This window comes from Pseudomonas sp. RHF3.3-3 (assembly GCF_048069595.1).
Lineage (GTDB): Bacteria > Pseudomonadota > Gammaproteobacteria > Pseudomonadales > Pseudomonadaceae > Aquipseudomonas > Aquipseudomonas fuscovaginae_B.
This window is the reverse complement of the sequence record NZ_CP182250.1, coordinates 1,541,846-1,657,188: the sequence shown is the minus strand read 5'-3', so window position 1 is coordinate 1,657,188 and position 115,343 is coordinate 1,541,846. Positions and strand designations below refer to the sequence as shown.

At 63.4% G+C, this 115,343-nt stretch carries 102 protein-coding genes (2 of these 102 running past the window's edge); 42 read left to right on the top strand and 60 right to left on the bottom strand.

The window, feature by feature from the left end; translation table 11 throughout:
- The 10 genes from ACMGT0_RS07465 to ACMGT0_RS07420 form a co-directional block, all read left to right on the top strand.
- Window positions 1-160: the 3' end of an ACT domain-containing protein gene (locus ACMGT0_RS07465; RefSeq protein ID WP_054056377.1), read on the top strand. It extends 242 nt beyond the left edge of the window; 160 of the gene's 402 nt are visible here — the last part of the coding sequence; the start codon falls outside the window, past its left edge; it ends in the stop codon at window positions 158-160.
- Between the two features lie 5 nt (window positions 161-165).
- Window positions 166-768, top strand: coding sequence for a LysE/ArgO family amino acid transporter (locus ACMGT0_RS07460; protein ID WP_054056378.1), 603 nt, complete (start codon window positions 166-168; stop codon window positions 766-768).
- A gap of 175 nt (window positions 769-943) precedes the next feature.
- On the top strand, window positions 944-1,540 hold the full coding sequence (locus tag ACMGT0_RS07455) for a superoxide dismutase (RefSeq protein WP_010452821.1): 597 nt from the start codon (window positions 944-946) through the stop codon (window positions 1,538-1,540).
- A 416-nt stretch (window positions 1,541-1,956) separates the two neighbouring features.
- Window positions 1,957-4,011, top strand: coding sequence for a putative bifunctional diguanylate cyclase/phosphodiesterase (locus tag ACMGT0_RS07450; RefSeq protein WP_054056379.1), 2,055 nt, complete (start codon window positions 1,957-1,959; stop codon window positions 4,009-4,011).
- Between the two features lie 161 nt (window positions 4,012-4,172).
- Window positions 4,173-5,516 (top strand): imelysin family protein, encoded by a 1,344-nt coding sequence (locus tag ACMGT0_RS07445; protein ID WP_054061825.1) that lies wholly within the window; start codon window positions 4,173-4,175, stop codon window positions 5,514-5,516.
- Window positions 5,517-5,700: 184 nt separating this feature from the next.
- Window positions 5,701-7,122, top strand: coding sequence for a di-heme oxidoredictase family protein (locus ACMGT0_RS07440; RefSeq protein WP_416772022.1), 1,422 nt, complete (start codon window positions 5,701-5,703; stop codon window positions 7,120-7,122).
- Between the two features lie 26 nt (window positions 7,123-7,148).
- Window positions 7,149-8,213, top strand: coding sequence for an imelysin family protein (locus tag ACMGT0_RS07435; protein WP_054061826.1), 1,065 nt, complete (start codon window positions 7,149-7,151; stop codon window positions 8,211-8,213).
- A 2-nt stretch (window positions 8,214-8,215) separates the two neighbouring features.
- Window positions 8,216-9,313 carry a DUF1513 domain-containing protein gene (locus ACMGT0_RS07430; RefSeq protein WP_416773435.1) on the top strand — a complete coding sequence of 366 codons (1,098 nt, stop codon included), beginning with the start codon at window positions 8,216-8,218 and terminating at the stop codon, window positions 9,311-9,313.
- 261 nt (window positions 9,314-9,574) lie between these two features.
- The gene (locus tag ACMGT0_RS07425) at window positions 9,575-10,723 is read left to right on the top strand and encodes an efflux RND transporter periplasmic adaptor subunit (RefSeq protein ID WP_054061827.1); all 1,149 of its coding nucleotides are present in this window, start codon (window positions 9,575-9,577) and stop codon (window positions 10,721-10,723) included.
- Window positions 10,724-10,737: 14 nt separating this feature from the next.
- Window positions 10,738-13,770 carry a multidrug efflux RND transporter permease subunit gene (locus ACMGT0_RS07420; RefSeq protein ID WP_054056384.1) on the top strand — a complete coding sequence of 1,011 codons (3,033 nt, stop codon included), beginning with the start codon at window positions 10,738-10,740 and terminating at the stop codon, window positions 13,768-13,770.
- Between the two features lie 148 nt (window positions 13,771-13,918).
- On the opposite strand, the gene rpoS is transcribed toward ACMGT0_RS07420, so the two are convergent.
- The 8 genes from rpoS to ACMGT0_RS07380 all read right to left on the bottom strand — a co-directional run bounded on the left by rpoS (window position 13,919) and on the right by ACMGT0_RS07380 (window position 21,153).
- The gene (rpoS, locus tag ACMGT0_RS07415) at window positions 13,919-14,923 is read right to left on the bottom strand and encodes an RNA polymerase sigma factor RpoS (protein WP_017127149.1); all 1,005 of its coding nucleotides are present in this window, start codon (window positions 14,921-14,923) and stop codon (window positions 13,919-13,921) included.
- Between the two features lie 107 nt (window positions 14,924-15,030).
- Window positions 15,031-15,909 (bottom strand): peptidoglycan DD-metalloendopeptidase family protein, encoded by an 879-nt coding sequence (locus tag ACMGT0_RS07410; protein WP_081009782.1) that lies wholly within the window; start codon window positions 15,907-15,909, stop codon window positions 15,031-15,033.
- A 240-nt stretch (window positions 15,910-16,149) separates the two neighbouring features.
- Window positions 16,150-16,785, bottom strand: coding sequence for a protein-L-isoaspartate(D-aspartate) O-methyltransferase (locus ACMGT0_RS07405; protein WP_192842707.1), 636 nt, complete (start codon window positions 16,783-16,785; stop codon window positions 16,150-16,152).
- A 38-nt stretch (window positions 16,786-16,823) separates the two neighbouring features.
- The gene (surE, locus tag ACMGT0_RS07400; protein ID WP_054058423.1) at window positions 16,824-17,573 is read right to left on the bottom strand and encodes a 5'/3'-nucleotidase SurE; all 750 of its coding nucleotides are present in this window, start codon (window positions 17,571-17,573) and stop codon (window positions 16,824-16,826) included.
- Complete coding sequence (truD, locus tag ACMGT0_RS07395; protein ID WP_273819444.1) at window positions 17,561-18,619, bottom strand: tRNA pseudouridine(13) synthase TruD; 1,059 nt, start codon at window positions 18,617-18,619, stop codon at window positions 17,561-17,563. The genes surE and truD overlap by 13 nt, the downstream gene beginning before the upstream one ends.
- A complete protein-coding gene (gene ispF / locus ACMGT0_RS07390) occupies window positions 18,616-19,089 on the bottom strand; it encodes a 2-C-methyl-D-erythritol 2,4-cyclodiphosphate synthase (protein ID WP_054058425.1) in 474 nt (157 codons plus the stop codon). Before ispF ends, truD begins: the two co-directional genes overlap by 4 nt.
- A gap of 52 nt (window positions 19,090-19,141) precedes the next feature.
- A complete protein-coding gene (fghA, locus tag ACMGT0_RS07385) occupies window positions 19,142-19,993 on the bottom strand; it encodes an S-formylglutathione hydrolase (protein ID WP_192842706.1) in 852 nt (283 codons plus the stop codon).
- A 47-nt stretch (window positions 19,994-20,040) separates the two neighbouring features.
- Window positions 20,041-21,153 carry an S-(hydroxymethyl)glutathione dehydrogenase/class III alcohol dehydrogenase gene (locus tag ACMGT0_RS07380; RefSeq protein WP_054058427.1) on the bottom strand — a complete coding sequence of 371 codons (1,113 nt, stop codon included), beginning with the start codon at window positions 21,151-21,153 and terminating at the stop codon, window positions 20,041-20,043.
- Window positions 21,154-21,260: 107 nt separating this feature from the next.
- Between ACMGT0_RS07380 and ACMGT0_RS07375 the strand changes: the two genes are divergently transcribed.
- Entirely contained in the window at window positions 21,261-22,157 is an 897-nt protein-coding gene (locus tag ACMGT0_RS07375) for a LysR substrate-binding domain-containing protein (protein WP_017906253.1), read from the top strand.
- A 115-nt stretch (window positions 22,158-22,272) separates the two neighbouring features.
- Here the strand turns inward: ACMGT0_RS07375 and ispD are convergent, their stop codons facing one another.
- The 23 genes from ispD to rpsB form a co-directional block, all read right to left on the bottom strand.
- Complete coding sequence (gene ispD / locus ACMGT0_RS07370) at window positions 22,273-22,983, bottom strand: 2-C-methyl-D-erythritol 4-phosphate cytidylyltransferase (protein ID WP_054058428.1); 711 nt, start codon at window positions 22,981-22,983, stop codon at window positions 22,273-22,275.
- Window positions 22,980-23,258 (bottom strand): cell division protein FtsB, encoded by a 279-nt coding sequence (gene ftsB / locus ACMGT0_RS07365; protein ID WP_017906255.1) that lies wholly within the window; start codon window positions 23,256-23,258, stop codon window positions 22,980-22,982. The genes ispD and ftsB overlap by 4 nt, the downstream gene beginning before the upstream one ends.
- 166 nt (window positions 23,259-23,424) lie before the next feature.
- Window positions 23,425-24,714 (bottom strand): phosphopyruvate hydratase, encoded by a 1,290-nt coding sequence (eno, locus tag ACMGT0_RS07360; RefSeq protein ID WP_054058429.1) that lies wholly within the window; start codon window positions 24,712-24,714, stop codon window positions 23,425-23,427.
- A gap of 180 nt (window positions 24,715-24,894) precedes the next feature.
- The gene (gene kdsA / locus ACMGT0_RS07355) at window positions 24,895-25,740 is read right to left on the bottom strand and encodes a 3-deoxy-8-phosphooctulonate synthase (RefSeq protein WP_054058430.1); all 846 of its coding nucleotides are present in this window, start codon (window positions 25,738-25,740) and stop codon (window positions 24,895-24,897) included.
- A gap of 5 nt (window positions 25,741-25,745) precedes the next feature.
- Entirely contained in the window at window positions 25,746-27,377 is a 1,632-nt protein-coding gene (locus tag ACMGT0_RS07350) for a CTP synthase (RefSeq protein ID WP_416772014.1), read from the bottom strand.
- Window positions 27,378-27,651: 274 nt separating this feature from the next.
- Window positions 27,652-28,980: a tRNA lysidine(34) synthetase TilS gene (gene tilS, locus ACMGT0_RS07345; protein ID WP_416772012.1), complete on the bottom strand. Its 1,329-nt coding sequence runs from the start codon at window positions 28,978-28,980 to the stop codon at window positions 27,652-27,654.
- Window positions 28,981-29,144: 164 nt separating this feature from the next.
- Window positions 29,145-30,092: an acetyl-CoA carboxylase carboxyltransferase subunit alpha gene (locus ACMGT0_RS07340; RefSeq protein ID WP_054058433.1), complete on the bottom strand. Its 948-nt coding sequence runs from the start codon at window positions 30,090-30,092 to the stop codon at window positions 29,145-29,147.
- Between the two features lie 149 nt (window positions 30,093-30,241).
- Complete coding sequence (gene dnaE / locus ACMGT0_RS07335) at window positions 30,242-33,766, bottom strand: DNA polymerase III subunit alpha (RefSeq protein WP_416772010.1); 3,525 nt, start codon at window positions 33,764-33,766, stop codon at window positions 30,242-30,244.
- Window positions 33,767-33,838: 72 nt separating this feature from the next.
- Window positions 33,839-34,456 carry a ribonuclease HII gene (rnhB, locus tag ACMGT0_RS07330; RefSeq protein ID WP_054058481.1) on the bottom strand — a complete coding sequence of 206 codons (618 nt, stop codon included), beginning with the start codon at window positions 34,454-34,456 and terminating at the stop codon, window positions 33,839-33,841.
- An 11-nt stretch (window positions 34,457-34,467) separates the two neighbouring features.
- The gene (gene lpxB / locus ACMGT0_RS07325) at window positions 34,468-35,598 is read right to left on the bottom strand and encodes a lipid-A-disaccharide synthase (RefSeq protein WP_054061831.1); all 1,131 of its coding nucleotides are present in this window, start codon (window positions 35,596-35,598) and stop codon (window positions 34,468-34,470) included.
- 2 nt (window positions 35,599-35,600) lie between these two features.
- Window positions 35,601-36,377 carry an acyl-ACP--UDP-N-acetylglucosamine O-acyltransferase gene (gene lpxA / locus ACMGT0_RS07320; protein WP_054058436.1) on the bottom strand — a complete coding sequence of 259 codons (777 nt, stop codon included), beginning with the start codon at window positions 36,375-36,377 and terminating at the stop codon, window positions 35,601-35,603.
- Complete coding sequence (gene fabZ, locus ACMGT0_RS07315; RefSeq protein ID WP_017906265.1) at window positions 36,374-36,814, bottom strand: 3-hydroxyacyl-ACP dehydratase FabZ; 441 nt, start codon at window positions 36,812-36,814, stop codon at window positions 36,374-36,376. Before fabZ ends, lpxA begins: the two co-directional genes overlap by 4 nt.
- Before the next feature lie 105 nt (window positions 36,815-36,919).
- The gene (lpxD, locus tag ACMGT0_RS07310) at window positions 36,920-37,975 is read right to left on the bottom strand and encodes a UDP-3-O-(3-hydroxymyristoyl)glucosamine N-acyltransferase (protein WP_054058437.1); all 1,056 of its coding nucleotides are present in this window, start codon (window positions 37,973-37,975) and stop codon (window positions 36,920-36,922) included.
- Window positions 37,976-37,978: 3 nt separating this feature from the next.
- Complete coding sequence (locus ACMGT0_RS07305) at window positions 37,979-38,482, bottom strand: OmpH family outer membrane protein (RefSeq protein WP_017906267.1); 504 nt, start codon at window positions 38,480-38,482, stop codon at window positions 37,979-37,981.
- 45 nt (window positions 38,483-38,527) lie between these two features.
- Complete coding sequence (bamA, locus tag ACMGT0_RS07300) at window positions 38,528-40,915, bottom strand: outer membrane protein assembly factor BamA (protein WP_054058438.1); 2,388 nt, start codon at window positions 40,913-40,915, stop codon at window positions 38,528-38,530.
- A gap of 75 nt (window positions 40,916-40,990) precedes the next feature.
- Entirely contained in the window at window positions 40,991-42,343 is a 1,353-nt protein-coding gene (gene rseP, locus ACMGT0_RS07295) for a sigma E protease regulator RseP (protein ID WP_054058439.1), read from the bottom strand.
- 54 nt (window positions 42,344-42,397) lie between these two features.
- Window positions 42,398-43,588 carry a 1-deoxy-D-xylulose-5-phosphate reductoisomerase gene (gene ispC / locus ACMGT0_RS07290; RefSeq protein ID WP_054058440.1) on the bottom strand — a complete coding sequence of 397 codons (1,191 nt, stop codon included), beginning with the start codon at window positions 43,586-43,588 and terminating at the stop codon, window positions 42,398-42,400.
- Window positions 43,585-44,397: a phosphatidate cytidylyltransferase gene (locus ACMGT0_RS07285; protein WP_416772007.1), complete on the bottom strand. Its 813-nt coding sequence runs from the start codon at window positions 44,395-44,397 to the stop codon at window positions 43,585-43,587. The genes ispC and ACMGT0_RS07285 overlap by 4 nt, the downstream gene beginning before the upstream one ends.
- Window positions 44,397-45,152: a polyprenyl diphosphate synthase gene (uppS, locus tag ACMGT0_RS07280; protein WP_054058442.1), complete on the bottom strand. Its 756-nt coding sequence runs from the start codon at window positions 45,150-45,152 to the stop codon at window positions 44,397-44,399. The genes ACMGT0_RS07285 and uppS overlap by 1 nt, the downstream gene beginning before the upstream one ends.
- A gap of 17 nt (window positions 45,153-45,169) precedes the next feature.
- Complete coding sequence (frr, locus tag ACMGT0_RS07275) at window positions 45,170-45,727, bottom strand: ribosome recycling factor (RefSeq protein WP_054058443.1); 558 nt, start codon at window positions 45,725-45,727, stop codon at window positions 45,170-45,172.
- Window positions 45,724-46,467 (bottom strand): UMP kinase, encoded by a 744-nt coding sequence (pyrH, locus tag ACMGT0_RS07270; protein WP_017906274.1) that lies wholly within the window; start codon window positions 46,465-46,467, stop codon window positions 45,724-45,726. The genes frr and pyrH overlap by 4 nt, the downstream gene beginning before the upstream one ends.
- A 202-nt stretch (window positions 46,468-46,669) precedes the next feature.
- The gene (gene tsf / locus ACMGT0_RS07265) at window positions 46,670-47,533 is read right to left on the bottom strand and encodes a translation elongation factor Ts (protein WP_054058444.1); all 864 of its coding nucleotides are present in this window, start codon (window positions 47,531-47,533) and stop codon (window positions 46,670-46,672) included.
- Window positions 47,534-47,724: 191 nt separating this feature from the next.
- Complete coding sequence (rpsB, locus tag ACMGT0_RS07260; protein ID WP_017906276.1) at window positions 47,725-48,459, bottom strand: 30S ribosomal protein S2; 735 nt, start codon at window positions 48,457-48,459, stop codon at window positions 47,725-47,727.
- A gap of 396 nt (window positions 48,460-48,855) precedes the next feature.
- Here rpsB and map point away from each other — a divergent pair, with 396 nt between their 5' ends.
- From map to dapC, 3 genes are read left to right on the top strand one after another with little or no spacing between them, the layout of a single operon-like run.
- Window positions 48,856-49,638 (top strand): type I methionyl aminopeptidase, encoded by a 783-nt coding sequence (gene map, locus ACMGT0_RS07255; RefSeq protein WP_054058445.1) that lies wholly within the window; start codon window positions 48,856-48,858, stop codon window positions 49,636-49,638.
- 22 nt (window positions 49,639-49,660) lie between these two features.
- Complete coding sequence (locus ACMGT0_RS07250) at window positions 49,661-52,363, top strand: [protein-PII] uridylyltransferase (RefSeq protein ID WP_054061834.1); 2,703 nt, start codon at window positions 49,661-49,663, stop codon at window positions 52,361-52,363.
- A 41-nt stretch (window positions 52,364-52,404) separates the two neighbouring features.
- On the top strand, window positions 52,405-53,613 hold the full coding sequence (dapC, locus tag ACMGT0_RS07245) for a succinyldiaminopimelate transaminase (protein ID WP_416772003.1): 1,209 nt from the start codon (window positions 52,405-52,407) through the stop codon (window positions 53,611-53,613).
- Between the two features lie 48 nt (window positions 53,614-53,661).
- Here dapC and ACMGT0_RS07240 read toward each other — a convergent pair whose 3' ends face one another.
- Window positions 53,662-54,612, bottom strand: a complete 951-nt coding sequence (locus ACMGT0_RS07240) for a PDR/VanB family oxidoreductase (protein ID WP_416772002.1) — start codon at window positions 54,610-54,612, stop codon at window positions 53,662-53,664.
- A gap of 143 nt (window positions 54,613-54,755) precedes the next feature.
- Between ACMGT0_RS07240 and ACMGT0_RS07235 the strand changes: the two genes are divergently transcribed.
- A complete protein-coding gene (locus tag ACMGT0_RS07235) occupies window positions 54,756-55,436 on the top strand; it encodes a helix-turn-helix transcriptional regulator (RefSeq protein WP_239687976.1) in 681 nt (226 codons plus the stop codon).
- Here ACMGT0_RS07235 and ACMGT0_RS07230 read toward each other — a convergent pair.
- Window positions 55,416-55,643, bottom strand: coding sequence for a hypothetical protein (locus ACMGT0_RS07230; protein WP_239687977.1), 228 nt, complete (start codon window positions 55,641-55,643; stop codon window positions 55,416-55,418). The two genes, ACMGT0_RS07235 and ACMGT0_RS07230, sit on opposite strands and share 21 nt — an antisense overlap.
- A 145-nt stretch (window positions 55,644-55,788) precedes the next feature.
- On the opposite strand from ACMGT0_RS07230, the gene ACMGT0_RS07225 reads away from it, so the two are divergent.
- From ACMGT0_RS07225 to ACMGT0_RS07195, 7 genes are all read left to right on the top strand, one after another.
- Window positions 55,789-56,388 carry an acyl-homoserine-lactone synthase gene (locus ACMGT0_RS07225; protein ID WP_054058451.1) on the top strand — a complete coding sequence of 200 codons (600 nt, stop codon included), beginning with the start codon at window positions 55,789-55,791 and terminating at the stop codon, window positions 56,386-56,388.
- A gap of 124 nt (window positions 56,389-56,512) precedes the next feature.
- Window positions 56,513-57,394 (top strand): sugar phosphate isomerase/epimerase family protein, encoded by an 882-nt coding sequence (locus ACMGT0_RS07220; RefSeq protein ID WP_054058452.1) that lies wholly within the window; start codon window positions 56,513-56,515, stop codon window positions 57,392-57,394.
- A gap of 52 nt (window positions 57,395-57,446) precedes the next feature.
- The gene (locus tag ACMGT0_RS07215; protein WP_054058453.1) at window positions 57,447-58,181 is read left to right on the top strand and encodes an AzlC family ABC transporter permease; all 735 of its coding nucleotides are present in this window, start codon (window positions 57,447-57,449) and stop codon (window positions 58,179-58,181) included.
- A complete protein-coding gene (locus ACMGT0_RS07210; RefSeq protein WP_054058454.1) occupies window positions 58,178-58,522 on the top strand; it encodes an AzlD domain-containing protein in 345 nt (114 codons plus the stop codon). Before ACMGT0_RS07215 ends, ACMGT0_RS07210 begins: the two co-directional genes overlap by 4 nt.
- A gap of 4 nt (window positions 58,523-58,526) precedes the next feature.
- Window positions 58,527-59,792, top strand: a complete 1,266-nt coding sequence (locus tag ACMGT0_RS07205; protein ID WP_054058455.1) for an aminotransferase class I/II-fold pyridoxal phosphate-dependent enzyme — start codon at window positions 58,527-58,529, stop codon at window positions 59,790-59,792.
- Window positions 59,793-59,865: 73 nt separating this feature from the next.
- Window positions 59,866-60,855 (top strand): threo-3-hydroxy-L-aspartate ammonia-lyase, encoded by a 990-nt coding sequence (locus tag ACMGT0_RS07200; RefSeq protein ID WP_054058456.1) that lies wholly within the window; start codon window positions 59,866-59,868, stop codon window positions 60,853-60,855.
- A gap of 27 nt (window positions 60,856-60,882) precedes the next feature.
- Window positions 60,883-61,302 (top strand): hypothetical protein, encoded by a 420-nt coding sequence (locus ACMGT0_RS07195; protein ID WP_054058457.1) that lies wholly within the window; start codon window positions 60,883-60,885, stop codon window positions 61,300-61,302.
- Between the two features lie 17 nt (window positions 61,303-61,319).
- On the opposite strand, the gene ACMGT0_RS07190 is transcribed toward ACMGT0_RS07195, so the two are convergent.
- Entirely contained in the window at window positions 61,320-62,966 is a 1,647-nt protein-coding gene (locus ACMGT0_RS07190) for a Na+/H+ antiporter (RefSeq protein WP_054058458.1), read from the bottom strand.
- Between the two features lie 271 nt (window positions 62,967-63,237).
- Between ACMGT0_RS07190 and ACMGT0_RS07185 the strand changes: the two genes are divergently transcribed.
- The 4 genes from ACMGT0_RS07185 (at window position 63,238) to ACMGT0_RS07170 (ending at window position 66,464) form a co-directional block, all read left to right on the top strand.
- A complete protein-coding gene (locus tag ACMGT0_RS07185) occupies window positions 63,238-63,546 on the top strand; it encodes an arsenate reductase (RefSeq protein ID WP_239687978.1) in 309 nt (102 codons plus the stop codon).
- Between the two features lie 46 nt (window positions 63,547-63,592).
- A complete protein-coding gene (dapD, locus tag ACMGT0_RS07180; protein ID WP_273819421.1) occupies window positions 63,593-64,627 on the top strand; it encodes a 2,3,4,5-tetrahydropyridine-2,6-dicarboxylate N-succinyltransferase in 1,035 nt (344 codons plus the stop codon).
- Window positions 64,628-64,854: 227 nt separating this feature from the next.
- The gene (locus ACMGT0_RS07175; RefSeq protein ID WP_054058461.1) at window positions 64,855-66,060 is read left to right on the top strand and encodes an aminotransferase class V-fold PLP-dependent enzyme; all 1,206 of its coding nucleotides are present in this window, start codon (window positions 64,855-64,857) and stop codon (window positions 66,058-66,060) included.
- Window positions 66,057-66,464: a SufE family protein gene (locus ACMGT0_RS07170; protein ID WP_273819419.1), complete on the top strand. Its 408-nt coding sequence runs from the start codon at window positions 66,057-66,059 to the stop codon at window positions 66,462-66,464. The genes ACMGT0_RS07175 and ACMGT0_RS07170 overlap by 4 nt, the downstream gene beginning before the upstream one ends.
- Before the next feature lie 34 nt (window positions 66,465-66,498).
- Here the strand turns inward: ACMGT0_RS07170 and tcdA are convergent, their stop codons facing one another.
- Window positions 66,499-67,311, bottom strand: a complete 813-nt coding sequence (tcdA, locus tag ACMGT0_RS07165) for a tRNA cyclic N6-threonylcarbamoyladenosine(37) synthase TcdA (protein WP_273819418.1) — start codon at window positions 67,309-67,311, stop codon at window positions 66,499-66,501.
- Between the two features lie 244 nt (window positions 67,312-67,555).
- Between tcdA and ACMGT0_RS07160 the strand changes: the two genes are divergently transcribed.
- The 4 genes from ACMGT0_RS07160 to ACMGT0_RS07145 all read left to right on the top strand — a co-directional run bounded on the left by ACMGT0_RS07160 (window position 67,556) and on the right by ACMGT0_RS07145 (window position 72,803).
- Window positions 67,556-70,147: a glycosyltransferase gene (locus ACMGT0_RS07160; protein WP_054058464.1), complete on the top strand. Its 2,592-nt coding sequence runs from the start codon at window positions 67,556-67,558 to the stop codon at window positions 70,145-70,147.
- Between the two features lie 233 nt (window positions 70,148-70,380).
- Window positions 70,381-71,532, top strand: a complete 1,152-nt coding sequence (dapE, locus tag ACMGT0_RS07155; RefSeq protein WP_054061844.1) for a succinyl-diaminopimelate desuccinylase — start codon at window positions 70,381-70,383, stop codon at window positions 71,530-71,532.
- A complete protein-coding gene (locus ACMGT0_RS07150) occupies window positions 71,532-72,341 on the top strand; it encodes a putative RNA methyltransferase (protein ID WP_054058466.1) in 810 nt (269 codons plus the stop codon). Before dapE ends, ACMGT0_RS07150 begins: the two co-directional genes overlap by 1 nt.
- Window positions 72,342-72,425: 84 nt before the next feature.
- Window positions 72,426-72,803 carry a hypothetical protein gene (locus tag ACMGT0_RS07145; RefSeq protein WP_416771995.1) on the top strand — a complete coding sequence of 126 codons (378 nt, stop codon included), beginning with the start codon at window positions 72,426-72,428 and terminating at the stop codon, window positions 72,801-72,803.
- 84 nt (window positions 72,804-72,887) lie between these two features.
- Here ACMGT0_RS07145 and ACMGT0_RS07140 read toward each other — a convergent pair whose 3' ends face one another.
- Entirely contained in the window at window positions 72,888-73,097 is a 210-nt protein-coding gene (locus ACMGT0_RS07140) for a cold shock domain-containing protein (RefSeq protein ID WP_054058468.1), read from the bottom strand.
- A gap of 244 nt (window positions 73,098-73,341) precedes the next feature.
- Between ACMGT0_RS07140 and plsB the strand changes: the two genes are divergently transcribed.
- The gene (gene plsB / locus ACMGT0_RS07135) at window positions 73,342-75,843 is read left to right on the top strand and encodes a glycerol-3-phosphate 1-O-acyltransferase PlsB (RefSeq protein ID WP_416771993.1); all 2,502 of its coding nucleotides are present in this window, start codon (window positions 73,342-73,344) and stop codon (window positions 75,841-75,843) included.
- A 61-nt stretch (window positions 75,844-75,904) separates the two neighbouring features.
- Here plsB and ACMGT0_RS07130 read toward each other — a convergent pair whose 3' ends face one another.
- Window positions 75,905-77,038 carry a hypothetical protein gene (locus ACMGT0_RS07130; protein WP_416771991.1) on the bottom strand — a complete coding sequence of 378 codons (1,134 nt, stop codon included), beginning with the start codon at window positions 77,036-77,038 and terminating at the stop codon, window positions 75,905-75,907.
- Between the two features lie 350 nt (window positions 77,039-77,388).
- Between ACMGT0_RS07130 and ACMGT0_RS07125 the strand changes: the two genes are divergently transcribed.
- Both ACMGT0_RS07125 and ACMGT0_RS07120 read left to right on the top strand, forming a co-directional pair.
- On the top strand, window positions 77,389-78,009 hold the full coding sequence (locus ACMGT0_RS07125; protein ID WP_054058471.1) for a hypothetical protein: 621 nt from the start codon (window positions 77,389-77,391) through the stop codon (window positions 78,007-78,009).
- A 166-nt stretch (window positions 78,010-78,175) separates the two neighbouring features.
- Complete coding sequence (locus tag ACMGT0_RS07120; protein WP_054058472.1) at window positions 78,176-78,865, top strand: DUF4197 domain-containing protein; 690 nt, start codon at window positions 78,176-78,178, stop codon at window positions 78,863-78,865.
- 39 nt (window positions 78,866-78,904) lie between these two features.
- Here ACMGT0_RS07120 and ACMGT0_RS07115 read toward each other — a convergent pair whose 3' ends face one another.
- Window positions 78,905-81,976 (bottom strand): efflux RND transporter permease subunit, encoded by a 3,072-nt coding sequence (locus ACMGT0_RS07115; protein WP_054061847.1) that lies wholly within the window; start codon window positions 81,974-81,976, stop codon window positions 78,905-78,907.
- A 6-nt stretch (window positions 81,977-81,982) separates the two neighbouring features.
- Complete coding sequence (locus ACMGT0_RS07110) at window positions 81,983-83,083, bottom strand: efflux RND transporter periplasmic adaptor subunit (RefSeq protein WP_054058474.1); 1,101 nt, start codon at window positions 83,081-83,083, stop codon at window positions 81,983-81,985.
- A 93-nt stretch (window positions 83,084-83,176) separates the two neighbouring features.
- On the opposite strand from ACMGT0_RS07110, the gene ACMGT0_RS07105 reads away from it, so the two are divergent.
- Window positions 83,177-83,812: a TetR/AcrR family transcriptional regulator gene (locus ACMGT0_RS07105; protein WP_054061848.1), complete on the top strand. Its 636-nt coding sequence runs from the start codon at window positions 83,177-83,179 to the stop codon at window positions 83,810-83,812.
- 80 nt (window positions 83,813-83,892) lie between these two features.
- Here the strand turns inward: ACMGT0_RS07105 and ACMGT0_RS07100 are convergent, their stop codons facing one another.
- Complete coding sequence (locus ACMGT0_RS07100) at window positions 83,893-84,675, bottom strand: class I SAM-dependent methyltransferase (RefSeq protein WP_054058476.1); 783 nt, start codon at window positions 84,673-84,675, stop codon at window positions 83,893-83,895.
- Between the two features lie 93 nt (window positions 84,676-84,768).
- Between ACMGT0_RS07100 and ACMGT0_RS07095 the strand changes: the two genes are divergently transcribed.
- Window positions 84,769-85,383 carry a hypothetical protein gene (locus ACMGT0_RS07095; protein WP_054058477.1) on the top strand — a complete coding sequence of 205 codons (615 nt, stop codon included), beginning with the start codon at window positions 84,769-84,771 and terminating at the stop codon, window positions 85,381-85,383.
- A gap of 16 nt (window positions 85,384-85,399) precedes the next feature.
- On the opposite strand, the gene ACMGT0_RS07090 is transcribed toward ACMGT0_RS07095, so the two are convergent.
- The 6 genes from ACMGT0_RS07090 to ppc form a co-directional block, all read right to left on the bottom strand.
- Window positions 85,400-86,227 (bottom strand): isocitrate lyase/PEP mutase family protein, encoded by an 828-nt coding sequence (locus tag ACMGT0_RS07090; RefSeq protein WP_054058478.1) that lies wholly within the window; start codon window positions 86,225-86,227, stop codon window positions 85,400-85,402.
- 33 nt (window positions 86,228-86,260) lie between these two features.
- Window positions 86,261-87,130 (bottom strand): DUF72 domain-containing protein, encoded by an 870-nt coding sequence (locus ACMGT0_RS07085; protein WP_416771987.1) that lies wholly within the window; start codon window positions 87,128-87,130, stop codon window positions 86,261-86,263.
- A gap of 13 nt (window positions 87,131-87,143) precedes the next feature.
- Complete coding sequence (locus tag ACMGT0_RS07080) at window positions 87,144-87,443, bottom strand: hypothetical protein (RefSeq protein ID WP_054058480.1); 300 nt, start codon at window positions 87,441-87,443, stop codon at window positions 87,144-87,146.
- A 215-nt stretch (window positions 87,444-87,658) separates the two neighbouring features.
- A complete protein-coding gene (tsaB, locus tag ACMGT0_RS07075) occupies window positions 87,659-88,333 on the bottom strand; it encodes a tRNA (adenosine(37)-N6)-threonylcarbamoyltransferase complex dimerization subunit type 1 TsaB (RefSeq protein ID WP_054061850.1) in 675 nt (224 codons plus the stop codon).
- 91 nt (window positions 88,334-88,424) lie between these two features.
- A complete protein-coding gene (gene adk, locus ACMGT0_RS07070; protein ID WP_017905009.1) occupies window positions 88,425-89,072 on the bottom strand; it encodes an adenylate kinase in 648 nt (215 codons plus the stop codon).
- Window positions 89,073-89,359: 287 nt separating this feature from the next.
- A complete protein-coding gene (gene ppc / locus ACMGT0_RS07065; RefSeq protein ID WP_054061851.1) occupies window positions 89,360-91,990 on the bottom strand; it encodes a phosphoenolpyruvate carboxylase in 2,631 nt (876 codons plus the stop codon).
- A 238-nt stretch (window positions 91,991-92,228) separates the two neighbouring features.
- Between ppc and ACMGT0_RS07060 the strand changes: the two genes are divergently transcribed.
- The 3 genes from ACMGT0_RS07060 to ACMGT0_RS07050 all read left to right on the top strand — a co-directional run bounded on the left by ACMGT0_RS07060 (window position 92,229) and on the right by ACMGT0_RS07050 (window position 94,123).
- Window positions 92,229-92,573, top strand: a complete 345-nt coding sequence (locus tag ACMGT0_RS07060) for a hypothetical protein (RefSeq protein WP_054058701.1) — start codon at window positions 92,229-92,231, stop codon at window positions 92,571-92,573.
- Window positions 92,574-92,872: 299 nt separating this feature from the next.
- On the top strand, window positions 92,873-93,283 hold the full coding sequence (locus tag ACMGT0_RS07055) for a DUF4398 domain-containing protein (protein ID WP_192842721.1): 411 nt from the start codon (window positions 92,873-92,875) through the stop codon (window positions 93,281-93,283).
- 48 nt (window positions 93,284-93,331) lie between these two features.
- Window positions 93,332-94,123 (top strand): OmpA family protein, encoded by a 792-nt coding sequence (locus ACMGT0_RS07050; protein WP_416771984.1) that lies wholly within the window; start codon window positions 93,332-93,334, stop codon window positions 94,121-94,123.
- Between the two features lie 73 nt (window positions 94,124-94,196).
- On the opposite strand, the gene ACMGT0_RS07045 is transcribed toward ACMGT0_RS07050, so the two are convergent.
- From ACMGT0_RS07045 to ACMGT0_RS06985, 13 genes are all read right to left on the bottom strand, one after another.
- On the bottom strand, window positions 94,197-94,523 hold the full coding sequence (locus tag ACMGT0_RS07045; protein ID WP_416771983.1) for a hypothetical protein: 327 nt from the start codon (window positions 94,521-94,523) through the stop codon (window positions 94,197-94,199).
- The gene (locus ACMGT0_RS07040; protein ID WP_416771981.1) at window positions 94,520-95,431 is read right to left on the bottom strand and encodes an alpha/beta hydrolase; all 912 of its coding nucleotides are present in this window, start codon (window positions 95,429-95,431) and stop codon (window positions 94,520-94,522) included. The genes ACMGT0_RS07045 and ACMGT0_RS07040 overlap by 4 nt, the downstream gene beginning before the upstream one ends.
- A gap of 154 nt (window positions 95,432-95,585) precedes the next feature.
- Window positions 95,586-96,863: a flavohemoglobin expression-modulating QEGLA motif protein gene (locus tag ACMGT0_RS07035; protein ID WP_054058697.1), complete on the bottom strand. Its 1,278-nt coding sequence runs from the start codon at window positions 96,861-96,863 to the stop codon at window positions 95,586-95,588.
- A 46-nt stretch (window positions 96,864-96,909) separates the two neighbouring features.
- Entirely contained in the window at window positions 96,910-97,626 is a 717-nt protein-coding gene (locus tag ACMGT0_RS07030; RefSeq protein WP_192842720.1) for a TetR/AcrR family transcriptional regulator, read from the bottom strand.
- A gap of 93 nt (window positions 97,627-97,719) precedes the next feature.
- A complete protein-coding gene (gene lysS, locus ACMGT0_RS07025; RefSeq protein WP_054058695.1) occupies window positions 97,720-99,222 on the bottom strand; it encodes a lysine--tRNA ligase in 1,503 nt (500 codons plus the stop codon).
- Between the two features lie 82 nt (window positions 99,223-99,304).
- Window positions 99,305-100,400 (bottom strand): peptide chain release factor 2 gene (prfB, locus tag ACMGT0_RS07020; RefSeq protein ID WP_152972956.1). Its coding sequence is split into 2 segments (ribosomal slippage): window positions 99,305-100,327 and window positions 100,329-100,400, totalling 1,095 coding nucleotides; the frame shifts between segments, so codons are not numbered across the junction.
- Window positions 100,401-100,523: 123 nt separating this feature from the next.
- Entirely contained in the window at window positions 100,524-101,534 is a 1,011-nt protein-coding gene (locus ACMGT0_RS07015) for a response regulator (protein ID WP_054058694.1), read from the bottom strand.
- A gap of 55 nt (window positions 101,535-101,589) precedes the next feature.
- Window positions 101,590-102,600, bottom strand: coding sequence for a chemotaxis response regulator protein-glutamate methylesterase (locus ACMGT0_RS07010; protein WP_054058693.1), 1,011 nt, complete (start codon window positions 102,598-102,600; stop codon window positions 101,590-101,592).
- Window positions 102,597-104,900, bottom strand: a complete 2,304-nt coding sequence (locus tag ACMGT0_RS07005) for a hybrid sensor histidine kinase/response regulator (RefSeq protein WP_054061855.1) — start codon at window positions 104,898-104,900, stop codon at window positions 102,597-102,599. The genes ACMGT0_RS07010 and ACMGT0_RS07005 overlap by 4 nt, the downstream gene beginning before the upstream one ends.
- Window positions 104,897-105,580: a chemotaxis protein CheW gene (locus tag ACMGT0_RS07000; RefSeq protein ID WP_054061856.1), complete on the bottom strand. Its 684-nt coding sequence runs from the start codon at window positions 105,578-105,580 to the stop codon at window positions 104,897-104,899. Before ACMGT0_RS07000 ends, ACMGT0_RS07005 begins: the two co-directional genes overlap by 4 nt.
- Window positions 105,577-106,866 carry a CheR family methyltransferase gene (locus ACMGT0_RS06995; RefSeq protein ID WP_054061857.1) on the bottom strand — a complete coding sequence of 430 codons (1,290 nt, stop codon included), beginning with the start codon at window positions 106,864-106,866 and terminating at the stop codon, window positions 105,577-105,579. Before ACMGT0_RS06995 ends, ACMGT0_RS07000 begins: the two co-directional genes overlap by 4 nt.
- Entirely contained in the window at window positions 106,866-107,381 is a 516-nt protein-coding gene (locus tag ACMGT0_RS06990; protein ID WP_416771976.1) for a chemotaxis protein CheW, read from the bottom strand. The genes ACMGT0_RS06995 and ACMGT0_RS06990 overlap by 1 nt, the downstream gene beginning before the upstream one ends.
- On the bottom strand, window positions 107,381-109,003 hold the full coding sequence (locus tag ACMGT0_RS06985; RefSeq protein WP_054061088.1) for a methyl-accepting chemotaxis protein: 1,623 nt from the start codon (window positions 109,001-109,003) through the stop codon (window positions 107,381-107,383). Before ACMGT0_RS06985 ends, ACMGT0_RS06990 begins: the two co-directional genes overlap by 1 nt.
- 234 nt (window positions 109,004-109,237) lie before the next feature.
- Here ACMGT0_RS06985 and ACMGT0_RS06980 point away from each other — a divergent pair, with 234 nt between their 5' ends.
- A complete protein-coding gene (locus ACMGT0_RS06980; protein WP_416771974.1) occupies window positions 109,238-110,899 on the top strand; it encodes a diguanylate cyclase domain-containing protein in 1,662 nt (553 codons plus the stop codon).
- A 9-nt stretch (window positions 110,900-110,908) separates the two neighbouring features.
- Here ACMGT0_RS06980 and ACMGT0_RS06975 read toward each other — a convergent pair whose 3' ends face one another.
- Window positions 110,909-111,640 carry a tellurite resistance TerB family protein gene (locus ACMGT0_RS06975; RefSeq protein WP_054061090.1) on the bottom strand — a complete coding sequence of 244 codons (732 nt, stop codon included), beginning with the start codon at window positions 111,638-111,640 and terminating at the stop codon, window positions 110,909-110,911.
- A gap of 198 nt (window positions 111,641-111,838) precedes the next feature.
- Between ACMGT0_RS06975 and ACMGT0_RS06970 the strand changes: the two genes are divergently transcribed.
- From ACMGT0_RS06970 to ydcS, 3 genes are all read left to right on the top strand, one after another.
- Window positions 111,839-112,753 carry a LysR family transcriptional regulator gene (locus ACMGT0_RS06970; RefSeq protein WP_054061860.1) on the top strand — a complete coding sequence of 305 codons (915 nt, stop codon included), beginning with the start codon at window positions 111,839-111,841 and terminating at the stop codon, window positions 112,751-112,753.
- 106 nt (window positions 112,754-112,859) lie between these two features.
- Window positions 112,860-114,350, top strand: coding sequence for a gamma-aminobutyraldehyde dehydrogenase (locus ACMGT0_RS06965; protein WP_081006079.1), 1,491 nt, complete (start codon window positions 112,860-112,862; stop codon window positions 114,348-114,350).
- A gap of 85 nt (window positions 114,351-114,435) precedes the next feature.
- Window positions 114,436-115,343, top strand: partial view of a putative ABC transporter substrate-binding protein YdcS gene (ydcS, locus tag ACMGT0_RS06960; protein ID WP_054060604.1) — the 5' portion only. It continues 244 nt past the right edge of the window; only the first 908 of its 1,152 coding nucleotides appear in the window; it begins with the start codon at window positions 114,436-114,438; its stop codon lies beyond the right edge, outside the window.

Genomic DNA, 115,343 nt, shown 5'->3' with positions numbered 1-115,343 from the left:
GGCCGTCGGCCTCACCGCCGCTTTCGCCGGCGCCCTGGGCAAGGCCGGAATCAGCTGCAACGTGATCGCCGGCTACTACCACGACCACCTGTTCGTCGGTCGCGATGACGCCGGGCGCGCCATGGCGGTACTGCACGATCTGACCCGCACAGGAGCCTGAACAGCATGTGGCAGAGTTATGTCAACGGCCTGCTGGTCGCCGCCGGGCTGATCATGGCGATCGGCACCCAGAACGCCTTTGTCCTGGCGCAGAGCCTGCGCCGCGAACACCATCTACCGGTTGCCGCGCTGTGCGTCGCCTGCGACGCGATCCTGGTGGCAGCCGGCGTGTTCGGCCTGGCCACCGTGCTGGCCCATAACCCGACGCTGCTGGCCGTCGCCCGCTGGGGCGGGGCCGCGTTCCTGATCTGGTACGGCAGCCAGGCCCTGCGCCGCGCCTGCTCGCGGCAGAGCCTTCAGCAGGGCGAGGGCCAGACCGTACGCTCGTTGCGCGCCGTCCTGCTCAGCGCACTGGCGGTGACCCTGCTCAACCCGCACGTCTACCTCGACACGGTGCTGCTGATCGGCTCCCTAGGTGCCCAGCAGAGCGAACCCGGAGCCTACGTCGTCGGTGCCGCCAGCGCCTCGCTGCTGTGGTTCTTCACCCTGGCACTGGGGGCCGCATGGCTGGCTCCCTGGCTGGCCAGGCCGGCGACCTGGCGCGTCCTCGACCTGCTGGTGGCGGCGATGATGTTCGGCGTGGCGGCGCAACTGATTGCGGCCGGGTGAGGGGACAAAAGGCTCTGGAACCTTTATCCCACACAGTTGTTGCGTGGTTAAGCCGCTACCCCGGTGCTATGATCGGAAACCTGCGCCGCAAGGGGTACAAACTCCACGGCGCATTGTCGGGCCGCCCGTGATCGGCCTTGCGCTCCCCGCAACTGACCTGATTAGGAGAATAACCATGGCTTTCGAATTGCCGCCGCTGCCCTACGCACACGATGCCCTGCAGCCGCACATCTCCAAGGAAACCCTGGAGTTCCACCACGACAAGCACCACAACACCTATGTCGTGAACCTGAACAACCTGGTGCCAGGCACCGAGTTCGAAGGCAAGACTCTGGAAGAAATCGTCAAGACTTCGTCGGGTGGCATCTTCAACAACGCCGCTCAAGTCTGGAACCACACTTTCTACTGGAACTGCCTGGCGCCAAACGCCGGCGGCCAGCCTACCGGTGCCCTGGCCGAGGCGATCAACGCCGCCTTCGGTTCGTTCGACAAGTTCAAGGAAGAGTTCACCAAGACTTCCGTCGGCACCTTCGGTTCCGGCTGGGGCTGGCTGGTGAAGAAGGCTGACGGCTCCCTGGCCCTGGCCAGCACCATCGGCGCCGGCAACCCGCTGACCAGCGGCGACACCCCGCTGCTGACCTGCGACGTCTGGGAACACGCCTACTACATCGACTACCGCAACGTGCGTCCAAAGTATGTCGAGGCGTTCTGGAACCTGGTGAACTGGAAATTCGTCGCCGAGCAGTTCGAAGGCAAGACCTTCACCGCTTGAGACTGAAGCCCGCCTTCAGAAAAAACCCGGCCCTGCCGGGTTTTTTTATGCCTGGACAGAACTGGCTGCCGGACCGGCGGGCGACCTTGGGGAGGATTGCGCGGGCCAGTCCGGCGCCTGCAGGTCATGGGCCTGCGCAGGGAGCGGGCCTGCCGACCAAAGGCCCTCGCCCTCTCCCTTATCGCTGAAACGAATGAGCCGGGGCCCGCCAAGTCAGCTAAATTGAAGGAGGTACCCTCAAGTTAGGCCACTCCCCTACCGACACAGTACCTGATGAACCGAAGGGACGGAAACCGCGTTCGGGTCGAGCAAACGTACCGATCATCCCCAGTCGCATTGTCCCTTTGACTGCCGGAGCCGGATTGCCAATACTCATGGCAACTTGATGCTACCCGCACGGAACAAGGAATAGCCCTTTGAAGCTGGAACTCAAGCACAGCTTGTCGGTGAAGTTGCTCCGGGTCGTGCTGTTGTCGGCATTGATTGTCGGCGTGGTACTGAGCTGCGCGCAAATCGTGTTCGACGCCTACAAGACCCGCCAGGCGGTTGCCAGCGACGCCCAGCGGATCCTCGACATGTTTCGCGACCCCTCGACCCAGGCCGTCTACAGCCTCGACCGGGAAATGGGCATGCAGGTAATCGAAGGCCTGTTCCAGGACCAATCCGTGCGCATGGCCTCCATCGGCCACCCCAACGAAACCATGCTCGCGGAGAAATCCCGCGATCTGCAGACCTCCTCCAGCCGCTGGCTCACCGACCTGATCCTCGGCCAGGAACGCACCTTCACCACGCAACTGGTTGGTCGCGGCCCCTACAGCGAGTACTACGGTGACCTGAGCATCACCCTCGACACCGCCACCTATGGGCAGAGCTTCATCGTCAGCTCGGTGATCATCTTCATCTCCGGCGTACTGCGGGCGCTGTTGATGGCCCTGGTGCTGTACCTGGTCTACCACTGGCTATTGACCAAGCCGCTGTCGCGCATCATCGATCACCTGAGCAATATCAACCCGGATCGCCCGGCGGCGAATCAACTGCCGCTGCTCAAGGGTCACGAAACCAACGAGCTGGGGATCTGGATCAATACCGCCAACCAGTTGCTGGCCTCGATCGAACGCAACACCCATCTGCGCCACGAGGCGGAAAACAGCCTGCTGCGCATGTCCCAGTACGATTTCCTCACCGGTCTGCCCAACCGCCTGCAACTGCAACAACAACTGGACAAGATCCTGGTCGACGCCGGACGCCTGCAGCGGCGGGTCGCGGTGCTGGTGGTCGGGCTGGACGACTTCAAGGGCATCAACGAACAGTTCGGCTACCAGACCGGCGACCAGTTGCTGCTCGCCCTGGCTGACCGTCTGCGCGCCCACAGCGGCCGTCTCGGCGCCCTGGCCCGCCTGGGCGGCGACCAGTTCGCCCTGGTCCAGGCCGATATCGAGCAGCCCTACGAGGCCGCCGAGCTGGCGCAGAGCATTCTCGACGACCTGGAAGCGCCATTCGCCCTCGATCATCAGGAAATCCGCCTGCGCGCGACCATTGGCATCACCCTGTTCCCGGAGGATGGCGACAGCACCGAGAAGCTGCTGCAGAAGGCCGAACAGACCATGACCCTGGCCAAGAGCCGCTCACGCAACCGCTATCAGTTCTATATCGCCAGCGTCGACAGCGAAATGCGCCGCCGCCGCGAGCTGGAAAAGGATCTGCGCGAAGCCCTCAACCGCAATCAGTTCTATCTGGTCTACCAGCCCCAGATCAGCTACCGCGACCACCGGGTGGTCGGCGTCGAAGCGCTGATCCGCTGGCAGCATCCGGAACACGGGCTGGTGCCACCGGACCTGTTCATTCCGCTGGCCGAACAGAACGGCACGATCATCGCCATCGGCGAATGGGTACTGGACCAGGCCTGCCGACAGTTGCGCGAATGGCACGACCTGGGCTTCACCGACCTGCGCATGGCGGTCAACCTGTCCACCGTGCAACTGCACCACGCCGAACTGCCGCGGGTGGTCAACAACCTGCTGCAGATGTACCGCCTGCCACCACGCAGCCTGGAGCTGGAAGTCACCGAAACCGGCCTGATGGAAGACATCAGCACCGCCGCCCAGCACCTGTTGAGCCTGCGCCGCTCCGGTGCACTGATCGCCATCGACGATTTCGGCACCGGCTACTCGTCGCTGAGCTATCTCAAGAGCCTGCCACTGGACAAGATCAAGATCGACAAGAGCTTCGTCCAGGACCTGCTGGAGGACGACGACGACGCGACCATCGTCCGGGCGATCATCCAGCTGGGCAAGAGCCTCGGCATGCAGGTGATCGCCGAAGGCGTGGAAACCGTCGAGCAGGAGGCCTACATCATTTCCGAAGGCTGTCATGAGGGCCAGGGCTATTACTACAGCAAGCCACTGCCGGCCCGCGAACTGGGCGCCTATCTCAAGCAGGCCCAGCGCAGTAACGCGGCAATGCTCCAGTAAGCGGAGCGGTACGCATATACCGATCCGTAATCAAGCAGCAGATTATTAGTAAATATTTCAAAGACTAATCCTTTACACAAAATGCATATCTTTCGCATTATGTGTCGGTTTTGCGCGTCCCCGCGCGCACTCGTCCAACCTCTCGAAGCAGGATACCCGCCATGATTCGCATGCCTCTGGCCACCGCCAGCCTGTTGGCCCTTGCCATCGCCCTCGCCGGCTGTGGCGACAAGGACAAGGAAAAAACCGCAGCCGCCGCGCCGACACCGGCCGCCAGTGCTCCGGCCACACCTGCCAGCGACGCTGCCGGCAAGGTCGACGAGGCTGCCGGCAAGGCGGTGGTCGCGCACTACGCCGACATGGTCTTCGCCGTGTACAGCGATGCCGAATCCACCGCGAAGACGCTGCAGCAGGCCATCGACGCCTTCCTCGCCAAGCCGAACGACGACACCCTCAAGGCCGCCAAGGCCGCCTGGGTAGCCGCACGCGTACCTTACCTGCAGAGCGAAGTGTTCCGCTTCGGCAATACCATCATCGACGACTGGGAAGGCCAGGTGAACGCCTGGCCGCTGGACGAAGGCCTGATCGACTACGTCGACGCCTCCTACGAGCACGCCCTGGGCAACCCGGGCGCCAGCGCCAACATCATCGCCAACAAGCAGATCCAGGTTGGCGAGGACAAGGTCGATGTGACCGAGATCACGCCGGAAAAACTCGCCAGCCTGAACGAGCTGGGCGGCTCCGAGGCCAACGTCGCCACCGGTTACCACGCCATCGAGTTCCTGCTGTGGGGCCAGGACCTCAACGGCACCGGCCCGGGCGCCGGCAACCGTCCGGCCTCGGACTATCTCGAAGGTGCCGGCGCCACCGGTGGCCACAACGATCGGCGGCGTGCCTACCTGAAGGCCGTGACCCAACTGCTGGTCAACGACCTGGAAGAAATGGTCGGCAACTGGAAACCGAACGTGGCCGACAACTATCGCGCCAGCCTGGAAGCCGAGCCGGCCGAAAGCGGCCTGCGCAAGATGCTGTTCGGCATGGGCAGCCTGTCCCTCGGCGAACTGGCGGGCGAGCGGATGAAGGTATCCCTGGAAGCCAACTCCCCGGAAGACGAACAGGACTGCTTCAGCGACAACACCCACAACTCGCATTTCTACGACGCCAAGGGCATCCGCAACGTCTACCTGGGTGAATATACCCGCGTCGACGGCACCAAACTGACCGGCCCGAGCCTGTCGTCGCTGGTGGCGAAGGCCGATCCGGCCGCCGATACCGCGCTCAAGGGCGACCTGGAAAGCACCGAAGCGAAGATCCAGGTCATGGTTGACCATGCCAACAAGGGTGAGCATTACGACCAGTTGATCGCCGCCGGCAACGACGCGGGCAACAAGATCGTGCGCGACGCCATCGCCGCCCTGGTCAAGCAGACCGGTTCGATCGAACAGGCCGCCGCCAAGCTGGGCATCAGCGACCTGAACCCGGACAATGCCGATCACGAGTTCTGATCGGTAGCCTGGCCGCCCCCTCCCACGGAGGGGGTGGTCCTGCGCTGAACGACACCCTTGTGGCGAGTTCGCCCGTCACAGAGAAACGGATAGCTCACCACACGAATGACTGATCTGGGCAAACGCTTGCCCAGTCCCGACCCGATAAGATTCGCGCCCTGTCCCGAACCCTGTGTCCATGCCCATGCCTTCGTTACCTGTTCGCCTGTCGTCGTTGCTGCTGGCCCTGGGCCTGAGTGCCTGCGATGACGCCGCGCGCTTCACCGCGCCCGAGCCCGGCGAGGCACGCGCCGGCGGCGGGACCACCGTGGACAGGAGCGATCGCAACAGTTTTTCCCTGCCGTCGGCCAACCTGTCGCCGGAGCGCCGCCTGGACTTCAGTGTCGGCAACAGTTTCTTTCGCAACCCCTGGGTGATCGCCCCGTCGACCACCACTGCCCGCGACGGCCTGGGCCCGCTGTTCAACACCAACGCCTGTCAGAACTGCCATATCAGGGACGGTCGCGGCCATCCTCCAGAAGCCGGCTCGGACAACGCCGTCTCGATGCTGGTGCGCCTGTCGATCCCCAATGCGCCAGCCTACGCGAAGCTGATCGAGCAACAGGGCGTGGTGCCCGAGCCGGTCTATGGCGGTCAGTTGCAGGACATGGCCATCCCCGGCGTCATACCGGAAGGCAAGGTACGGGTCGAGTACGACCCGCTGCCGGTGCGCTTCAAGGACGGCACCGAAGTCGAACTGCGCAGGCCACGCCTGCTCATCAGCCAGTTGGGCTACGGCCCGATGCACCCGGACACGCGCTTTTCCGCGCGGGTAGCGCCGCCCATGATCGGCCTGGGCCTGCTGGAGGCGATCCCCGAAGAGGCGATCCTCGCCAACGCGAAAGCGCAGCAGCGCGACGGCATCGCCGGTCGGCCGAACCGGGTCTGGGACGACGCCCAGGGCAAGACCGTGCTGGGGCGCTTCGGCTGGAAAGCCGGGCAGCCCAATCTCAACCAACAAAACGTTCACGCGTTTTCCGGCGACATGGGCCTCACCACGACCCTGCGGCCCTTCGATGATTGCACCGCGACCCAGACCGCCTGTCGCAACGCCCCCAACGGCAATGGCGCCGACGGCGAACAGGAGGTCAGCGACAACATCCTGCGCCTGGTGCTGTTCTACACCCGCAACCTGGCGGTCCCGGCTCGTCGGGACGTCGGCGCAGAACAGGTACTGGCCGGCAAGCGCCTGTTCCACCAGGCCGGCTGCCAGAACTGCCATACCCCGCAATTCACTACCGCGGCCACTGCCGCCGAGCCGGAGCTGGCCGGCCAGGTGATCCGCCCCTACAGTGACCTGTTGCTGCATGACATGGGCCCTGGGCTGGCGGACAACCGCACCGAGTTCCTTGCCAGCGGCAGCGACTGGCGCACGCCCCCCCTGTGGGGTATCGGCCTGACCGGGACGGTCAGCGGCCACACCCGATTCCTGCATGACGGCCGCGCCCGCAGTCTGCTCGAAGCCGTGCTCTGGCATGGCGGCGAAGCCTTGCCGGCACAGCAGCGCGTTCTGTCGTTCAATGCCGAGCAGCGCGCCGCGTTGCTGGCTTTCCTGAATTCGCTATAAGAAATCCTTAATCAGAGGACCTGGACATGTTCCGCCCCAAACTGTTGTTCACCAGCCTCGCCGCACTCGCCATCGGAGCCTGCTCGCCGCAGGATCCACAGGCCCTCACTTCGGCAGCGATCGCCAAGCAGGTGATCCTGCCGACCTACAGCCGCTGGGTCGAGGCCGATCGCCAACTGGCGATCAGCGCCCTGGCCTTCTGCGAAGGCAAGGCCAGCCTGGACACCGCCCGTGCCGACTTCCTCCACGCCCAGAAAGCCTGGGCCGAACTGCAGCCGTTGCTGATCGGGCCACTGGCCGAGGGCAACCGCTCCTGGCAGGTTCAGTTCTGGCCGGACAAGAAGAACCTGGTCGGCCGCCAGGTCGAGCAACTGGTCAGCGCCCAGCCGCAGATCGATGCCGCCACCCTGGCCAAATCCAGTGTGGTCGTCCAGGGCTTGTCGGCCTACGAATACATTCTGTTCGACAGTCGGATCGACATGGCCGACAGTGCGCAGAAAGCCCGCTACTGCCCTCTGCTGACCGCCATCGGCGAACGCCAGAAGACCCTGGCCGAAGAGATACTGTCGCGCTGGAACAGCAACGACGGCATGCTCGCGCAGATGAGCAAGTTCCCGAACCAGCGCTACGCCGACTCCCACGAGGCCATCGCTGACCTGCTACGGGTCCAGGTCACCGCGCTGGACACCCTGAAGAAGAAACTCGGCACGCCGATGGGCCGTCAGGCCAAGGGTATTGCCCAACCGTTCCAGGCCGATGCCTGGCGCAGCCAGTCTTCGCTGCAGGGCCTGGAAGCCAGCCTGGCGGCGGCCCGCACCGTCTGGGTCGGGGTCGACAACAAGGGCCTGCGCGGCCTGCTGCCGGCCGAGCAGAAGCCGTTGGCCGACAAGATCGATGCCGCCTACGCCGCATCGCTGAAGCTGTTCGCCAGCAACCAGCGCTCGCTGACCGAGATGCTCGGCGACGACGCCGGTCGCCAGCAGCTCAACGACCTCTATGACAGCCTCAACGTCGTCCATCGCCTGCATGAAGGTGAACTGGCCAAGGCGCTGGGTATCCAACTGGGCTTCAATGCCAACGACGGTGACTGATGATGCTGCGACGCCAGGCCCTGACCCTGGGTAGCCTGCTGCTCGGCGCGATCACGCTGGGCGGCTGGACCCTGTTCCGACAGAAAGGCAAAAGCCCGCTCCTGCTTTCGGCCCGCGACGACGGCGAGGGCGGACACTATGCCGTGGGTTATCGACTGGATGGCCAGCAGGTCTTCGCGACCCGGGTCAGCCAGCGTTGCCACGACATCATCCACCACCCCGCGTTGCCCCTGGCGGTGTTCATCGCCCGCCGCCCCGGCACGCAGAGCTACCTGATCGATGTGCGCGACGGGCGCCTGCTGCAGACCCTGGTCTCGCAGCCGAACCGGCACTTCTACGGCCATGCGGTGATCCACAAGAGTGGCGACTGGCTGTACGCCACCGAAAACGACACCAGCGATCCGGGGCGCGGCCTGCTCGGGGTCTATCGGTTCGAAGGTGAGCGCCTGGTCCATGCCGGCGAGGTCCCCACCCACGGCATCGGCCCGCACCAGGTCTCGTGGATGCCCGATGGCGAAACCCTGATCGTCGCCAACGGCGGTATCCGTACCGAGGCCGAAAGCCGGGTGGACATGAACCTCGATGCGATGGAGCCGAGCCTGGTGCTGATGCAGCGCGACGGCACCCTGCTGAGCAAGGAGGCCCTGGCCCAGCAGATGAACAGTGTTCGCCACCTGGGCGTGGCCGCCGACGGCACCATTGTCGCCGGCCAGCAGTTCATGGGGCCGTCCCACGAGTCGTCCGAGTTGCTGGCGATCAAGCGTCCCGGGCAACCGTTCGTGGCCTTCCCGGTGGCCGAACAGCAGTTGCAGGCAATGGGGCACTACACCGCCAGCGTCGCGGTGCACAGCGATCTGCGCCTGGTGGCCTTGACCGCGCCACGGGGCAACCGGTTCTTCATCTGGGAGCTGGACAGCGGCCAACTGCGCCTGGATGCCCACCTGCCCGACTGTGCCGGCGTAGGCGCGGTGGCCGACGGCTTCGTGGTCACTTCCGGCCAGGGCCGCTGCCGTTTCTATGATTGCCGCCAGAAGGAGCTGACAGCAAAACCCCTGGATCTGCCTGCGGGACTCTGGGACAACCACCTGCATCTGGTGTAAGACACACGGGCCCTGTTCGCGGGCAAGCCTGGTTCCTACAGGGAGGAAGGATACGATGAGCGTCAGTGTGACCTCGTCGTGCAGGAGCCGGGCTTGCCCGCGAATGCTATCGCGCCAAAGCCCTCGAACGCCCCCTTCTCAAGTCACGCCATTGGCGTAATATCTGCTGACAAGTAGCTTCAAGGCGACGCCTGGGTGCGGGGTTATCGTGCAGGGCGGTTGTTCGACCTTCCGTTAGCCTCGTCTCCAAGGAACTGGAATATGCTGCGTCGCCGCATGCTGATCATGCTGGGTCTCGTCCTTCTCGTCGTGCTGGCGCTCGCCGGCTACAAGGCTTTCTCGATCTACAAACAGATCCAGGTCTACTCCGCTCCCAAGCCGGCCATTCATGTCGCGGCGGTGACCGCCAATGCCCGCCCCTGGCAGGAGCGTCTGCCCACCGTGGGCACGCTCAAGGCCCTGCAGGGCGTCAACCTGAGCCTGGAAATCGCCGGCACGGTCAAGGCCGTGCAATTCGAGTCCGGGCAGAAGGTCAAGGCCGGACAGCCGCTGCTGCAACTCGACAGCGATGTCGAAAGCGCCCTGCTGGAAACCGCCCAGGCCGACCTGGGCCTCGCCGAGCTGGACTACGGCCGGGGCGCCAAGCTGGTCGGTAGCCAGGCGATCTCCCGCGGTGAATTCGACCGGCTCTCGGCGGTGCGGCAAAAGAACCGGGCCACGGTCAACCAGCTCAAGGCCGCCCTGGCCAAGAAGAAGATCCTTGCGCCATTCAGCGGCACCATCGGTATCCGCCAGGTGGATGTCGGCGACTATCTCGCCAGCGGTACGGTGATCGCCACCCTGCAGGACCTGAGCAGCCTCTATGTGGATTTCTACCTGCCCGAGCAGTTCATCCCCAAGCTGGCGGTCGGGCAACCGGTGCAACTGAGCGTCGCCGCCTATGGGCAGGAAGTCTTCCCGGGCCTGCTCAGCGCCATCAACCCCAAGGTCGATGAAACCACCCGCAACGTGCTGGTGCGTGCCACCCTGGCCAATCCCGCTGGCAAGCTGCTGCCGGGCATGTTCGCCAACCTCCAGGTGCTGCTGCCGGACCCGCAGCCCTATGTGGTGATACCGGAAAGCGCCGTCACCTACACCCTCTACGGCAACTCGGTGTATGTCGTGACCCAGAAAAAGGCCGAGGACGGCAGCGTGCTGAAGGAAACCGACGGCCAGCCGCAACTGATGGCGCAGCGGCGCTTCATCAAGACCGCCGAACGGCGTGACGGGCTGGTCAAGGTCATCGAGGGCCTCAAGGACGGTGAGCAGGTGGTCAGCGGCGGGCAGTTGAAGCTGGACAATGGCGCGCACATCGCCATCAGCCCGGACAAGATGGCGCCCGCCACGACCACCGCCCCTCAGGCGAACTGATCAGGGAGTCGATCATGGCCTTTACCGATCCGTTCATCCGCCGTCCGGTGCTTGCCTGCGTGGTCAGCCTGCTGATCGTCCTGCTGGGTTTCCAGGCCTATAGCAAGCTGCCGCTGCGCCAGTACCCACAAATGGAGAACGCCCTGATCACGGTGACCACCGCCTACCCCGGGGCCAACGCCGAAACCATCCAGGGCTACATCACCCAGCCGCTGCAACAGAGCCTGGCGAGTGCCGAGGGCATCGACTACATGACCTCGGTCAGCCGACAGAACTTCTCGGTGATCTCGATCTATGCCCGGATCGGCGCCAACAGCGACCGGCTGTTCACCGAGTTGCTGGCCAAGGCCAACGAGGTGAAGAACAAGCTGCCGCAGGACGCCGAGGACCCGGTGTTGAGCAAGGAGGCCGCGGATGCCTCGGCGCTCATGTACATCAGCTTTTTCAGCGACCAGTTGAGCAACCCGCAGATCACCGACTACCTGTCGCGGGTGATCCAGCCCAAGCTGGCGACCCTGCCGGGCATGGCCGAGGCGGAGATTCTCGGCAACCAGGTGTTCGCCATGCGCCTGTGGCTGGACCCGGTGAAGCTGGCCGGCTTCGGCCTCAGCGCAGCCGACGTGACCAATGCGGTACGCCACTACAACTTCCTGTCCGCCGCCGGCGAGGTCAAGGGCGAGTACGTGGTCACCAGCATCAACGCCAGCACCGAGCTGAAGTCCGCCGAGGCCTTCGCGGCGATCCCGCTCAAGACCGCCGGCGACAGCCGCGTGCTGCTCGGTGACGTGGCACGGGTCGAGATGGGCGCGGAGAACTACGACACCATCAGTTCCTTCGGTGGTACGCCCTCGGTCTACATCGGCATCAAGGCCACGCCGGGCGCCAACCCGCTGGATGTGATCAAGGAAGTGCGCAAGATCATGCCGGAACTGGAAGCCCAGTTGCCGACCAATCTCAAGGCGGAAATCGCCTACGACGCGACCCTGTTCATCCAGGCCTCGATCAACGAGGTGGTCAAGACCCTCTTCGAGGCGGTGCTGATCGTCATCGTGGTGGTGTTCCTGTTCCTCGGCGCCCTGCGCTCGGTGGTGATTCCGGTGATCACCATTCCGCTGTCGATGGTCGGCGTGCTGTTCTTCATGCAGTTGATGGGCTACTCGATCAATCTCCTCACCCTGCTGGCGATGGTGCTGGCGATCGGGCTGGTGGTGGACGATGCGATCGTCGTGGTGGAAAACATCCACCGGCATATCGAGGAAGGCAAGACCCCGCTGGAGGCCGCCCTCGAAGGCGCACGGGAAATCGCCCTGCCGGTGGTGTCGATGACCATCACCCTGGCCGCGGTATACGCCCCCATCGGCTTCCTGCAGGGCCTGACCGGCGCGCTGTTCAAGGAGTTCGCCCTGACCCTGGCCGGTGCGGTGGTGATCTCCGGCGTGGTCGCCCTGACCCTGTCACCGATGATGTGCGCCCTGCTGTTGCGCCACGACGGCAACACCACGGGGCTGGCGCACCGCCTCGACCAGATGTTCGAAAGCCTCAAGCAGCGCTACCGCAAACTGTTGCACACCACCCTCGATACGCGCCCGGTGGTGGTGGTGTTCGCGGTGATCATCCTCGGGTTGATTCCGGTACTGCTGAAATTCACTCATTCGGAGCTGGCGCCCGACGAGGACCAGGGCATCATCTTCATGATGGCGACCGCACCGCAGCCGACCAACCTGAACTACCTGAACCAATACACCGACGAATTCATCACTATCTTCAAGGAATTCCCGGAATACTACTCATCGTTCCAGATCAATGGCTTCAATGGCGTGCAGTCGGGGATCGGCGGCTTCCTGCTCAAGCCCTGGAACGAACGCCGGCGCACGCAGATGCAGATCCTGCCCGAAGTCCAGGGCAAGCTGGCGAGCATTGGCGGGCTGCAGGTCTTCGGTTTCAACCTGCCGTCACTGCCGGGTACTGGCGAGGGGTTGCCGTTCCAGTACGTGCTCAACACCCCGAACGACTACAGCGCGCTGCTGGACGTCGCCGACCGGATCAAGAAACGCGCACTGGAGTCCGGCAAGTTCGCCTTCCTCGATATCGACCTGGCCTTCGACAAGCCCGAGGTGGTGGTGGATATCGACCGCGCCAAGGCCGCGCAGATGGGGGTGTCGATGCAGGACCTGGGCGCGACCCTGGCGACCCTGCTCGGTGAGGCGGAAATCAACCGGTTTACCCTCGAGGGTCGCAGCTACAAGGTAATCGCCCAGGTGGAGCGCGCCTACCGGGACAATCCCGACTGGCTCAACAACTACTACGTGAAGAACAGCGAGGGCAGGCTGCTGCCCCTGTCGACGCTGATCAAGGTTTCCGACCGTGCCCGTCCCCGGCAGTTGAACCAGTTCCAGCAGTTGAACTCGGCAATCATTTCCGGAGTACCGCTTGTCAGCATGGGAGAAGCCATCGAGACCATTCGCCAGATCTCCGCCGAGGAAGCGCCGACAGGATTTGCCAGCGACTATGCCGGCGCCTCGCGACAGTACGTCCAGGAGGGTAATGCGCTGTGGGTGACCTTCGGCCTGGCCCTGGCGATCATCTTCCTGGTGCTGGCGGCGCAGTTCGAGAGTTTCCGTGATCCGCTGGTGATCCTGGTGACGGTGCCACTGTCGATCTGCGGGGCGCTGGTTCCGCTGTTCCTCGGCTGGTCGAGCATGAACATCTATACCCAGGTGGGCCTGGTGACGCTGATCGGGCTGATCAGCAAGCACGGGATCCTGATCGTCGAATTCGCCAACCAGTTGCGTCAGGACAAGGGACTGTCGGCGCGGGAAGCCGTGGAGGAGGCAGCGGCGATTCGCCTGCGGCCGGTGCTGATGACCACGGCGGCGATGGTATTCGGCATGGTGCCATTGATTCTCGCCAGCGGCGCGGGGGCGGTGAGTCGCTTCGATATCGGCACGGTGATCGCCACCGGGATGTCGGTGGGGACGCTGTTTACGCTGTTCGTGCTGCCGTGCATCTACAGCCTGCTGGCGCGGAAGGACAAACCCGTGGCTTGAATCCTTGTGGGAGCGGGCCTGCCCGCGAAGAGGGCCTTGGGGGCACCGCAAAAGGCTTCGCGGGCAAGCCCGCTCCCACAGCAAGCCTGCTTCCACCGGCATGCACAAAAAGCCGCTTCCAAAGCGGCTGGCTATGACCCACCTGTCGTCACTGGAACAGCGATTCGCTCGACAGGCCGTTCTTCTCCAGGATCTCGCGCAAGCGTTTGAGGCCCTCGACCTGAATCTGCCGTACCCGTTCACGGGTCAGGCCGATTTCCAGGCCAACGTCCTCCAACGTGCTGCTCTCATGACCGCGCAGGCCGAAACGCCGCACCACCACCTCACGTTGCTTGTCGGTCAACTCCGATAGCCACTGGTCGATGCTCTGGGAGAGGTCGTCGTCCTGCAGCAACTCGCAGGGATCGGTCGGCCGATCATCCGTCAGCGTGTCGAGCAGGGTCTTGTCCGAGTCCGGGCCGAGGGAAACGTCCACCGAGGACACCCGCTCGTTCAGGCCGAGCATGCGCTTGACCTCCCCGACCGGCTTTTCCAGCAGGTTGGCGATTTCCTCGGGAGAAGGCTCGTGGTCGAGCTTCTGCGTCAACTCGCGGGCTGCCCGCAGGTAGACGTTGAGTTCCTTGACCACATGGATCGGCAGACGGATGGTACGGGTCTGATTCATGATCGCCCGTTCGATCGTCTGGCGAATCCACCAGGTGGCATAGGTCGAAAAGCGGAAACCGCGCTCCGGGTCGAATTTCTCGACCGCCCTGATCAACCCGAGATTGCCCTCCTCGATCAGGTCCAGCAGCGAAAGCCCACGGTTGACGTAACGTCGGGCAATTTTCACCACCAGGCGCAAGTTGCTTTCAATCATGCGTTTGCGGCCCGCCGGATCGCCGCTTTGCGACAGCCGCGCAAAATGGACTTCTTCTTCCGGGGACAACAAGGGGGAAAAACCGATTTCATTGAGATACAACTGGGTCGCATCCAGGGCCCGGGTGTAGTCAATGTATTTGTGCTGCTTGAGTGCAGCAGCATTTTTGGTCTTGGCACGAACTGGGGGTGGAGAACTATCGTCCTCCGGCATCATATCCATGACAATGTCGGAGTCCATAAGGAGCACCTCATCGTCGATGTCAAACCCCGGCGCTTCTTTACTGAGAGCCATTGTTATAGTCCTTTGGTGAGTTCGACCTCAGGCTCAAGCGGCGCCTTTATCCCTGGCAACGCTGGAACCTGTTCCCACTACGTCATGAGAACAGGCTGGAAAACGGATCAACGACGCGGCAGGAATTGCAATGGGTCTACGGGTTTGCCCTGGCGGCGAATCTCAAAGTGCAGTTTCACCCGGTCTGTACCAGTTGATCCCATCTCGGCAATTGTCTGTCCGACTTTGACCTGCTGCCCCTCCCGAACCAACAGCCTGCGGTTGTGACCGTAGGCACTGACGTAGGTATCGCTGTGTTTGATGATGACAAGTTCGCCGTAGCCCCGTAACCCACTTCCGGCGTATACAACCGAACCATCAGACGCAGCTAAAACAGGCTGTCCCAAATCTCCGGCGATATCAATACCTTTATTCAAACTACCGTTTGAAGCAAATTTTCCAATTAAAATACCGTTTGCCGGCCACGCCCAGCCCTTCGGCGCGGGCCCCGCAGGCGGGGTCGCAGTCGCCGCACCGGTCGGGGCCGGTGTCGCTGCCGCAGTCGTGGCAGGCGCTCCGGCGGCAGTCGCCGGACGCCTCGTGACGGTGATCTTGCTCGACGACGAGGATGACGAACTGGTGGTCGAAGTCGCTACGGCCGGCGTTGAATTTGAACGGCTGTCGAAGCGAATCGCCTGACCGACATGGATGGTATACGGCTCCTGGATATTGTTGCGCGCGGCCAGGGCTTTCCAGTCCCAGCCGTAGCGAAAGGCAATCGAGAACAATGTATCGCCGCGGACAACAACATGTTGACCAGTGGTGGTCATCGGTCGTTGCGGGGCGGAGCTGACGGAATTAGTTACATTGCCATTGCGATCGACGACGCGCACGCCGTTCTTGGGAGCACTGGAGCAACCAGCCAGTAAAGCACTGAGGGCAAGACCGATCATCAGGCGCTGAACGCTTGTTTTACCCATACGCTGCCGAATGACTGTGAGATGCACCCGCCGCTCCCTTTGTGTTGTCTGAAATGAATATGGAGTGCCCATACAGGCGCCAGTGTGACGCAAGTATAACTGGCCGTTGGAGTTTTACGGACAGCAAAGCTGTCATGGGCGAGCAGCTTGTACAGTTCGACAGCGAAAGTCGACACACTTTAAACAGGCGCTGCTCGCAAGTTCCGACACTAGGACCGATAACACTCAACAGAATTCAGCGCACTTGTTGAACAAATAAAGCCGGGTTCAGGCCAGAGGCCCGTTGAGCAATGGAACAAAACGGACTGCACCGAGCACATGCCGGGAAAATCCATGTTCCTCACGCACGATCAGCATCAGTTGCTGGACCTCACCCGCCCCTACCGGAATCACCAGGCGCCCGCCAGGAGCCAGTTGGTCGAGTAACGCCTGGGGTACATCGGTGGCAACCGCGGTGACGATAATGCCGTTATAGGGTGCCAGGGCCGGCCAGCCTTCCCAGCCATCACCCCAACGGAACACCACGTTGCGCAGGTTGAGCTCGACCAGACGCTCCTTGGCACGGTCCTGCAGGACCTTGATCCGTTCGACCGAAAACACCCGTTCGACCAGTTGCGACAGCACCGCGGTCTGGTAGCCGGAACCGGTGCCGATCTCCAGCACCTTGTCCAGCGGCCCGGCCTCCAGCAGCAGCTCGCTCATGCGCGCCACCATGTAGGGTTGGGAAATGGTCTGGTTGTGGCCGATCGGTAGCGCGGTGTCTTCATAGGCCCGGTGGGCCAGGGCTTCATCGACGAACAGATGACGCGGAGTGCGACGGATCACCTCCAGCACCTGGGGGTTGGACAGCCCTTCCTCGTAAAGCCGCTGAATCAGGCGTTCGCGGGTTCTCTGCGAGGTCATGCCGATCCCGCCCCGCAACAAATCGTTCTCACGCGCCATCAGGCAAGCCCCTCCAGCCAACCACCCAGGCTGGCAAAGGCATCGTTGAAGGTACGATCCAGTTGCAGCGGAGTAACCGAAACGAAACCCTGCATCAACGCATGGAAGTCCGTACCCGGGCCGCCATCCTCGACATCCCCGGCCGCGGCGATCCAGTACCCGGCCTTGCCCCGCGGATTGACTTCGCGGATCGGCGCCGCCGCCCGCGCCCGATGCCCCAGGCGGGTCAGGCGGATGCCGCGGATATGCTCCAGCGGCAGGTTCGGCACGTTGACGTTGAGTACTGTGCGCGGCGGCAACTCGAGACCTTCATGGGCCTGCACCAGCAAACGGGCGAAATGCGCCGCAGTGGCCAGGTTGTCGACCTGATGGGAAGCGAGCGAAAAGGCGAAGGAGGTCCGGCCCAGGAAACGGCCTTCCAGCGCAGCACCGACCGTGCCGGAATACAGCACGTCGTCGCCAAGGTTGGCGCCCAGGTTGATGCCCGAGACCACCATGTCCGGTTCGTGGCCCAACAGGCCATTGACGCCCAGGTGCACGCAATCGGTCGGCGTGCCGTTCAGGCTGATGAAGCCGTTGGGCTGGGTGTGCGGATGCAGCGGACGGTCGAGGGTCAGCGCACTGCTGGTGCCGCTCCTGTCCTGGTCCGGGGCAATCACCCGGCACTCGGCATAGTCCGCCAGCGCAGCATGAAGCGCGGCGAGACCGGGGGCGAAAACCCCGTCGTCGTTGGAAATCAGAATACGCATGAGCTGTCCGTCTGTCCCACCGGCACCAGATCAACGAGCTCGCGCACCAGAACAGTGGCGAAGCATCCGGCCGGCAGGACGAATTCCAGTTGCAGAATGTCCAGCGATGGATAATGCCACGTCAGCCCGCCAATGGGCAGCCGCAGGATGCGACGTTCGTGCTCCATTCCCGCCTTGGCCAGCCATTGGCACAATTGCGGCTCACGCGCGGCAACGGCCTGTTCCAGTTCGAAGGTCGCGGCGGCCGCCGGGGAAGGCCCCTGCCCCCACTGCGGACCGGTCGGATGCAGGTCGAGAATCGCCAGGCGCGGGTCATGGCATTCGGCTTCGTTGGCCGGGAAAAAACTGCGGCTGTCGGTAAAGGCCAGCAGGTCGCCCACCTGGGCGCGGTTCCAGCTGCCATCGGCGACCCGCGCCGCCAGCACCTGGTTGAACAGATAGCTGCGGGCGCTGGAAAGCAGCCGCGAACGCACATTGCGCTGCTCCGGCAGGGCCTGGCGCGCCGCATAGTCACGGGCCTCGCCGAGATTGCCGCCCTGGTGGCCGAAGCGCTGGGTACCAAAGTAATTCGGAATGCCCAGCCGGCTGATCTGTTCCAGGCGTTGCTCCAGCCCCTGCCGGTCCGCCGCCAGTTGGCTCAGGCGCAGGGTGAAACCGTTGGCCGAGTGGGCGCCGCGCTGCAGCTTGCGCTTGTGCCGGACACTCTTGAGGATTCGCAGCGTGTCGTTCTGCGCGGCGGTCATGTCCGGATCGGCCTTGCCCGGCAACTGGATGCTGAACCATTGCCGGGTCAGCGCCTGGCGGTCCTTCAGCCCGGCGTAGCTGACGGTGCGCAAGGGCACGCCGGCGGCCCGGGCAAGACGGCGGGCCGCTTCCTCGGTGTTCAGGCCGCGTTTCTCCACCCACAGCCACAGGTGTTCGCCATCGCCGGACAGGGGGATGTCGAGCACTTCATCGACCTGGAAATCTTCCGCGGTGGCCTTGAGCACCGCGCTGCCCAGCGCCTCGCCATGGGCGCGGGGGCCCAGCAGTTCCAGTTCCGTCATGCGCGCAGCAACAAGGCGACGGAATGCACCGCGATGCCTTCCTCACGCCCGGTAAAGCCGAGCTTTTCGGTGGTGGTGGCTTTTACGTTCACTTGGTCCAGCTCAACTTCAAGGTCCTCGGCGATCAACGCGCGCATCGACTCGATATACGGTGCCATTTTCGGTGCCTGGGCAACGATGGTGTTGTCGACGTTGCCGACCCGCCAGCCGCGCTCCTTGAGCAACGACATCACGTGACGCAACAGCACGCGGCTGTCGGCGCCCTTGTAGGTCGGGTCGGTGTCGGGAAAATGCTTGCCGATGTCGCCCAATGCCGCCGCACCCAGCAATGCGTCACTCAGGGCATGCAGCAGTACGTCGCCGTCGGAATGAGCCAGCAGCCCACGGTGGTGCGCGATCCGCACGCCACCCAGAGTGATGAATTCGCCTTCGGCGAAACGGTGAACATCATAGCCGTGGCCAATACGCATAAAAAAACGCCCCGATTTAGTCAGGGCGTGATTCTACCTGCTTTGTCCGACATTAGCCGCTAAGAGCTTCGCTGTGATGCTTCAAATGATCATCGATGAAGCTGGCGATGAAAAAGTAGCTGTGGTCGTAGCCCGGCTGCAGGCGCAGGGTCAGCGGATGCCCGGCCTGCCTGGCCGCCTGCTGCAAGGCCTCGGGCTTGAGCTGATTGGCCAGGAAGTCGTCGCGGTCGCCCTGATCCACCAGGATCGGCAGCTTCTCGCTCGCCTCGCTGATCAGCGCGCAGGCATCCCATTCGCGCCAGCGTGCACGCTCCTCGCCCAGGTAACGCGAGAACGCCTTCTGCCCCCACGGGCAATCCATCGGGTTGCTGATCGGCGCGAAGGCCGACAGCGACTGGTAACGCCCCGGATTGCGCAAGGCGCACACCAGCGCGCCATGGCCGCCCATGGAGTGGCCACTGATTCCGCGCTTGTCGGAGGCCGGGAAATGCGCCTCGATCAGGGCCGGCAGCTCGTGCACCACATAGTCGTGCATCCGGTAGTGGCGGGCCCAGGGCTGTTGCGTCGCATTCAGGTAGAAACCGGCGCCGAGACCAAAATCCCAGGCATTCTCGGGATCGCCGGGCACTTCCGGACCACGCGGACTGGTATCCGGGGCAACGATGATCAACCCCAGTTGCGCGGCCATGCGCTGGGCGCCGGCCTTTTGCATGAAGTTTTCATCGGTACAGGTCAGCCCGGACAGCCAGTACAGCACCGGCAGCTTGACACCCTGCTCGGCCTGCGGCGGCAGGTAGACGGCAAACACCATGTCGCAACCGAGCACATCGGAATGATGTTTATAGCGTTTATGCCAGCCGCCGAAGCTCTTCTGGCAAGAGAGGTTTTCCAGGGACATAAGCACAACTCCACACTGCAGGGGCCGGCTGACGGCTGGCCCCTGCAAGGTAATCAGAAGTGGATGACGGTACGGATGCTCTTGCCTTCATGCATCAGGTCGAACGCCTTGTTGATGTCTTCCAGGCCCATGGTGTGGGTGATGAAGGTATCCAGCGGGATCTCGCCCTTCTGCGCCATGTCGACATAGCTCGGCAGCTCGCTGCGGCCACGCACGCCACCGAACGCCGAACCGCGCCAGACGCGACCGGTCACCAGTTGGAACGGACGGGTGGCGATTTCCTGGCCGGCACCGGCCACGCCGATGATCACCGACTCGCCCCATCCCTTGTGGCAGCACTCCAGCGCCGCACGCATCAATTGCACATTGCCGATGCACTCGAAGGAGAAATCCACACCGCCATCGGTCATGTCGACGATGACTTCCTGGATCGGACGGTCGAAATCCTTCGGGTTGACGCAATCGGTGGCGCCCAGTTGCCGGGCGATCTCGAACTTGGCCGGGTTGATGTCGATGGCGATGATACGGCCGGCCTTGGCTTTCACCGCGCCGATCACCGCCGACAGGCCGATGCCGCCCAGGCCGAAGATCGCCACGGTATCGCCAGCCTTGACCTTGGCGGTATTGATCACCGCACCGATCCCGGTGGTGACGCCACAGCCGAGCAGGCAGACCTTCTCCAGCGGCGCATCCTTGGCGATCTTGGCCACGGAGATTTCCGGCAGCACGGTGTACTCGGAGAAGGTCGAGGTGCCCATGTAGTGGAAAATCGTCTCGCCCTTGTAGGAGAAACGCGAAGTACCGTCCGGCATCAGGCCCTTGCCCTGGGTGGCGCGGATGGCCTGGCAGAGGTTGGTCTTGCCCGACAGACAGAATTTGCACTTGCCGCATTCCGGGGTGTACAGCGGGATGACGTGGTCGCCGACGGCCACCGAGGTCACACCCTCGCCGATCGCCTCGACGATCGCACCGCCCTCGTGGCCGAGGATGGACGGGAAGATACCTTCCGGGTCCGCACCGGACAGAGTGTAGGCATCGGTGTGGCAGACGCCGGTGGCCACGACACGCAGCAGCACTTCACCGGCCTTGGGCATGGCGACATCGACTTCGACGATTTCCAGCGGCTTCTTCGCCTCGAAGGCAACGGCAGCACGTGACTTGATCATCCAGCAACTCCTGAAAAGTGAATGGCAAAGACCAGAGTGTAAATCATCGACTATTGGTGAATAATCAGGCCGAAAGCAAAACATTATTGCCATACAGGGATAATCGGATGAGCGAGAACGGCTGGGAAGGGATCGACGAGTTCGTCGCCGTAGCCGAGTGCAGCCAGTTCACCGCGGCGGCGGAGCGCCTGGGAGTGTCCTCTTCGCACATCAGCCGGCAGATCGCCCGGCTGGAGGAACGCCTGCAGACCCGCCTGCTCTATCGCAGCACCCGGCGCGTGACGCTGACCGAGGCCGGGCAGACTTTCCTGCAACACTGCCAGCGCCTGCAGGACGGACGCGAGGAAGCACTGCGGGCGGTGGGTGACCTGACCAGCGAACCCAAGGGCATGCTGCGCATGACCTGCGCGGTGGCCTACGGCGAACGCTTCATCGTGCCGCTGGTCACCGCGTTCATGGGGCTGTATCCGCAGTTGCGGGTGGATATCGAGTTGAGCAACCGCACCCTGGACCTGGTGCATGAAGGCCTGGACCTGGCGATTCGCCTCGGCCGCCTCCAGGATTCCCGGTTGGTGGCAACCCGGCTGGCGCCCAGGCGGATGTATCTGTGCGCCTCTCCTTCCTACCTGGAGCGGTATGGCCGGCCCCACAGCCTGTCGGAACTGAGCCGGCACAATTGCCTGATCGGCAGTTCGGATATCTGGCAACTGGAGCAGGATGGCCGCGAATTTTCCCAACGGGTCCAGGGCAACTGGCGCTGCAACAGTGGCCAGGCAGTACTCGATGCGGCGTTGCAGGGGGTGGGGTTGTGCCAGTTACCGGACTATTACGTGCTGGAACATTTGCACAACGGCACGCTGATATCCCTGCTCGAAGCGCACCAGCCGCCGAATACCGCGGTGTGGGCGCTGTACCCGCAACAGCGGCACCTGTCGCCGAAAGTACGCAAGCTGGTGGATTATCTCCGGGAGGGGTTGGCGAAGCGGCCGGAGTACCAGGCCTGAAGATCGGCGGCGCCGGGCCTGGTGCTTTCGCGGGCAAGCCCGGCTCCTACAGATCCGCGTCGTATAAAAGAGGATGAGCTGTAGGAGCGGGGCTTGCCCGCGAACAGCAACCGCCTCAGCGGCGATTGGCCCAGCGCAGGCGCAGCCACTCCAGGTCCTCGGGACGGGTGACCTTGATGTTGTCCGAACGTCCCTCGATCAGGCGCGGCGCCTGGCCGGCCCACTCCATCGCCGAAGCTTCGTCGGTGATGGTCGCGTCAGCCACCAGGCTGTCGGCCAATGCCCGGTGCAAGGCACCCAGGCGGAACATCTGTGGCGTATAGGCCTGCCAGATCAGCGCCCGATCGACGGTTTCCAGCACCCGCCCCTGTTTGTCCACCCGCTTGAGCGTATCCCGCGCCGGTACGGCCAGCAGGCCACCCACCGGGTCGTCCGCCAGTTCGGCGAGCAAGGTATCGAGGTCGTCGCGGGACAGATTCGGCCGGGCCGCATCGTGAACCAGCACCCAGTCGTCATCCGCCGCCCCCAGGGCATGCAGATGCAACAAGGCATTGAGTACCGAGTCGGCACGCTCGGCGCCACCGTCGACACGCCGGATACGCGAATCGCCTGCACAGGCCAGGGTCGGCCAGTAGGGATCATCGGGCGCCAGGCTCAGCACCAGCCCCTTGAGGCCCGGATGATCGAGAAAACAGCCGAGGCTGTGTTCGAGAATGGTTCGTCCGCCCAGTTGCAGGTACTGCTTGGGACGGTCGGCCGCCATACGGGCACCTACACCCGCGGCAGGAATCACGGCCCAGAAGGCCGGTAGCGATGAGTCAGTCATTGTGCCAGCTGATAAAGGGTTTCGCCGTCCTTGACCATGCCCAGCTCATGGCGAGCACGCTCTTCAACGGTCTCCATGCCTTTCTTCAGTTCAAGAACTTCCGCATCGAGGACACGGTTGCGCTCCAGCAGGCGCTCGTTCTCGGCATGCTGTTCGGCAATCTGTTGGGTCAGGTCGGCTACCTGTGCCAGGCTCCCGTTACCCACCCAAAGGCGGTACTGCAGGCCAGCCAGCAGCAGGAGCAGGACAAGGAACAACCAGTTGGGACTGCGCATCGAATTTCGTTTACCCAGTGAAAAGACAGCCAAGCCGACGTCCATATACCAACAGCAAGAGCCTGGATATACCCAGGCCCGTGCTTGTCAGCCATCAGATTAGTTGCGAAAAAACCGCTATAGCGACTTTTCCGACACAATCCGGTGTCTTTTTACCATCTACGGCTTAACCGCGAAACTCGGAACGACCGTTGTACTTCGCCTTGGCGCCCAATTGCTCTTCGATACGCAGCAGTTGGTTGTACTTGGAAACGCGGTCGGAGCGGCACAGCGAACCGGTCTTGATCTGGCCGGCAGCGGTACCCACGGCCAGGTCGGCAATGGTCGAGTCTTCGGTTTCACCGGAACGGTGCGAGATCACCGCGGTGTAGCCGGCAGCCTTGGCCATCTGGATGGCTTCCAGGGTTTCGGTCAGGGAGCCGATCTGGTTGAACTTGATCAGGATGGAGTTGGCGATCTTCTTGTCGATGCCTTCCTTCAGGATCTTGGTGTTGGTCACGAACAGGTCGTCACCCACCAGTTGGGTTTTCTCGCCGATCTTGTCGGTAAGGATCTTCCAGCCGGCCCAGTCGGACTCGTCAAGGCCGTCTTCGATCGAGATGATCGGGTAGCGCTGGGTCAGGCCCTTCAGGTATTCGGCGAAACCTTCGGCGGTGAACACCTGGCCTTCGCCGGACAGATTGTACTTGCCGTCTTCGAAGAACTCGCTGGCCGCGCAGTCCAGAGCCAGGGTCACGTCGGTGCCCAGGGTGTAACCGGCATTGGCAACGGCTTCGGAGATGACTTTCAGGGCATCTTCGTTGGATGCCAGGTTCGGTGCGAAACCACCTTCGTCACCTACCGCGGTGCTCAGGCCACGGGCTTTGAGCACGGCTTTGAGGTGATGGAAAATCTCGGTGCCCATGCGCAGGCCTTCGGAGAAGGACTTGGCGCCAACCGGCTGAACCATGAATTCCTGGATATCGACGTTGTTGTCGGCATGTTCGCCACCGTTGATGATGTTCATCATCGGAACCGGCATCGAGTAGACACCTGGAGTACCGTTCAGGTTGGCAATGTGTGCGTACAGCGGCAGGTCCTGGTCCTGGGCTGCAGCCTTGGCCGCGGCCAGGGACACCGCGAGGATGGCGTTGGCCCCCAGGTTCGCCTTGTTCTCGGTACCGTCGAGGGCGATCATCGCATGGTCCAGAGCCTTCTGGTCCGCTGGGTCCTTGCCCAGCAGCAGGTCACGGATCGGGCCGTTGATGTTGGCGACGGCCTTCAGTACACCCTTGCCCAGGTAACGGCTCTTGTCGCCATCACGCAGCTCCAGCGCTTCACGCGAGCCGGTGGAAGCACCGGACGGAGCGCAGGCGCTGCCGATGATGCCGTTGTCCAGAAGCACGTCCGCTTCCACAGTGGGGTTGCCACGGGAGTCGAGAACTTCACGACCTTTGATGTCGACGATTTTTGCCATTGTTGTAAACACTCCACAGTTGACGAAACCATGCAGGCACCGGCTTGCCGGCGATCAGCTGTCCGCGGGGTCGATAGCCGACCGCCGGGTCTGATCGCCGGCAAGCCGGCGACTGCAAAAGCAATGCGGCCGGCAGGCCAGAGCGAAAAATTGTGTGGCAGTTTACCGGAGAAATGAGGATCAGGCCGTTTCTACGGTCGGAAAACTCTTAATCAGTTCATCCAGAGCCTTGAGCTGGCTGAGGAACTGCTCCAGTTTGTTCAGACGCAGGGCACAAGGGCCATCGCACTTGGCATGGTCCGGATCCGGGTGCGCCTCAAGGAACAACCCCGCCAGGCCCTGGCTGATGCCGGCCTTGGCCAGGTCGGTAACCTGGGCGCGGCGACCACCGGCCGAATCCGCACGGCCGCCCGGCATCTGCAGGGCGTGGGTGACGTCGAAGAACACCGGGTACTCGAACTGCTTCATGATGCCGAAGCCGAGCATGTCGACCACCAGGTTGTTGTAGCCGAAGCTCGAACCACGCTCGCAGAGGATCAACTGGTCGTTGCCGGCTTCCACGCACTTGTTCAGGATGTGCTTCATTTCCTGGGGGGCGAGGAACTGGGCTTTCTTGATGTTGATCACCGCACCGGTCTTGGCCATGGCGACCACCAGGTCGGTCTGGCGCGACAGGAAGGCCGGCAACTGGATGATGTCGCAGACCTCGGCGGCCACGGCGGCCTGGGCAGGCTCGTGGACGTCGGTGATGATCGGCACGCCGAAGGCCTGCTTGATGTCCTGGAAGATCCGCATGCCCTCTTCCAGGCCGGGGCCACGGAAGGAGGTCACGGAGGAACGGTTGGCCTTGTCGAAGCTGGCCTTGAACACGTAGGGGATACCGAGTTTCTCGGTGACCCGCACGTACTCTTCGCAGACCTGCATCGCCATGTCACGGCTTTCCAGCACGTTCATGCCACCGAACAGCACCATCGGCTTGTCGTTGGCGATCTCGATGTCGCCGACGCGAATGATCTTCTGGGCCATCAGTCTCACGCCTTCTTCTGGTGTTGGGCCAGTGCCGCCTTGACGAAACCGCTGAACAGCGGATGACCGTCACGCGGGGTCGAGGTGAACTCGGGGTGGAACTGGCAGGCGACGAACCATGGATGATCCGGAGCCTCGACCACTTCCACCAGCGCGCCATCACCGGAACGACCGGAAATCTTCAGACCGGCTTCCATGATCTGCGGCAGCAGCTTGTTGTTCACTTCGTAGCGGTGGCGATGACGCTCGACGATCACGTCCTTGCCGTAGCAACCATGGACCTGGGAACCGGCTTCGAGCAGGCATTCCTGGGCGCCCAGGCGCATGGTGCCACCCAGGTCGGAGGCTTCGCTACGGGTCTCGACGGCACCGGAGGCGTCTTCCCATTCGGTGATCAGGCCGACCACGGGGTGGCCGCTGCTGCGGTCGAACTCGGTGGAGTTGGCGTCCTTCCAGCCCAGCACGTTACGGGCGAACTCGATGACCGCCACCTGCATACCCAGGCAGATACCGAGGTAGGGAACCTTGTTCTCGCGAGCGTACTGGACGGCAGTGATCTTGCCCTCCACGCCGCGCAGGCCGAAGCCGCCAGGAACCAGGATCGCATCGACGCCTTCGAGCAGGCCGGTGCCCTGGTTCTCGATATCCTCGGAATCGATGTAGCGCAGGTTGACCTTGGTGCGGTTGGTGATGCCGGCATGACTCATCGCCTCGATCAGCGACTTGTAGGCGTCCAGCAGTTCCATGTACTTGCCGACCATGGCGATGGTGACTTCGTGCTCGGGGTTGAGCTTGGCATCGACGACCTTTTCCCATTCGGACAGGTCGGCACCGTTGCACTGCAGGCCGAAACGCTCGACGACGAAATCGTCCAGGCCCTGGGCGTGCAGCACGGCCGGGATCTTGTAGATGGTGTCGACGTCTTCCAGGGAGATCACCGCACGCTCTTCAACGTTGGTGAACAGGGCGATCTTGCGACGCGAGGAGACATCCACCGGATGGTCGGAGCGGCAGATCAGCACGTCAGGCTGCAGGCCGATGGAGCGCAGCTCCTTCACCGAGTGTTGGGTCGGCTTGGTCTTGGTCTCGCCAGCGGTGGCGATGTACGGAACCAGGGTCAGGTGCATCAGCATCGCGCGCTTGGAGCCGACCTCGACCCGCAACTGGCGGATGGCTTCGAGGAACGGTTGCGACTCGATGTCGCCCACGGTACCGCCGATTTCCACCAGGGCCACGTCGGCATCGCCGGCACCCTTGATGATGCGACGCTTGATTTCGTCGGTGATGTGCGGGATCACCTGGATGGTCGCACCCAGGTAGTCACCACGGCGCTCCTTGCGCAGGACGTGCTCGTACACGCGGCCGGTGGTGAAGTTGTTGTTCTGGGTCATGGTGGTGCGGATGAACCGCTCGTAGTGACCCAGGTCCAGGTCGGTCTCGGCGCCATCATGGGTGACGAACACTTCACCGTGCTGGAACGGGCTCATGGTGCCCGGATCGACGTTGATGTACGGATCCAGCTTGAGCATGGTGACTTTCAGCCCCCGCGCCTCCAGGATGGCCGCCAATGAAGCCGAGGCAATGCCTTTCCCCAATGAAGAAACAACACCGCCCGTGACGAATATATAGCGCGTCATGAAAAACCCTAGAAGTCTGCGTTAAAGCGGTCCGAGCCGCCCGGGAAAGCGAAGGAAGGCCGAAGCCCCCGATCACCAGCATTAATCACAGTGCATCTTTCAAAAAAACCGCCGCGTTGGGACAGACCGGAAGTGACAACACCGGTACGTTGCTCGCTACACATTTTTTGGAATCGCCCAGCAAAGACTGCTTGGTAATCGGCAACTGCTGTCATTCAGGCGAATCAACAGAAGTTGTATCAAGAAGGGAGCGTAGTCTACCGGAAAGCGGCTTTCAGCTCAAACCTTGATCGCTCGAAGGTGGCTGCCACTGCAAATGCCAGTCGCCGAACGCCCGCCCGTCGAGCCCGGCCAGGTTGGCCACGGCCAGCAACTGGCCGTCCCGGTAGACCAGTGGCAAGCGGCCACGGACGAACCAGGGCACCCCGCTTTCATTGAGCAGCCGCTTGAGATCGCGATGCCCGCGATCCGGCAGGTGCAGCACCTCGCCTCCCTGGCGATAGCGCACCTGCAACGGACCGGAGGGTGCCTCGCCGACGATCAGCAACTCGCCATTGTCCGGCAATTCCAGGCCACGCCGCGGGTCGCGCCAGTCGATATCCGCCCGCGGCTGGCGCAACCAGGAACCACTCAGCCACCACAGGTGCTCGTCGGCCCGGTGCAACTCGCCCTCGGCCAGGCGCCACTTGGGCCGGGCATCATGCCCGGCATCGCGCAGGTCCTCCCAGCCGGCCCAATGGTCGCTGTCCGGCAATTGCGTCAGCGGTTCCAGCCAGTGGCGCAACAGGTTGCGCTGGCGTGCCTCGGACAACTCGGCGAGCGCATCCAGGGCCAGTGACGGCATGCCCAGCCAGTCATAGCGGGAATGGGCCTGGGCGTTGTCCAGGTCGATTTCGGCCAGGTCATCCAGCAACTCCTGGGCCTCGCGCAGATGGGCCGCGCTGCGCACCATGCTGCCGACCGCCTGCGGCCAGCGCTCGGCCAGCCCAGGAAACACCCGGTGACGCAGGTAATTGCGGGAGAACTGCTGGTCGGCGTTGGACGGATCCTCGATCCAGTTCAGACCATGCTCGCGGGCGTATCGCTCGAGCTCTACGCGCGAAACATCGAGCAATGGCCGAACCAGATAGCCGCCCCCCACTTCCCGCTCGCTCGGCATCGCCGCCAGGCCACGGACCCCTGCCCCCCGCAACAGGCGAAACAGCAACGTTTCGGCCTGATCGTCACGGTGCTGGGCGGTGAGCAGGACATCATTCAACTGAGTCACCCCGGCGAACGCCAGGTAGCGGGCATCCCGCGCGGCGCGCTCGAGACTGGTGCCCAGCTGGACGCTCACCCGCACTACCTGCAACGGCACGCCCAGCGAATCGCAGATGGCCTGGCAATGCTCGGGCCAGCTGTCGGCAGCGATCTGCAGGCCATGGTGGATATGCAGGGCCCGAAGCTCGGGCAGGGATTCGGTCTTGCCCAGGCGGGCCAGCAGGTGCAGGAGGACGGTGGAGTCGAGGCCACCGGAGAAGGCCAGGCGCCAAGTGGAGGCATTGCGCCAGGGTGCCAGGGCTTGAAGCACCCTGAAGGGCAAATCGATATCTGACTGACGCATGAATTGAGACGCCCTAGATCCTGTAGGAGCAGAGCTGGCTCGCGAAGGCGACTTCACCCATGAGGCGAACCCACTGGATGGCCGCCTGCGGCGGTTCGCGAGCAAGCTCGGCTCCTACCGTCATGCGCAGGAGCGAAGCAAGCCCGCTACCAAGGTAGCTCTACTTAGAGACCATAGCTCATCAGACGCTCATAGCGACGAGCCAGCAGCGTTTCGTTGTCGAGCTTCTTCAGCATCGCCAGTTGCGAACTCAGTTCTGCACGGATCAGCGCCGAAGCGGCCGCCGGATCACGGTGCGCGCCGCCCAGTGGCTCGGCGATGACCTTGTCGACGATGCCCAGGCCTTTCAGGCGCTCGGCGGTGATGCCCATGGCCTCGGCGGCGTCCGCAGCCTTCTCGGCGGTTTTCCAGAGAATCGAGGCGCAACCTTCCGGCGAGATCACCGCATAGGTCGAGTACTGCAGCATGTTCAACTGGTCGCATACGCCAATCGCCAGTGCGCCGCCGGAACCACCCTCACCGATCACGGTGGCGATGATCGGGGTCTTCAGGCGCGACATGACGCGCAGGTTCCAGGCGATCGCCTCGCTCTGGTTGCGCTCTTCGGCGTCGATCCCCGGGTAGGCACCCGGTGTATCGATGAAGGTCAGGATCGGCATCTTGAAGCGTTCGGCCATTTCCATCAGACGGCAGGCCTTGCGATAGCCTTCCGGACGCGGCATGCCGAAGTTGCGACGCACCTTCTCACGCACTTCGCGGCCTTTCTGGTGGCCGATGACCATTACCGGCTGGTCGTCCAGGCGGGCGATACCACCGACGATCGCAGCGTCGTCGGCGAAGTGGCGATCGCCGTGCAACTCATCGAACTCGGTGAAGATGTGTTCGATGTAGTCCAGGGTGTAAGGGCGACGCGGGTGACGCGCCAGACGAGCAATCTGCCAGCTGGTCAGTTTGCCGAAAATATCTTCTGTCAGCGTGCTGCTCTTTTCCTGCAGTCGGGAGATCTCATCGCCGATGTTCAGCGAGTTGTCATTACCGACCAAGCGCAGTTCTTCGATCTTGGCTTGCAGGTCAGCGATCGGCTGTTCGAAATCAAGAAAATTCGGGTTCATAAGCGTCCGTCTTGGGTCGAGCACAGTAGTTTTTACACAGCCTGGCCGGCCGATTGATCTGTATCGCGCCCTACATTACGGGATATGGCGCGTTCAGGTCGAGATTAAAAGTAAGTTCAAGGTCGGGGCGCACCGATGGCGCCACCACCTCAACGGTATTGGAGAAAGACGTTGTCTCGCCCTAACTGGTCACGCAATGCCTGAATCAGGCCATCCGCCGGGTCGATCTTCCAGCTGTCGCCCAGTTGCAACAGGGCCTTGGCGTCGGGACCGGTGTACTCCATGGTGATCGGGCAGGCGCCCCGGTACTGCTTGAGCAGCTCGCCCAGCCAGCGTAGCTCATTGACCTTGAGCGCAGCGCCCTGGACCTTCAGGCGCAGGCTCTCGGCCAGGTTGGTGCGGGCATCCTCCATGCTCATCACCCGCTTGACCCGCAGGCGCAGGCCGCCGGAGAAGTCGTCGTTGCTGACTTCACCTTCGACCACCACCATCGCATCGGTCTGCAACAGCGACTGGGCCGACATGAAGGCATCGGCGAACAGCGAGGCCTCGATCCGCGCCGAGCGGTCGTCGAGGGTGATGAAGCCCATCTTGTCGCCCTTCTTGTTCTTCATCACCCGCAGGGCAATGATCATCCCGGCCACGGTCTGGGTATCACGTGCCGGCTTGAGGTCGATGATGCGCTGACGGGCGAAACGGCGGATCTCGCCTTCGTACTCGTCGATCGGGTGACCGGTCAGGTACAGGCCCAGGGTGTCCTTCTCGCCACGCAGACGATCCTTCAGGGTCAGTTCGCGGGCGTTGCGATGGCTGGCGTAGACATCGGCGTCCTCCTCGACGAACAGCCCGCCGAACAGATCGGCATGGCCACTGTCGGCGGTGCGGGCAGTCTGCTCGGCGGCCTTGATCGCTTCCTCCAGGGCCGACAACAGCACCGCACGGTTGCGGTCGATGTTGGCCTGGTAGGCCTTGAGCTCGTCATGGAAGTACGGCCCCAGGCGATCCAGCGCACCGCTGCGGATCAGCGCGTCCAGGGTGCGCTTGTTGATGCGCTTGAGGTCGACCCGTTCGCAGAAGTCGAACAGGTCCTTGAACGGCCCGCCTTCGGCGCGGGCCTCGACGATGGCCTCCACCGGCCCCTCGCCCACGCCCTTGATCGCCCCCAGGCCATAGACGATACGGCCATCGTCGTTGACCGTGAACTTGAAGTCGGAGTTGTTCACATCCGGCGAGTCGAGGCGCAGCTTCATGCTGCGCACTTCCTCGATCAGGATCACCACCTTGTCGGTGTTGTGCATATCCGCCGAGAGCACCGCCGCCATGAACGGCGCCGGATAGTGGGTCTTGAGCCAGGCGGTCTGGTAGGAAACCAGGCCGTAGGCGGCCGAGTGCGACTTGTTGAAACCGTAGCCGGCGAATTTTTCCACCAGGTCGAAGATGTTGCCCGCCAGGTCGGCATCGATGCCGTTGTTGGCGCAACCTTCGATGAAGCCGCCTCGCTGCTTGGCCATTTCCTCGGGCTTTTTCTTACCCATCGCCCGGCGCAGCATGTCCGCACCGCCGAGGGTGTAGCCGGCCATCACCTGGGCGATCTGCATCACCTGTTCCTGATACAGGATGATGCCGTAGGTCGGCGCCAATACCGGCTTGAGCCCCTCGTACTGATAGTCGGGGTGCGGATAGGCCAGCTCGGCACGGCCGTGCTTGCGGTTGATGAAGTCGTCCACCATGCCCGATTGCAACGGGCCCGGACGGAACAGGGCCACCAGTGCGATGAGGTCTTCCAGGCAGTCGGGCTTGAGCTTCTTGATCAGCTCCTTCATGCCGCGGGATTCGAGCTGGAACACCGCCGTGGTTTCGGCTTTCTGCAGCAGCTCGTAGGTCTTCTTGTCATCCAGCGGGATGAAGTCGATATTGACGTCGGGCAGGTTGTGCTTGGCCTGCTCGCGATTGATCGTCTCCATCGCCCACTTGATGATGGTCAGGGTCCGCAGACCCAGGAAGTCGAACTTCACCAGGCCCGCGGCCTCGACGTCATCCTTGTCGAACTGGGTCACCAGGCCGCCACCCTCTTCGTCACAGGCGATCGGCGAGAAGTCGGTGAGCTTGGTCGGCGCGATCACCACGCCACCGGCGTGCTTGCCGGTACCGCGGGTGACGCCTTCGAGCTTGAGGGCCATCTCCCAGATTTCCCGGCCATCCTCGTCGGTCTTGAGGAAGTCACGCAGAATCTCTTCCTGCTCGTAGGCCTTTTCCAGGGTCATGCCGACTTCGAAGGGAATCATCTTCGACAGGCGGTCGGCCAAGCCGTAGGACTTGCCCTGGACCCGCGCCACGTCCCGCACCACCGCCTTCGCGGCCATGGTACCGAAGGTGATGATCTGGCTCACCGCGTTGCGGCCATAGGCCTCGGCCACGTAGTCGATCACCCGGTCGCGGCCGTCCATGCAGAAGTCGACGTCGAAGTCGGGCATGGAAATACGCTCAGGGTTGAGGAAACGCTCGAACAGCAGGTCGTAGGCCAGCGGATCGAGGTCGGTAATCTTCAGCACGTAGGCGACCAGCGAACCGGCACCCGAGCCCCGGCCAGGGCCCACCGGCACGCCGTTGTTCTTGGCCCACTTGATGAAGTCCATCACGATCAGGAAGTAGCCGGGGAAACCCATCTGGATGATGATGTCCAGTTCGAATTTCAGGCGATCCAGATAGACCTGGCGCTTTTCCTCGTAGTTGGGCGTGGTCTCCCTGGGCCAGAGCACCGCCAGGCGCTCTTCCAGGCCTTCGTGGGACACGTGGCGCAGGTAGTCGTCGATGCCCATGCCGTTGGGTGTCGGGAAGTCGGGGAGGAAGTACTTGCCCAACTGCACCGTGATATTGCAGCGCTTGGCAATCTCCACGGTGTTTTCCAGCGCCTCGGGCAGGTCGCTGAACAGCTCGGCCATTTCCTCGGCGCTCTTGAGGTACTGCTGGTCGCTGTAGTTGCGCGAACGCCGAGGGTCATCCAGGGCGCGACCTTCGCCGATGCACACGCGGGTCTCGTGGGCATCGAAGTCGTCCTGCTTGATGAAACGCACATCGTTGGTCGCCACCAGCGGCGCACCGATCCTGTCGGCCAGGGCCACGGCGGCATGCAGGTGTTCCTCGTCATTGACGCGGTTGGTGCGCTGCACTTCCAGATAGAAACGATCCGGGAAGATCGCCATCCACTCCAGCGCCAGGGCTTCGGCGATCTCCGGGTTGCCGGCGATCAAGGCCATGCCGATCTCGCCTTCCTTGGCCGCCGACAGCATGATCACGCCTTCGGCGGCCTGTGCCACCCACTCGCGCTCGATGATGATCAGGCCATTGCGCTGGCCATCGGTGTAGCCACGGGAGATCAGCTCGGTGAGGTTACGGTAGCCCACGGCATTCATCGCCAGCAGGCTGAGGCGGCTCAGCGGCGCTTCGGGATCCTTGTTCGACAACCACAGGTCGACCCCGCAGATCGGCTTGATCCCGCCGCCCATGGCAGCCTTGTAGAACTTGACCAGGGAACACATGTTGCTCTGGTCGGTCACCGCCACCGCGGGCATGCCCATGCCGTTCAGGGCCTTGACCAGCGGCTTGATCCGGACCAGGCCGTCGACCAGGGAGAACTCGGTGTGCAGGCGCAGATGAACGAATGAAGCCGACATAGTGATCCTGTCCAAATCTTTGAAAACAACAAGGCCCGGATTGTACCGGGCCTTGGCTAAAACATCAGTAGGCTAGCGCCCTTCGCGGGCCTCCCAGGCCAGCCGCACGGGCGCGAACGAACGCCGGTGGATCGGCGTCGGGCCCAGGCGGATCAGGGCATCCAGGTGCACCGGCGTCGGGTAGCCCTTGTGCCCGCCGATACCGTAGCCGGGATAGATTTTTTCGAAAGCACTCATTTCACGGTCGCGGCTGACCTTGGCCAGGATCGACGCGGCAGCAATCGCCGGCACCTTGCTATCACCCTTGACCACCGCCTCCGCCGGCATCGCCAGCCTAGGGCAACGGTTGCCGTCGATCATTGCCAGGCGGGGCTGGATATGCAGCCCCTCGACCGCCCGCTGCATGGCGAGCATGGTCGCGTGGAGGATATTCAGTTCGTCGATTTCCTCGACCTCGGCCCGGGCGATGCACCAACTCAAGGCCTTTTCCTGAATCTCGTCGAAGAGTTTTTCACGCCGGGCCTCGGTCAGCTTCTTCGAGTCATTCAACCCGAGGATCGGGCGACCCGGATCGAGGATCACCGCGGCCGTCACCACCGCACCGCAAAGCGGACCACGACCGACCTCATCGACACCGGCTACCAGCTCTCCGGCATCGGCCACCAGGGAAAAATCCAGTCCCATCTGCATCTTGGCATTACTCATACGGGTTTTGCGATCAACGCCAGCACCGCCTCGGCGGCCTGGTTCGAAGCATCCAGACGCAAGGTCCGGTGAATCTCGTCGAAACTGCGGGTCTGCTCCTCGCCACCCTCGATCAGCGGCGACAGGGTTTTCGCCAACGCCTCGGGCGTGGCGTCATCCTGCAGCAACTCGGGCACCAACAGGCGCTGGGCCAGCAGGTTGGGCAAGGAAATATAGGGGCTTTTCACCAGACGCTTGAGAATCCAGAAGGTCAACGACGCCAGGCGATAGGCAACCACCATCGGCCGCTTGTACAGCAGCGCCTCCAGGGTCGCGGTACCGGACGCGATCAACACCGCGTTACAAGCCGCCAGGGCCTTGTGGGACTGGCCGTCGAGCAGGGTCAACGGCAAGTCGCGTCCGACCAGCAACGCCTCGACCTGGGTACGCCGTTGCGGGCTGGCACAGGGCATGACAAAGCGGATACCGGGATCAGTGGCGCGCAAACGCTCGGCCGCATCGAGGAACAAGGCGCCAAGCCGTCCGACCTCACCGCCACGGCTGCCGGGCATCAGCGCCACCAGCGGGCCATCCGGCAAACCGAGCTCGGCACGGGCAGCCGCGCGATCGGCCTCCAACGGAATCGTATCGGCCAGGGGGTGGCCGACGAATCGTACCGGCACACCCTTCTCTTCATAGAAGCGCGCTTCGAACGGCAGCAGCGTCAGCATCAGGTCGCAGCCTTCGCGGATCTTCAGCACCCGCTTCTGACGCCAGGCCCAGACGGATGGACTGACATAGTGCACGGTTCTGATCCCGGCACGGCGCAGCTTGAGTTCGATATTGAGGGTGAAGTCGGGGGCATCGATACCGATGAACACATCCGGCTGCTCGGCGATCAGCGTCCGGATCAGCAGCTTGCGCCGCTTCAGCAGCTCCGGCAGGCGTCCGAGCACTTCGACCAGCCCCATCACCGACAGGCGTTCCATGGGGAAATAGGAAACCAGCCCCTCAGCCTCCATCAATGGCCCACCCACCCCGATGAACTCGGCATCGGGATGACGGGCCTTGAGTGCACGCATGAGGCCGGAGCCGAGAATGTCGCCGGACGCTTCGCCGGCGACCAGCGCAATACGCAGACCGGCCATGATCAGCGGGTGATGCCGCGGGTCGAGGACTGGATCGATTCGAGAAACACCGCCACCTCAGGATACTGAGCGGCAGGCTCGACCAGTTCGGCAATCGCCTGCTCCACGGTCAGGCCCTGGCGATAGACCACCTTGTAGGCACGGCGCAGCGCATGGATCGCCTCCTCGCTGAAACCACGACGGCGCATGCCCTCGAAGTTCATGCTGCGGGCCTCGGCCGGGTTGCCGAACACCGTGACATAGGCGGGAACGTCCTTGCCGATGGCGGTGCCCATCCCGGAAAAGCTGTGGGCACCGATATGGCAGAACTGATGCACGAGGGTGTAGCCGGAAAGGATCGCCCAGTCGTCGACGTGCACATGCCCGGCCAACGCGGTGTTGTTGACCAGGATGCAATGGTTGCCGATCACGCTGTCATGGCCGATATGGGCATAGGCCATGATCAGGTTGTGGTCGCCCAGGGTGGTTTCCGAACGGTCCTGGACAGTGCCCCGATGAATCGTCACGCCTTCGCGGATGACGTTGTGGTCACCAATGACCAGGCGAGTCGCCTCGCCCTTGTATTTCAGATCCGGGGTATCTTCGCCTACCGAGGAAAACTGGTAGATGCGGTTGTGCTTGCCGATCCGGGTCGGGCCCTTGAGGATCACATGCGGCCCGATCACTGTCCCCTCGCCGATTTCCACACCTGCGCCGATGATCGACCAGGGGCCGACCTCGACACCTTCGGCCAGAACGGCCGTCGGATCGATGATTGCACGAGGGTCAATCAGACTCATACTGCCCGTTCCGCACAGGTAATCTCGGCCGAGCAGACTGGCTTGCCATCAACCAGCGCGCGGCATTCGAACTTCCAGATAGTGCTCTTGCGGCTGGAGAACTTGGCTTCGAGAACCAGTTTGTCTCCCGGCACCACAGGCTGGCGGAAGCGCAGCTTGTCGGAACCGACGAAGTAGTACAGGGTGCCGTCGGCAGGCTTCGCTCCCAGCATCTTGAAACCCAGGATACCGGCAGCCTGAGCCATGGCTTCGATGATCAGCACGCCCGGCATGATCGGATGCGCCGGGAAGTGACCATTGAAGAACGGCTCGTTGATGCTGACATTCTTGTAGGCACGAATGCTCTTGGCCTCGAAATCCAGTTCCTCCACCCGGTCCACCAGCAGGAACGGGTAACGGTGAGGCAGATATTCGCGAATCTCGTTGATGTCCATCATTTCGTGGGGAAGCCTGTAGTAAAGATGGGGAGCACACCCCGGCAGGGTGAGCTCCTCTAGCAAATCAAGGAGGCAGTCTAACGACTACTTGATATGGAAATGGTATCAGCCTTCAGATGAAGCATGCGCGTCCGGGGTCACGTTCCCGACACGTTTTTCCAACTGCCGCAGCCGCCGCGACATGTCGTCGAGCTGACGAATGCGGGCCGCACTCTTGCGCCATTCGGCCGCTGGCTGCATCGCCGTGCCGGAAGAATAGGCACCTGGCTCGGTAATCGAGTGGGTCACCATGGTCATCCCGGTCAGGAACACGTTGTCGCAAATCTCGATATGCCCCACCAGCCCGACACCGCCGGCGAGCATGCAGTGCTTGCCGATCTTGGTGCTGCCGGAAATGCCGCAGCAGGCGGCCATGGCGGTGTGATCCCCCACTTGAACGTTATGGGCGATCTGGATCTGGTTATCGAGCTTGACGCCGTTGCCCAGGATCGTATCGGCCAATGCGCCACGGTCGATGGCGGTATTCACGCCGATCTCCACATCGTCGCCGACCAGCACACCGCCGATCTGGGCGATCTTGTTCCAGACACCCTTTTCATTGGCGAAACCGAAACCTTCGCCACCGAGCACGGCGCCCGACTGGATGACCACGCGCTTGCCGATGCGCACATCGTGATACAGGGTCACCCGTGGAGCCAGCCAGCCACCCTCGCCGATCTCGCAACGCGCACCGATGAAGCAGTGGGCGCCGATGGTGACGCCCGCGCCGATGCGCGCACCGCTCTCGATCACCACGAAGGCGGCAATGCTCGCCGTCGGGTCGACCGTTGCATCCTCGGCCACCACGGCGCTCGGGTGAATACCGGCAGCCGCCTTGGGTTTCGGATCGAACAGGTGCGAAATTCGCGCATAGGCCAGGTAGGGATCAGCCACCACCAGGGCATCGCCGGCATAGCCTTCGGCATCAGCGGCCTTGAGCAGAACCGCGCCAGCCCGGCTGTCCAGGAGGTACTTGCGGTATTGGGGGTTTGCCAGGAAGCTCAATTGAGCTGGGCCGGCCTCCTGCAAGGTGGCCAGCCCAGTGATTTCCTTCTCCTCGGAACCACGCAGGGTGGCACCGAGGATCTCGGCCAGCTGGCCGAGCTTGATAGTCGCAGTCATGGGTTACTTCAGCTGGTTCATGCGCTCGATGACTTGGCGAGTGATGTCGTACTGAGGTTTGACATCGATCACCGCGCCACGCTCGAACACCAGGTCGTAGGCACCTTTCTTGATGACTTCTTCCACGGCGCTGTCCAGCTTCGGCTTCAGTTGCTTGAGCATGTCGCGATCGGCAACGGCCTTGGCTTCGTTCAGTTCCTTGGACTGGAACTGGAAGTCACGGGCCTTTTGCTTGAACTCGAGCTCCAGACGCTCACGCTCGCCTTGCTGCATCTTGTCGCCACCGCTGACCAGACGATCCTGGATACCCTTGGCGCTGCTTTCCAGAGCCTTGAGCTTGGTCAGTTGCGGGCCGAATTTCTTCTCGGCATCCACGGCGTACTTCTTGGCCGCATCGGATTCCAGCAGGGCCATCTGATAGTTCAGCACGGCGATTTTCATTTCGGCAAAGGCCGGGGTCGCTACCAGAACGCTTGCCAGCAGCACCAGTTGGGTCAACTTACGCACGATAAACTCCTACAAAATCCATTGTCATTAGCTGGGGGCAGAACCTTAGAAGGTCTGACCGAGGGAGAACTGGAACACCTGAGTTTCGGCGTTGTCCGGCTTCTTCACGGGCATCGCCAGGGCAAAACTCAACGGACCCAGCGCTGTGACCCAGGTCACCCCAACACCCACGGAGCTGGCCAGGTTGCTGAAACTGATGTCGTTGCACTGCGTCTGCGACAGCGTGCCGTTGGTGTTCTTGACCTGTTCGCACTTGGAGTCGAACACGTTACCCACGTCCCAGAACAGTGAGGTCCGCAGGGAACGCTGGTCCTTGACGAACGGCAGCGGGAACAGCAACTCGGCACCACCCTGGATCAGCACGTTGCCACCGAACGGCAGCGGGTCGTTGTCCGAGTCGGCGATGGTACCCACGTTGCCGGTCACGCCCACGCCACGGCTCGGCGTACCGCGCGGACCGAGGGTGCTGTCCTTGAAGCCACGGACCGAGTTGAAACCACCAGCATAGTAGTTCTCGTAGAACGGCAGGCCATGGGTGGAGCCATAACCGTCGCCATACCCCAGCTCGCTATGGAAGCGCATGGTGTAGGTGTCGGTCAGAGGCGTAAACACCTGGCCACGATAGTCGAGCTTGAAGAACGACAGGTCGCTACCCGGCGTTGTGGTTTCCAGGGTCAGGCTCTGGGAGTGACCACGGGTTGCCAGTACGCCCTTGTTCAAGGTCGACTCGGACCAACCGGCCGATGCCTTGAAGTTCAGGTAGTTGCTGCCGTTCTCGTTGACGAAGTTGAAGATCTCGTCGACGGTGTACAGACCGGTCTTGATCTTGTCCTGCTGTGCGGTCAGGCCGAAGGTCAGACGGGAAGTCTCGCTGATCGGGTAGCCCACGCTCACACCGGCACCCAGGCTGTCCACCGCATAGCTCGCTACGTCGACGTCGAGGTCCTTGTAGTCGGTGGTGCGGTAGAACACGTTGTAGCCCAGGCTGACGCCATCGGCGGTCCAGTAGGGGTCAACGTAGCCGAAGTTGTAGCGGCTCTGGTATTCGCTGCGGGTCAGGCCGATGCTGACCTTGTTACCGGTACCGAGGAAGTTGTTCTGGGTGATCGAACCACCGAGGATCAGACCGGCGCTCTGGGCGAAACCGACGCTGGCGGTGATCGAACCGGAGGCCTGCTCTTCCACGGCGTAGTTCACATCGACCTGGTCATCGACACCCGGCACGGCTGGCGTCTCGACGTTGACTTCCTTGAAGAAGCCCAGGCGCTCCAGACGGGTCTTGGACTGGTCGATCAGGTAGGTCGAAGCCCAGCCGCCTTCCATCTGGCGCATTTCCCGACGCAGCACTTCGTCCTCGGACTTGGTGTTGCCACGGAAGTTGATACGGTTCACGTAGGCACGCTTGCCCGGATCGACCACGAAGGTGATGTCGACGGTGTGGTCATCGTCGTGCGGCGTCGGTACACCGTTGACGTTGGCGAAGGTGTAGCCGTCGTTACCCAGGCGGCGGGTGATCAGTTCGGAGGTGGTGGTCATCAGCTTGCGCGAGAACACCTGGCCCGGCTCGACCAGCAGCAGGGACTTGACCTGGTCCTCAGGCACCTTCAGGTCACCGCTGAGCTTGACGTCGCGGACCTTGTACTTCTGGCCTTCGGTGATGTTGACGGTGATATAGACGCTCTTCTTGTCCGGCGTGATCGACACCTGGGTCGAGGCGATATCCATGTTGATATAGCCGCGGTCCAGGTAATAGGAACGCAGGCGCTCCAGGTCACCGGAAAGTTTCTCACGGGCGTACTTGTCGTCGTTCTTGAAGAACGACAGCCAGTTGGTGGTCTTGAGTTCGAACAGGTCGGTCAGGTCGTCGTCCGGGAATACCGTGTTACCCACCACGTTGATGTGCTGGATCGCGGCAACGGTACCTTCGTTGATCTTGATCTTCAGGCCGACGCGGTTACGGGGTTGTGGCACCACTTCGGTCTCGACCTCGGCCGAGTAGCGGCCCTGGGCGACGTACTGACGCTGCAGTTCGTTACGCACGCCTTCGAGGGTGGCGCGCTGGAAGATCTCGCCTTCGGCCAGGCCGGACTGCTTCAGCCCCTTCATCAGGTCGTCAGTCGAAATTGCCTTGTTGCCTTCGATATCGATGCTGGCCACGGAAGGTCGCTCGACCACCGTGATGACCAGGACGTTACCGTCGCGCCCCAGCTGGATATCCTGGAAGAAACCGGTTTTGAACAGCGCACGGGTGGACTCCACCAGGCGACGGTCATCCGCTTGATCCCCGACGTTCAACGGCAACGCACCGAACACGCTACCGGCGGATACCCGCTGGAGGCCGTTGACACGGATATCGGAGATAGTGAAGGACTCGGCGTGAACTTCGGCGATCATCAATACGGTGAGAACCGCAGTTAGCAGCAGACGTTTCATGAAGTCCTTTCTTATTCCAACTGGCAATAAACAAACTGCCGCAAGATGCGGCAGATTCGCAATTTTAGCGACGCGTTACAGTCGACCCAGATCGTTGACCAGGGCAAGCAGCATGACCCCGACCACCAAACTGATACCGATCTGTACCCCCCAACCTTGTACTCGCTCCGACAAGGGGCGACCACGTGCCCACTCGATCAGATAAAACAGCAAGTGTCCCCCATCCAGTACCGGGATGGGCAACAGATTCAGAACCCCCAGGCTGATGCTCAGATAAGCAAGGAAATTCAGGAAATCAGCGACGCCCGACTGGGCTGAAGCGCCCGCCACTTTAGCAATGGTTATCGGTCCGCTCAAGTTTTTTACCGAGAGCTCGCCGAACAGCATTTTCTTCAGGGAATCCAGGGTCAGGACACTCATGGTCCAGGTACGCCTGGCACCCTCGCCGATCGCCGCAACGGGCCCGTAGCTGACTTCGCGAAGCATCTGCGGCGGCCAATCCGCGGCCTTGACGCCCGCCCCCAGGTAACCGGTGGCGGCCTTGCCTTCACCGCGGGACGCCAGGGTTACGGGGAGGTCGATTTGAGCACCATCGCGCTCGACATGCAGCACAATTTTGGTATCAGGGCGTATACGCACCCAGTCCACCACCTGCTGCCAGTCATTGACCGCCTCGCCATCCAGTGACAGCAGACGGTCACCGGTCTTCAGGCCGGCGGCCTGGGCCGGACCTTTCGGGTCGAGTTCTGCCAGCAGCGGCGGCAGGGCCGGACGCCACGGGCGGATTCCCAGGGACTTGATCGGATCCGGCTCGTCGGCACCCTGCAGCCAGCGATCCAGCGCCAGCTCACGCGTAGAGTCGACGTCCGAGCCCGCCTCGCGGACCTGCAACCGCAACGTACCGCTCTCACCCAGGCGACGCACGAGTTGCAGATTGACGGCAGACCAGCCGGCGGTTGGCTCACCGTCGATCGAGACGATTTCCTGGCCTGCGGCCAGACCGGCCTTCGCGGCGATACTGCCGGCCTCGACAGCGCCGATGACCGGACGGACCTGCTGGCTGCCGAGCATCGCCAGCACCCAGAAGAAGCTGATAGCCAGGAGGAAGTTGGCAATCGGACCGGCGGCAACGATAGCGATGCGCTGACGTACCGTCTTGCGATTGAACGCCTGGTCCAGCTCGTGCGGCGCGACAGGCGCCTCGCGCTCGTCGAGCATCTTCACGTAGCCGCCCAGCGGAATGGCCGCCACGACGAACTCGGTTCCCTGGCGATCATGCCAGCGCAACAGCGGCGTACCGAAGCCCACGGAAAAACGCAGCACCTTGACGCCGCAACGGCGTGCCACCCAGAAGTGACCGAATTCATGGAAAGTGACCAGCACCCCCAATGCCACCAGGGTGCCGACGATCATATAGAGTGCGCTCATCTACTTTCTCCGCAATCCTATCAAGTGCCGCATCGCTCGGACGCCCAGCCAGACTCAGCGTCGGTTGCGACTCAACCACTGCTCGGTCAATGCCCGTGCCTTGGCATCCGCTGCGAATACCGCGTCGAGTTCATCGACCGCGACAACAGGTTCCAGATTCAACACTTCTTCGATGATACTCGCGATCTCGGGGTAGCGGATGCGCCGTTCGAGAAATGCCGCGACCGCCACCTCGTTGGCCGCATTGAGCATCGCCGGCGCGCTGCCGCCCGCCTCGGCAGCCGCCCGTGCCAGACGCAGGCAGGGGAAGCGCTGTTCGTCCGGGGCCTGGAAGTCCAGGCGTGCCACGGCAAACAGATCCAGCGGCGCCACACCGGAATCAATACGCTCAGGCCAGGCCAGTGCATTGGCGATCGGCGTACGCATATCGGGATTGCCCAACTGGGCAAGCACCGAACCATCGATGTAATCGACCAGGGAATGAATCACACTCTGCGGATGAATCACCACCTCGACCTGATCCGGCCGCGCATCGAACAGCCAGCAGGCTTCGATCAACTCCAGGCCCTTGTTCATCATGCTGGCCGAGTCGACCGAAATCTTGCGCCCCATGGACCAGTTGGGGTGGGCACAGGCCTGATCGGGCGTGACATGCTCAAGATCGGCCAGAGGCGTCTGCCGAAACGGCCCGCCGGAGGCGGTCAGCAGAATCCGACGCACCCCTACAGCGCCAAGACCACGGGCGAAATCCCCTGGCAGGCACTGGAAGATCGCATTGTGCTCGCTGTCGATCGGCAACAGCACCGAACCGCTCTTGCGCACCGCCTGCATGAACAGCGCACCGGTCATCACAAGCGCTTCCTTGTTCGCCAGCAGAATCTTCTTGCCGACCTCGACCGCCGCCAGGGTCGGACGCAGGCCTGCGGCCCCCACGATCGCCGCCATCACGGTATCGACCTCGGGATGCGAAGCGACCTCGCACAATCCCTGCTCGCCAACCAGAACCTCGGTCGACAGGCCGGCAGCGCGCAGTTCGTCCTGCAGGCGGCGGCCAGCGAGCGCATCTGGCACCACCGCAAAGCGCGGACGATGGCGAACACACAGGGCCAGCAGCTCGGTGAGGCGAGTGAAACCGCTCAAGGCGAACGCCTGGTAACGCTCCGGATGCCGGGCAATCACATCCAGCGTGCTCAAGCCGATGGAGCCGGTGGCTCCCAGCACGGTAACCTGTTGTGGACGGCTCACGATGCAGCGATCCACAGCAGCACAGCGAACATCGGGATAGCGGCGGTCAGACTGTCGATACGGTCGAGCACACCACCGTGCCCTGGCAGCAGGTTGCTGCTGTCCTTGACTCCCGATTGACGCTTGAACATGCTTTCGGTCAGGTCACCGACCACCGATACGAAAACGATGATCGCCGCGCCCATCAGGCTCGCGATAACCTGGCCCAGGCCCCAGCCGGAAACCAGGCCGAATACCGCGGTGATCGCCAGGCTCAGCGACAGGCCGCCATAGACGCCCTCCCAGCTCTTGCCGGGACTCACCGCCGGCGCCAACTTGCGCTTGCCGAAGGCCTTGCCGGAGAAATAGGCGCCGATATCGGCGCCCCAGACCAGAATCATCACCGCCATGATCAGCCAGTTGCCCCGGCCCGACGCATGCTGCTTGATCTCGATCAGCCCCTGCCAGGCCGGCAGCAGGATCAGGAAACCGATCACCAGCTTGCTCGCCGCGCTCGACCAGCGTGCACTGGACTGCGGATAGGTCAGCACCAGGTAGGTCGCCAGCCCCCACCACAACACCGACGCACCCAGCACCCAGGGCGCCAGGTTCGGCAGGATGTACATGAAGAACAGCAGGACCGCGACCAGCGCGGCATACGCCACCCGGGCCGGCTGCGCGTCAAAACCTGCCAACCGCGCCCACTCCCAGGCCCCGAGCGTCACGACCACGCCGATGAACAGCGCGAAACCGGAGCCCGAAAGCAGGAAGAAACCGCACAGGGCGATAGGCAGCAGGACAAGTGCGGTGATGATGCGTTGCTTGAGCATTAAACCCGGGCTCCAGCTTCGACCTGCTCGCTCGTCTTACCGAAACGACGCTGGCGGGAAGCGAAATCAGCCAGCGCGTTGCGCATGGCATCGTGTTTGAAGTCCGGCCAGAACAGGTCGGAGAAATACAGCTCGGCATACGCCAACTGCCACAGCAGGAAGTTGCTGATCCGATGTTCGCCACCGGTGCGGATGCACAGGTCCGGCAACGGCAGGTCGCCGGTGGCCAGGCAGGTCTGCAGCAGATCCGGGGTGATATCGTCCGGGCGCAGATGCCCGGCCTGCACCTCACGGGCAAGACGCTGGGCAGCCTGGGCGATATCCCACTGCCCGCCGTAGTTGGCGGCAATCTGCAGAATGAAACGATTGCTGCCCGCCGTCGCGGCTTCCGCCTCGCGCATCGCCGCCTGGAGTTCAGGGTGGAAGCGCGAGCGGTCGCCGATGATCCGCAGGCTGATGTTGTTGTCGTCGAGGCGCTTGGCTTCGCGCCGCAACGCCTTGAAGAACAGGTCCATCAAGGCGCTGACTTCGTCGGCGGGGCGCTGCCAGTTCTCACTGGAGAAGGCGAACAGGGTCAGCACCTCGACCTTGGCCTCGGCACACACCTCGATCACCGCCCGCACCGCATCGACACCGGCCTTGTGACCGGCGACGCCAGGCAAGAAACGTTTCTTGGCCCAGCGATTGTTGCCATCCATGATGATCGCCACGTGGCGCGGCACCGAGGACAGCACAGCCTGCTTGGTCTTTTCCATTGAAGGTGTCCTGACCCTTATACGGCCATCAGGTCCTTTTCTTTTTCTTCGGTGGCCTTGGCGATCTGGGCTTCGAATTCCTTGATCAGCTTGTCGATTTCAGCGCCGGCGCGGCGTTCTTCGTCTTCGCTGATTTCCTTGTCCTTGGCCAGCTTCTTCAGGTCACCCAGCACATCACGACGGATATTGCGCACCGCAACCCGTGCGTCTTCCGCGGCGGCACGCGCCTGCTTGGTGAAGCCCTTGCGGGTTTCCTCGGTCAGTGGCGCCATCTTGATCAGCAGCAACTCGCCCAGGTTGGTCGGGTTGAGGTTCAGGCCGGCACTGCCGATGGCCTTGTCGATGGCACCGAGCATGTTGCGCTCGAACGGCACGACCTGCAGGGTCTGGTTATCTTTCACCGTTACGTTGGCAACACCGCTCAAAGGCGTGTCGGTACCGTAGTAGGGGACCATCACGCTACCCAGGATGCTTGGGTGGGCCTTGCCGGTACGGATTTGGCCAAATGCGTGGGCCAGAGACTCCAGGGACTTCTGCATGCGCACCTGAGCGTCTTTCTTGAGTTCGTTGATCATTGTACGCCTTCCTCGACCAGGGTTCCTTCAGCGCCGCCATGTACGATGTTCAGCAGGGCGCCGGGCTTGTTCATGTTAAATACGCGCAACGGCATCTTGTGATCGCGGCACAGGCAGATAGCGGTCAGATCCATGACACCCAGCTTGCGATCCAGCACCTCGTCATAGGTCAGATGATCGAACTTCTCGGCATGCGGGTCCTTGAACGGATCTGCGGTATAGACGCCATCGACCTTGGTTGCCTTGAGCACCACGTCGGCATCGATTTCGATCGCCCGCAGGCAGGCTGCCGAATCCGTAGTGAAGAACGGATTACCGGTACCGGCCGCGAAAATCACCACTTCCTTGGAGTTGAGGTGGCGCATGGCCTTGCGGCGATCGTAGTGATCGGTCACACCGACCATGGAAATGGCCGACATCACGATGGCTGAGATATTCGCACGTTCCAGCGCATCGCGCATCGCCAACGCGTTCATCACGGTCGCGAGCATGCCCATGTGGTCGCCGGTGACGCGATCCATGCCGGCAGCGCTCAGTGCGGAACCGCGGAACAGGTTGCCACCGCCGATCACCAGACCGACCTGCACACCGATACCGACCAGTTGACCGACTTCCAGCGCCATGCGATCCAGGACCTTCGGATCGATCCCGAACTCTTCCGAGCCCATCAGGGCCTCGCCGCTAAGCTTGAGTAGAATGCGTTTATAGCGAGCTTGATAACCACTGCCCTGCTGAGCCATTGCGAATCTCTCCTGCGGCGTTATAAAAATTCTTGCGAGCTGTTTTGCAGCCTGCTAACTCTAGCTTGGCGCTGCTACAGCGCCATCAGAACACAGCTTTGTAAGCCGGTTCCGACGAGAGAAAGAGAAAACCTTCCTCCCATTTGAAAAGAGGCTGCGCGCGTAAGCGGGCAGCCTCTTCGGGGCGACAGACGGGTCTGTCTTACTGCTTGGCGGCAGCTACCTGGGCAGCAACTTCTTCAGCGAAGTTGTCAACCGGCTTCTCGATGCCTTCGCCGACCTTGAAGTAGGTGAAGGAAACGATTTCAGCACCGGCTTTCTTGGCCAGTTCGCCAACCTTGACTTCCGGGTTCATGACGAAAGCCTGCTCGACCAGCGAGGCCTCGGCCAGGAACTTCGAGATACGACCCTTGATCATGTTCTCGACGATGTTTTCCGGCTTGCCGGCGATCTTGTCGGCGTTCAGTTGCAGGAAGACGCCCTTCTCGCGCTCGATGGCCTCGGCCGATACTTCCGACGGCAGCAGGAACTCAGGGTTCGAAGCGGCAACGTGCATGGCGATGTTCTTGGCCAGCTCGACGTCACCACCTTTCAGAACGACGGTTGCACCGATCTTGTTACCGTGCAGGTAGGCACCGACAACGTCACCTTCAACGCGCGCCAGGCGACGGATGTTGACGTTCTCGCCACACTTGGCAACCAGGGCCTCACGAGCGGCTTCACGCGAAGCGATCAGCGGAGCGGCGTCGGTCAGCTTCTGGGCGAAGGCTTCTTCCAGGCTTTCGCTGACGAAAGTCTTGAAGTCGTCCTGCAGGGCCAGGAAGTCGGTCTGCGAGTTCACTTCCAGCAGGACGGCGGCCTTGCCGTCGGTCTTGACGGCGATAGCGCCTTCAGCAGCGACGTTGCCAGCCTTCTTGGCGGCCTTGATGGCGCCCGAGGCACGCATGTCGTCAATGGCTTTCTCGATGTCGCCGCCGGCCTTTTCCAGGGCCTTCTTGCAATCCATCATGCCTTCGCCGGTACGCTCGCGCAGTTCTTTGACCAGCGCCGCAGTAATTGCTGCCATTTCAAAATTCCTCTTGGATAGGTTATCAACCATTCCACCCGATCGAACGGGCGTTCAATTCTTCCCGAATCACCCTTGTTAGCAGCTGCACATTACAGACGCTGTAGCGGCGCGCAGACAAATGGTTTTCGAGGTGGCAAAAAGGGGGCCAAGCCCCCTTTTTGCTTACTGAGTCAACGCCAGGGCGTCAATTACTCAGCTGCAGCCTGAGTTTCTTCAACGAAGACTTCAGTGCCGCCAGCAACGTTGTTGCGGCCACGGATAACGGCGTCAGCCATCGAACCCATGTACAGCTGGATGGCGCGGATGGCGTCATCGTTGCCTGGGATGATGTAGTCAACGCCTTCCGGGCTGCTGTTGGTATCGACTACGCCGATGACCGGGATGCCCAGCTTGTTGGCTTCGGTGATCGCGATGCGCTCGTGATCAACGTCGATGACGAACAGTGCGTCAGGCAGACCGCCCATGTCCTTGATACCGCCCAGGGAACGATCCAGCTTTTCCAGATCGCGAGTGCGCATCAGCGCCTCTTTCTTGGTCAGCTTGGCGAAGGTACCGTCTTCGGCTTGCACTTCGAGGTCGCGCAGACGCTTGATGGAAGCACGGATGGTCTTGAAGTTGGTCAGCATGCCGCCCAACCAGCGGTGATCGACGTACGGCGAACCGCAACGTACTGCTTCTTCAGCGACGATCTTGCCGGCGGAACGCTTGGTGCCGACGAACAGAATCTTGTTTTTGCCCTGAGCCAGACGCTCTACGAACGCCAGAGCGTCGTTGAACATAGGCAGGGTTTTTTCAAGGTTGATGATGTGAATCTTGTTGCGCGCACCGAAAATGTACTTGCCCATTTTCGGGTTCCAGTAACGGGTTTGGTGACCGAAGTGCACACCGGCCTTCAGCATATCGCGCATGTTGACTTGGGACATGATAGTTCCTTGATAAGTCGGGTTTGGCCTCCACGTATCCCAATGACCAACCGATCGGCAGCAAGGCCGAAGGCACCCAGGTCATCGTGTCGACACGTGTGTGGATTTAGGCTTTTCGGGGCTATCCCCGGAAAGCGGCGCATTTTATATCACAAGGCCGCTGAAAACGGAACCCGGATTCGCATATCCCGCCTGCAGCTTTTGCGCCACCCTTGGATTCGCGCCAGAATGCCCCATCCTTGTGAAGAGAAGCGATGCCCGGACGTCATGATTTGCTCCGTCCGTCTGTTAGAATCGCATTTTTCAGGGTTCCGGAAGGCAATACTCCGTTAACGGATGTTGCCGCCGTCGACCTTTTTCCGTGTTTACCTGCGCCTGAGCGCATAGAGAGCCCGTATGACCGTCACCCTCAAGACTCCCGAGGACATCGCCAAAATGCGCATCGCCGGGAAACTGGCCGCCGATGTACTGGAAATGATCGGTGAGCACGTCAAGCCCGGCGTCACCACCGAGGAGCTGGACCGCATCTGCCACGACTATATCGTCAACGTGCAGCAGGCCATCCCCGCCCCCCTCAACTACAAGGGTTTCCCCAAGTCGATCTGCACCTCGATCAACCATGTGGTCTGCCACGGCATCCCCAGCGACAAGCCGCTCAAGGATGGCGACACCCTGAACATCGACGTCACGGTGATCAAGGACGGCTACCACGGCGACACCAGCAAGATGTTCCACGTCGGCACCGTGCCGGTCTGGGCCGAGCGCCTGTCCCAGGTGACCCAGGAGTGCATGTACAAGGCGATCGAGATCGTCAGGCCCGGCTGCCGCCTGGGCGACATCGGCGAGATCATCCAGAAGCATGCGGAAAAGAACGGTTTCTCGGTGGTTCGCGAGTTCTGCGGCCACGGCATCGGCAAGGTATTCCACGAAGAGCCGCAGATCCTGCACTACGGCCGTGCCGGCACCGGCATGGAACTGAAGGCCGGCATGACCTTCACCATCGAACCGATGATCAACCAGGGCAAGGCCGACACCAAGGTGCTGGGCGACGGCTGGACCGCGATCACCAAGGACCGCAAGCTCTCGGCACAATGGGAACACACCCTGCTGGTCACCGAAACCGGCTACGAGATCTTCACCCTGCGCAGCGACGATACCATCCCGCGCACCTCTGCCTGATCCATTAAAGGAAACCCGAACGATGCCGCAGGTGGACCCCGAACTCTTCGACCGTGGCCAGTTCCAGGCGGAACTGGCCCTCAAGGCCAGCCCCATAGCGGCATTCAAGAAAGTCATCCGTCGCGCCCATGAGGTTCTCGACGAACGCTTTCGCAGCGGGCGCGACATCCGTCGACTGATCGAGGATCGCGCCTGGTTCGTCGACCACATCCTGCAGCAGGCCTGGGAACAGTTCGACTGGAGCGAAGATGCCGATATCGCCCTGGTGGCGGTTGGCGGCTACGGTCGTGGCGAACTGCACCCCTACTCGGACATCGACCTGCTGATCCTGCTGGACAGCGCCGATCATGAGATCTTTCGGGATTCCATCGAGCGCTTTCTGACCCTGCTGTGGGACATCGGCCTGGAAGTCGGCCAGAGCGTCCGCTCGGTGCAGGAATGCGCCGAAGAGGCGCGGGCCGACCTGACCGTCATCACCAACCTGATGGAAAGTCGCACCATCGCCGGCCCCGAGCGCCTGCGCGAGCGCATGCTCGAGGTCACCAGCACCGAGCACATGTGGCCGAGCAAGGATTTCTTCCTGGCCAAGCACGCCGAACAGAAGGCGCGCCACCACAAGTACAACGACACCGAATACAACCTGGAGCCCAACGTCAAGGGTTCTCCTGGCGGCCTGCGGGACATCCAGACGATTCTCTGGGTCGCCCGCCGCCAGTACGGCACCCTGAACCTGCGGGCGCTGGCCGGCGAAGGTTTCCTGGTGGAAAGCGAAAACATCCTGCTGGCCTCCTCCCAGGAGTTTCTCTGGAGGGTCCGCTATGCGTTGCACATGCTCGCCGGACGCGCCGAGGACCGCCTGCTTTTCGATCACCAGCGCAGCATCGCCGGACTGCTGGGGTTCCAGGGCGACGACGCCAAGCAGGCCGTCGAGAACTTCATGCAGCAGTACTACCGGGTGATCATGAGCATCGCCCAACTCAGCGAGCTGATCATCCAGCACTTTGCCGAAGTCATCCTCGCCCCGGAAGACGAAGCGCCGCCGCAACCGTTGAACTCGCGCTTCCAACTGCACGATGGCTACATCGAGGCGAGCAACCCGAACGTGTTCCGCCGCGCGCCATTCGCCATGCTGGAAATCTTCGTGCTGATGGCCCAGCAACCGGAAATCAAGGGGGTGCGCGCCGACACCATTCGCCTGCTGCGCGAACATCGCCACCTGATCGACGACGACTTCCGCAACGACATCCGCAACACCAGCCTGTTCATCGAGCTGTTCAAGTGCAGGATCGGCGTACACCGCAACCTGCGCCGGATGAACCGCTACGGCATTCTCGGCCGCTACCTGCCCGAGTTCGGCGACATCGTCGGGCAGATGCAGCACGACCTGTTCCACATCTATACCGTCGATGCGCACACGCTCAACCTGATCAAGCACCTGCGCAAACTGCAGTACACCCAGGTTTCCGAGAAATTCCCGCTGGCCGCCAAGCTCATGGCCAAGCTGCCCAAGCCCGAGCTGATCTACATGGCAGGGCTCTACCACGACATCGGCAAGGGCCGGCATGGCGACCATTCGGAACTCGGCGCGATCGATGCCGAAGCCTTCTGCAAGCGCCACCAACTGCCCGCATGGGACAGCCGCCTGATCGTCTGGCTGGTGCAGAACCACCTGGTAATGTCGACCACGGCCCAGCGCAAGGACCTGTCCGATCCGCAGGTGATCCACGACTTCGCGCAGATCGTCGGCGACCACGTCTACCTGGACTACCTCTACGTGCTGACCGTCGCCGATATCAACGCGACCAACCCGACGCTGTGGAACTCCTGGCGCGCCAGCCTGCTGCGCCAGCTCTACACCGAGACCAAGCGCGCCCTGCGTCGCGGCCTGGAAAACCCGGTGGACCGCGAGGAGCAGATCCGCCAGACCCAGAGTGCGGCCCTGGACATCCTGGTCCGCAACGGCACCGACCCGGACGACGTCGAACAGCTCTGGACACAACTGGGTGACGATTACTTCCTGCGTCACACCGCCGGCGACGTCGCCTGGCACAGTGACGCGATCCTCCAGCAGCCGGCCGATGGCGGGCCACTGGTGCTGATCAAGGAAACCACCCAGCGCGAATTCGAGGGCGGTACGCAGATCTTCATCTACGCCCCGGACCAGCACGACTTCTTCGCCGTGACTGTGGCAGCGATGGACCAGCTCAACCTGAACATCCACGACGCCCGGATCATCACCTCCAGCAGCCAGTTCACCCTCGATACCTACATCGTGCTGGACACCGATGGCGGCGCTATCGGCGACAACCCCAAGCGGGTCAAGCAGATCCGCGAAGGCCTGGCCGAAGCCCTGCGCAATCCCGACGACTATCCGACCATCATCCAGCGCCGGGTACCGCGCCAGCTCAAGCACTTCGCCTTTGCCCCGCAGGTGACCATCCACAACGACGCCCAGCGCCCGGTGACCGTGCTCGAACTGAGCGCCCCGGATCGTCCCGGCCTGTTGGCACGGGTTGGAAAGATCTTCCTGGAGTTCGACCTGTCGCTGCAGAACGCGAAGATCGCCACCCTGGGCGAACGGGTGGAGGACGTGTTCTTCATCACCGACGCGCAGAACCAGCCGCTGTCCGACCCGCAACTGTGCAGCCGTTTGCAGGACGCCATCGTCGAGCAACTGAGCGTCACCTCCGAACCGACTGTCGAACTGACCCGCCTGAGTATCTGACGGCGGGCCATGAACCTGATTCCGATTGAGAGCCGTACCCGATGAACAACGCGTTGAACCAGTTGCAACCCTACCCGTTCGAGAAACTGCGCGCCCTGCTCGGCGGCGTCAAACCCGCCGAGGACAAGCGTCCGATTGCGCTGTCCATCGGCGAACCCAAGCACCGCTCGCCAAGCTTCGTCGCCGAGGCACTGGCGGCCAACCTGGAGCAGATGTCGGTGTACCCGACCACCCTGGGCATCCCGGCCCTGCGCGAGGCGATCGGCACCTGGTGCGAGCGTCGCTTCAACGTACCGAGCGGCTGGATCGACCCGGCGCGCAACGTGCTGCCGGTCAATGGCACCCGCGAAGCCCTGTTCGCCTTCACCCAGACCGTGGTCAATCGTGGCGAAGACGCGCTGGTGGTCAGCCCCAACCCCTTCTACCAGATCTATGAAGGTGCCGCCTTCCTGGCCGGGGCCAAGCCACACTACCTGCCATGCCTGACCGGAAACGGCTTCAACCCGGATTTCGACGCCGTGCCCGCGGACATCTGGCAACGCTGCCAGATCCTCTTCCTCTGCTCGCCAGGCAACCCGACCGGCGCACTCATTCCCCAGGCGACCCTGGAAAAACTGATCGCCCTGGCCGACGAGCATGACTTCGTGATCGCGGCCGACGAGTGCTACAGCGAACTGTACTTCGACGAGCAGACGCCGCCACCCGGGCTGCTCAGCGCCTGCGTGGCCCTGGGCCGCAAGGACTTCAAGCGTTGCGTGGTGTTCCACAGCCTGTCCAAGCGCTCCAACCTGCCCGGCCTGCGCTCCGGTTTCGTCGCCGGTGACGCCGATATCCTCAAGGCCTTCCTGCTGTACCGTACCTACCACGGCTGCGCGATGCCGGTGCAGACCCAACTGGCCAGCGTCGCGGCCTGGAACGATGAAGTCCACGTCCGCGCCAACCGTGCGCTGTACCGGGAGAAGTTCGACGCGGTGCTGGAGATTCTCGCGCCCGTACTGGATGTGCAACGGCCGGATGGCAGCTTCTACCTGTGGCCGAATGTGCAGGGCGACGATGCCGAATTCTGCCGTGACCTGTTCGCCGAGGAACACGTGACCGTGGTGCCGGGGTCCTACCTGTCCCGCGAGGTCGACGGCGTCAATCCGGGCGCCGGCCGGGTGCGCATGGCCCTGGTCGCGCCGCTGGCCGAGTGTGTCGAGGCGGCGCAGCGGATCCGCGCCTTTATCGAGCGTCGCCAGGGCCAGGCGTAACAGGCCAGGGTGCGGGCGGGCCTGCCCGCTCGCACCGCACCCGCTGAGCTAGATATCCAGCACCAACCGGTCGGACTTGCAGCCCGACACGCAGAGCATCATGGTCCTGCCCGAGGCACGCTCGGCAGGGCTGAGCACGAAATCGCGGTGATCAGGCGTCCCCTCCAGGACCACGGTTTCACAGGCCCCGCAAACGCCCTCCCGGCAACTGTAGGAAAGACTCTGCCCCGCAGCGATCAGCGTATCCAGCAGGCTGCCCTTTCCATCATGGTAGAGCTGCTTCGCGGAGCGCGAGAGCACCACTTCAAAGCCGCGGGCCCCACCCGGCTCCGGCAGTGCCGCGCCGCTGAAGCGCTCCGTATGGCCGTGCTCGATACCCAGCACCGTGCAGGCACGCTCGAACGCCTCCAGCATCGGCCCGGGGCCACAGCAATAGAAATGCGTGTCGCGAGGGTAGCCGCGCATCAGGGCCTGAAGGTCCGGAGCCCCGCCCTGCTGGTCATCGAAGTGGTAGTTCACCGAGCCGGGCAGGCTCTCCAGCTCGCCCCGAAACGCCACGTCCGCCGCCGAGCGCACGCAATACAGCATGTCGACGGCAGCCCCCTTGCCGGCCAGGTGCCGGGCGATGCTCAGGAGCGGTGTGATACCGATGCCGCCAGCGATGAAAACGGCCCGGCTGGCACTGCCTGCCGGGAAATTGTTGCGCGGCGCCGAAGCCTTGAGCAGCCCACCCACCCGCAGGTGTTTATGAATGAACGCCGACCCTCCGCGGCTCTGACGATCATGGAGTACGCCGAGACGGTAGTGACTGAGGTCCGTCGGGCAACTCACCAGCGAATAGCTGCGCACCAGCCCGTTGGGCAGATGCAGGTCGATATGGGCTCCGGCCTCGAATGCCGGCAGGTGCCCGGGGCCGACCGGCGCCAGGTCTATCGAGACGATGCTGGGGGTTTCCCGGGTGATGTTCCTGACGCGGACGGTCTGTAGGCTGGCGTTCATAACAACTTCCTTGTATATATCGAGGCATAGAGGCTATTGACCTCGTTTGGAGCAGGCCTCTATCTCTGACAAAAATAATGATTCACCGATACCGGATTTTTTCTATGCTACTTATGGATGAATGTATAGAGCTGTTAAGTGCAATGGATGCACGCACCTGGTTCCAGTCGCTTGTTCTATCCGTGCAGAAACTCGGATACAGTCAGGTCCTGTATGCCCTGAAACCCAACAAGGAGGCACAGAACAGTACGGCACAGATCATGAGCAACTTTCCAGAATCCTGGCGAAGCCTTTATGATAACGAGAATTACTCCAGTATCGATCCTGTCGTTTCCCATAGTTTCTCATCCTCGCTTCCCATTCTCTGGGAAGACAAACTCTACAAAACCAAAAGAGAAAGGGAGTTCGCCGAAGAAGCCCGGCGGGCCGGACTCAGCCAGGGTCTGACGCTGCCCATCCACGGGGCCCAGGGCCAGGTCGGCATGCTCAGCCTGAGCTGCGAATCGATGCCGCAAAACGAGTACTCACAAGTCCTGCAACACAGCATCCCCGCAGCCAGCATGCTGCGTGACTACGCGGTAACGAGCGGCAGCAACTTCTTTCTCCAGAACTCCAACTCGAATACACCTCACCTGACACCTCGGGAACTGGAAATACTGCATTGGGCATGGGCCGAAAAAACCACCTGGGAAATTGGCAAGATTCTCAGCCTGGCAGAGCCCACCGTCGAATTTCACTTCAAGAACATTCGCCGCAAACTCAATGTCAGCTCCAGGCGGCTCGCCGTGGCCAGAGCCATACAACTAGACCTCATGACGCCCTAGGCCACCCTCACGGGCCGACACGGAGAGCAGATCGTTGTCATCGATCCGGCCAGCCACATACAGGCTGAGCAGCACCAGCAGGCTGGCCGAACCGTTGCCCCCACACTCCAGCCGGCTCGCGGCCGGCTGGCTCAACCCGAACAGGCCCCAGAACGCCTCCTGGCTCTTGCCCAACTGCAACCGCAAGGCAACGGCCTGCCTGATCAAACTTCGCTCCACCCTCATTTCGGCGCCTTCGCAGGGAAACCCAGACGATATTCGACTCCCGCCCGGCCAGCCACCTATCAGATTGATAGGCTACTAATTATCCACACTGGATATATAAATACCTCGTCTTTTCGAGGTAACTTCCATGAATATAGCCATTGATAAAAGAAACAACTTCGACGATATATGCCTGGAAAAAATGCATATCCTGAGAGCCAAGATATTCCGCGACAAGAAAGATTGGGATGTCAGTGTCATCGGTGGCATGGAGATTGATGGCTACGATGCACTGAACCCCTATTACATGATCCTGCAGGATGCCGGCCTCGATGAAAGTGTCCGCGGCTGTTGGCGACTCTTGCCCACTACCGGCCCGAATATGCTGGCCGATACTTTCCCGGAACTTCTGGCAGGCGCCCCGGTTCCCTGCGCGGAGGACACCTGGGAACTCAGTCGCTTTGCCATCTGCCAGCAGGGCGGTCGCTCCTATGCATTTTCCGAGCAGTCGCTGATCGCTATACGGGCGGTCGTCCACTTTGGTGTCGAGCGTGGCCTGAAGCGATTCGTCACGGTGACCACGGTGGGCGTCGAGAAACTGCTCATTCGGCTCGGCCTGGATATCCGGCGACTGGGCCCGGCCAAGACCATCGGTGTGGAACGCGCCGTTGCGCTGTCCATCGCCCTGAACCGGAAAACGCTGGACGCCCTGGAGAAAACCGAGGCCGCGTCCAACCTGTCAAACTGATAGGTTGTCCCGCCCACGGATTGATAGATGATTTGCCCCCACACCGGGCCCGTCCCGGTTGCCACCACGAGAGGCAAACACCACCGCTCTCATCATAAATACAATTGGACTGTGGAGAAGACACATGGAAACCGTGACCGATTTGCCAAAAGGCGCCACCAACGCATTCGCCAGCCGCGAAACCTGGCCAGCATTCATTACCGCCACCGCCCAGCAAGACTATCTGGCAGCCGAGGCGGGCCTGCAGCGGGCCCTGGAACAGGGTTACAGCCATTGGTACATCGACGGCAGCCTTGAAGGCGAACGTCCCTCCGACTTCACAGCGCAACGCCTGGCGGCGCTGAACGAACTGATCGCCAGCAGCGGCGTGAAACCGATTTTCCACGGCAACTTCAAGGCCCCGCTGGGCAGCGATGTCGAGGACCTGGCCGCCGCCGCCCTGGACTACGTGAAAAAAGAGGTCGATATCTGCGCCGCATTGGGCGGTGCGCCACTGATCGTCCACGGCGGTGGCGTGGTCGAGCCGCGTCTGGTCAAGGAAGCCCGCCAGAAGGGCCTGGAGGGTCTGGTTGGCAACCTCCGGGAACTGGTGGCCTATGGCAAGGCCCGGGGCGTCGAGATCTGGCTGGAGAACCTGTGCAACTACACCCGCTTCCACCCCTTCTATTACATCTGCACCACGGCAGACGAGGTCGGGCATGTGCTGGAGTCCGTTCCCGGCCTGCACATGTTCCTGGACGTGTCCCACGCCTACGTCAATGAGGGCGATCCCCTGTCGTTCTTCTGGAAATTCAGCGACCGGGTCGTTGGCATGTCTTTCAGTGACAACAACGGTGACCGGGATTCGCATTTCCCGCTGGGCCAGGGCAACCTCGATTTTCCGGGCCTGATCGATGCCATTCAGTACACCGGCTGGAAAGGCATGGTCGGTTTTGAAACCCGTGGCGGCACCCTGCGTGGCAGTGTCGATTTTCTCAACCAACTCGTAGCGTCCTGCGCTCGATAATCTGCAGCGCTGACGGCGGATTCGCTTCGCCGTCAGCGCCAGGAGCTCCCTCATGGCAAACCAAGCGTCGATCACCGATTCGCCCGGCGAACAACGCCGGGCCAGTCGTAACTCCTTCACCGAAGGTTGCATCGATTCACTCCCCGTCTGCCTGACCTTCATGTTCCTTTTCTTTTCCATCGGGGCCGCCAGTCGGGATGCCGGGTTCACGGGCCTGCAGGCCCTGATCATGACCTTCACCGTGCATGCGGCGCCGTTGCAGGTGTTCCTCGCCCAACACGGCGCGAACCTGACGGTGATGTCGATCCTGTTCACCACGCTGGTGGTCAACTTCCGCTTCCTGATCATGTCCTCGGTGTTGACCGAGCACTTCAAGGGCGTGCCGCTGTGGAAGTCGTTGCTGTCCGCCCAGTTGCTGTCGATCTCCACCTTCACCCTGTCCAACGCCAAGAAGGGCATGATCGCCAACGTCTACAACTATTACCTGGGCTGTGGCATCAGCACCCTGTCGATCGCCATCGTCGCCACCGGCCTGGGCTACTGGGTCAGCGGCGATCAGAACCCGCTGCTGCAATCGGTGATCGGCGTGATCCTGCCGATCCACTTCACCGTGCTCGCCTCACTCGCCTGGCCAAAACTCAAGCCGATGATCGCCACCGGTGCCGGCTTCGCCCTGACCCCGATCGTCGGTCGCTACCTGCACGACTACCAGATCTTCGTGGTGCCGTTCGCACTCGGAGCCGCCCTCCTGATCTGGGACGAACTGTTCGAACGGAAGAGCCAATGAACAACTGGACGCTTATCCTCGTCGCCTCGCTCGCCTCCTACGTGCTGCGCGCGCTGCCCATCCTGGTCTTTCACAAACTGCCGATCGCTTCCGATGGCTTGATCTATCGATTCCTCAACTATGCGGCCTTTGGCGTCATGGGCGGCATCATCTACTCCGCCCTGCTGGGCGAGCGTTACTACGACGACTGGCTGGGGCACTTCGAAAACCCCACGGCCCTGCTGAAGCTGGCCACCCTGTGCCTCGCCGTCTTTCTCGCCGCGCGTTTCCGGGGAGTATTCAAGACACTCTTCATCTGCCTCGGCTTTTTCATCGCCATGACCTTCTTCGTAGGAGCTTGATGCAATGCCCGACTCTCGCCCGACACAGCCGGACCTGGAGAAACTGCGTGCACGCCACGCCGAACTTCGCGACCGCCAACAGCCGATCAACATGACCCGCGGCCTGCCATCGCCCGAGCAGATCGCCCTGTCCCATGACTTTCTCAGCCTGCCCGGCAGCCACCCGTTCGCCTCCGCCGACGGCCAGGACTGGCTCAACTACGGTGGGCTGCAGGGCGTCAAGGAGGTCCGTGAGCTGTTCGGCCCGGCGCTGCTGGGGCTTCCCGCCGACCAGGTGGCCATCGGCGAGAACTCCAGCCTGGCGCTGATGCATGAAGCCATCGGCCATGCCTGGATCCGGGGCTTCGCCGGCATGCAGCCGTGGGGCAAGGCCGACAAGGTGCGCTTCATCTGCCCTGAACCTGGCTACGACCGGCACTTCTCGATCTGCGAGTATTACGGCATCGAGATGGTCCCCGTGGTGTTGAACGAAGACGGGCCGGACATGGACGAGGTCGAACGGCTGGTCGCCAGCGACCCGAGCATTCGAGGCATGTGGTGCGTTCCCCGGCACGCCAACCCCAACGGCGCGATCTACAGCCAGCAAGTGGTCAACCGACTGGCCAGCATGTTGACCGCAGCCCGGGATTTCCGGCTGTTCTGGGACAACGCCTATGCGGTCCACGACTTCCACGACCACACCGAGCCGGCCCCCGACGTCTACGCGGCCTGCGTCCGCGCAAACAACCCGGAGCGGGCGATCCTGTTCGCCTCGACCTCGAAAATGGTCATTCCCAGTTCCGGCATCGCGATGATCGGCGGCAGTCCCGAAACCCTGCGCTGGTGGCTGCAGTGCCGCCAGTACAAGACGATCGGCCCGGACAAGGTCAATCAGGTCAGACACCTGATGTTCTTCCAGACGGCGGACAACCTCAGGGCCCACATGAAGCGCCATGGCCAATCCCTGGGGGCGAAGTTCCAGCGGGTCCGGCAGATCTTCAGCCAGCACCTGACAGGCCTGCCGGAGGTCAGTTGGTCACATCCCAGCGGTGGTTATTTCATCACCCTGCTGGTGCCCGAAGGGCTGGCCGGACGGGTTGTGGATATCGCCCAGGAGGCAGGCGTGAAAATGACCCCCGCCGGGGCCACCCACTGCCACGGTCACGATGCCCGGCAACGCCACCTGCGCATTGCGCCGTCCTACCTCAACCTCGCGCAGATCGAGCAGGCAGCCGAGGTCATCGCCAACTCGGTAAGGCTGGCCTGCGCCGAGCGCGAGCCCGGCCGCTGACGACCTGCCCGGCACCCTGGCATGACGGGCAGCCCCCGTCATGTCGTTTCATCGCACCACTCCAGGAGTCGCCATGAGCGAACTGTCATTGCCCACTGCACAGGATGTGCAGGCTGCCGCCCTACGCCTTGCGGGGCACGTACGGCGCACCCCGGTGTTCACCTCCTCCACCCTCGACACCTGGCTGGGAAACCGGGTCCATTTCAAATGCGAGCAGTTCCAGCGCATGGGGGCGTTCAAGATACGCGGCGCGCTCAACGCCCTGATGCAACTCGATGCCACCGCCAGGCAGCGGGGCGTGGTGGCCTACTCCTCGGGCAACCACGCCCAGGGGATAGCCCTGGCCGCGCGGGAGCTCGGGATTCCCGCCGTGATCGTCATGCCCTCGGACGCGCCAGCCGCGAAGAAGGCCGCGACACTGGGCTACGGCGCGTCCGTGGTCGAATATGACCGCCACGCCGAAGATCGCCTGGCGATCGCCCGACAACTGCAACAGGACCACGACTACACGTTTATCCCGCCATTCGATCACCCCGATATCATTGCCGGGCAAGGCACCGCCGCCCTGGAACTGTTCGAAGAGGTGGGGCAACTGGACGCGCTCCTGGTACCGGTGGGCGGCGGCGGACTGATTGCCGGCACGGCGCTGATCGCCAGCTCGATGTCTCCGGCCTGCGAGATCTTCGGAGTGGAACCGGAGGCCGGCAACGATGCGCAGCGTTCTCTGCACTCGGGCTCACTGGTCACCATCGCCACACCCATTACCATCGCCGACGGAGCCCAGAGCCAGTCACTGGGCAAACTGACCTTTCCGATCATCCGGGAACGGGTCACCGACATCGTGACCGTCACCGATGAGGAGTTGCTGCGGGCCATGCATTTCCTCGCCGAAAGAATGAATCTCGTCGTCGAACCCACCGGCTGCCTGGCGGCGGCCGCAGCGTTCAAGATGCGCGAACAGCTTCGGGGCAAACGGGTTGGCGTGATATTGTCAGGTGGAAATGTGGACCTCGCACACTACGCCCGCCTGCTGCTCGAGCTGCCCGGGCCCTCGGGGCACTAGTGCATAGAACATGGAGAGAAACTCGTTATGAAGGACCGGCTCATAGACGCCCAGACCCTGCTCGGCCTTGCCGTGGAATCATCGGGCATAACGGTGGACTGTGCCTGCCTTCGGCGCAATCTGCAGGGTTGGAGCAGTTGGCCGGTGGGCTATCAGGAAGAAGCCTTTACAGCGATCGGCACACTGTCGAAGTACCCTCCGGAAGAGGCGGTCATCGACGAGTACCACCCCGAGGGCACGACCTACTGGTCACCCGAGGCCCCCATCGCACCGCTCTATTACCCCTACAACCAGTCCACCGTGTGGTGCTGTTCCCATTGCAGGCGCCTGTACCTTCGCCACAACGATGACGGTGCCTACCATGTGGAACGGCGTATCCGCAGCGTTCAGCCAGAACGGGTGGTGGACGCTCCCCACGCCAACGACGGCCGCGAACCGGGTTGGTGAGCCCGCCAGCCCCGGCGCTATTTCACCTGCCCCAGATTGGCCTCGCTCAGGTCCAGTTCACCCAGCACCTCACGCAACGCATCATCCCCGATCTGGTGGTGACGCCGCAGGCTGTAAAGCTCCAGGCGCTGTGCCCGCAGCGCCTTCAAGCGCAGGCGCCGCTCCAGCAGGTCCATCTGGAAGGCCAGGGCCTGGGCCTCGGCGGAATCGTTGAACACCTCCAGTTGATGCCGATACTCGGACATGATCCGCGCCTTCAGTTCGGTGGCCAGCGCCGCCTGGGCAGCATCCGCGACAGCATTGGGCTCGGCCGCTTCCTCGATCTCCAGGGCACGGATCGCCGCCTCGGCGGTGCGCCGCCAGGCCTCGCGGACCTCATGGCGACGGGCATCGTCCGGGCTCGGCGCGACATCGCGCAACAACACCGGCAAGGCGACACAGGCCGCCACCAGCGACAACAGGATCACCCCCGCGGCAATGAAGATCAGCAGGTCACGCTCGGGGAAATCGGTGCCCGGAGCGATCAGCAGCGGCACCGACATCACACCGGCCAGGGTCACCGCCCCGCGCACGCCGCCAAACGTCAACAGCCAGCAGGAACGCGCCTTGGGCATCGACGTCAGTTCACTTTTGCCGCGCCAGCGACGCAGCAGCACCGACAGCCGCCAGATGCTCTGTACCCAGACATAACGCAATACCAGCAGCACCAGGAAGATCGCCAGCACATCCAGGCAACGATAGAGAAGCGTCGGCCACAGCGAGGTTTCATGGCTGGCCACCGCCTTGACGATATCCGGCAATTGCAGGCCCAGCAGCAGGAAGATCAGGCCGTTGAAGGCAAACTCCAGCAGTGACCAGACGCTGCGATTGAGCAGCCGGGTGCTGGTCTGCCGGGGTAGCAGATCGAGCCAGCTCTGCATCATCCCCGCCGCCACCGCCGACAGGATACCCGAGACACCCAGACGCTCGGCCAGGACATAGGCGGCAAACGGCAACAGCAACATGAACACCACATGGGTCGCCGGATCGTCCCAGCCGCGGGCAATCATCCAGGCCCTGAGCCGCCCGACCAGCCAGCTCAACACGACACCGGTGGCCAGCCCGCCGATGGCGACCAGCAGGAACGTGAGGCTGGCGCTGGCCAGGGAAAACACCCCGGTGATGGCCGCCGCCAGGGCGAACTTGAAGGTCACCAGGCCCGAGGCGTCGTTCATCAGCGCCTCGCCCTGCAACATGTGCATCAACGGCGTGGGCAGGCGGTTCTGGGCAATCGCCGAAACCGCCACGGCATCGGTGGGCGACAGCACCGCGGCCAGGGCAAAGGCCACCGGCAGGGGAATGCCCGGCAATAACCAGTGGATGAAGCAACCGGCACCGACCACGGTGAACAGCACCAGCCCCACCGCCAAGGTCAGCACCGGACCGCGCAAACGCCAGAACTCGCGCTTGGGCATGCGCCAACCATCGGAGAACAGCAGCGGTGGCAGGAACATGAAGAGAAACAGCTCGGGGTCCAGGGCAACGTGCAGGCCGAGGGTCGGCCACGCCAGCGCCGCGCCCGCGGCGATCTGCACCAGGGGCAAGGGCAATGGAATCACCCGCGCCAGCAACCGCGAGACGCCGACCAGCATCAGCAGAATGAGGACGGTGTAGGCGGTTTGCATAAGGCGACTTCCCAATCGTTCAACAAGCTATCCGGCAACAATCAGCCGCCAAAGTGCCATATTAACCGCTTAATCTGCCGCGCGGACGTTGCACCAAGGTCGCAAGGGCGATTCCTGCCAGCCGAACGGACAGGTACGGGGTTGGCCCCGAACCGACTCGGCCATGGCATAATTACCGACTGTTCATCTCGCATATCTGCAAAAGGGGGCAATTCCCGTGACCGATACGAGCAACACATTGCGCCTTTTCGGAATCAAGGCCTGCGACACCATGAAAAAGGCTCGCACCTGGCTGGAAGAACACGCGATAGCCTACGACTTCCATGACTACAAGACCGCCGGCATCGACCGCGAGAACCTGACCCGCTGGTGCAACGAGCATGGCTGGGAAGTGCTGCTCAACCGCGCCGGCACCACCTTTCGCAAGCTCGACGACGCCAGCAAGGCCGATCTCGACCAGGCGAAGGCGATCGAGCTGATGCTCGCCCAACCCTCGATGATCAAGCGCCCGGTGCTCGATCTCGGCAACCGAACCCTGATTGGCTTCAAGCCAGATAGCTACGCGGCGGCCCTCAACTGAGCCAGAGTGCTCAGGGCCCACACTCAATTTCGCAAGAGGTAACTGCATGTCCACCAATCTGTTCAGCCTGGGCTTCGGTGTCGGTACCCAGAATCGTCAAGGTGCCTGGCTGGAAGTGTTCTACGCACAGCCACTGATCCAGCCATCGGCCGACCTGATCGCGGCAGTCGCCCCGGTACTGGGCTACACCGGCGGCAACCAGGCCATCAGCTTCACCCCCGCGCAGGCCTCGCAACTGGCCGAAGCCGTCAAGGGCATCGACGCCGCACAGGCCGCCCTGCTGACCCGCCTGGCCGAAAGCCACAAGCCGCTGGTCGCCACCCTGCTGGCCGAAGACGCCCAACTGAGCTCCACCCCCGAGGCCTACCTCAAGCTGCACCTGCTGTCCCACCGCCTGGTCAAGCCGCACGGCCTGAGCCTGGCTGGCGTGTTCCCGCTGCTGCCGAACGTGGCCTGGACCAGCCAGGGCGCGATCGACCTGGCCGAACTGGCCGAACACCAGCTCGAAGCGCGCCTGCGTGGCGAACTGCTGGAAGTGTTCTCGGTGGACAAGTTCCCGAAAATGACCGACTACGTGGTGCCGAGCGGCGTGCGTATCGCTGACAGCGCACGTATCCGCCTGGGTGCCTACATCGGCGAAGGCACCACCGTGATGCACGAAGGCTTCGTCAACTTCAACGCCGGCACCGAAGGCCCGGGCATGATCGAAGGCCGTGTCTCGGCGGGCGTGTTCGTCGGCAAGGGTTCCGACCTGGGTGGCGGCTGCTCGACCATGGGCACCCTGTCGGGCGGCGGCAACATCGTGATCAAGGTCGGCGAAGGCTGCCTGATCGGCGCCAACGCCGGTATCGGTATCCCGCTGGGTGACCGCAACACCGTCGAGTCGGGCCTGTACGTGACCGCCGGTACCAAGGTCGCGCTGCTCGATGAAAATAACCAGCTGGTCAAGGTGGTCAAGGCCCGTGACCTGGCCGGCCAACCGGACCTGCTGTTCCGTCGCAACTCGGAAACCGGCGCCGTGGAATGCAAGACCCACAAGTCGGCCATCGAGCTGAACGAAGCGCTGCACGCGCACAACTGATGGCGCCCTCCCTCTGGGAGCCGGCTTGCTGGCGATAGCGATGTTCCAGGCAGCAGGGATGCAGGCTGCTGGAATCGCTTTCGCCTGTAGCAGCCGAGCTTGCCCGCGAAAGAGCCCGCGAAGCCTTTGACGGCCTCAAGAGCCCTTTCGCGGGCAAGTCGGATCGCCGCACCGCCGGCTCCTACAGGTTTTCGTTTCCCCCGCCCACGCTGAACAGGGCCCACACCATGCTGATACCCTCCCCCTGGCGTGCCGACTTCCCGGCCCTCGCCGCTCTGCAACGGCAGGACCAGACCTACCTGGACAGCGCCGCCACCACGCAGAAACCCCAGGCCCTGCTCGACGCCCTGACGCATTACTACGCCAACGGCGCAGCCAACGTGCACCGTGCCCAGCACCTGCCCGGCGCCCACGCGACCCAGGCCTTCGAAGACAGCCGGCTGAAGGTCGGCCAATGGCTGGGGGCTGGCGACAGCGGGCAGGTCATCTTCACCCACGGTGCCACTGCGGCACTGAACCTCCTGGCCTACGGTCTGGAGCCACTATTGCAACAGGGCGATGAACTGGTCGTCAGCGCCCTGGAACACCACGCCAACCTGTTGCCCTGGCAACAACTGGCACAACGCCGCGGGCTCAAGCTGGTGGTCCTGCCGATCAACGCAGCCGGCCTGATCGACCTCGACGCCGCGCTCGGCCTGATCGGTGAGCGAACCCGCCTGCTGGCCGTCAGCCAACTGTCCAACGTGCTCGGTGCCTGGCAGCCGCTGCCGCAGCTGTTGGCCCGGGCGAAAGCCTGCGGCGCCCTGACGGTCGTCGACGGCGCACAGGGCGTCGTGCACGGTCGTCATGACGTGCAGGCGCTGGGTTGCGACTTTTATGTCTTTTCCAGCCACAAGCTCTACGGCCCTGATGGGCTGGGCGTGCTCTACGGTCGTCACGAGGCACTGCGGCAGCTGCGCCATTGGCAGTTCGGTGGCGAGATGGTCCAGGACGCCGACTACCAGCACGCCAGCTTCCGCGCCGCCCCCCTCGGATTCGAAGCCGGAACGCCGCCGATTGCCAGTGTGATCGGCCTGGGCGCGACCCTCGACTATCTCGCCGGGCTGGACCAGGCCGCGGTGCTCGCCCACGAAGCGGCGCTGCACGCCCATCTGCTGCAGGGCCTCAGGGTACGCAACGGTATCCAGTTGCTGGGCGAGCCGCAGTTGGCATTGGCCAGTTTCACCGTCGAAGGCGTGCACAGTGCCGACCTCGCCCACCTGCTGACCGAGCAGGGCATTGCCGTCCGCGCCGGCCATCACTGCGCGATGCCGTTGATGAAGCGACTCGGGCTGAGCGGGGCGATCCGCGTGTCGCTGGGGCTGTACAACGATTCCGATGACCTGGAGCGCTTTTTCGAGGCACTGGACCAGGCACTGGAGCTGTTGCGATGAACTTGCCGGGCGAAGCACAGGCTGCCCTGGACAGCTTTCGGGCGGCGGCCGGCTGGGAACAGCGGGCCCGCCTGTTGATGCAATGGGGCGAGCGCCTGCCCGCCTTGGACGAGGCCGAGAAAAACCAGGCCAACCGGGTGCACGGCTGCGAGAGCCAGGTCTGGTTGACCGGCAGCCTGCGGGACGGTCAGTGGCATTTCGTCGCCAGCAGCGATGCACGAATGATCCGTGGGCTGGTGGCGCTGCTGCTGGTACGGGTCAACGGCCTGGGCGCCGAAGAACTGCAAGGGATCGACCTGGCGGACTGGTTCAACCAGCTCGGGCTGTCACGGCAACTGTCGCCGTCGCGCAGCAATGGCCTGAATGCCGTACTGCAGCGCATGCGCGAACTCACTGGAGCCTAGGGCACCGTGGCTGTGGCTCCGGCCCATGCCCGCGTCACTGGGCGGGCCTGGCACGCTCCGACGGCCGCCGCACGCCGGCGACCAGCTTGTCCACCGCCTTGGTCGCCGCAACCATGCCGAAGGTCGCCGTGACCATCATCACCGCACCGAAGCCACCGGCACAGTCCAGCTTCACGCCGTCACCAACAAAACTCTTCTGCAGACAGATGCCGCCATCGGGTTTCGGATAACGCAACTGCTCGGAAGAAAACACGCAGGGCACGCTGTAATGGCGATTGACCGTGCGGGAGAAGCCGTAGTCGCGACGCAGGGTCGACCGCACCTTGGAGGCCAGCGGATCGTTGAAGGTACGGTTCAGGTCGCAGACCTGGATCTGTGTCGGGTCGATCTGCCCACCCGCGCCGCCGGTGGTGATGATCTGGATCTTGCGCCGCTTGCACCAGGCGATCAGCGCCGCCTTGGCGTTGACGCTGTCGATGCAGTCGATCACGCAGTCGATCTGCCCGGTGATGTATTCGGCCATGGTGTCGCGGGTGACGAAGTCCGTTACCGCATGCACGCGACAATCCGGGTTGATGCCCTTGAGCCGCTCGGCCATGACGTCGACCTTGGCCCGCCCCACCGTGCTGTCCAGGGCATGCAACTGGCGGTTGCTGTTGCTGACGCAGACATCGTCGAGATCGAACAGGGAAATCTCCCCGACGCCGCAACGGGCGATCGCCTCGGCCGCCCAGGAACCGACCCCGCCCACACCGACGATGGCCACGTGAGCCGCCTTCAGCCGCTCCAGACCTTCAATGCCATACAACCGGGCAACGCCGGCAAACCGCGGATCTTCTGCACTCATGACCAATCACCGGAAAAATCGGCGCGCATTATAGGCCCATCGCAGGCAGCAGGCACCTTCAGCCTACGAATGGCGGCCACATGAGCGAAAATGACAACATCTTCACAAGAAACCAGCTACAAAGACTCAGGAAAGAACTTAAACCAAAGGCCATTGCCTAAGCTCGGCGGTGTTCCAGCACGAATCCCACGTGTAGGATGCGCGCCGCGCAGTTCAACGTTCTACTTCGGAACCCGAAATCTCTATGTCATCGCGTAAATTTGGACTCAACCTGGTGGTGGTGCTGGCAATCGCCGCGCTGTTCACCGGTTTCTGGGCGTTGATCAACCGTCCGGTCTCGGCCCCCAACTGGCCGGAACACATCTCCGGCTTCTCCTACTCTCCGTTCCAGCAGGGTCAGTTCCCCCAGAAGGACCAGTACCCGACCGACGATGAAATGCGTCGTGACCTGGAGATCATCAGCAAGCTGACCGACAACATCCGGATCTACTCGGTCGACGGCACGCTGCAGGACATCCCCAAGCTGGCCGAGGAATTCGGCCTGCGGGTGACCCTGGGCATCTGGATCAGCCCGGACCAGGAGCGCAACGAGCGGGAAATCGCCCGGGCCATCGAGCTGGCCAACACCTCGCGCAGCGTGGTTCGCGTGGTGGTGGGTAACGAGGCGATCTTCCGCAAGGAAATCACCGCCAAGGAACTCGGTGTGCTGCTCGATCGCGTACGCGCTGCGGTGAAGGTGCCGGTGACCACTTCCGAACAGTGGCACATCTGGGAACACAACCCGGAACTGGCCAGGCACGTCGACCTGATCGCCGCGCACATCCTGCCGTACTGGGAATTCATCCCGATGGAGAAATCCGGCCAGTACGTACTCGACCGCGCCCGCGAACTCAAACGCATGTTCCCGAAAAAGCCGCTGCTGCTGTCGGAAGTCGGCTGGCCGAGCAACGGCCGCATGCGCGGTGGCGCCGATGCGACCCAGGCCGACCAGGCGATCTACCTGCGTACGCTGGTGAACAAGCTCAACCGCCAGGGCTTCAACTACTTCGTCATCGAAGCCTTCGACCAGCCCTGGAAAGCCAGTGACGAAGGCTCGGTGGGCGCCTACTGGGGCGTGTACAACGCCGCGCGCCAGCAGAAATTCAACTTCGAAGGGCCAGTGGTGGCCATTCCGCAGTGGCGGGTCCTGGCCATCGGCTCGGTGGTGCTGGCGATGCTGTCCCTGGCGGTCCTGCTGATCGACGGCTCGGCACTGCGCCAGCGCGGCCGCACCTTCCTGACCTTCATCGCCTTCCTTTGCGGTTCGGTACTGGTGTGGATCGGCTACGACTACAGCCAGCAATACAGCACCTGGTTCAGCCTGACCGTGGGCTTCCTGCTCGCCCTCGGTGCGCTGGGGGTGTTCATCGTGCTGCTGACCGAGGCCCACGAACTGGCCGAAGCGGTGTGGACCCACAAGCGCCGCCGGGAATTCCTGCCGGTCGAGGGTGAGTCGGACTACCGCCCGAAAGTCTCGATCCACGTGCCGTGCTACAACGAGCCGCCGGAGATGGTCAAACAGACCCTCGACGCCCTGGCCGCCCTCGACTATCCGGACTACGAAGTCCTGATCATCGACAACAACACCAAGGACCCTGCGGTCTGGGAGCCGGTGCAGGCCTACTGCGAGACCCTCGGCCCGCGCTTCCGTTTCTTCCACGTCGCGCCCCTGGCCGGTTTCAAGGGCGGTGCGCTGAACTACCTGATTCCGCATACCGCCAAGGATGCCGAGGTCATCGCGGTGATCGACTCGGACTACTGCGTCGACCGCAACTGGCTCAAGCACATGGTGCCGCACTTCGCCGATCCGAAGATCGCCATCGTGCAGTCGCCGCAGGACTACCGCGACCAGAACGAGAGCACCTTCAAGAAGCTCTGCTACTCCGAGTACAAGGGTTTCTTCCACATCGGCATGGTCACTCGCAACGATCGTGACGCGATCATCCAGCACGGCACCATGACCATGACCCGTCGTTCGGTCCTGGAAGAACTGGGCTGGGCCGACTGGTGTATCTGCGAAGACGCCGAACTGGGCCTGCGGGTGTTCGAAAAAGGCCTGTCGGCTGCCTATCACCACCACAGCTACGGCAAGGGGTTGATGCCCGATACCTTCATCGACTTCAAGAAGCAGCGTTTCCGCTGGGCCTATGGCGCGATCCAGATCATCAAGCGGCACACCGCGAGCCTGCTGCGCGGCCGCGACACCGAACTGACCCGCGGCCAGCGCTACCACTTCCTCGCCGGCTGGCTGCCGTGGATCGCCGACGGCATGAACATCTTCTTCACCGTGGGCGCGCTGCTCTGGTCGTCGGCGATGATCATCGTGCCGCAACGGGTCGACCCGCCGCTGATGATCTTCGCGATCCCGCCCCTGGCGCTGTTCGCCTTCAAGGTGGGCAAGATCCTGTTCCTGTACCGGCGCGCGGTCGGCGTCAACATGAAGGACGCCTTCGCCGCCGCGCTGGCCGGCCTGGCGTTGTCGCACACCATCGCCAAGGCGGTGCTGTACGGTTTCTTCACCAGCAGCATTCCGTTTTTCCGCACGCCGAAGAACGCCGACAAGCACGGTTTCTGGGTGGCGATCTCGGAAGCCCGTGAAGAGCTGTTCATCATGCTGCTGTTGTGGGGCGCAGCCCTGGGGATCTACCTGGTGCAGGGCATGCCGAGCAACGACATGCGCTTCTGGGTCGCCATGCTGCTGGTGCAGTCGCTGCCGTACGTGGCCGCGCTGTTCATGGCCTTCGTTTCCTCGCTGCCGAAACCGGCCGAAGAGCCTGAGCAGGTGCCGGCGGCATAAAGTCGATGCGATCCTCTAAACGGCGGCCTATGGTCGCCGTTTTGCTTTAAGATATCCGCCATTTTCTGCGCCCTGGTCGAGCACGACTCCACGGCCAAACCCAAATACTGTGGCAGCGGACTTGTGTGGGAGCGGGCTTGCCCGCGAAGCTTGCGGCGCGCTTGTGCCTCCTTCGCGGTCAAGCCCGCTCCCACAGCAGACCGAGCCCGTCTTTCATGTTTTCGGAGTTTCCCATGACGGCCCACGCCGAGCTTTCGCCGACCCTGCAACTTGCCTGTGATCTGATCCGCCGCCCATCGGTGACACCGGTCGACGCCGACTGCCAGAAACTGATGATGCAGCGCCTGGGCGATGCCGGTTTCCAGCTGGAACCGATGCGCATCGAGGACGTGGACAACTTCTGGGCCACCCACGGTCGCCACGACGGCCCGGTGCTGTGCTTCGCCGGCCACACCGACGTGGTCCCGACCGGCCCGGTACAGGCCTGGCAGAACGATCCGTTCGATGCGCTGATCGACGAGCACGGCATGCTCTGCGGGCGTGGCGCCGCCGACATGAAGGGCAGCCTCGCGGCGATGGTCGTCGCGGCCGAGCGTTTTGTCGCGGACTACCCGGACCACAAGGGCTCGGTGGCCTTCCTGATCACCAGCGATGAAGAGGGCCCGGCCCATCACGGCACCAAGGCCGTGGTCGAGCGCCTGGCCGCGCGCAACGAGCGCCTGGACTGGTGCATCGTCGGCGAACCGTCGAGCACCTCGCTGGTCGGCGACGTGGTGAAGAACGGCCGTCGCGGCTCCCTCGGCGCCAAGCTGACCATCCGCGGCGTGCAGGGCCACGTGGCCTATCCGCACCTGGCGCAGAACCCGATCCACCTGGCCGCGCCCGCTCTCGCCGAGCTGGCGGCCGAGCACTGGGACGACGGCAATGCCTTCTTCCCGCCGACCAGCTTCCAGATCTCCAACGTCAATTCCGGCACCGGCGCGACCAACGTGATCCCCGGCGAACTGGTGGCGCTGTTCAACTTCCGCTTCTCCACCGAGTCGACCGTCGAGGGCCTGCAGCAACGGGTCGCGGCGATCCTCGACAAACACCAGCTGGACTGGCACGTGGACTGGGCATTGTCCGGCCTGCCGTTCCTGACCGAGCCGGGCGCGCTGCTCGACGCGGTCTCCTCCAGCATCCGCGAGATCACCGGGCGCGAAACCAAGGCCTCGACCAGCGGCGGCACCTCCGACGGACGCTTCATCGCCACTCTCGGCAGCCAGGTGGTGGAACTCGGCCCGGTCAACGCGACCATTCACCAGGTCAACGAGCGGGTCTTGGCCAGCGACCTCGATGTGCTGACCGAAATCTACTACCAGACCCTGATCAAGTTGCTCGCCTGATGCTCACCTGCCCTCTTTGCAGTGCACCGCTGGGCGCGGTCGACAATGGCGTGGCCTGCCCGGCCGGGCATCGTTTCGACCGGGCCCGCCAGGGTTACCTGAACCTGCTGCCGGTGCAGCACAAGAACAGCCGCGATCCCGGCGACAACCAGGCCATGGTCGAGGCCCGGCGTGATTTCCTCAACGCCGGCCACTACGCGCCGGTGGCCCGCCGCCTGGCCGAACTGGCCGCCGAACGGGCCCCGCAACGCTGGGTCGATATCGGCTGTGGCGAAGGCTACTACACCGCGCAGATCGCCGAGGCACTGCCGACGGCCGACGGCTATGCCCTGGACATCTCCCGCGAAGCGGTGAAGCGGGCCTGCCGGCGCAATCCGCAACTGACCTGGTTGATCGCCAGCATGGCACGCATTCCACTGCCGGACGCCAGTTGCCAGTTTCTCGCCAGTGTCTTCAGCCCGCTGGACTGGCAGGAAGCCAAACGCCTGCTCAGTCCCGGTGGCGGCCTGATGAAGGTCGGCCCGACCAGCGGCCACCTGATGGAACTGCGCGAACAGCTCTATGACGAAGTCCGCGAGTACACCGACGACAAGCACCTGGCCCTGGTGCCGGAAGGCATGGCGCTGCAGCACAGCGAAGTCCTCGACTTCAAGCTGCGCCTGGAACGGCCCGCCGACCGTGCCAACCTGCTGGCCATGACCCCGCACGGCTGGCGCGCCAGCGCCGAACGCCGCGCCCGGGTGATCGAGCAGGCCGAACCGTTCGAGGTCAGCGTGTCGATGCGCTACGATTACTTCGTTCTGCAATGATCCCCATGACCCAACTCGCCAACCCCGGTTGGCGAGCGCCAGAATCCGCGAATGGATTTTTCAGCAGCCGCAGCGAGGACATCCATGCGCCAGCCTGATATCGAGATTTACCTGAAAGACGCCGACGTCGACCACAAGGCGATTACCGCCTGGCTGGGCGAAGCGCTCGGTCCGTGCAGCGAGTGGACGCAGAAGGGCCAGACCTGGAAATGCAAGGCCGGCGGCGTACCGGTGACCTGGCTGCCCAAAGCCGTGGGCAAGTGGAACAGCCTGTACCTGGAAAGCGACCAGACGCCGTGGGACGACGACATCGCCTGTGCCCGCGCCGCTTTTGCCGCGCTGCAGGTGGAGGTGCGTTGCGCGCCGGGAAGTTGGGTCGAGGAGGAAGGCGAGGAAAGTGCCGACCGCTGGATTCGTGTCAGCGCCGACGGCGAAGAAGAGATCAACTGGCGCACAGCCTGAGGGGGAACGTCGTTCGCAGGATTGATGCACGACGCGAGTGCTTGTGGGAGCCGGCGGTCCGGCTCCCACAGGATGGCGTGAGGGTTACAAGCCCACCACGTCCTCGGCCTGCAGGCCCTTCTGGCCTTCCACCACCGCGTACTCGACCTGCTGTCCCTCGGTCAGCGAGCGGTGGCCCTGGCCACGAATCGCGCGATAGTGCACGAACACATCCGCCCCACCTTCACGCTGGATGAAGCCATAGCCCTTGGCATCGTTGAACCACTTCACACTGCCTGTCTCGCGAGTTGCCATGAATCCGTACTCCTTTTTTATTATCGAGTGAACCCCGCTCGCAGGGTTCTCCAAGCCTGATCGCCAGAACTTCGGATGACGCTCGGGGGTCATACCGCTGAGGGCGAATACCGGAGTATAAGACAGCACGAAAAACTCTCAATCAATATTACTTCGTTGCGTTTTTGCCGATTTTCGCCAGATACGGCACACTACTCCCCGCCCGAGCAAACGCTCGGTTCATTCCATCTGAAGCAGAAATCGTATGACCCGTTCGCCGTTCCGCCGTCTAGTGTTTGGCACCCTGCGCCGCCTCCTGTACCTGTGGGTGCGCTCGGAGACGATCAACCAGTCGTCCCTGACCCTCAACCTCGACCGCAGCCGCCCGGTGTTCTACGTTCTGCAATCGCCGTCGCTGAGCGACCTGGCGGTGGTCGACCACGAATGCACCCGGGCCGGTCTGCCACGCCCGGTGCTACCGGTGTCGGTCGGCCCGCTGCTGGAGCCGGCGGCGTTTTTCTACCTGACTCCGGAGCCCGACTGGCTCGGCCGTCATGACAAGCGCGGGGCGCCGCCAACCCTGACCCGCCTGGTCGATGCCCTGAGCCAGAATCCTGTCGAGGACGCCCTGGTCATCCCGGTCAGCGTGTTCTGGGGCCAATCGCCGGACAGCGAATCGAGCCCGTGGAAACTGCTGTTCGCCGACAGTTGGGCGGTCACAGGTCGCCTGCGCCGCCTGCTGAGCATCCTGATTCTCGGCCGCAAGACCCGCGTGCAGTTCTCCGCGCCGATCCATCTGCGCGAACTGGTGGAACACAACAAGGGCCACGAGCGCACCGTGCGCATGGCCCAGCGCATTCTGCGGGTACACTTGCGCAACCTGAAAACCGCGGTCATCGGTCCCGACCTGTCGCACCGGCGCAACCTGGTCAAGGGCCTGGTCAACGAGCCGCAGGTACGCCAGGCGATCCTCGAACACGCCCAGCGCGAAAACATCCCGGCGGAAAAGGCCAAGGCCCAGGCACTGCGCTACGGCAACGAAATCGCCTCGGACTACACCTACACGGCGATCCGCTTCCTCGAAGTGGTGCTGAGCTGGTTCTGGAACAAGATCTACGACGGTATCCGCGTCAACCATATCGAAAACGTGCAATCCGTGGCCCAGGGGCACGAGGTGATCTACGTGCCCTGCCATCGCAGCCATATCGACTACCTGCTGCTGTCCTACCTGCTGTTCCGCAACGGACTGACCCCGCCGCACATCGCCGCCGGGATCAACCTCAACATGCCGCTGATCGGCGGCCTGCTGCGCCGTGGCGGGGCGTTCTTCATGCGCCGCACCTTCAAGGGCAACCCGCTCTACACCTCGGTCTTCAACGAATACCTGCATACGCTGTTCACCAAGGGTTTTCCGGTGGAGTACTTCGTCGAGGGCGGCCGCTCGCGTACCGGACGCATGCTACGGCCCAAGACCGGCATGCTGGCCATTACCCTGCGCAGTTTCCTGCGTTCCTCGCGGATGCCGATCGTCTTCGTCCCGGTCTATATCGGCTATGAACGGGTGCTGGAAGGCCGGACCTACCTCGGCGAACTGCGCGGCGCCAGCAAGAAGAAGGAGTCGATCTTCGACATCTTCAAGGTCATCGGTGCGCTCAAGCAGCGCTTCGGCCAGGTCGCGGTCAACTTCGGCGAGCCGATCAAGCTGGCCGACTTCCTCGACCAGGAACAGCCGGGCTGGCGCGCCGAGGAACTCGGCCCGCAATTCAGGCCGGACTGGCTGAGCGCGACCACCAACCGCCTGGGCGAGCGCGTGGCGCGCAACCTCAACGAAGCGGCGGCGATCAACCCGGTGAACCTGGTGGCCCTGGCCCTGCTCTCCACCAGCCGCCTGGCCCTGGACGACCGTGCCCTGGCCCGGGTGCTCGACCTCTACCTGGCGCTGCTGCGCCGCGTCCCCTACTCGCCGCACACCACCCTGCCCGAGGGAGATGGCCGGGCGCTGATCCAGCACGTCAAGGACATGGACCTGCTCGCCGAACAGAACGATGCGCTGGGCAAGATCCTTTACCTGGACGAACAGAACGCGGTACTGATGACCTACTACCGCAACAACGTCCTGCACATCTTCGCCCTGCCGGCATTGCTGGCGAGCTTCTTCCAGAGCTCATCACGCATGAGCCGCGAGCAGTTGCTGCGCTACACCCGGGCGCTGTACCCGTACCTGCAGTCGGAGCTGTTCATCCGCTGGTCGCTGGACGAACTCGACGCGGTGGTCGATCAATGGCTTGAGGCCTTCGTCGAGCAGGGACTGCTGCGTTTCGAGAATGCGGTCTACCTGCGCCCGGCGCCGAGTTCACGGCATTTCGTGCTGCTGACCCTGTTGTCGAGAAGCATCGCCCAGACCCTGCAACGCTTCTACATGGCAATCTCGCTGCTGCTCAACAGCGGCCAGCACAGTATCAGCGCCGAGGAACTGGAGGACCTGTGCACGATCATGGCCCAGCGCCTGTCGATCCTGCACGGTCTCAATGCCCCGGAGTTCTTCGACAAGAGCCTGTTCCGCCACTTCATCCAGACTCTGCTCGACCTCGACGTTCTGCGCCGCGACGAAGCCGGCAAGCTCAGTTACCACGAACTGCTCGGCGAGCTGGCCGAGGGTGCGGCCAAGCGGGTACTGCCGGCGGAAATACGCCTTTCGATCCGCCAGGTGACATTGCACGACACCGGCCCGGAGCAGAAGAGCGACATCAGTCCCGACGCCGCCTGATCCTCACCGACAACCCCAGGCCAGCCAACCTGGGGTTCATCGCGCAAAGGCTGTGCGCAACTCAGCCGTTGCGATATCCACCCCCCGCCTTTCCCTCGTGCATGGCATGCTGGATATCGTTATAGAGTTGATTGGCCTCCTGGGCCGTAATGGATCTGGCACAGTCTCTCAGGACGATTCTCAAGAGCACGTTTTCCTGCCCTTCGAGCATGCCCAGACGATCCAGTGCCTGCGGTGGCAATTGCCCATGGCTCCAGCGCCCCAGCAGGCGCATCTCTTCAATCCAGCCACTACGCACACCGGCGGCCTGCAACATCGACTCGGTCAGTTCCTCCTCGCTCTGTCCCGGCGTCACGGCCAGCGAGATATCGCGAGTGACCGAAGGCAGACGAGAGACCGGCACCCAGGGATCGAGGCTATTCATTTGTGCCTGGATACGGGGCAGAGGGTCCCTGAGCAGGCGGATATCGGGAATTCCCTTGCGCAACATCGCCAGACGATCCAACCCCATGCCCATGGCCAGGCCTCCATGCTGAAGCGGATCGAGCCCGAGTCTTTCGAGCAGGGAGCGGGCGATACAACCACACTCAAGCACCTCCACCGACTGCTGCGCCGAGACGACATTGATCTCGATCCCCCCCTCGGTGTAGTGGTGAGGGCTGTCCTGACACGTCCAGGCATGATCGGGCAGCGCGGCCTTCAGAACATCGCCGACCAGCTTCAGCAGCGACTCCCGGCAGGACAGCGGTGGATCACCCATGACCCAAATGTCCATCTGGTGCGGTTGCGCACAATGGAGACGGTCGCGCGTGTCGCGCCTGAACGTAATACCGGGGGCAGCGAGCAGCATGGTTTCCCCCGGCTTTCGCGCCCTTGCTGCCTCGACCAGTGCGGGAGGAATCAGACTGGTCGTCTGGGTTCGCAACAATTGTGATTCGCTGATCCAGCGGGTGTGGTCGCTGCCGAGAGTGACTTCGTCAGGCGCATAGCCAAGCAGGGCGTAGTTCTGCTCGGCGGTGACGATCCGCGGTCCGCGGATAACCCGGGGAGCCGGCCAACCCTGTGCCTCAAGCCCGCCGAGCACACACTGGGCAATCAGCCCCACCGCATGCACAGGTACCTCGAACTCGGAAAGATCGGCAATCTGCATGGCCTGGCTGATTTGCGCGTCGCACAGGTATCGTCTGGATGACATGGGTTCACTCCACGGTTCTCAAGCGCAATACATGTATCGCACCCGCCGCAACGCCAGCGATAACCCCATGTCCTTTTCTGTCGTAGCAACAAGGATCAGTAAATGTCGGGCTATTCCGACAAGAACTGTAAAAACACGCTCTTGCCCACAGCTGGCAACACTCGGCTGCAGGCAGCCCTGCAAGGCGACAGGCACAGGGCCAATCAGCCGATCTACATCAGATAACCGGCAACCCAACGACAGACAATTCGGCAAAGCAACAACGATATTTCATCGCCGAATTTCCCCGGCAAACACTCGTATAGACTGGACCCTGCGTTGCCTTTGACGCGTTCGATAAGGATATCGAGATGACTGCGAAAAACCTCGTCACAGCTGTTTTCCACTTTCCGCCGGACTATGCCATTCCGGCCCGGGCGCAAACCCGGATCACCCTACGCAACCGCGATACCCATGCCATCCTCGGCACCTGGAGCAGCGCCGACCTGCCATCACGCAGCCCCTGGCGCTTCGTGTTCGAACTGCCCCAGGACCTGCGCTACAACAGCAGGATAGAGATCGAGTTCGACATGAGCGTCGATGGCGCCTCGCTGCTGGCCGACATCCGCTACAACTTCAGATGGCGCAAGGACAACCAGGAGGCGAGCTTTCACCTGAGCCCACCTGGCTACCTGTACCTGAGCGCGGCGCTGGTGCCGCTGATCGGCACGGACGAGAACACCCTGGCCAACCTGAAACTGGTCGCCCTCAACGACTCCGGCCTGCCGCCTTACATCCTCTGCGAGGAGATCACCCTGCTCAAGGGCGCGATCCCCCGCTACCTGCGTTATGACCCCAGCCGGGTCAAGCCCGGCCAGCTCTACGAAACCCAGGGCAGCTTCGGCAGCCGGCGCAAGTTCACCATGAAACCCATTCCCCGGACCGTCGTATTGCAGAAGGAAAAGCCACAGAACCTGACCCTCAGGGCCTGAAGCCCGGCAATGTCTTCGATCAGCGCTCGCATCGAACTCGCCGGCCAGCTACTGTTATCACCAGCGGACAGCCCGGCGCCCGTTCGAGCGGCCTGTTTCCACAGCCTTCGCCGAAGCGTGCCGACTCCGCCCGGTCATTTTCTCTTTTCGCATAAGGAAGCTTTCCATGCTCCGTCCTTCCCTACGTCTGGCCAGCCTCTGCGCCGGCCTGCTGATCTCCGCCAACGCGCTGGCCCTGTCCCTGGGCAGCCTGTCCCAGGGCGAAGCCTCGGGCGGGCTCAAGGACGCCCTGGCCCAGGGGGCCGTCGCCGCCGTCACGACGCTCGGCAAGCCGGGTGGCTTCAGCAACAACCCTGAAGTGAAGATCGAACTGCCGGGCAAGCTGGGCAAGGTCGCCAGCAAGATGAAGCAGTTCGGCATGGGTGCCCAGGTCGACCAGCTGGAAACCAGCATGAACAAGGCGGCCGAGGCAGCCATGCCCCAGGCCCAGGCGCTGCTGGTGGATGCGGTGAAGAAGATGACCGTGAATGACGCCAAGAGCATTCTCAGCGGCGGCAAGGACTCGGCCACCCAGTACCTGGACAAGACCAGCCGCGAGCAGATCCGCGCCAAGTTCCTGCCGATCGTCAAGCAGGCCACCGACCAGGTCGGCCTGGCCCAGCAGTACAACTCGTTCGCCGGGCAGGCGGCGACCCTCGGCGTGATCGACGCCAAGAGTGCCAACATTGAAAGCTACGTGACCGAAAAGGCGCTGGACGGTCTGTTCAAGCTGATCGCCCAGAAAGAGGAAGGTATCCGGGCCAACCCGGCTGAAGCGGCTACCAGCCTGGCGAAGAAGGTGTTTGGCGCGCTGTGATGCAGCAGCGGGAGCCAGCGCGCTGGCTCCCGACTGACCTCATCCCCCGGCGGCGGTCTTCTTCACCCGGAACCAGCCGGCATACAGCGCCGGCAGGAACAACAGGGTCAGGGCCGTCGCCACGATCAACCCACCCATGATCGCCACCGCCATCGGTCCGTAGAACACGCTGCGCGACAGTGGAATCATCGCCAGCACCGCCGCCAGCGCGGTCAGCACGATCGGCCGGAAGCGCCGTACCGTCGCCTCGATGATCGCCTGCCACTGTGACATGCCGGCCCGGATATCCTGTTCGATCTGGTCCACCAGAATCACCGAGTTGCGCATGATCATCCCGGACAGGGCAATGGTGCCGAGCATCGCCACGAAACCGAACGGCTGGCGGAACACCAGCAGGAACAGCGTCACGCCGATCAGTCCCAGCGGCGCGGTGAGGAACACCATCGCCACCCGCGAGAAGCTGCGCAATTGCAGCATCAACAGGGTCAGCACCACCACGATGAACAAGGGGACGCCGGCGTTCACAGACGCCTGGCCGCGCTCGGAGTCCTCCACGGTACCGCCCACGTCCAGCAGATAACCGTCCGGCAGCTCGGCCCGGATCGAATCCAGGGTCGGCATGATCTGCTTGACCAGGGTCACCGGTTGCTCCTGGCCATAGATATCGGCGCGGACCGTCACGTTCGGCAGGCGGTTGCGGTGCCAGATGACGCCTTCCTCGAAACCGTACTCCAGCGTCGCGATCTGCGACAGCGCCACACTGGTGCCGTTGTCGGTGGGCACCGCCAGGCTCGACAGTGCCGACAGCTCGCTGCGCTCGTGCACGGTGCCACGCAGCAGGATCTCGATCAGCTCGTTGTCCTCGCGGTACTGGCTGACGGTCGAACCGGTCAGTGAGCTGCGCAGGAAGCGCGACAGGTTCGCCGTACTCACCCCCAGGGCCCGGGCACGGTCCTGATCGACATTCAGGTAGACCACCTTGCTCGGTTCTTCCCAATCCAGGTGCACGTTGACCACATGGGGGTTCTCGCGCACCTTGGCCGCCACCTTGCGGGCCAGGGCCCGAACCACCTCGATGTGCTCGCCGGTGACACGGAACTGGACCGGGTAGCCCACGGGCGGACCGTTCTCCAGGCGCGTGACCCGCGCACGCAGGTCGGGGAACTGCTCGTTGAGCGTATCGATCAGCCAGGTCCGCAGTTTTTCCCGGTCCTCGATGGTCTTGGCCAGCACCACGAACTGGGCAAAGCTGGCCGCCGGCAGTTGCTGGTCGAGCGGCAGGTAGAAGCGCGGCGAACCGGTACCGACATAGGCCACGTAGTTGTCGATGCCGTCATGCCCCTTGAGCAGACTCTCCAGGCGCTTGACCTGCTCGGCGGTGTTGCTCAGCGACGCGCCCTCGGCCAGCTTGAGGTCGACCATCAGCTCCAGTCGCCCGGAAGCCGGGAAGAATTGCTGCGGCACGAAGCGGAACAGTGCCACCGAAGCCACAAAGGCCAGAACGGTCAATACGATCACCGTCTTGCGCCGCCGCACGCACCACTCCACCAGGCGCCGCACCCGCTGGTAGAACGGCGTGGCATAAGGGTCCGGCTGATCGGCGCCATGCTTGGCAGCGTGGATCTTCGCCAGGTCCGGCAGCAGCTTCTCTCCCAGATAGGGCACGAACATCACGGCGGCGATCCACGACGCCAGCAGGGCGATGGTCACCACCTGGAAGATCGAGCGGGTGTACTCGCCAGTCCCCGACTGCGCGGTGGCGATCGGCAGGAAACCGGCGGCGGTGATCAGCGTACCGGTCAGCATCGGGAACGCCGTGCTGGTCCAGGCGTAGCTCGCCGCCTTGAGCCGGTCGAAGCCCTGCTCCATCTTGATCGCCATCATTTCCACGGCAATGATCGCGTCGTCGACCAAAAGGCCGAGCGCCAGCACCAGGGCGCCGAGGGAAATCTTGTGCAGGCCGATGCCCAGGTAGTACATGGTGGCGAAGGTCATCGCCAGCACCAGCGGAATCGCCAGCGCCACCACCATCCCGGTACGCACGCCGAGGGAGAAGAAACTCACCAGCAGCACGATCGCCAGGGCTTCCACCAGCACCTGGACGAACTCGCCGACGCCGGTCTTGACCGCCGCCGGCTGGTCGGAAACCTTGCTCAGGTGCATGCCCGCCGGCAAGCTTTTCTGGATACGGGCGAATTCGGCTTGCAGCGCCTTGCCCAGCACCAGAATGTCGCCACCGTCGTTCATCGCCACGGCCAGGCCAATGGCATCTTCACCCATGAAACGCATGCGCGGGGCGGGCGGATCGCTGAAGCCGCGGCGGACCTCGGCGAAATCGCCGATACGCAGGGTCCGGTCGCCGACCCGGATCGGCAGGTTGCGAATCTCGTCGACGCTCTTGAAGTTGCCACTGACGCGCAGTTGCACCCGCTCCGTTGGTGTTTCGAAGAAACCCGAGGTGGAAACCGTGTTCTGCTCCTGCAGCGCCTGCTGGACTGCCGCCATCGGTACCCCGAGAGTGGCCAGCTTGACGTTCGACAGTTCGATCCAGACCTTTTCGTCCTGCAGCCCCAGCAGGTCGACCTTGCCCACATCCTTGACCCGCTGCAGCTGGATCTGGATGCGGTCGGCGTAGTCCTTGAGCACCGCGTAGTCGAAACCGTCGCCGGTCAGCGCATAGATATTGCCAAAAGTGGTACCGAACTCGTCGTTGAAGAACGGCCCCTGTATATCCGGCGGCAGGGTCTGGCGGATGTCGCCGATCTTCTTGCGCAACTGGTACCAGAGCTCGGGGATCTGCGCCGAGTGCAGCGAGTCGCGGGCCATGAAGGTCACCTGGGACTCGCCTGGCCGGGAGAACGACATGATCCGCTCGTATTCGCCGGTCTCCATCAGTTTCTTTTCAATGCGTTCGGTGACCTGCCGCGAAACTTCCTGGGCCGTGGCGCCTGGCCAGTTGGTCTGGATCACCATGGCCTTGAAGGTGAACGGCGGATCTTCGCTCTGGCCAAGCCTGGTGTAGGACATGGCCCCGACCATCGCCAGCAGCAGCATCAGGAACAGGACGATCTGGCGGTTGCGCAATGCCCATTCGGAAAGATTGAAACCCATCGGGGACTACTCCTTGGCCGCCAGGTTGACGACGCGGTTGGAGCGGTCCACCGGACGCACCTGTTCCCCTTCGTGCAGCACGTGCACCCCGGCCGCCACCACCCAGTCGCTGGCACTGAGGCCTTCGAGCACCGGCACGCTCTTCTCGCCGAAGGCGCCAACCCGCACCGGGGTGCGCTTGAGGGTGTTGTCCGGCTGGACTTTCCAGACATAGGCGGCGCCGTTTTCGGCCGTGAGTGCCGATAACGGCACCGACAGCGGCACGGCACCGGCATTCTGGACGAAGACCCGGGCACTCTGCCCCAGCTCGGCAGGGATCTTTCCGGAACTGAAGGCGATGCGCGCGGCGAAGGTCCGGGATTTCGGATCAGCCGCCGGCGACAGCTCGCGGATATGCCCGTTGAAGCGCTGGTCCGGCTGGGACCAGAGTTCGACGGCCACCTCCTGACCGACCTTGAAGCGGCCAAAGGCCTGTTCCGGGAAACTGATCAGCACCTCGCGCTCGCCGTCGGCGGCCAGGGTGAAGACCGTCTGGCCGGCGGCCACCACCTGGCCGACCTCGACCTGGCGCCTGGCGATCACGCCATCCTGAGGAGCCCGCAGCACCGCATAGCCGGCCTGGTTGCTGGAGACATCGAATTCCGCCCGGATCTGCTTCAGCCGGGCCTCACCGGCACGGTAGGCATTTTCCGCATTGTCGTATTGCGAGCGGCTGACCATCTGCCGCTCCAGCAGGGTCTTGTAGCGGTCGCGCTCGGAGCGCACCAGGTTCAGGTTCGCCTCGGCAGCCGCCACCTGGGCCCGGGTGGCCTCCAGTTGCAGGCGCACATCCTGCGGATCGAGCTCCGCCAATGGCTGGTTGGCCTTGACCCGCTGCCCCTCCTCGACCAGGCGCCGGGCCACCTTGCCAGCGATACGAAACGCCAGTTCGGGTTCGAAGCGGGCGCGCACCTCACCGGGATAACTGTCCATGGCCTGAGCCGACAACTGCGGCTGAACCACCATGGCGGGACGCACGGTAACCTGAACCGCCTCTTCGCGATCACAGCCCACGAGGAAAAACGCTAGACTGGCGGGTAACACAAGGGGCAGGACATAGCGGAACATGGTGGAGACCCTTCGCTAAAGAGTGCTTGAAATAATTATACTGACCAGTATGGTATTTATACCAAACTGACCAGTCCAGTATTAAAGTGAAAAATGTCCGACAATCTTTCTGTGCCCAGCGGCCCGGGTCGCCCCAAGGACCTGGCAAAACGCCAGGCCATTCTTGAAGCCGCGAAAGATCTGTTCCTGAGCAATGGATACGCCAGCACCAGCATGGATGCGGTGGCAGCAGCGGCAGGTGTTTCGAAGCTGACGGTCTACAGCCACTTCACTGACAAGGAGACCCTGTTCTCGGCCGCGGTGGTGGCCAAGTGCGAGGCGCAGCTACCCGAACTGCTGTTCGCCCTGCCCGAGGGCGTCCCGGTCGAATCGGTGCTGCTCAATATCGCCCGTGGCTTCAATCAGCTGATCAACAGCGACGAGTCGGTGAACCTGCATCGCCTGATCATCGCGTTGGGCAGCCAGGATCCCAGGCTGTCGCAGATTTTCTTCGAGGCCGGCCCACAGCGGATGCTGAGCGAAATGGAGCGACTGCTCAGCAGAATCCATCAGAGCGGGGTCCTGGTCATCGACAAGCCGCACCGCGCCGCCGAGCACTTTTTCTGCCTGCTCAAGGGCGCGGCGAACTTCCGCGTGCTGTATGGCTGCGGCGAGCCATTGAATGCCGAGGACAGCGAAGCCCATGTGCGCGAGGTGGTGGGCTTGTTCATGCGGGCCTATCGGCCCTGAGCCGGTTCCTTTCGCGGGCGAGCCGCCCCACGGCAATGACATGATCCACTGTGGAAACGGGCTTGCCCGCGAAGAGGCCTTCAGGGCTTGAGCGCTTTCTTCGGGTAGATATCGTAGCGGCTCGACTTGCCCTCCAGGCCGTGACTGGGCTTGGGCCCGTCGATGCACGGTGCCTTGCGCGGGCGCTTGACCACCACCCGGTGGGTCGCCAGGGCCAGGGCGGCCTCCAGCAGCGCGGGGGCGTCCGGGTCATCGCCCACCAACGGCCGGAACAGACGCATTTCCTTCTTCACCAGGGCGGTTTTCTCACGGTGGGGAAACATCGGGTCCAGGTAGATGACCTGCGGCGGCTCGCCCTCCCAGTGGCGCATCACGTCGATCGAGTTGCCCTTGAGCAGACGCATGCGGGACACGATCGGCGCCACCTCCGGATCCTCCAGGGCACGGGCCAGGCCATCCTCCAGCAGGGCACCGATCAGCGGCTGGCGCTCGACCAGGCTCATGTCGCAGCCCAGGCTCGCCAGAACGAACGCGTCCTTGCCCAGCCCGGCCGTGGCGTCCAGCACCCGTGGGCGCACGCCCTGCTGGATACCGACCGCCTTGGCGATCATCTGCCCGCTACCACCACCGTACAGGCGCCGGTGCGCCGCCCCGCCCTCCACGAAATCCACCCGAACCGGCCCCGGTGCATCCGGCCCCAGTTGCTGCAACTGCAAACCCTGCCCGCCGACCTGCAGGGCGAACTCCGCCTCGGGTTCCTGCAATGGCAGTTCCAGACGCTGGGCCCAGGCCTGGGCCTGGTGTTCAAGCCCTGCGGTCAAGGCTTCGACTCGGATCCGCACGGCCGTCTGCTGCTCACTCATGAAAAACACGCTCAAAAATTTAATGATCGGCGAAAACGGCCGATAACAGAATTATCCGGCATTTTGCCAGAGCTTGGGTCACGACCGAGAACCATGTCAGACATTCAGCGCACATCCATAGGTTATCTATCGCCCGTCGGCGATTACGGCCTGCGAAACTCCCAGGCACTGAGTGGCGTCAGCCACCTATGGCAGGATTTCTTCGCCCGTGCGCTGGCTGAACAGGTAGGGGATGCACCAAGGCAGGCGGTGGCCGAACTGCCGGCCGATGGCCCGGTCGAACCGACCGCCGGCGCCGAGACCCTGGCGCAGATCGTCGAGCAACTGCACTGCAATGTCACCGACAATCCGGTCCGGCCACCAGAGCCGCTGTTCCTGCCGATCGCCGAGTTCGAACTCGATCTGCTGAAGAAACCGGCACCGCCCTACCCGGATGACGAAATCATCGCCCAGCAGCGGCAACAGGATTTCGAGAGCGAGTGGGTTCGCCCGCTCGTCCTCACCGCCGGCCAACCACAGCCCGAGCCGGGCCCGGCACCACAGAAGCGTCCGCTGCACCTGCCGATCGCCGAGTTCGAGCTGGACCTGCTGGAGAAACCGGCGCTGCCGTACGACGAGCAAACCCTGGTCAAGCAGCAGCAGGACCTGGACTACGACCTGAACTGGGCACGCCCGCTGGTGGCGCACAACCTGCGTCTGGCGGCCTGAGCCGCCGGCACCGGCCTCAGCCCTTGAACATCTGATTGATCCTGCCGAACGGGATCGCCTGCTCGGCGAAACCGAAGCTGCCCTGCTCAAGGATCTCCTGTGCAGCCTGGTAAAACGCCCCGTACGCCGCACGCGCCAGCGCCGAACCGACGCTGATGCGCTTGACCCCCAGCGCACTCAAATCAGCCACCGACAACGACACGCCACCGGACATCAAGACGTTCACCGGCTTGGGCGCCACCGCCTTGACGATCGCGCGAATCTCCTCGGCCGTGCTCAAGGCCGGGGCATACAGGACATCGGCGCCCGCCTCGGCAAAGGCCTGCAGACGGCGGATGGTGTCATCCAGGTCCCGACGCCCGACCAGAAAGTTTTCCGCCCGGGCCGTCAGGGTGAAGTCAAATGGCAGGCTGCGCGCCGCCGCTACCGCCGCCTCGATCCGCTCGACCGCCTGATTGAAGGGGTAGATCGGTTCTTCGGGATTGCCCGTGGCGTCCTCGATCGAACCACCGACCAGGCCCACTTCAGCGGCCATCAGGATCGTCTGGGCGCACCCTTCGGGACTGTCGGCGTAACCGTTTTCCAGGTCTGCGGCCACCGGCAGCGGCGTGGCCTTGGCAATCACATGGGCATTGTCCAGGGCATCGGCGCGGCTGACCGCACCTTCCGCATCCGGACGCCCCAGGGAAAAAGCCAGCCCGGCGCTGGTGGTGGCCAGGGCTTCGAAACCCAGGGCGGCGAGCATCTTCGCCGAACCGGCATCCCAGGGGTTGGGGATCACAAAGGCTCCGGCACGCTCGTGCAGGGTCCTGAAGGCTTGGGCTCGACGGTTTTGCGCATCCATATGACCAGCTCCTGGCAGAAGAGACGAGTGCCGTCAGAGCAGGCCGAGTTGCTCCGCGGCGGGCTCTCTGTATAGCGCAGGCAGGGCTGGCAGGCCAGGCAAACGTTCCTTCAGGCGCTCGTGAAAACGCTGCGCCAGTTTCGGTGCCAGCAGATTGTCAGCCGTGTGCAGGAAGATATACGGCGTTCGCCCCTCCTCGATCCAGACAGCGACCTTTTCGACCCAGGGGGTCATGAAGGGCTCGTTCGCCACCAACTCCGGATGGCCGATGAAGCGTACCTGCGGGAACGGGGTGAAGGCCGCCGGCCGCGGCGGCACCCTGGGCTTCTTGGACTGGGCATGCAGCACCGCAGGCTCGGTCGAGGTGCAACTGAACAGTGCCCGCGGATCGAGGCAGATGCGCTCCACTGCGCGGTCCAGCAGCAACCGGTTGAGCATCCGCTCGGCATCGCCCTTGGCGAAGAACTCGGGATGGCGGACCTCGACGGCCAGCGGCTGCTGCAGGCTGTCGATGAAGCCGGCCAGTTCGCTCAACCGATGAGGGGCGAAACTCGCCGGCAATTGCAGCCACAACGGCGATACCCGCGCCCCCAGCGGCTTGAGCAGTTGCAGGAACTCCTCGGCCGCCGGCACCTGGGCCCGCAGGTCGCCGCCATGACTGATATCGCGGGGAAACTTGGCAGTGAAGCGAAAGTGCTCCGGCATGGTCTGCGCCCAGCGCTCCACCGTGCCCGGCGAAGGCCGGGCATAGAACGTGGTGTTGCCTTCGACGGCGTTGAAGACCTGGGAATACAGATCGAGAAAGTCCGTCGGACGGGCGTTTTCCGGATACAGGAACTCGCGCCAGGCGTTTTCACTCCAGGACGGACAACCAAGGTAGTAGGGAAGAACTGAATCGGTCATGCCACCGATTAGATCAGATATGCAGGTCGAGCCCCAACACTTCCATGTCCCACTCGACGAAACCGGCGGTGGTCAGATAGCTGGCCAGGGCCGTGGCGACGCTCCGGCTCATGGAACGGGGAAAGATCATGTCCTGCGGACGCGCTGGCAGGTTGGCCAGACGTTCACCGGCAGCCTCGGCGCGGGCAGCGACTTCGGACAGATCGTCACTGTCGCCGCCCAGCAGTTCCTCATCGGCATCCACCACCACGCCGCCCTTGCGGGGCTTGCGCTTGATGGAATAGGACTGTGATGAAACGCCGTCTATACGCATTGTGGCATGCTCGGAGTCAATGATGGCAATTTAGCAGTACTTGCCGTACGTGGCTATTGTCCAATTGATAACCAGACCACATAACCAATAAAAGGTTTTCACACAACGCCGCCTGCGTGTGCAAAACATGACGTACGGCACATTTTTGACTACTGCGCACGACCTCCCGAGCGCCCGGATTAACCTTCAGTGTAGCTTGGAAATTTGCTCCGGCCTCAGCGCGCCTTGGGCGTGGCGACCTTGTCACGCAGGTAGACCGGCTGTGCCTGGTCGGCAACGATGGCCTCGCCGCGCGCCCAGGCGAAGCGCGCCAGGCTCAGCAGGTCCTGGGCGTCAGGCAGCATGCCAGCATCCTGGCCGCTGACCGCGACCTTGATCCGCTCGCCATAGCCCCAGCCCGTGCCCGCACCGAACCAGGCGCCAACAGCCCCCTCCGGGAGCGCCGCGACTTCCGGCGGCAGCACCGCTTCGACGCCGGCCAGGCGCATCTCCCCGGCCTCCTCGCGATAGCAGCCCCAATACACTTCATCCATCCGCGCATCGATGGCCGCGGCGACCTGGCCGGCGCCATGCTCGCGCAGTGCCCGCTGGGCCAGCACCGCCAGGTTGGAGACCGGCAACACCGGCCGGTCCAGGGCGAAGGCCAGGCCCTGAACCACACCGATGGCGATCCGCACTCCGGTAAAGGCGCCCGGGCCACGGCCAAAGGCGATCGCATCCACCGCCGACAGGCCGATCCCGGCATCCGCCAGCAGTTGCCGGATCATCGGCAGCAGCTTCTGCGCATGCAGGCGCGGGATCACCTCATAGTGGCTCGTCACCTTGCCATCATGCAGCAAGGCGACGGAGCAGGCTTCAGTCGCGGTGTCCAGGGCCAGCAAGGTGCTCATCGGTGTTTCCGTCAGGTCAGAATGAAAAAGTGCAACAGTATAAACAACAACAGCCCGCAAGCGGGCTGTTGTAGAGAGGCAGAGGCAACGATCAGTTCAGCGCTTCGAGCACCTTGCCGGTGATCGCCTCGACCGAGCCGACGCCAGCGATGTGGCTGTACTTCGGCTTGCCCTGGGCCGCCGACAGCTTCTGGTAGAAGTCCACCAGCGGCTTGGTCTGGGAGTGATAGACCGACAGGCGATGGCGAACGGTTTCCTCGGTGTCGTCCTTGCGCTGCACCAGCTCTTCGCCGGTCACATCGTCCTTGCCTTCGACTTTCGGCGGGTTGTAGACGACGTGGTAGACACGCCCGGAAGCCTCGTGAACGCGACGGCCGGCAATACGCTGGACGATCTCTTCGTCGTCGACGGCGATCTCGACCACGTGGTCCAGCTCGACACCGGCCTGCACCAGGGCTTCAGCCTGGGGAATGGTGCGCGGGAAACCGTCGAACAGGAAACCCTTGGCGCAATCGGCCTGGGCAATACGGTCCTTGACCAGCGCGATGATCAGGTCATCGGAAACCAGGCCGCCGGCATCCATGATGCCCTTGGCCTTGACGCCCAGCTCGGTGCCGGCCTTGACCGCGGCACGCAGCATGTCGCCGGTGGAGATTTGCGGGATGCCGAATTTCTCGGTGATGAACTTAGCCTGAGTACCTTTACCGGCCCCGGGAGCTCCCAGCAGAATGACGCGCATCGATGTGCTCCTCAATTTTTTATTTAGAAACGCTCGGATTCGCCGCGTGGGGCCAATCTCAACAATAGGGTGACAGCCGCCCAAACGGCCAAGGGCTGATCAAGATACACAGCCGACCGACCCCACACAAGCCGCCCAAAGTCGCAACGACCCGGGCCCCCGCAACCGTGCAAACCTGCTACCGCGGGTCGCAAGGTGACAACAAAGTGTCGCACGCACGGCCACGACCGCACCTGACCGGGCGGCCGTGGCCTTGTCCAAGCCTGCAAGCCGGGCCTCGGCTCCCCTCAACCGGTATTGCGCAGGCCGGCGGCGATACCCGCCACGGACACCAGCAAAGCCTGTTCCAGAGGGCTGTCCTGGGCACTTTCCTGGCGCCGCGTGCGGGCCAGCAACTCGGCCTGCAACAGATGCAGCGGGTCCAGGTAGGTGTTACGCAGGCGAATGAACTCCAGGGTCTCGGGGCTGTGGGCCAGCAGTTGCGACTGGCCGGTCAGACCCAGTACCACCGCGCATGCCTGCGACAATAGGTCGCGTAAGTGCGCACCCAGCGGCAACAGTTCCGCTTCCACCAGACGCTCGTCATAGGAGCGGGCAATATCGCTGTCGGCCTTGGCCAGCACCATCTCCAGCATGTCGATACGGGTGCGGAAGAATGGCCATTGCTCACGCATCTGTTCCAGCAGCTTGCCTTGCCCACGCTCCAGCGCATGGCGCAGGGCCGTCTCCCAACCGAGCCAGGCCGGCAGCATCAGCCGGGTCTGGGTCCAGCCGAAAATCCAGGGAATCGCCCGCAGGCTTTCTATACCGCCAGCCCGGCGCTTGGCCGGACGGCTGCCCAATGGCAGGCGCCCGAGCTCCTGTTCCGGAGTCGACTGGCGGAAGTACTCGACGAACTGCGGGTTGTCGCGGACTTCGGCCCGATAGGCCCGCACCCCATCCGCGGCCAGTTCGTCCATCAGCTTGCGCCAGGCCGGTTGTGGCGGTGGCGGCGGCAGCAAGGTGGCCTCGAGCACGGCGGCCAGGTACAGGTTGAGGTTCTGTTCGGCAATGTCCGGCAGGCCGAACTTGAAGCGGATCATCTCGCCCTGTTCGGTGGTGCGGAAACGCCCCGCCACCGAACCCGGCGGCTGCGACAGGATCGCCGCATGGGCCGGGCCGCCACCACGGCCGACGGTGCCGCCACGGCCATGAAACAGCAGCAGTTCGACCTGCTGTTCCCGGCAGATGTCCACCAGCCGCTCCTGGGCGCGATACTGGGCCCAGGCCGCCGCTGTGGTGCCGGCATCCTTGGCCGAGTCGGAATAGCCGATCATGACTTCCTGCGGCCCCTGCAGGCGTGCACGGTAGCCGGGCAGGAGCAACAGGCGCTCCATCACCGGCCCGGCGTTGTCCAGGTCGGCCAGGGTCTCGAACAGCGGCACCACGCGCATCGGCCGCAACACCCCGCACTCCTTGAGCAACAGTTGCACCAGGAGCACGTCGGAAGCCGCACCGGCCATGGAAATCACATAGGAACCGAGGGAGGCCGCCGGTGCCGCGGCGATTTCCCGGCAGGTTGCCAGCACCTCGGCGGTGTCCGCCGAGGGCTTGAAGTACGCGGGCAGCAACGGCCGGCGGTTGCCCTGCTCGCGGATCAGGAAGGTCAGCCGGGCATCCTCATCCCAGTCCTCGTAGCGCCCCAGGCCCAGGTAGTCGGTGATCTCGCTCATCGCCGCGGCATGCCGCGACGAATCCTGGCGCACGTCCAGACGCACCAGGAACAGCCCGAAGGTCACCGCACGGCGCAGGCAGTCGAGCAGCGGCCCGTCGGCGATCACCCCCATGCCACATTCGTGCAGGGACCGATAGCACAGTTGCAACGGTTCCAGCAGTTCGTGGTTGTCGCGCAGCACCTGGTCCGGGGCCGGCTGGGTGGACTCCAGCGAATCATGGGCCCACTGCCGGGTCGCGCGCAGCCGCTCGCGCAACTGCTTGAGCACCGCCCGATAGGGCTCCGCGCTGTTGCCGGCCCTGGCCCGCAAGGCTTCGCTGGCATGCTGCATCGACAGCTCGGCAGCCAGGTGATCGACATCCCGCAGGTACAGGTCGGCCGCCATCCAGCGCGCCAGCAGCAGGACTTCGCGGGTCACCCTGGCCGTGACGTTGGGGTTGCCGTCGCGGTCGCCACCCATCCAGGAAGCGAAGCGGATCGGCGCCGCCTCCAGCGGCAGGTGCAGGCCCGTCGCGGCATGCAGGGCCTCATCGGCCTTGCGCAGATAATTCGGAATGGCCTGCCAGAGCGAATGCTCGATCACCGCAAAGCCCCACTTGGCCTCGTCCACCGGGGTCGGCCGGGTGCGGCGGATCTCTTCGGTGTGCCAGGCCTCGGCGATCAGTCGCTGCAACCGCTGGCGGATCTGCTCGCGCTCGGCACCGGTGAGATCACGGTGATCCTGCAGCGCCAGTTGCGCGGCAATCGCATCGTACTTCTGGATCAGCGTGCGCCGCGTCACTTCGGTCGGGTGCGCAGTCAGCACCAGTTCGATGTCCAGACGCGCCAGTTGCCGCGCGAGGGCCTCGGGGCCATGGCCCTCGGCCTGCAGGCGGGCCAGCAGTTCCGGCAGCGCCCGCGCCTCGAACGGCGCCGGCTGGGATTCGTCGCGGCGGTGAATCAGCTGGTACTGCTCGGCGATGTTCGCCAGGTTGAGAAACTGGTTGAAGGCCCGGGCGACCGGCAGCAACTCGTCGTCGCCGAGATCATCGAGGCTGGCACTCAGTTCGGTACTGGCCGCATCGCTGCGATCGGCCTTGGCGCTCTTGCGGATACGCTCGATCTTGTCGAGGAATTCCTCGCCATGCTGGTCGCGGATGGTATTGCCCAACAACTCACCCAGCAGGTGAACGTCTTCACGCAAACGCACATCGATATCTGACATCGGCAGGCTCTCCGGCGGACTTTGGGACGCTTCCCTGGGCCCAAGAGTGCACCACTGCGACAAGTGCTTACAAGCCGGCAGGTCGATCGCCGTTGGCTGAAAATTCCCCGTCGAACCTCACCGCCAGAAGCTAGTCTGATGATTGGGCAGCCCCTCGGGGCTGATGGCCGGCCCGGCGTCGCTACCGGCCCGGTCACTCATCAATCCCCGTCATCGGCGGGTATGAATTGAGGTCACCATGAAAATCCGTGAGCTAGCCCAGCACTGGGAAGAGAATGCCAAGGGTCGCCTGACCGATACCGGTTACGCCGTTCATCTGGACGTTGAAGCGGCCGCCCGCCTCGCCGCGATCACCGAAATGTACCCCAAGCGCAGCCCGGAGGAGCTGCTCGGCGAACTCATCGGCGCCGCCCTGGAGGAACTCGAGGCGAGTTTCCCCTATGTTCAGGGCCCGCATGTGGTCGCCACCGACGAGGAAGGTGACCCCCTGTACGAAGATGTCGGGGCCACCCCGCGCTTCCTGACCCTGTCCCGTCGACATCTGCACAACCTGTCTTCCGGGACCGACGAGTCCAAGCACTGAAGAACCCCCGCCACTTTCCCGCAAGCCCCGGTATTCCTGGCTCCCGACCGAGCCGGAATACCGCTGCGCCGCGCAAAAGTTCAGATTTTCTGCATTGACCGATCAGTCAGTATTTTTTTCGGGCGATTGGCCATCTCCGCTGAACTATTCAAAAAAGCCTCAGGTCACAGCCAGTAGCCATCACTGGCACAGCTGCTGCGAAAAATACCCGGCCGACACGGCGGGGTCTGCGCTGAAGGCCCTCGGGCCCGTGATGGGGATTGATGTTTTTCAGGAGCTATCCAATGGAGTTGAAGACCATGAAAACCAGCACAGTCACATCCTCGTTCAACCACCTGCGCGGGCTGAAACTGGCCGCTCTGGCACTGGGTACCAGCTTCATCCTGGCCGGCTGTGCCGGGAACCCGCCGAGCGAGCAATATGCGGTGACCCAGTCCGCCGTCAACAGCGCCGTCAGCGCCGGCGGTACCGAATACGCCGCAGTGGAAATGAAATCGGCCCAGGACAAGCTCAAGCAGGCCGAACTGGCCATGCATGACAAGAAATACGACGACGCCCGCCGCCTGGCCGAGCAGGCCGAATGGGATGCCCGCGTCGCCGAACGCAAGGCCCAGGCCGCCAAGGCCGAACTGGCCGTGAAGGATGCCCAGAAAGGTGTTCAGGAACTGCGCCAGGAAAGCCAGCGCCCCGTGGTGCAGCCGGCGCAATAAGCGCTCACGCAGCCTGAAGTTTCAACGGACAGATAAAGGACGAACATTATGCGCAATCAACTGATGATCCCCGCCCTGCTGGCTCTGAGCGTCGGCCTCGCAGCCTGCACCACACCGCCCAACCCCAACCTGGAACAGGCGCGCACCAATTTCTCCGGCCTGCAGGCCGACCCGCAGGCGAGCAAGGTGGCGGCCCTGGAAACCAAGGACGCCAGCGACTACCTGGACAAGGCGGACAAGGCCTACCAGAACCGCGAGGATGAAAAGGTCGTCGACCAGTTGGCCTACCTGACCAACCAGCGTGTCGAAGTCGCCAAGCAGACCATCGCTCTGCGCACTGCCGAGGCCAACCTGAAGAACGCCGCCGCGCAACGGGCCCAGGCCCGCCTGGACGCCCGCGATGCGCAGATCCGCCAGTTGCAGGAAAGCCTCAACGCCAAGCAGACCGATCGCGGCACCCTGGTGACCTTCGGTGACGTGCTGTTCGCCACCAACAAGGCCGAGCTCAAGCCCAATGGCCTGGCCAACATCAGCAAGCTGGCGCAGTTCCTCCAGCAGAACCCGGACCGCAAGGTGATCGTCGAGGGCTACACCGACAGCACCGGTACCGCGGCCTACAACCAGAGCCTGTCCGAGCGCCGCGCGACTTCGGTCCAGGTGGCCCTGATCAAGCTGGGCGTGGACCCGAGCCGCATCGTCACCCAGGGTTATGGCAAGGAGTACCCGGTCGCGGATAACGGCAGCGTCTCCGGCCGGGCGATGAACCGTCGCGTGGAAGTGACCATTTCCAACGACAACCAGCCAGTGGCACCACGCTCCTCGGTCAGCAGCAACTACTGATCATTCGAAGCGCCAATGAAAAGCCCCGCCTGATCGGATCAGGCGGGGCTTTTTCATGCGGCCAGCCAGCCGTTCACTGCTCCAGCTTGGGCGTCTCCTGGCCCATGCAGCGCACGGCCTGCTTCCTGTCGTTGACCAGCACGCCGGTCAGGCCTTTCTGTTCGGTGTCGAACAGCACCAGCACGCCATCGATGCACTGCGCGACCTGGTTGGCCGGCGTCAGCGAAACCTTGTAGTCCTCGCCCGCAATGGTCTTGAGCATGGTGAACTGGTTGAGTTCCAACGCATCCTCCGGCTTGGCGAAATGCAGGTAGCCGTAGTACCACAGGCAACCCACGGTGCCGATGATGCTGCAGATACCGGTGATGATCAGGGGAATGGCGTTGCGTTCTTCGGTCATTGCGGACTCTCTGGTTCGACTTTCGAATTCGGGGCAGCGGGATAATTGGGGATCTCGCCCAGCCGGCGCAAGCCGTTGAAATGCTGGGGATCCTCCAGGTAGCGCAGCATCACCTGGCGCCAGGTGGGGTCGGCGAAGGTCTGCACGTGTCCGCCGCGGGTCAGTTGTAGCACCCTTGGCGGGGGCGCGGCCTGATACAGGACAATGCCGTTGTTCAGGGGTACCAGCGGGTCGTCGATACTCTGGAAGATCAACTTGGGTACCCCCTTGAGTGCCGGCATGGCATGAATCGCGCTGTCGCCATCCGGCACCAGCCACGACAGCGGTATCTGGAACGGCCAGGTCAGCCAGGACCCGCCGAGGGCGAATCGGCCCACCTCGCGATAGCTGGCCGGCACGCCATCGAGCACCAGCGCCTTGATGCGTGACTGATAGCCGGGGTGTTCGCCCAGGTAATGCACCGCCATCGCGCCCCCCAGGCTCTGGCCCAGGACTACCAGGGACTTGTCCCGGACTTCGGGGGCCTGCTCCAGCCAGTGGAACGCGGCCTCGATATCCTGGTAGACCGCCGGCAGGCTCGGTTCGCCCGCGGACAGGCCATAACCACGGTAGTCGACCAGCAGCACCTGGTAACCCTGCTCCGGCAACCACCCACTGCCGCCCAGGTGCATGGACAGGTTGCCACCGTTGCCGTGCAGGTGCAGCACCGTGCCCTTGACCGGCACCCCAGCCTTGGCGGGCAGCCACCAGGCCCGCAGGCGGGTGCCATCGGCGGCGGTGAGGGTGACGTCGCGGTAGGCGAGATGCGCCTGGTCCGGGGTGAACGGCAGGCCGGGCTCGGGGTAGAACAGCAGCGAGCTGCAGCCATTGAGGGCCAGGAGCAGGCAGAGGATGCCGAGGAGTCTCATCCGGTTGAAACCTCGCAAGAGTCAGTGGCAACGACACCGTCCCCTGCAGGAGCCGGGCTTGCCCGCGAAGAGGCACGACCTGAAGCAATGCGTCAACTTGAAGGGTGCCTTCGCGGGCAAGCCCGCTCCTACAGGGGCGAGGTCAGATTCTGGATCAGAGGATATTGGAATAATCCGCCTCGATCCGATCCAGGCTCAGGTGATTGAGGAAGTTGCTGAAGCACATCCAGGCCGACAGCGCGTTCATGTCGCGGAACTGCTCCGGCAGGTATTTGGGTGGCGTCACCAGCCCCTCGTCCACCAATTGGCGCAGGGTACGCATGTCCTCCAGCGTGGTCTTGCCGCAGAACAGCAACGGTACCTGTTCGAGCTTGCCCTTGCGCACGGCCAACTGGATGTAGTTGTAGACCATGATGAAGCCCTTGAGGTACGACAGGTCCTTGGTGAACGGCAACCCCGTCGGCACCGAACCGCGGAATATCCGGCTGGCATTGCCGTAGCTCTCCGCCATTTCGAAGCCCTGCTCGCGGAAGAACTCGAACACCTGGAGGAAGTCCGCGCCCTGCTCGACCATGTCGATGGCCCGGGTTCGGTTGGTCAGCTTGCGCAGGCGACTCGGATAGGAAGCGAAGGTGATGATTTCCATCAGGATCGCCAGGCCTTCCTGGGTCACCGTCGACGAGGGCGGGCCCTTGGACAGGAAGGTGCAGATCGGCTGGTTCAGGCCGTTGAGCGTGGTGCCGACATGCACCAGACCTTCATGCACCTCCAGCGCCCGCACATCCCGCGTATTGAACAGCGCATCGGTGCGGATCTTGATGTAGTCGGCACCCGCCGCCGCATCGGCGACGATCCCATCGGACTCGAACACCCGGATGGTCTCCTCGGCCTCGCCGAACACCTTGTTCAGCCGCCGTTGCAGCATGTCGACGGCGTCCTTGGCGGTCAGGGTCTTGGGCTCGTCCTTGAGGTCGCCGCGGCCGTCGATGTTGTTCAGGTAGTCCGACAGCATCAGCCCGAGGTCGGCCAGGGTCGGGTCGCCGGCATGGAACGCATCGGAAGCGGCGCCGTACAGTTCCTGGGAGATCAGCCCGAAATCCGGGGTGCCGCGGGCCTCGAGCATCCGCACGACCATGCGGTACTCCCGGCACATGCGCCGCATGATCTGCCCGACGGGGCTGAACTGGCCGAGCTGGCGGGTGATGTCGCGCTCGATGTTCTGCAACTCCAGCTTGACCGCCCCGGAGTCGAACGACAGGGGCCGCGCGGCATAGTAGTCACGGTCCACCGCCGGCATTTCCTTGCCCTTGGCCTTGAGAAAGCCCTTGCGGATGTTCTCGTCCCACTTCACCGCATCGAGCACGCGAATCGGTGTCTGCGCCAGCACAATGCGGTCGGACAGGCTGCGTATCGTCTGCTGGTATTCGTCCAAGGAAAACTCCTGATCGTCGCTGCGGTGTCTGGCCGTGCCCTCTAGCTTAGACGGAGGCCAGCACCAGATGCATGTAACGGGTGAGAATGCCGAGCCGGTCCTGCTCGGTCTCGGGCTCCGCATCGTCGAGAAGGCCCTGATATTCCATCCGTCCGATAATCGCCGTCAACACTTTGGCATCCTGCTCCGGTTGCCTTGACCCCAGTACCTGGAAGAACTGGCAGGAGCCACGCAGCAGGATCTGCTGGTGCGAGCGCACCAACATCGCCAGGCGCGGGTTGAGCAGCGCCTCCTGGCGAAACGCCTGCTCGGCCATCAGGTATTCGCGCCGGTTGTGCAACTGGCGCTGGACGTAATCGGCGGTCAACCGGGCGATTTCATCGGCCAGTTGCGCCCGCGAGGCCGGGCTGCCATCGCCGTAGGCGACCATTTCGCGCAGCAGCCCCTCGTTGTTCTCCCACAGTTTGGCCATGTAGGCCGCACTGCGTTCGACGTACTGGGCAAAGGTATCGGTCAGCAGGTCGTCGATATCCTTGAAGTAGTAGGTGGTGGCCGACAACGGCACGCCCGCCTCGGCGGCCACTGCGCGATGACGCACGCCACGTACGCCGTCACGCACGACGATACGCATGGCCGCGTTGAGAATGTCCTGTCGCCGTTGCTCGCTGCCCTGTCGGCTGGCCTTGCGTCCCTGGTACTGAACGCTTTCAGCCAACGCGCTGGCCACACCAGCAGCCCCTTCTTGAGCCATTGCACGGTCCACTACAGGTATTCCTCTCTTGTAATAATCTGAAACTTCAGTACCAACACGCAATAAAAAAGCCGCCTTGCGAGGGCGGCTTTTTCAACGACGGTCTTATGCTTGCGGCCGCATGTGCGGGAACAGGATGACGTCGCGGATCGACGGTGCGTTGGTCAGCAGCATCACCAGACGGTCGATACCGATACCCTCACCGGCGGTCGGCGGCATGCCGTACTCCAGGGCGCGAACGAAGTCGGCGTCGTAGTGCATGGCTTCGTCGTCACCGGCATCCTTCTCCGCCACCTGGGCCTTGAAGCGCTCGGCCTGGTCCTCGGCGTCGTTGAGCTCCGAGTAGGCGTTGGCGATTTCACGGCCGCCGATGAACAGCTCGAAGCGGTCGGTGACGTTCGGGTTCTTGTCGTTGCGACGCGCCAGCGGCGAGACTTCGAACGGGTACTCGGTGATGAAGTGCGGCTGCTCCAGCTTGTGCTCGACCAGCTCTTCGAAAATCATCACCTGCAGTTTGCCCAGGCCTTCGTGGCCGAGCACCTTGGCGCCGGCCTTCTTCGCGATTTCGCGAGCCTTGTCGACATCCAGCAGGTCGGCTTCGGTCAGATCCGGGTTGTACTTGAGGATCGAGTCGAATACCGACATGCGGGCGAACGGTTCACCGAAGTGGAACACCTTGTCGCCGTAAGGCACGTCGGTGCTGCCCAGAACGGCCTGGGCCAGTTCACGGAACAGTTCTTCGGTCAGGTCCATGTTGTCTTCGTAGTCGGCGTAGGCCTGGTAGAACTCGAGCATGGTGAACTCGGGGTTGTGCCGGGTCGAAACGCCTTCGTTACGGAAGTTGCGGTTGATCTCGAACACCCGCTCGAAGCCACCGACCACCAGACGCTTGAGGTACAGCTCCGGCGCGATACGCAGGTACATGCCCATGTCCAGCGCGTTGTGGTGGGTTTCGAACGGCTTGGCCGCGGCACCGCCGGGAATGGTCTGCAGCATCGGCGTTTCCACTTCCATGAAGTCGCGCTTCATCATGAAGCTGCGGATGTGGGCGATGACTTGCGAGCGCACGCGGAAGGTCTGCCGGGTGTCCTCGTTGACGATCAGGTCGACGTAGCGCTGACGGTAGCGCTGTTCGGTGTCGGTCAGGCCGTGGTGCTTGTCCGGCAGCGGACGCAGCGACTTGGTCAGCAGGCGCACGTCGGTCATTTCGACGTACAGGTCGCCCTTGCCGGAACGGGCCAGGGTACCCTCGGCGCTGATGATGTCACCCAGGTCCCAGGTCTTCACGGCCGCCAGGGTCTCTTCCGGGAGGGTCTTGCGGTTGACGTAGACCTGGATGCGCCCGGACATGTCCTGGATCACCATGAACGAGCCACGGTTGAGCATGATGCGACCGGCAACCTTGACCGGGATCGCCGCCTCTGCCAGCTCTTCCTTGGTCTTGTCGGCGTACTGTTTCTGCAGGTCTTCACAGTAGGCGTCACGGCGGAAGTCGTTGGGGAAGGCATTGCCCTTGCTGCGCTCGGCGGCAAGCTTTTCCTTGCGCAGGGCGATCAGGGCGTTTTCTTCCTGTTGCAGGGCTTGCGTGTCGAGTTGTTGGTCGCTCATGTCTTTAAATTTTCCATCACAGGTTCGTTGCCCCCGGCCTGCGGCCGGGGATCGCCAGCAAGCCGGCTACCACAGTAGTGTCCTACAGCCCTTGCTTGAGGCTGGCCACCAGGTATTCATCGATGTCGCCGTCCAGCACCTTGTCGCAGTCGCTGCGTTCGATGTTGGTGCGCAGGTCCTTGATCCGCGAGGCATCGAGCACATAGGAGCGGATCTGGTGCCCCCAGCCGATGTCCGACTTGGAGTCTTCCAGGGCCTGGGAAGCGGCGTTGCGCTTCTGCATTTCCTGCTCGTACAGGCGCGCCCGCAACATCTTCATCGCGGTGTCCTTGTTCGCGTGCTGGGAACGCTCGTTCTGGCAGCTGACCACGGTGTTGGTCGGCACGTGGGTGATACGGACCGCCGAGTCGGTGGTGTTGACGTGCTGACCACCGGCACCGGAGGAACGATAGGTATCGATCCGCAGGTCCGCCGGGTTGATGTCGATTTCGATGTTGTCATCGATTTCCGGCGAGACGAACACCGCGCTGAACGAGGTGTGGCGACGGTTGCCGGAGTCGAACGGGCTCTTGCGCACCAGGCGGTGCACGCCGATTTCGGTGCGCAGCCAGCCAAAGGCGTACTCGCCCTTGATATGCACGGTCGCGCCCTTGATCCCGGCGACTTCGCCGGCGGACAGTTCCATGATGGTGGCGTCGAAACCGCGCTTGTCGGCCCAGCGCAGGTACATGCGCAGCAGGATGTTGGCCCAGTCCTGGGCTTCGGTGCCGCCGGAACCGGCCTGGATGTCCAGGTAGGCGTGGTTCTGGTCCATTTCGCCGCTGAACATCCGGCGGAATTCCAGCTTCTCGAGGATTTCGCGCAGGCGCTCGACCTCGGCGGCGACATCGTCGACAGCGCCCTGGTCTTCTTCGGCTGCGGCCATTTCCAGCAGGTCGCTGGCATCGCTCAGGCCGCTGGACATTTCATCCAGGGTCTCGACGATCTGGGCCAGGGTGGCACGCTCGCGGCCCAGGTTCTGGGCGTATTCGGGGTTGCTCCAGACACTCGGGTCTTCGAGCTCGCGGTTGACTTCGATCAGGCGCTCATGCTTTTGATCGTAGTCAAAGATACCCCCGAATAGTTTCGGAGCGCTCGGACAGGTCCTTGATACTGTTAAGGATCGGGTTGATTTCCATGGCGGGCAGCACTCGTCGGTGAACTTTTGAAAGCCGGCGAGTATAACGCAATTGTAACCATCCCGGCAGCCCGCTTGGCGGGGCAGCGGCCGTCAGCGTGGCAATTTTCCGGCCGCCTCCCTGTCACGGCTGGCCGATGCCCACCTGGTTACGCCCACTGTGCTTGGCCAGGTAGAGCCCCTTGTCGGCCGTCAGGATCAGTTCCCGGCAGTTGCCGCCCTGCTGCGGGACCAGGGTCGCCAGGCCGATGCTGATGGTCAGCACCGAGCCCTCGCTGGGCGTGTTGTGGGCAATTTTCAGCGCCGCCACGTTCTGGCGCAGCTTCTCCGCCACCAGTCGCGCGCCCCCTTGGGAGGTGTTGGGCAGCACCAGGGAGAATTCCTCGCCCCCATAGCGGGCCGGCAGGTCCGAAGGGCGGCTGCTGGCTTCGCGAATGGCTCCGGCGACCCGGCGCAGCGCCTCGTCGCCCTCCAGGTGGCCAAAGCTGTCGTTATAGGCCTTGAAGTAGTCGACGTCGATCATCAGCAACGACAGTTGCGTCTGCTCGCGCTGGGCCCGGCGCCACTCCAGCTCCAGATACTCGTCGAAATGCCGGCGGTTGGACAGCCCGGTCAGGCCGTCCGAGTTCATCAGCCGCTGCAGCACCAGGTTGGTGTCGAGCAACTGCTGCTGGCTCAGGCGCAAGGCGCGATAGGCGGCGTCACGCTGCAGCAGCATCATGTAGGAGCGCGAGTGGTAGCGGATCCGCGCCACCAGCTCGATGGTATCCGGCAGCTTGACCAGATAATCGTTGGCCCCGGCGGAAAACGCCGCGCTCTTGATCAGCGGGTCCTCCTTGGTCGACAGCACGATGATCGGAATGTCCTTGGTGGCCGGGTGATTGCGGTACTCGCGCACCAGGCTCAGGCCGTCGAGTCCCGGCATCACCAGATCCTGCAGGATCACCGTGGGCTTGATCCGGATCGCATGGGCGATGGCCTGGTGGGGATCGGCACAGAAGTGAAAATCGATGTTCGCCTCTGTGGCCAGCCCCCGACGCACCGCCTCGCCGATCATGGCCTGGTCGTCGACCAGCAGCACCATCGCGGCGTTTTCATCGGTAGGTTTGAATTCCTCCAGCTCTAAATCATTCATGCGCGTTCACCTGATTTACTGCATGCAAGCCATGAGTGCTGATTGCCTGTAGGGCTCATGTTGGAAATATCTCCAGCAAACGTGGCGCGATCCTGTTCAGCGAGCGAATTTCCACCGCGGCGTCGATAGCGGCTGCCGCCTTGGGCATGCCGTACACCGCGCTGCTTTCCTGATCCTGGGCGATCGTCAGGTAGCCTCGCTCACGCATCAACTTCAAGCCCTGGGCACCATCGCGGCCCATGCCGGTGAGCAGCACGCCCACCGCGTCACCCTTCCAGTAATTGGCAACGCTTTCAAAGAACACATCGATGGACGGGCGATAAATCTCGTTTACCGGTTCGGCGGTATAGGCCAGCGTACCGTTCTGCAACAAGCGGATATGATGGTTGGTGCCGGCCAGCAGCACCGTACCGTTCTGCGGCGGCTCGCCATCGCGAGCCAGCCTGACCGGCAACCCGCAGGCACTGCCCAGCCATTCGGCCATGCCGGCGGCGAATACCTGGTCGACATGCTGTACCAGCACGATCGCCGCGGGGAAATCGCTCGGCAGGCCCTTGAGCAGGTTTTCCAGGGCAGCCGGGCCGCCAGCCGAGGAGCCGATGGCCACCAGTTTCTGCCGGTCCCCACCATTCTCACCGGGAGTCGGGACGCTGCGCACCCGACTGCCGCGCTGGCCGATCAGCCAACTGATATTGAGGATCTTGCGCAGCAGCGGCGCCGCGGCGTCCCGCGGGTTGGCGCCGCCAATGGCCGGCGTATCGACCACATCGAGCGCCCCATGGCCCATGGCTTCGAACACCCGGTGCACATTCTGCTGGCGGTCGACGGTGACGATGACGATCGCGCAGGGCGACTCGGCCATGATCCGGCGCGTGGCCTCCACGCCATCCATCACCGGCATGATCAGGTCCATCAGGATCAGGTCAGGAGTGTCCTCGGCGCACAGCCTCACCGCATCGGCGCCGTTGTTCGCCACCCAGATCACCTGGTGTGCCGGCTCGAACGCCAGGGCACGGCGCAAGGCCTCGACGGCCATGGGCATGTCGTTGACGATCGCGATCCTCATCCCTGGGCGCCTCCTATCAGTTCCACCACCGCATCGAGCAAGGCATCGTCATGGAAACTGGCCTTGGCCAGATAATAGTCGGCTCCGGCGTCCAGTCCACGTCGACGGTCCTCTTCGCGGTCCTTGTAGGACACCACCATCACCGGCAACGACTGCAGGCGGCTGTCGCGACGCAACAGCGTGACCAGTTCGATGCCGTCCATGCGCGGCATGTCGATGTCGGTGATCAGCAGGTCGAAATCCTCCGCGCGCAGGACGTTCCAGCCGTCCATGCCATCCACCGCCACCGCCACCTCGTAACCGCGGTTGATCAGCAGCTTGCGTTGCAGTTCGCGCACGGTCAGGGAATCGTCGACCACCAGGATGCGCTTGCGCGCCACTTCGCTGGACTGGCGATTGCGCCGGTCGATACGTTCCAGCCGACCGGTGTTGAGCAGCTTGTCCACCGAACGCAGCATGTCCTCGACATCGACGATCAGCGCCACCGAGCCATCATCGAGCAAGGCCCCGGCGGAAATGTCCTGGACCTTGCCCAGGCGTGGATCGAGCGGCAGCACCACCAGGGTGCGCTCGCCGATGAAACGTTCGACCGCCAGCCCGTAGACCGTATCACGCTCGCGGATCACCACGACCTTGAGGGTATCGCCGACATGCTCGCTGGCCGGCCGCTGCAGCAACTGACTGGCCGCAACCAGGCCGGCATGGCGGCCTTCGTGCCAGAAATGCTGGCGCCCCTCCAGTTGCACGATCTCTTCGGTCGGCAGGTCGAGCATCCGCTCGATATGCGCCAGCGGGAAGGCATAGGCCTCACCGCCCACCTCGACCACCAGGCTGCGCACCACCGACAGGGTCAGTGGCACTTCCAGATGGAAGCGGCTGCCCTGCCCGGTCGCCTGCTCCAGCACCACCGCACCGTGCAGTTGCCGAACCATGTGCTGCACGGCGTCCAGCCCGACACCACGCCCGGAGACCTCGGTGACCTTGTCGCGCAGGCTGAAGCCGGGCAGGAACAGGAAGGTCAGCAACTCCTCCTCGCTGAGCTGCGCGGCGGTTTCGGCAGGCGACAACTTGCGCTCGACGATACTGCGGCGCAGCCGTTCGAGGTCGACGCCACCGCCGTCGTCCTGCAGTTGCAGCACCAGCAGGCCGGCCTGGTGCGAGGCACGCAGGCGAATCAGGCCCTCGGCGGGCTTGCCGGCCAGCACACGCTGCTCCGGGCTCTCGATACCGTGGTCGACGGCATTGCGCAGCAGGTGGGTCAGCGGTGCCTCGAGTTTTTCCAGGACATCGCGATCGACCTGGGTCTTCTCCCCTTCGATCTCCAGTCGCACCTGCTTGCCCAGGCTGCGGCCGAGATCGCGGACCATCCGCGCCTGCCCGCCCAGGACATCGGCAAAGGGCCGCATGCGGCAGGCCAGGGCCGTGTCATAGAGCACCTGGGCCCGCTGGCCGGCCTGCCAGCCGAATTCGTCGAGTTCGGCAATCTGGGTGATCAGCATCTGCTGCGCCTCGGCCAACTGGCGCCGGGCGTCCGCCAGCGCTTGCTCGGCCTCCAGGCCCAGGCCGACGCCCTTCAACTGATCGCCGAGACTGTCCAGCGCCCGCTGGCTGTTGCCCTGCATGCGCCGCAGGCGCTGCAGGCTGGCCAGGTAGGGCTTGAGCCGCTGGGTTTCGACCAGGGATTTGCTCGACAGGTCGAGCAGGCTGTTCAGCCGCTCGGCCGTGACCCGCAACACCCGCTCGCCACCCTCGGTGACGGCGCGCCTGTTCGGCTGCGCGACGGGTTCCGCCTCGACCGGGGCGGGAGCAGGCAACGGCTCGGGCTCGGCAACCACCACCGGCTCGGCGACCGCCGGCGCTGTAGGCACTGTCGGCGCCACGGCAGGCGCGACCCGGGCGCCCGGGGCCGAGGGATCGAGCAGCGTCTTCATCAGCAGCAGGTAGGCCTCGACGTCGACCGGCCCGACGTTGGCGCTGCCCGGCGTGGCGATACGCATGAGCATGTCGGTGCCCTGCAGCAAGGCATCGATGTGTTCGGGCAGCAGATACAGCCGCCCCTCCTGGGCGCTGACCAGGCAGTCCTCCATCACATGGGCCACGCTCACTCCGGCATCTACGCCGACAATCCGCGCCGCGCCCTTGAGAGAGTGGGCGGCACGCATGCAGGCTTCGAGCTGATCGGCCTGGGTCGGGTTGCGCTCCAGCGCCAGCAGGCCGGCGCTGAGCACCTGGGTCTGGGCCTCGGCCTCCAGGCTGAACAGCTCGAGCAACGACGAGTCGCGCATTTGATCTGGGGTCATGTCAGGCTCCGGGCCACGGCCGACAGCAATTGCTCTTCATCCAGCCAGCGCAGACTGCGGCCCCTGAACGGCAATACGCCCCGGGTATATTTGGAGCTGGCCTGGGGGCCGGCAGCGCAGGCGCCATCGAGCAGGCGCTGGTCGATGGCGTGGATCCCGTCCACTTCATCCACCGGTACCACCACCGGGCCGCCCTGGGCGGCAATGATCAGCATGCGCGGCATGACCCGGCCAGCCGGTGCGGCCGTGACCGTCGCGTCCAGCCCCAGCAGTTCCACCAACGACAGGCAGGCCACCAGCGCCCCCCGCACATTGGCGACGCCCAGCAGCGCCCGCGAGCGCTGGTGCGGCAGCGAATGAATCGAACACAACGGCGCGATCTCCACCAGGCAGCGGGTGGCCAGGCCCAGCCACTCCTCGCCGAGACGGAACATCAGCAGGGAGCGGGTGGCAACCGCCTCGCCCTCCTGCACCGCAACCTGCTCGCGGCTTTCCTGCCTCAGGGCATAGCGGTCCAGCAGACGGGTGGCGGCGGCGGAATACACCGCGCAGTTGCGACAATGGATATGGTCCGCCAACAGCGGGCAGGACTTGTCGCCGTGAATACCGATACGGTTCCAGCAATCGTCGATGGCCTCGGCGTCTTCATGGGTAAGGTTCAAGGCTGTCAAACCGCTCATCGTTTACGCTCACTGTCAGCGGCCCGCCCGCTGCGGGCGGCGCGGTCCTGCAATCGTCGGGCTCCGGCCGCGTCGCCCTGGGCGGCCAGCAGCGCGGCCAGTTGCGCCAGGGTCTCAGGGTGTTGCGGGTCGAGGTACAGCGCCTTGCGGTAGAAGCCCTGGGCCTGTTGCGCATTACCTGCCACCTCGCTCAGCAAGCCCTGCCAGTAGAACACCTGGGGCACCGGCTCGTGTTGCCGCAGAAAGCTGTCGCAGGCCTGGCGGGCCTCGTCGCTGCGCCCCTCGTTGGCCAGCTCGGCAATCCGCGCCAGCAGGCTCGCGGCGTCGCCCGCCAGCGCAGGCGGCCTCGCGGGCGGGGCCGGCGGCGGTACGCCAGCCAGCGCCGGACGCGGGGGCAGCCGCGGGGGCACAACGTTTTTGGGTGGGGTACGGACGGGCAGCGGTGGCGGCATGACCGGTGCCACAAAAGCCAACACCGGTTCCGCTTCGGTCGGCAAATGGCGACGAAACGCGAACGACTGCGGTACGCCGATGGAGCGCATGCCCAGCCGCCCCAGCAGGTTGCCCTCGGCCGGGCCGATGAACAGCACGCCGTCGACATGGGTCAGGCGCTTGAGAATCTCGAAGACCTGCTGCTGGGTCGGCAGGTCGAAATAGATCAGCAGGTTGCGGCAGAACACGAAGTCATAGACCTCGCCGGCCAGCAGCCCGGGTTCCAGCAGGTTGCCCGCGCGCAGCCGGACCTGCTCGCGAACCCGCTCACTGACCTGGTAGCCCTCCTCGAGCGCGGTGAAATGCCGCTCGCGAAAGCCGATGTCCTCGCCGCGAAACGAGTTCCTGCCATAAATGGCGCGCCTGGCGCGCTCGATCGACGCCGGGCTGACGTCGATCCCGTCGACCTTGAACTGGTGGGGTGCCAGCCCGGCATCGAGCAGTGCCATGGCGATCGAATAGGGCTCCTCGCCGGTGGAACACGGCAGGCTGAGGATCTTCAGCGCGCGCATGCCACGCAGTTGCTCCTGGCGCTCGGTGGCCAGGCGGGCCAGCGTCGCGAAGGATTCGGGATAGCGGAAAAACCAGGTCTCCGGGACGATCACCGCCTCGATCAGCGCCTGCTGTTCGTCGGCGCAGCCTTGCAGCCGGGCCCAGTACTGCTCGGGCGTGTCCATCTGCAACTGGGTGCAGCGCTGGCGTACGGCACGCTGAATGATCAGCGGTCCGACCGAAGCAACGTCCAGGCCGATCCGCTCCTTGAGAAAATCGAAGAATCGCTGGTCGGTGCTCATCACAGGCCCTCGGCGGATTCGGGAAACAGCAGGGCATGCACCTCTGGCCTGAGCAGTTCGTTGACGCGGATACGTTGCACCAGCCCCTGCCCGTCCTCCCGTACCGGTCCCAGGTAAGGCGCCTGGCGGTTGTCCAGGCCGTAGGGCTGGAAGTCGTTCGGGTTGCAACGCAGGGTATCGGTGGCCTGTTCGAGAATCAGCCCGAGCAGAGCACTGGCGGCATCCGGCTCAGGCCGGTAATGCACCAGCACCAGGCGCGTGCTGGTGCGGGCCACGGCGGGCTGGCCGAAGGTCATGGCACTGACGTCGATCACCGGCACCATCGAGCCACGATGGGCGAACACGCCCGCGACCCAGTCCGGCGCATGGGCGATGGCCTTGAGCTGCAGGCGCGGCAGCACCTCTGCGATCTCCACGGCTTGCAGGGCATAACGCTCGCTGCCGATGCGAAAGACCAGGAACAGGCGGTCCCGGGACTGCGCGCTGGCGACGCGCCTGGCCAGCAGTTCGCTCATCAGACTTTGAAACGCGAGACGCCGCTGCGCAGGCCGACCGCGACCTGGCTCAGCTCGTCGATGGCAAAACTGGCCTGGCGCAGGGACTCGACGGTCTGGCTGCTGGCATCACCCAACTGCACCAGCGCGAGGTTGATCTGCTCGGCGCCGGTGGCCTGCGCCTGCATGCCCTCGTTGACCATCAGCACCCGCGGCGCCAGGGCCTGTACCTGGTGAATGATCTGCGAAAGCTGCTCGCCGACCTGCTGCACTTCGAACATGCCGCGGCGCACCTCCTCGGAGAACTTGTCCATGCCCATGACCCCGGCGGACACCGCCGACTGGATCTCGCGCACCATCTGTTCGATGTCGTAGGTGGCCACGGCGGTCTGGTCGGCCAGGCGACGCACCTCGGTGGCGACCACGGCGAAACCGCGGCCGTACTCCCCGGCCTTCTCCGCCTCGATGGCGGCGTTGAGCGAGAGCAGGTTGGTCTGGTCGGCGACCTTGACGATGGTCACCACCACCTGGTTGATGTTGCCGGCCTTCTCGTTGAGGATCGCCAGCTTGGAGTTCACCAGCTCGGCGGCCCCCATCACCGAATGCATGGTGTCCTCCATCCGGGCCAGGCCCTGCTGGCCGGAACCGGCGAGCACCGAGGCCTGGTCGGCGGCGGACGACACCTCGGTCATGGTGCGCACCAGATCACGGGAGGTCGCCGCAATTTCCCGCGAGGTCGCACCGATTTCAGTGGTGGTAGCGGCCGTCTCGGTGGCAGTGGCCTGCTGCTGCTTGGAAGTGGCGGCAATCTCGGTGACCGAAGTGGTCACCTGCACCGCCGAGCGCTGTGCCTGGGACACCAGGGCCGTCAGCTCGGTCATCATGTCGTTGAAACCGGTCTCCACCGAGCCGAACTCGTCCTTGCGCTCCAGGTTCAGGCGCTTGCTCATGTCGCCGGTACGCATGATCTCGAGAATCTCGACGATACGCTGCATCGGCGAGGTGATCGCGCGCATCAGCAACCAGCCGCACAGGCCTGCGGCGAACACCGCGAGCAACAGGGAAATGACCATACTGATCTTCGCGGACGACACCGAGGAACTGATGGCATCGGTGGCCCGGTCGGCAACGTCCTTGTTCTGCACGATGATGTCGTTGAGTTCCTTGCGCCCGTTCATCCAGGCCGGGGTCAGTTGCAGCTTGAACTGACGGATCGCCTCATCGTTCTGCTTGCGCTGGTAGAGGTCGAGCACATTGGCCAGGGCCTTGGTGTAGTTCTCGTGCTCGCGCTTGAAGAGTTCGAAACGCGCCCGGTCGTCGCCGTCGAAGATGGTCCTCTGGTAATTCTCCATCTGTTCGAGCAGGCGACTGGTAAAGGCCTTGTACTGCTCCTGGTCGGCGGCGCTGATCACCCCGTCGCCGTTGAAACCGAGCAATTGCTGGGTGAGCACGTAGCTCTCGACCCAGGAGCTGCGAATCATGGTGCTGTAGTAGACGCCGGGGATGGCATCGCTGCGCACACTCTCCTCACTGGACTCGATCGACAGCAACCGGGAATAAGCGGCAACGACCATCAACAACATGATCGCGATGATGACGGCAAAACTCGCGAGTATTCGTTGGCGCAGAGTCCAGTTCTTCACAATCAGTCCTCGGAAAGCATTCAAATGGAGGGCAGTATAGCCGAGCGTGTGCCATCATTTATGCACAAGCTATAACTGGGACTACAAATGTAGGGAATATAACTTACAGGAGATTTCTCATCCTTACCGGCAACTTGCCGACATCCCTACAAAATACCTCCTGTGTGGTTGAAAGCGCAGTGTTGCCGTTCATGAGTTCCGTCAATTGGCCGTATCGATCATGAGAACTGCTTGATGCCCGTACTGCCCAGCCTGCGTAGCCGCCTTGCACTTGCCATCGCCCTGTTGGTGAGCCTGCTGAGCTGGTTGCTGGGTTCGCTCATCGGGCACGATTCCAGTGTGCGGATGCGCGGTGAAATCGGCCAGGACCTGGCGGAAGCCGCCTACCAGATGTCCGACCGCCTGGACCGGGCCATGGCCAACCGCCTGCATCTGTTGAGTGTGATCAGCCACCTGAAGGTCTTGCAGCAGGCTTCCGACCTGGGAGAGATCCGCCAGTTGCTCGATCAGTTGCAGGGCGAATTCCCCGACATCGCCTGGCTCGGCCTGACCGACACCGCGGGTCGGGTGCGGGCCTCGACCGGGGGCATCCTGCAAGGCACCAGCATCAGCCAGCGCCCGGTGTTCCGCCGAGGCCTCGAGGGGGTGTTCATCGGCGATGTCCACGAGGCCGTGCTGCTCTCCAGACTCTTGCCCAACCCCAGCGGCGAACCCCTGAAGTTCGTCGACATCAGCCTGCCGGTGTTCAACGGTGCCAGCGGCGAAGCCCGGGAAAAGGTCGGGGTACTGGCCGCGCACCTGTCTTGGAACTGGGCCGAAAACCTGCGCCAGTCGTTGAAGGGGCCATTACAGGCACGGCGCAAGATCGAGTTCTTTGTCGTCGCCGCCGATCAGCGGATACTGCTCGGCCCCCGCGATGACATCGGCCGGCCGTTGCGCCTGCCGCTGCTCGACGGCTCGAACAAGCCACCGCGCTGGGCGGTCCAGCGCTGGCCGGATGGCCAGGAGTACCTGACCGGCCTGGCGTCCAGTATCGGCCATGAAGCCTATGCCGGCCTGGGCTGGACCGTGGTCACCCGCCAGACCCTCGACGAGGCGTACGCCCCGGCCAAGGAGCTGCAGCGCGATATCCTGGTCTGGGGCGTTGCCCTGGCGGCGATCGTCGCCCTGATCGGCTGGTTGCTGGCCACCTGGTTCACCCGGCCGCTGAAAGCCATCGCCAATGCCGCCGATCGCCTGAGCATCGGTGAGACGATGGAGATTCCCGAGCTCAAGGGCACGCGGGAAATCGCCCAGTTGAGCCAGTCGATCCGTCACCTGGTGGACAGCCTGAGCAATCACCAGACGGCCCTCGGGGTCATGGAAAGCCTGGCGCACCATGATGCACTGACCGGCCTGCCCAACCGGGCGGCGCTGGAGAAATACCTGCCACGGGCGCAGCAGCGCAGCCAGTCGCAGAACAATTGCCTGGGACTGCTGTATCTGGACCTGGATGGATTCAAGCCGATCAACGACCAGTTCGGCCATGCCGGCGGCGATGAACTGCTGAGGGAGGTGGCCAGGCGGCTGCGCACCTGCCTGCGCGAGGGCGACATGGTCGCCCGACTCGGCGGCGATGAATTCCTGATGGTGCTGCAGGTGCCGCGCAACGATGCCCTGAACCAGGCCAGGGCGATCGCCAATCGGGTGCTCGCCAGCCTCGCGCACTCCATCATGCTGCACCAGGTGGCGGCGCAAATCGGTTGCAGCATCGGCGGCGCAGTCTGGCCGCTCGATGACCCGGACCTCAGCGACGTCCTGGGGCTGGCGGACAACGCCCTTTACCGGGCCAAGCATGCGGGCAAGGGGCAGGCCTGCTTCCATCAGGCCGAGGAACCGCTGCCCGGCCTCCAGTGACGCCTGCGATCACGCCGGGACGGCCTGGCGGACCTGCCGTTCCAGTTCCTGGCGTAGCCCCGGATCCAGCCGCAACTGGCGCGCCAGTTCGTCCAGGTAGGCCTTCTCCATGAAGTTCTCTTCGTCCACCATCAGCACACTGGCGATGTACATTTCCGCGGCCATCTCCGGCGTGCTCGCCGCCCGGGCGACCTGCGCCGGGTCCAGCGGCTTGTTCAGTTCGGCATGCAGCCATTGCTGCAACTCCCGGTCGCTGCCCAGCTTGACGAACTCACCTTCGATCAGTTCCCGCTCACGGGCATCGACATGCCCATCGGCCTTGGCCGCCGCCACCAGCGCCTGGAGAATGGCCTGGCTGTGCTGCTCGACCTGCACCGCCGGCAGGCGATCGAGGGTCTGCGGCTCTGCCGGCGATGCATTGGCCTGCTGGGCCTGCCAGTTGCCATAGGCCTTGTAGGCCAGGACGCCCAGCGCTGCCAGCCCGCCGTAGGTCAGGACCGTGCCACCGACCTTGCGCGCCTTCTTGCTGCCCAGCAGCAGGCCCATGGCCCCAGCCGCCAATGCGCCACCACCCGCCCCGGAAAGCAGGCTGCCCAGCCCCGCCGAACCGCCTTTGCCACTGCCGAGCAGGCTGCCCAGCGCGCCCTTGTCCGAGGCGCCGTCCGGCTTGCCTCGCCCCTGGTTCTGCAACAGTTCCTGACCGGACTTGAGCAACTGATCGAGCAATCCGCGAGTGTTCATCGACACGCTCCGCAAACGACGAATAGACCCACAGGGTAAAACGAGCTTTCAGACAGCGGTTGATCAGTGTGCTTCCAGATGTTGCACGTCCTTTTGCGCAAATCCTGACTCGGTGATCAGGCATTCGATTAAAAAGATATACACTGGCCCATCTCCATAAAAACAACTCACCGAAAAACCGGCAAGGGTAACGCCCCCATGATGACCCTGCGTCAGATCCGCCACTTCATCGCCGTGGCCGAAACCGGCTCGATCTCGGCCGCCGCCCAGGCCGTGTTCATTTCGCAGTCGACCCTGACCCTGGCGATCCAGCAACTGGAACAGGAAATCGGCGTCAGCCTGTTCAACCGCCACGCCAAGGGCATGACTCTGACCCACCAGGGCCACCAGTTCCTGCGCCAGGCGCACCTGATCCTGGCCACCGTCGACAACGCCAAGCGCAGCCTGCAACAGAGCACCGACCAGGTCAGCGGGCAATTGACGGTCGGCGTGACCAGCCTGGTGGCCGGCTACTACCTGGCCGACCTGCTCACCCGCTTCCAGCGCGCCTATCCCAACGTGGAGATCCGCGTGACCGAGGACGAGCGGCCGTACATCGAGCATCTGCTGGTCAGTGGCGAGATCGATGTCGGCGTGCTGATCCTCTCCAACCTCGAAGACCGCCACGCCCTGCAGACCGAAGTCCTGACCCACTCGCCGCATCGCCTGTGGCTGCCGGCCCAGCATCCGTTGCTGGAGCACGACAGCATCAACCTCGCCGACGTGGCCCGCGAGCCGCTGATCCAGCTCAACGTCGACGAAATGGACCGCAACGCCCAGCGCATGTGGAGGGGCGCCGGCCTGCAGCCGCGGATCAGTCTGCGCACGGCCTCCACCGAAGCGGTGCGCAGCCTGGTGGCGGCCGGGCTCGGCCTGTCGATCCAGCCGGACATGACCTACCGGCCCTGGTCCCTGGAAGGCGACATCATCGAGGCCCGGCCGATCGCCGACCTGAGCCACACCCTCGACGTCGGCCTGGCCTGGCGCCGTGGCACGGCCAGGCCGACGCTGGTCGACCCGTTCCTCACCGTGGCTCGCGAACAACCCCATGGTGGACGCAAGCCATCGATTTAATCGAACGCCGCTTTCAATATTTAGTATTTGTCGACCTCTCGTTCGGCCACTAGTCTCTTTCCATCCATATAGAGAAAGGCCGGACTCCAGCTGCAAGGGAAGCTCCATGGCCACAAAAGAAAAGAGAACTCGCAAAATGGCTGGCGCGCACCCGACCCCGCTGTTCACCTCATTGCTGATCGATGGTGAGCTCGTCGCAGGCCAAGGTTTCGTCGAACCGATCCTCAACCCGGCCACGGGCGAGGTCATCACGCAGATCGCCGAAGCCAGCAGCGAACAGGTCGAAAGCGCGATCCTCGCCGCCCACCGGGCGTTCGCCGGCTGGTCGCGGACCACCCCGCAGCAACGCTCGAACATCCTCCTGGCGATCGCCGACGCGGTGGAGAAAAACGCCGAGCTGCTGGCCCGCCTCGAATCGCTGAACTGCGGCAAGCCGCTGCACCTGGCGCGCCAGGACGACCTCAGCGCGACCGTCGACGTGTTCCGTTTCTTCGCCGGCGCGGTGCGCTGCCAGACCGGGCAACTGTCCGGCGAATACCTGCCGGGCTATACCAGCATGGTTCGCCGCGACCCGATCGGCGTGGTCGCCTCCATCGCGCCGTGGAACTACCCGATCATGATGGCCGCGTGGAAGATCGCCCCGGCACTGGCCGCCGGCAACACCCTGGTGTTCAAGCCGTCCGAGCACACGCCGCTGTCGATCCTGGCCCTGGCCCCGACCCTGGCCGAGCTGCTGCCGGCCGGCGTGATCAACATCGTCTGCGGCGGCGGCGAAGGCGTCGGCAGCCACCTGGTCAGCCACCCGAAGGTGCGCATGGTGTCGCTGACCGGCGATATCGTCACCGGGCAGAAAATCCTCCAGGCCGCGGCGAAAAGCGTGAAACGCACCCACCTGGAACTCGGCGGCAAGGCGCCGGTGATCGTCTGCAATGATGCCGACCTCCAGGCGGTGGTCGAGGGCGTGCGCAGCTACGGCTACTACAACGCCGGCCAGGATTGCACCGCCGCCTGCCGGATCTACGCCCAGGCCGGGATTCACGACCGCCTGGTGGCCGAACTCGGCGCGGCGGTGGCCAGCCTGCGCTTTGCCGGCAAACGCGATACCGACAACGAGATCGGCCCGCTGATCAGCACCCGCCAGCGCGACCGCGTCGCCAGCTTCGTTGAACGCGCCCTCGGCCAGCCGCATATCGAACGGGTGACCGGTGCGGCGGTGCATTCCGGCCCCGGCTTCTACTATCAGCCGACGCTGCTGGCCGGCTGCCGGCAGAGTGACGAGATCGTCCAGCGCGAAGTCTTCGGCCCGGTGGTCACGGTGACCCGCTTCGATGAACTGAGCCAGGCGGTGGACTGGGCCAACGATTCGGAATACGCCCTGGCGTCATCGGTATGGACCCAGAACCTGGACAAGGCGCTGCAGGTCGCCTCGCGCCTGCAATACGGCTGCACCTGGATCAACAGCCACTTCCTGCTGGTCAGCGAGATGCCCCACGGCGGCCTCAAGCGCTCCGGCTACGGCAAGGACCTGTCCAGCGATTCATTGCAGGACTACAGCGTGGTGCGCCACATCATGGCGCGTCACGGCCAGACTCTGTAATACGCACGACTTTAATAACAAGCCGCCAGCGGCATGCATCATTCGTTCGACTGCCCCGACCATAATTAAAGAAGAGGGAAAACCGATGTTCGCGCACAAGACCGCACTGCTCAGTGCACTGACCACCGCCCTGCTGGCCAGCGCCAGCCTCCAGGCCGCCGAACCCCTGAAAGCCGTCGGCGCCGGTGAAGGGCAACTCGATATCGTCGCCTGGCCGGGCTACATCGAACGGGGCGAAAGCGACAAAGCCTACGACTGGGTCACCGGCTTCGAGAAGGAAACCGGCTGCAAGGTCAGTGTGAAGACCGCCGCCACCTCCGACGAAATGGTCAGCCTGATGGCCAAGGGCGGCTACGACCTGGTCACCGCCTCAGGCGATGCCTCGCTGCGCCTGATCGTCGGCAAGCGCGTGCAGCCGATCAACCCGGAACTGATCCCGAACTGGAAGAACCTCGACCCGCGCCTGAAGGATGCCCCGTGGTACGTGGTCAACAAACAGACCTACGGCACTCCCTACCAGTGGGGCCCGAACGTGCTGATGTACAACACCAACGTGTTCAAGCAGGCCCCGACCAGCTGGGGCGTGGTCTTCGAAGCGCAGAACCTGCCGGACGGCAAGCCGAACAAGGGGCGCGTGCAGGCCTATGACGGCCCGATCTACATCGCCGATGCGGCGCTGTACCTCAAGTCGGCCAAGCCGGAGCTGGGCATCCAGAACCCCTACGAACTGACAGAAGCCCAGTACAAGGCCGTGCTCGACCTGCTGCGCGCCCAGCAGCCACTGATTCACCGCTACTGGCACGACGCGACCGTGCAGATGAGTGACTTCAAGAACGAGGGCGTCGCCGCTTCCAGCTCCTGGGGCTACATGGTCAACGGCCTGCAGGCCGACAAGCAGCCAGTGGCCTCGACCATTCCGAAGGAGGGCGTGACCGGATGGGCCGATACCACCATGCTGCACGCCGAGGCCAAGCACCCCAACTGCGCCTACAA

Coding starts and splice junctions, on each gene's coding strand:
- ACMGT0_RS07430 (WP_416773435.1), top strand. CDS start 8,216: ATGCTGCGACGCCAGGCCCTGACCCTGGGTAGCCTGCTGCTCGGCGCG.
- tsf (WP_054058444.1), bottom strand. CDS start 47,533: ATGGCAGCAATTACTGCGGCGCTGGTCAAAGAACTGCGCGAGCGTACC.
- ACMGT0_RS07210 (WP_054058454.1), top strand. CDS start 58,178: ATGAACAACTGGACGCTTATCCTCGTCGCCTCGCTCGCCTCCTACGTG.
- ACMGT0_RS07200 (WP_054058456.1), top strand. CDS start 59,866: ATGAGCGAACTGTCATTGCCCACTGCACAGGATGTGCAGGCTGCCGCC.
- ACMGT0_RS07425 (WP_054061827.1), top strand. CDS start 9,575: ATGCTGCGTCGCCGCATGCTGATCATGCTGGGTCTCGTCCTTCTCGTC.
- ACMGT0_RS07405 (WP_192842707.1), bottom strand. CDS start 16,785: ATGACCTCGCAGAGAACCCGCGAACGCCTGATTCAGCGGCTTTACGAG.
- dnaE (WP_416772010.1), bottom strand. CDS start 33,766: ATGTCGGCTTCATTCGTTCATCTGCGCCTGCACACCGAGTTCTCCCTG.
- ACMGT0_RS07445 (WP_054061825.1), top strand. CDS start 4,173: ATGATTCGCATGCCTCTGGCCACCGCCAGCCTGTTGGCCCTTGCCATC.
- ACMGT0_RS07050 (WP_416771984.1), top strand. CDS start 93,332: ATGCGCAATCAACTGATGATCCCCGCCCTGCTGGCTCTGAGCGTCGGC.
- ACMGT0_RS07185 (WP_239687978.1), top strand. CDS start 63,238: ATGAAAAAGGCTCGCACCTGGCTGGAAGAACACGCGATAGCCTACGAC.
- ACMGT0_RS06975 (WP_054061090.1), bottom strand. CDS start 111,640: ATGAACACTCGCGGATTGCTCGATCAGTTGCTCAAGTCCGGTCAGGAA.
- ACMGT0_RS07190 (WP_054058458.1), bottom strand. CDS start 62,966: ATGCAAACCGCCTACACCGTCCTCATTCTGCTGATGCTGGTCGGCGTC.
- ACMGT0_RS06995 (WP_054061857.1), bottom strand. CDS start 106,866: ATGAGCACCGACCAGCGATTCTTCGATTTTCTCAAGGAGCGGATCGGC.
- ACMGT0_RS07195 (WP_054058457.1), top strand. CDS start 60,883: ATGAAGGACCGGCTCATAGACGCCCAGACCCTGCTCGGCCTTGCCGTG.
- ACMGT0_RS07220 (WP_054058452.1), top strand. CDS start 56,513: ATGGAAACCGTGACCGATTTGCCAAAAGGCGCCACCAACGCATTCGCC.
- truD (WP_273819444.1), bottom strand. CDS start 18,619: ATGACGGAACTGGAACTGCTGGGCCCCCGCGCCCATGGCGAGGCGCTG.
- ispF (WP_054058425.1), bottom strand. CDS start 19,089: ATGCGTATTGGCCACGGCTATGATGTTCACCGTTTCGCCGAAGGCGAA.
- ACMGT0_RS06980 (WP_416771974.1), top strand. CDS start 109,238: ATGCCCGTACTGCCCAGCCTGCGTAGCCGCCTTGCACTTGCCATCGCC.
- ispD (WP_054058428.1), bottom strand. CDS start 22,983: ATGACTGACTCATCGCTACCGGCCTTCTGGGCCGTGATTCCTGCCGCG.
- ACMGT0_RS07225 (WP_054058451.1), top strand. CDS start 55,789: ATGAATATAGCCATTGATAAAAGAAACAACTTCGACGATATATGCCTG.
- ACMGT0_RS07105 (WP_054061848.1), top strand. CDS start 83,177: ATGTCCGACAATCTTTCTGTGCCCAGCGGCCCGGGTCGCCCCAAGGAC.
- frr (WP_054058443.1), bottom strand. CDS start 45,727: ATGATCAACGAACTCAAGAAAGACGCTCAGGTGCGCATGCAGAAGTCC.
- ACMGT0_RS07375 (WP_017906253.1), top strand. CDS start 21,261: ATGAGCGAGAACGGCTGGGAAGGGATCGACGAGTTCGTCGCCGTAGCC.
- ftsB (WP_017906255.1), bottom strand. CDS start 23,258: ATGCGCAGTCCCAACTGGTTGTTCCTTGTCCTGCTCCTGCTGCTGGCT.
- ACMGT0_RS06965 (WP_081006079.1), top strand. CDS start 112,860: ATGGCCACAAAAGAAAAGAGAACTCGCAAAATGGCTGGCGCGCACCCG.
- eno (WP_054058429.1), bottom strand. CDS start 24,714: ATGGCAAAAATCGTCGACATCAAAGGTCGTGAAGTTCTCGACTCCCGT.
- ACMGT0_RS07085 (WP_416771987.1), bottom strand. CDS start 87,130: ATGACCGATTCAGTTCTTCCCTACTACCTTGGTTGTCCGTCCTGGAGT.
- map (WP_054058445.1), top strand. CDS start 48,856: ATGACCGTCACCCTCAAGACTCCCGAGGACATCGCCAAAATGCGCATC.
- tsaB (WP_054061850.1), bottom strand. CDS start 88,333: ATGAGCACCTTGCTGGCCCTGGACACCGCGACTGAAGCCTGCTCCGTC.
- ACMGT0_RS07460 (WP_054056378.1), top strand. CDS start 166: ATGTGGCAGAGTTATGTCAACGGCCTGCTGGTCGCCGCCGGGCTGATC.
- ACMGT0_RS07215 (WP_054058453.1), top strand. CDS start 57,447: ATGGCAAACCAAGCGTCGATCACCGATTCGCCCGGCGAACAACGCCGG.
- ACMGT0_RS06990 (WP_416771976.1), bottom strand. CDS start 107,381: ATGAGCGAACTGCTGGCCAGGCGCGTCGCCAGCGCGCAGTCCCGGGAC.
- dapE (WP_054061844.1), top strand. CDS start 70,381: ATGACGGCCCACGCCGAGCTTTCGCCGACCCTGCAACTTGCCTGTGAT.
- ACMGT0_RS07130 (WP_416771991.1), bottom strand. CDS start 77,038: ATGTCATCCAGACGATACCTGTGCGACGCGCAAATCAGCCAGGCCATG.
- ACMGT0_RS07000 (WP_054061856.1), bottom strand. CDS start 105,580: ATGAGCGGTTTGACAGCCTTGAACCTTACCCATGAAGACGCCGAGGCC.
- ACMGT0_RS07380 (WP_054058427.1), bottom strand. CDS start 21,153: ATGATCAAGTCACGTGCTGCCGTTGCCTTCGAGGCGAAGAAGCCGCTG.
- ACMGT0_RS07095 (WP_054058477.1), top strand. CDS start 84,769: ATGTCAGACATTCAGCGCACATCCATAGGTTATCTATCGCCCGTCGGC.
- ppc (WP_054061851.1), bottom strand. CDS start 91,990: ATGTCAGATATCGATGTGCGTTTGCGTGAAGACGTTCACCTGCTGGGT.
- rseP (WP_054058439.1), bottom strand. CDS start 42,343: ATGAGCGCACTCTATATGATCGTCGGCACCCTGGTGGCATTGGGGGTG.
- lysS (WP_054058695.1), bottom strand. CDS start 99,222: ATGAGCGACCAACAACTCGACACGCAAGCCCTGCAACAGGAAGAAAAC.
- ACMGT0_RS07015 (WP_054058694.1), bottom strand. CDS start 101,534: ATGAATGATTTAGAGCTGGAGGAATTCAAACCTACCGATGAAAACGCC.
- ACMGT0_RS07110 (WP_054058474.1), bottom strand. CDS start 83,083: ATGTTCCGCTATGTCCTGCCCCTTGTGTTACCCGCCAGTCTAGCGTTT.
- rpsB (WP_017906276.1), bottom strand. CDS start 48,459: ATGTCCCAAGTCAACATGCGCGATATGCTGAAGGCCGGTGTGCACTTC.
- surE (WP_054058423.1), bottom strand. CDS start 17,573: ATGCGTATTCTGATTTCCAACGACGACGGGGTTTTCGCCCCCGGTCTC.
- ACMGT0_RS07205 (WP_054058455.1), top strand. CDS start 58,527: ATGCCCGACTCTCGCCCGACACAGCCGGACCTGGAGAAACTGCGTGCA.
- dapC (WP_416772003.1), top strand. CDS start 52,405: ATGAACAACGCGTTGAACCAGTTGCAACCCTACCCGTTCGAGAAACTG.
- ACMGT0_RS07420 (WP_054056384.1), top strand. CDS start 10,738: ATGGCCTTTACCGATCCGTTCATCCGCCGTCCGGTGCTTGCCTGCGTG.
- bamA (WP_054058438.1), bottom strand. CDS start 40,915: ATGAAACGTCTGCTGCTAACTGCGGTTCTCACCGTATTGATGATCGCC.
- tilS (WP_416772012.1), bottom strand. CDS start 28,980: ATGCGTCAGTCAGATATCGATTTGCCCTTCAGGGTGCTTCAAGCCCTG.
- ACMGT0_RS07120 (WP_054058472.1), top strand. CDS start 78,176: ATGCTCCGTCCTTCCCTACGTCTGGCCAGCCTCTGCGCCGGCCTGCTG.
- ACMGT0_RS07145 (WP_416771995.1), top strand. CDS start 72,426: ATGCGCCAGCCTGATATCGAGATTTACCTGAAAGACGCCGACGTCGAC.
- ACMGT0_RS07040 (WP_416771981.1), bottom strand. CDS start 95,431: ATGAGACTCCTCGGCATCCTCTGCCTGCTCCTGGCCCTCAATGGCTGC.
- ACMGT0_RS07125 (WP_054058471.1), top strand. CDS start 77,389: ATGACTGCGAAAAACCTCGTCACAGCTGTTTTCCACTTTCCGCCGGAC.
- ACMGT0_RS07440 (WP_416772022.1), top strand. CDS start 5,701: ATGCCTTCGTTACCTGTTCGCCTGTCGTCGTTGCTGCTGGCCCTGGGC.
- fabZ (WP_017906265.1), bottom strand. CDS start 36,814: ATGATGGACATCAACGAGATTCGCGAATATCTGCCTCACCGTTACCCG.
- ACMGT0_RS07170 (WP_273819419.1), top strand. CDS start 66,057: ATGAACTTGCCGGGCGAAGCACAGGCTGCCCTGGACAGCTTTCGGGCG.
- ACMGT0_RS07240 (WP_416772002.1), bottom strand. CDS start 54,612: ATGAACGCCAGCCTACAGACCGTCCGCGTCAGGAACATCACCCGGGAA.
- ACMGT0_RS07455 (WP_010452821.1), top strand. CDS start 944: ATGGCTTTCGAATTGCCGCCGCTGCCCTACGCACACGATGCCCTGCAG.
- ACMGT0_RS07150 (WP_054058466.1), top strand. CDS start 71,532: ATGCTCACCTGCCCTCTTTGCAGTGCACCGCTGGGCGCGGTCGACAAT.
- ACMGT0_RS07250 (WP_054061834.1), top strand. CDS start 49,661: ATGCCGCAGGTGGACCCCGAACTCTTCGACCGTGGCCAGTTCCAGGCG.
- ACMGT0_RS07005 (WP_054061855.1), bottom strand. CDS start 104,900: ATGACCCCAGATCAAATGCGCGACTCGTCGTTGCTCGAGCTGTTCAGC.
- ACMGT0_RS07045 (WP_416771983.1), bottom strand. CDS start 94,523: ATGACCGAAGAACGCAACGCCATTCCCCTGATCATCACCGGTATCTGC.
- lpxB (WP_054061831.1), bottom strand. CDS start 35,598: ATGGCCGGTCTGCGTATTGCGCTGGTCGCCGGCGAAGCGTCCGGCGAC.
- ACMGT0_RS07350 (WP_416772014.1), bottom strand. CDS start 27,377: ATGACGCGCTATATATTCGTCACGGGCGGTGTTGTTTCTTCATTGGGG.
- ACMGT0_RS07100 (WP_054058476.1), bottom strand. CDS start 84,675: ATGAGTGAGCAGCAGACGGCCGTGCGGATCCGAGTCGAAGCCTTGACC.
- ACMGT0_RS07140 (WP_054058468.1), bottom strand. CDS start 73,097: ATGGCAACTCGCGAGACAGGCAGTGTGAAGTGGTTCAACGATGCCAAG.
- ACMGT0_RS07435 (WP_054061826.1), top strand. CDS start 7,149: ATGTTCCGCCCCAAACTGTTGTTCACCAGCCTCGCCGCACTCGCCATC.
- ACMGT0_RS07115 (WP_054061847.1), bottom strand. CDS start 81,976: ATGGGTTTCAATCTTTCCGAATGGGCATTGCGCAACCGCCAGATCGTC.
- ACMGT0_RS07010 (WP_054058693.1), bottom strand. CDS start 102,600: ATGAGGATCGCGATCGTCAACGACATGCCCATGGCCGTCGAGGCCTTG.
- ACMGT0_RS07080 (WP_054058480.1), bottom strand. CDS start 87,443: ATGCGTATAGACGGCGTTTCATCACAGTCCTATTCCATCAAGCGCAAG.
- rnhB (WP_054058481.1), bottom strand. CDS start 34,456: ATGCAGATGGGACTGGATTTTTCCCTGGTGGCCGATGCCGGAGAGCTG.
- uppS (WP_054058442.1), bottom strand. CDS start 45,152: ATGGAAAAGACCAAGCAGGCTGTGCTGTCCTCGGTGCCGCGCCACGTG.
- rpoS (WP_017127149.1), bottom strand. CDS start 14,923: ATGGCTCTCAGTAAAGAAGCGCCGGGGTTTGACATCGACGATGAGGTG.
- ACMGT0_RS07090 (WP_054058478.1), bottom strand. CDS start 86,227: ATGGATGCGCAAAACCGTCGAGCCCAAGCCTTCAGGACCCTGCACGAG.
- dapD (WP_273819421.1), top strand. CDS start 63,593: ATGTCCACCAATCTGTTCAGCCTGGGCTTCGGTGTCGGTACCCAGAAT.
- ACMGT0_RS07060 (WP_054058701.1), top strand. CDS start 92,229: ATGAAAATCCGTGAGCTAGCCCAGCACTGGGAAGAGAATGCCAAGGGT.
- plsB (WP_416771993.1), top strand. CDS start 73,342: ATGACCCGTTCGCCGTTCCGCCGTCTAGTGTTTGGCACCCTGCGCCGC.
- ACMGT0_RS07235 (WP_239687976.1), top strand. CDS start 54,756: ATGGATGCACGCACCTGGTTCCAGTCGCTTGTTCTATCCGTGCAGAAA.
- pyrH (WP_017906274.1), bottom strand. CDS start 46,467: ATGGCTCAGCAGGGCAGTGGTTATCAAGCTCGCTATAAACGCATTCTA.
- lpxA (WP_054058436.1), bottom strand. CDS start 36,377: ATGAGTCTGATTGACCCTCGTGCAATCATCGATCCGACGGCCGTTCTG.
- ACMGT0_RS06970 (WP_054061860.1), top strand. CDS start 111,839: ATGATGACCCTGCGTCAGATCCGCCACTTCATCGCCGTGGCCGAAACC.
- ACMGT0_RS07340 (WP_054058433.1), bottom strand. CDS start 30,092: ATGAACCCGAATTTTCTTGATTTCGAACAGCCGATCGCTGACCTGCAA.
- lpxD (WP_054058437.1), bottom strand. CDS start 37,975: ATGACTGCGACTATCAAGCTCGGCCAGCTGGCCGAGATCCTCGGTGCC.
- adk (WP_017905009.1), bottom strand. CDS start 89,072: ATGCGCGTCATTCTGCTGGGAGCTCCCGGGGCCGGTAAAGGTACTCAG.
- kdsA (WP_054058430.1), bottom strand. CDS start 25,740: ATGGCCCAGAAGATCATTCGCGTCGGCGACATCGAGATCGCCAACGAC.
- ACMGT0_RS07285 (WP_416772007.1), bottom strand. CDS start 44,397: ATGCTCAAGCAACGCATCATCACCGCACTTGTCCTGCTGCCTATCGCC.
- ACMGT0_RS07175 (WP_054058461.1), top strand. CDS start 64,855: ATGCTGATACCCTCCCCCTGGCGTGCCGACTTCCCGGCCCTCGCCGCT.
- tcdA (WP_273819418.1), bottom strand. CDS start 67,311: ATGAGTGCAGAAGATCCGCGGTTTGCCGGCGTTGCCCGGTTGTATGGC.
- ACMGT0_RS07160 (WP_054058464.1), top strand. CDS start 67,556: ATGTCATCGCGTAAATTTGGACTCAACCTGGTGGTGGTGCTGGCAATC.
- ACMGT0_RS07055 (WP_192842721.1), top strand. CDS start 92,873: ATGAAAACCAGCACAGTCACATCCTCGTTCAACCACCTGCGCGGGCTG.